Source organism: Bifidobacterium sp. N4G05 (assembly GCF_002742445.1).
GTDB classification, from domain to species: Bacteria; Actinomycetota; Actinomycetes; order Actinomycetales; family Bifidobacteriaceae; genus Bifidobacterium; species Bifidobacterium hominis.
Genome location: NZ_NJNQ01000002.1, coordinates 173015 through 288357 on the forward strand (window position 1 = coordinate 173015; position 115343 = coordinate 288357).

The 115343-nt window shown below is 55.0% G+C and carries 89 protein-coding genes, 2 tRNA genes and 5 pseudogenes (1 of these 96 cut by a window edge); 27 read left to right on the top strand and 69 right to left on the bottom strand.

The features are described 5' to 3' along the window. The 4 genes from CE153_RS02485 to CE153_RS02500 all read right to left on the bottom strand — a co-directional run. Positions 1-297 carry the 5' end (the start) of a glycoside hydrolase family 31 protein gene (locus CE153_RS02485; protein ID WP_099595018.1) on the bottom strand. Its footprint begins 2403 nt before the window's first position, so only the first 297 of its 2700 coding nucleotides appear in the window; its start codon is at positions 295-297; its stop codon lies beyond the left edge, outside the window. 12 nt (positions 298-309) lie between these two features. Next, on the bottom strand, positions 310-1131 hold the full coding sequence (locus tag CE153_RS02490) for a carbohydrate ABC transporter permease (protein WP_004221224.1): 822 nt from the start codon (positions 1129-1131) through the stop codon (positions 310-312). Next, the gene (locus CE153_RS02495; RefSeq protein WP_033501658.1) at positions 1128-2015 is read right to left on the bottom strand and encodes a carbohydrate ABC transporter permease; all 888 of its coding nucleotides are present in this window, start codon (positions 2013-2015) and stop codon (positions 1128-1130) included. The genes CE153_RS02490 and CE153_RS02495 overlap by 4 nt, the downstream gene beginning before the upstream one ends. Positions 2016-2187: 172 nt before the next feature. Then, a complete protein-coding gene (locus tag CE153_RS02500) occupies positions 2188-3576 on the bottom strand; it encodes an extracellular solute-binding protein (protein ID WP_180753371.1) in 1389 nt (462 codons plus the stop codon). Positions 3577-3847: 271 nt separating this feature from the next. On the opposite strand from CE153_RS02500, the gene CE153_RS02505 reads away from it, so the two are divergent. Next, the gene (locus tag CE153_RS02505) at positions 3848-4864 is read left to right on the top strand and encodes a LacI family DNA-binding transcriptional regulator (protein WP_004221216.1); all 1017 of its coding nucleotides are present in this window, start codon (positions 3848-3850) and stop codon (positions 4862-4864) included. A gap of 382 nt (positions 4865-5246) precedes the next feature. Further along, positions 5247-5414, top strand: a pseudogene (locus CE153_RS02510) (YccF domain-containing protein); the annotation flags it as partial. Positions 5415-6005: 591 nt separating this feature from the next. On the opposite strand, the gene CE153_RS02515 reads toward CE153_RS02510, so the two are convergent. The 4 genes from CE153_RS02515 to CE153_RS02535 all read right to left on the bottom strand — a co-directional run bounded on the left by CE153_RS02515 (position 6006) and on the right by CE153_RS02535 (position 9869). Then, complete coding sequence (locus tag CE153_RS02515) at positions 6006-7400, bottom strand: hypothetical protein (protein ID WP_099595020.1); 1395 nt, start codon at positions 7398-7400, stop codon at positions 6006-6008. 98 nt (positions 7401-7498) lie between these two features. Then, positions 7499-8332 carry an IS3 family transposase gene (locus CE153_RS02520; protein ID WP_099595021.1) on the bottom strand — a complete coding sequence of 278 codons (834 nt, stop codon included), beginning with the start codon at positions 8330-8332 and terminating at the stop codon, positions 7499-7501. A 2-nt stretch (positions 8333-8334) separates the two neighbouring features. Continuing rightward, a complete protein-coding gene (locus CE153_RS08955) occupies positions 8335-8646 on the bottom strand; it encodes a transposase (RefSeq protein ID WP_236824431.1) in 312 nt (103 codons plus the stop codon). 623 nt (positions 8647-9269) lie between these two features. Next, positions 9270-9869: a hypothetical protein gene (locus CE153_RS02535; protein ID WP_099595022.1), complete on the bottom strand. Its 600-nt coding sequence runs from the start codon at positions 9867-9869 to the stop codon at positions 9270-9272. A 404-nt stretch (positions 9870-10273) separates the two neighbouring features. On the opposite strand from CE153_RS02535, the gene CE153_RS08805 reads away from it, so the two are divergent. Then, a complete protein-coding gene (locus tag CE153_RS08805) occupies positions 10274-10906 on the top strand; it encodes a hypothetical protein (RefSeq protein WP_236824432.1) in 633 nt (210 codons plus the stop codon). A gap of 501 nt (positions 10907-11407) precedes the next feature. After that, positions 11408-11818, top strand: a complete 411-nt coding sequence (locus tag CE153_RS02550) for an integrase core domain-containing protein (protein WP_099595098.1) — start codon at positions 11408-11410, stop codon at positions 11816-11818. A 30-nt stretch (positions 11819-11848) separates the two neighbouring features. On the opposite strand, the pseudogene CE153_RS02555 reads toward CE153_RS02550, so the two are convergent. Then, positions 11849-12308: pseudogene (locus tag CE153_RS02555) on the bottom strand (transposase); the annotation flags it as partial. Between the two features lie 395 nt (positions 12309-12703). Next, entirely contained in the window at positions 12704-13333 is a 630-nt protein-coding gene (locus CE153_RS02560) for an acyltransferase (RefSeq protein WP_099595023.1), read from the bottom strand. Positions 13334-13547: 214 nt separating this feature from the next. On the opposite strand from CE153_RS02560, the gene CE153_RS02565 reads away from it, so the two are divergent. Next, positions 13548-14699 carry an NAD-dependent epimerase/dehydratase family protein gene (locus CE153_RS02565; RefSeq protein ID WP_047379648.1) on the top strand — a complete coding sequence of 384 codons (1152 nt, stop codon included), beginning with the start codon at positions 13548-13550 and terminating at the stop codon, positions 14697-14699. Between the two features lie 79 nt (positions 14700-14778). Here the strand turns inward: CE153_RS02565 and CE153_RS02570 are convergent, their stop codons facing one another. The 12 genes from CE153_RS02570 to CE153_RS02625 form a co-directional block, all read right to left on the bottom strand. Then, positions 14779-15159, bottom strand: coding sequence for an acyltransferase (locus CE153_RS02570; protein WP_050496301.1), 381 nt, complete (start codon positions 15157-15159; stop codon positions 14779-14781). Between the two features lie 147 nt (positions 15160-15306). Beyond that, a complete protein-coding gene (locus tag CE153_RS02575) occupies positions 15307-16752 on the bottom strand; it encodes a lipopolysaccharide biosynthesis protein (RefSeq protein ID WP_077321662.1) in 1446 nt (481 codons plus the stop codon). 15 nt (positions 16753-16767) lie between these two features. Next, entirely contained in the window at positions 16768-17700 is a 933-nt protein-coding gene (locus tag CE153_RS02580; RefSeq protein ID WP_143433065.1) for a hypothetical protein, read from the bottom strand. Continuing rightward, a complete protein-coding gene (locus CE153_RS02585) occupies positions 17701-18993 on the bottom strand; it encodes a hypothetical protein (RefSeq protein ID WP_143433067.1) in 1293 nt (430 codons plus the stop codon). Positions 18994-19061: 68 nt separating this feature from the next. Beyond that, complete coding sequence (locus CE153_RS02590) at positions 19062-20078, bottom strand: capsular polysaccharide synthesis protein (RefSeq protein ID WP_099595026.1); 1017 nt, start codon at positions 20076-20078, stop codon at positions 19062-19064. A gap of 29 nt (positions 20079-20107) precedes the next feature. Beyond that, the gene (locus tag CE153_RS02595) at positions 20108-20617 is read right to left on the bottom strand and encodes a serine acetyltransferase (RefSeq protein WP_032685258.1); all 510 of its coding nucleotides are present in this window, start codon (positions 20615-20617) and stop codon (positions 20108-20110) included. Between the two features lie 34 nt (positions 20618-20651). Then, positions 20652-21482: an NAD-dependent epimerase/dehydratase family protein gene (locus CE153_RS02600; RefSeq protein WP_047379653.1), complete on the bottom strand. Its 831-nt coding sequence runs from the start codon at positions 21480-21482 to the stop codon at positions 20652-20654. A gap of 27 nt (positions 21483-21509) precedes the next feature. Further along, the gene (locus CE153_RS02605) at positions 21510-22550 is read right to left on the bottom strand and encodes a glycosyltransferase (protein ID WP_180753372.1); all 1041 of its coding nucleotides are present in this window, start codon (positions 22548-22550) and stop codon (positions 21510-21512) included. 61 nt (positions 22551-22611) lie between these two features. Then, complete coding sequence (locus CE153_RS02610; RefSeq protein ID WP_099595099.1) at positions 22612-23844, bottom strand: nucleotide sugar dehydrogenase; 1233 nt, start codon at positions 23842-23844, stop codon at positions 22612-22614. Between the two features lie 90 nt (positions 23845-23934). After that, positions 23935-24999, bottom strand: coding sequence for an NAD-dependent epimerase/dehydratase family protein (locus tag CE153_RS02615; protein ID WP_032744860.1), 1065 nt, complete (start codon positions 24997-24999; stop codon positions 23935-23937). Next, positions 24996-26339 (bottom strand): glycosyltransferase, encoded by a 1344-nt coding sequence (locus CE153_RS02620; protein WP_008783641.1) that lies wholly within the window; start codon positions 26337-26339, stop codon positions 24996-24998. The genes CE153_RS02615 and CE153_RS02620 overlap by 4 nt, the downstream gene beginning before the upstream one ends. Then, positions 26336-27490, bottom strand: coding sequence for a glycosyltransferase family 4 protein (locus CE153_RS02625; protein WP_099595027.1), 1155 nt, complete (start codon positions 27488-27490; stop codon positions 26336-26338). Before CE153_RS02625 ends, CE153_RS02620 begins: the two co-directional genes overlap by 4 nt. 416 nt (positions 27491-27906) lie before the next feature. Between CE153_RS02625 and CE153_RS02630 the strand changes: the two are divergent. Next, positions 27907-28790: pseudogene (locus tag CE153_RS02630) on the top strand (transposase). A 56-nt stretch (positions 28791-28846) separates the two neighbouring features. Here the strand turns inward: CE153_RS02630 and rfbA are convergent. From rfbA to CE153_RS02660, 6 genes are all read right to left on the bottom strand, one after another. Continuing rightward, positions 28847-29761 (bottom strand): glucose-1-phosphate thymidylyltransferase RfbA, encoded by a 915-nt coding sequence (rfbA, locus tag CE153_RS02635; protein ID WP_099595028.1) that lies wholly within the window; start codon positions 29759-29761, stop codon positions 28847-28849. A 146-nt stretch (positions 29762-29907) separates the two neighbouring features. Then, on the bottom strand, positions 29908-31362 hold the full coding sequence (locus tag CE153_RS02640) for a sugar nucleotide-binding protein (protein ID WP_099595029.1): 1455 nt from the start codon (positions 31360-31362) through the stop codon (positions 29908-29910). 6 nt (positions 31363-31368) lie between these two features. Continuing rightward, the gene (rfbB, locus tag CE153_RS02645) at positions 31369-32391 is read right to left on the bottom strand and encodes a dTDP-glucose 4,6-dehydratase (protein WP_099595100.1); all 1023 of its coding nucleotides are present in this window, start codon (positions 32389-32391) and stop codon (positions 31369-31371) included. 175 nt (positions 32392-32566) lie between these two features. Further along, on the bottom strand, positions 32567-33967 hold the full coding sequence (locus CE153_RS02650; protein ID WP_099595030.1) for a hypothetical protein: 1401 nt from the start codon (positions 33965-33967) through the stop codon (positions 32567-32569). A gap of 470 nt (positions 33968-34437) precedes the next feature. After that, positions 34438-36105, bottom strand: coding sequence for a sugar transferase (locus CE153_RS02655; protein WP_099595031.1), 1668 nt, complete (start codon positions 36103-36105; stop codon positions 34438-34440). Between the two features lie 343 nt (positions 36106-36448). Beyond that, positions 36449-38389 (bottom strand): DUF4012 domain-containing protein, encoded by a 1941-nt coding sequence (locus tag CE153_RS02660; protein ID WP_099595032.1) that lies wholly within the window; start codon positions 38387-38389, stop codon positions 36449-36451. Between the two features lie 256 nt (positions 38390-38645). Between CE153_RS02660 and CE153_RS02665 the strand changes: the two genes are divergently transcribed. Beyond that, the gene (locus CE153_RS02665; RefSeq protein WP_180753373.1) at positions 38646-38969 is read left to right on the top strand and encodes a hypothetical protein; all 324 of its coding nucleotides are present in this window, start codon (positions 38646-38648) and stop codon (positions 38967-38969) included. Positions 38970-38987: 18 nt separating this feature from the next. Here the strand turns inward: CE153_RS02665 and CE153_RS02670 are convergent, their stop codons facing one another. Beyond that, positions 38988-40529 (bottom strand): MDR family MFS transporter, encoded by a 1542-nt coding sequence (locus CE153_RS02670; protein WP_099595034.1) that lies wholly within the window; start codon positions 40527-40529, stop codon positions 38988-38990. 678 nt (positions 40530-41207) lie between these two features. Between CE153_RS02670 and CE153_RS08960 the strand changes: the two genes are divergently transcribed. Further along, positions 41208-42038 carry a GGDEF domain-containing protein gene (locus CE153_RS08960; protein ID WP_236824433.1) on the top strand — a complete coding sequence of 277 codons (831 nt, stop codon included), beginning with the start codon at positions 41208-41210 and terminating at the stop codon, positions 42036-42038. On the opposite strand, the gene CE153_RS02680 is transcribed toward CE153_RS08960, so the two are convergent. Then, the gene (locus CE153_RS02680) at positions 42016-43278 is read right to left on the bottom strand and encodes an Nramp family divalent metal transporter (protein ID WP_236824434.1); all 1263 of its coding nucleotides are present in this window, start codon (positions 43276-43278) and stop codon (positions 42016-42018) included. The two genes, CE153_RS08960 and CE153_RS02680, sit on opposite strands and share 23 nt — an antisense overlap. 122 nt (positions 43279-43400) lie before the next feature. Here CE153_RS02680 and CE153_RS02685 point away from each other — a divergent pair, with 122 nt between their 5' ends. Next, on the top strand, positions 43401-44255 hold the full coding sequence (locus CE153_RS02685) for an aldo/keto reductase (RefSeq protein WP_039200024.1): 855 nt from the start codon (positions 43401-43403) through the stop codon (positions 44253-44255). Between the two features lie 51 nt (positions 44256-44306). Continuing rightward, on the top strand, positions 44307-45113 hold the full coding sequence (locus CE153_RS02690; protein WP_236824435.1) for an HNH endonuclease family protein: 807 nt from the start codon (positions 44307-44309) through the stop codon (positions 45111-45113). Between the two features lie 426 nt (positions 45114-45539). Here the strand turns inward: CE153_RS02690 and CE153_RS08810 are convergent, their stop codons facing one another. From CE153_RS08810 to CE153_RS02740, 10 genes are all read right to left on the bottom strand, one after another. Beyond that, a complete protein-coding gene (locus tag CE153_RS08810; RefSeq protein WP_236824436.1) occupies positions 45540-46682 on the bottom strand; it encodes a hypothetical protein in 1143 nt (380 codons plus the stop codon). A 737-nt stretch (positions 46683-47419) separates the two neighbouring features. After that, positions 47420-48493 (bottom strand): LacI family DNA-binding transcriptional regulator, encoded by a 1074-nt coding sequence (locus CE153_RS02700; RefSeq protein WP_011743697.1) that lies wholly within the window; start codon positions 48491-48493, stop codon positions 47420-47422. Between the two features lie 44 nt (positions 48494-48537). Next, positions 48538-50640, bottom strand: a complete 2103-nt coding sequence (locus CE153_RS02705; RefSeq protein WP_021912791.1) for a beta-galactosidase — start codon at positions 50638-50640, stop codon at positions 48538-48540. 55 nt (positions 50641-50695) lie between these two features. Further along, on the bottom strand, positions 50696-52951 hold the full coding sequence (locus CE153_RS02710; protein WP_033501407.1) for a beta-galactosidase: 2256 nt from the start codon (positions 52949-52951) through the stop codon (positions 50696-50698). 41 nt (positions 52952-52992) lie between these two features. Continuing rightward, on the bottom strand, positions 52993-53826 hold the full coding sequence (locus CE153_RS02715; RefSeq protein WP_003809794.1) for a carbohydrate ABC transporter permease: 834 nt from the start codon (positions 53824-53826) through the stop codon (positions 52993-52995). Continuing rightward, complete coding sequence (locus CE153_RS02720; RefSeq protein ID WP_003809796.1) at positions 53823-54695, bottom strand: carbohydrate ABC transporter permease; 873 nt, start codon at positions 54693-54695, stop codon at positions 53823-53825. The genes CE153_RS02715 and CE153_RS02720 overlap by 4 nt, the downstream gene beginning before the upstream one ends. Before the next feature lie 191 nt (positions 54696-54886). After that, the gene (locus tag CE153_RS02725; protein ID WP_236824437.1) at positions 54887-56164 is read right to left on the bottom strand and encodes an ABC transporter substrate-binding protein; all 1278 of its coding nucleotides are present in this window, start codon (positions 56162-56164) and stop codon (positions 54887-54889) included. A 550-nt stretch (positions 56165-56714) separates the two neighbouring features. Beyond that, a complete protein-coding gene (gene pdxT / locus CE153_RS02730) occupies positions 56715-57419 on the bottom strand; it encodes a pyridoxal 5'-phosphate synthase glutaminase subunit PdxT (RefSeq protein WP_099595037.1) in 705 nt (234 codons plus the stop codon). Between the two features lie 113 nt (positions 57420-57532). Then, positions 57533-58408: a pyridoxal 5'-phosphate synthase lyase subunit PdxS gene (gene pdxS / locus CE153_RS02735; protein WP_004223372.1), complete on the bottom strand. Its 876-nt coding sequence runs from the start codon at positions 58406-58408 to the stop codon at positions 57533-57535. Between the two features lie 405 nt (positions 58409-58813). Further along, positions 58814-62665 carry an ABC transporter ATP-binding protein/permease gene (locus CE153_RS02740; protein WP_099595038.1) on the bottom strand — a complete coding sequence of 1284 codons (3852 nt, stop codon included), beginning with the start codon at positions 62663-62665 and terminating at the stop codon, positions 58814-58816. A gap of 668 nt (positions 62666-63333) precedes the next feature. Between CE153_RS02740 and CE153_RS02745 the strand changes: the two genes are divergently transcribed. Then, positions 63334-65157, top strand: a complete 1824-nt coding sequence (locus CE153_RS02745) for an AMP-dependent synthetase/ligase (protein WP_099571761.1) — start codon at positions 63334-63336, stop codon at positions 65155-65157. A 128-nt stretch (positions 65158-65285) separates the two neighbouring features. Here the strand turns inward: CE153_RS02745 and araA are convergent, their stop codons facing one another. From araA to CE153_RS02765, 4 genes are all read right to left on the bottom strand, one after another. Then, on the bottom strand, positions 65286-66800 hold the full coding sequence (gene araA, locus CE153_RS02750; RefSeq protein ID WP_099595039.1) for an L-arabinose isomerase: 1515 nt from the start codon (positions 66798-66800) through the stop codon (positions 65286-65288). Positions 66801-66942: 142 nt separating this feature from the next. Next, a complete protein-coding gene (locus CE153_RS02755; RefSeq protein ID WP_039199226.1) occupies positions 66943-67635 on the bottom strand; it encodes an L-ribulose-5-phosphate 4-epimerase in 693 nt (230 codons plus the stop codon). Positions 67636-67666: 31 nt separating this feature from the next. Further along, positions 67667-69304 (bottom strand): xylulokinase, encoded by a 1638-nt coding sequence (locus CE153_RS02760; RefSeq protein WP_099595040.1) that lies wholly within the window; start codon positions 69302-69304, stop codon positions 67667-67669. Positions 69305-69524: 220 nt separating this feature from the next. Then, positions 69525-70643 carry a LacI family DNA-binding transcriptional regulator gene (locus CE153_RS02765; protein WP_236824358.1) on the bottom strand — a complete coding sequence of 373 codons (1119 nt, stop codon included), beginning with the start codon at positions 70641-70643 and terminating at the stop codon, positions 69525-69527. Positions 70644-71053: 410 nt separating this feature from the next. On the opposite strand from CE153_RS02765, the gene CE153_RS09145 reads away from it, so the two are divergent. The 6 genes from CE153_RS09145 (at position 71054) to CE153_RS08760 (ending at position 77549) form a co-directional block, all read left to right on the top strand. Further along, entirely contained in the window at positions 71054-71188 is a 135-nt protein-coding gene (locus CE153_RS09145; protein ID WP_180753375.1) for a class III lanthipeptide, read from the top strand. 30 nt (positions 71189-71218) lie between these two features. Then, the gene (gene lanKC / locus CE153_RS02775; protein WP_099595042.1) at positions 71219-73804 is read left to right on the top strand and encodes a class III lanthionine synthetase LanKC; all 2586 of its coding nucleotides are present in this window, start codon (positions 71219-71221) and stop codon (positions 73802-73804) included. Then, a complete protein-coding gene (locus CE153_RS09150; RefSeq protein WP_099571766.1) occupies positions 73801-73926 on the top strand; it encodes a class III lanthipeptide in 126 nt (41 codons plus the stop codon). Before lanKC ends, CE153_RS09150 begins: the two co-directional genes overlap by 4 nt. Positions 73927-74002: 76 nt before the next feature. Beyond that, positions 74003-75622 (top strand): ABC transporter ATP-binding protein, encoded by a 1620-nt coding sequence (locus tag CE153_RS02785; protein WP_099571767.1) that lies wholly within the window; start codon positions 74003-74005, stop codon positions 75620-75622. A 93-nt stretch (positions 75623-75715) separates the two neighbouring features. Beyond that, positions 75716-76378: a response regulator transcription factor gene (locus CE153_RS02790; protein WP_099595043.1), complete on the top strand. Its 663-nt coding sequence runs from the start codon at positions 75716-75718 to the stop codon at positions 76376-76378. A 76-nt stretch (positions 76379-76454) separates the two neighbouring features. Continuing rightward, positions 76455-77549, top strand: coding sequence for a hypothetical protein (locus tag CE153_RS08760; RefSeq protein ID WP_143433069.1), 1095 nt, complete (start codon positions 76455-76457; stop codon positions 77547-77549). A gap of 152 nt (positions 77550-77701) precedes the next feature. Here the strand turns inward: CE153_RS08760 and CE153_RS02800 are convergent. The 9 genes and pseudogenes from CE153_RS02800 to CE153_RS02835 all read right to left on the bottom strand — a co-directional run. Further along, positions 77702-78775, bottom strand: a pseudogene (locus tag CE153_RS02800) (Maf family protein); the annotation flags it as partial. Positions 78776-78885: 110 nt separating this feature from the next. Then, positions 78886-79177 (bottom strand): annotated as a pseudogene (locus tag CE153_RS09155) (Maf family protein); the annotation flags it as partial. Then, on the bottom strand, positions 79174-80178 hold the full coding sequence (thrB, locus tag CE153_RS02805; protein ID WP_099595046.1) for a homoserine kinase: 1005 nt from the start codon (positions 80176-80178) through the stop codon (positions 79174-79176). The pseudogene CE153_RS09155 and the gene thrB, both read right to left, overlap by 4 nt. A gap of 197 nt (positions 80179-80375) precedes the next feature. Next, a complete protein-coding gene (locus tag CE153_RS02810) occupies positions 80376-81692 on the bottom strand; it encodes a homoserine dehydrogenase (protein WP_099595047.1) in 1317 nt (438 codons plus the stop codon). Positions 81693-81906: 214 nt separating this feature from the next. Continuing rightward, positions 81907-83472, bottom strand: a complete 1566-nt coding sequence (locus CE153_RS02815; protein ID WP_099595102.1) for a diaminopimelate decarboxylase family protein — start codon at positions 83470-83472, stop codon at positions 81907-81909. Positions 83473-83477: 5 nt separating this feature from the next. Continuing rightward, the gene (argS, locus tag CE153_RS02820) at positions 83478-85268 is read right to left on the bottom strand and encodes an arginine--tRNA ligase (protein ID WP_099571773.1); all 1791 of its coding nucleotides are present in this window, start codon (positions 85266-85268) and stop codon (positions 83478-83480) included. 31 nt (positions 85269-85299) lie between these two features. Beyond that, positions 85300-86670: an amino acid permease gene (locus CE153_RS02825; RefSeq protein ID WP_099595103.1), complete on the bottom strand. Its 1371-nt coding sequence runs from the start codon at positions 86668-86670 to the stop codon at positions 85300-85302. A gap of 314 nt (positions 86671-86984) precedes the next feature. After that, positions 86985-87374: a Rid family detoxifying hydrolase gene (locus CE153_RS02830; RefSeq protein ID WP_099571774.1), complete on the bottom strand. Its 390-nt coding sequence runs from the start codon at positions 87372-87374 to the stop codon at positions 86985-86987. A 163-nt stretch (positions 87375-87537) separates the two neighbouring features. Continuing rightward, positions 87538-87613: transfer RNA gene (locus tag CE153_RS02835), tRNA-Arg, on the bottom strand. Positions 87614-87843: 230 nt separating this feature from the next. Between CE153_RS02835 and CE153_RS02840 the strand changes: the two genes are divergently transcribed. Next, on the top strand, positions 87844-88482 hold the full coding sequence (locus CE153_RS02840) for a hypothetical protein (protein ID WP_099595048.1): 639 nt from the start codon (positions 87844-87846) through the stop codon (positions 88480-88482). Between the two features lie 101 nt (positions 88483-88583). On the opposite strand, the gene CE153_RS02845 is transcribed toward CE153_RS02840, so the two are convergent. From CE153_RS02845 to CE153_RS02855, 3 genes are all read right to left on the bottom strand, one after another. Continuing rightward, positions 88584-89543, bottom strand: a complete 960-nt coding sequence (locus CE153_RS02845; protein WP_099595049.1) for a tetratricopeptide repeat protein — start codon at positions 89541-89543, stop codon at positions 88584-88586. Positions 89544-89638: 95 nt separating this feature from the next. After that, positions 89639-90637: a hypothetical protein gene (locus tag CE153_RS02850; RefSeq protein ID WP_099595050.1), complete on the bottom strand. Its 999-nt coding sequence runs from the start codon at positions 90635-90637 to the stop codon at positions 89639-89641. Continuing rightward, on the bottom strand, positions 90637-91848 hold the full coding sequence (locus CE153_RS02855; protein ID WP_099595051.1) for a hypothetical protein: 1212 nt from the start codon (positions 91846-91848) through the stop codon (positions 90637-90639). Before CE153_RS02855 ends, CE153_RS02850 begins: the two co-directional genes overlap by 1 nt. A gap of 81 nt (positions 91849-91929) precedes the next feature. Between CE153_RS02855 and CE153_RS02865 the strand changes: the two genes are divergently transcribed. Beyond that, complete coding sequence (locus CE153_RS02865; RefSeq protein WP_180753376.1) at positions 91930-92892, top strand: FKBP-type peptidyl-prolyl cis-trans isomerase; 963 nt, start codon at positions 91930-91932, stop codon at positions 92890-92892. A 224-nt stretch (positions 92893-93116) separates the two neighbouring features. Here CE153_RS02865 and nucS read toward each other — a convergent pair whose 3' ends face one another. The 10 genes from nucS to CE153_RS02915 form a co-directional block, all read right to left on the bottom strand. Beyond that, positions 93117-93821 (bottom strand): endonuclease NucS, encoded by a 705-nt coding sequence (gene nucS / locus CE153_RS02870; protein ID WP_033512712.1) that lies wholly within the window; start codon positions 93819-93821, stop codon positions 93117-93119. A gap of 176 nt (positions 93822-93997) precedes the next feature. Further along, the gene (locus CE153_RS02875) at positions 93998-94276 is read right to left on the bottom strand and encodes a F0F1 ATP synthase subunit epsilon (RefSeq protein ID WP_034879774.1); all 279 of its coding nucleotides are present in this window, start codon (positions 94274-94276) and stop codon (positions 93998-94000) included. Continuing rightward, positions 94276-95757, bottom strand: a complete 1482-nt coding sequence (atpD, locus tag CE153_RS02880) for a F0F1 ATP synthase subunit beta (RefSeq protein WP_039199253.1) — start codon at positions 95755-95757, stop codon at positions 94276-94278. Before atpD ends, CE153_RS02875 begins: the two co-directional genes overlap by 1 nt. Before the next feature lie 8 nt (positions 95758-95765). Further along, positions 95766-96686, bottom strand: coding sequence for a F0F1 ATP synthase subunit gamma (locus CE153_RS02885; RefSeq protein WP_004223300.1), 921 nt, complete (start codon positions 96684-96686; stop codon positions 95766-95768). Positions 96687-96689: 3 nt separating this feature from the next. Beyond that, positions 96690-98318 carry a F0F1 ATP synthase subunit alpha gene (gene atpA, locus CE153_RS02890; RefSeq protein WP_099571781.1) on the bottom strand — a complete coding sequence of 543 codons (1629 nt, stop codon included), beginning with the start codon at positions 98316-98318 and terminating at the stop codon, positions 96690-96692. Between the two features lie 71 nt (positions 98319-98389). Beyond that, on the bottom strand, positions 98390-99217 hold the full coding sequence (locus tag CE153_RS02895) for a F0F1 ATP synthase subunit delta (RefSeq protein WP_033501428.1): 828 nt from the start codon (positions 99215-99217) through the stop codon (positions 98390-98392). Positions 99218-99246: 29 nt separating this feature from the next. Beyond that, complete coding sequence (locus tag CE153_RS02900) at positions 99247-99768, bottom strand: F0F1 ATP synthase subunit B (RefSeq protein ID WP_039199258.1); 522 nt, start codon at positions 99766-99768, stop codon at positions 99247-99249. A 56-nt stretch (positions 99769-99824) separates the two neighbouring features. Then, positions 99825-100052 carry an ATP synthase F0 subunit C gene (gene atpE / locus CE153_RS02905; protein ID WP_003809874.1) on the bottom strand — a complete coding sequence of 76 codons (228 nt, stop codon included), beginning with the start codon at positions 100050-100052 and terminating at the stop codon, positions 99825-99827. Between the two features lie 56 nt (positions 100053-100108). Next, positions 100109-100918: a F0F1 ATP synthase subunit A gene (gene atpB, locus CE153_RS02910; protein WP_099595054.1), complete on the bottom strand. Its 810-nt coding sequence runs from the start codon at positions 100916-100918 to the stop codon at positions 100109-100111. A 498-nt stretch (positions 100919-101416) separates the two neighbouring features. After that, entirely contained in the window at positions 101417-102451 is a 1035-nt protein-coding gene (locus CE153_RS02915) for a homoserine O-succinyltransferase (protein WP_099571785.1), read from the bottom strand. Positions 102452-102642: 191 nt separating this feature from the next. Here CE153_RS02915 and CE153_RS02920 point away from each other — a divergent pair. Continuing rightward, a tRNA-Met gene (locus CE153_RS02920) sits at positions 102643-102719 on the top strand. Here the strand turns inward: CE153_RS02920 and CE153_RS02925 are convergent. Together CE153_RS02925 and CE153_RS02930 are read right to left on the bottom strand one after the other, a co-directional pair. After that, positions 102698-102886, bottom strand: a complete 189-nt coding sequence (locus CE153_RS02925) for a hypothetical protein (RefSeq protein WP_180753377.1) — start codon at positions 102884-102886, stop codon at positions 102698-102700. The two genes, CE153_RS02920 and CE153_RS02925, sit on opposite strands and share 22 nt — an antisense overlap. A 53-nt stretch (positions 102887-102939) precedes the next feature. After that, a complete protein-coding gene (locus tag CE153_RS02930) occupies positions 102940-103866 on the bottom strand; it encodes a hypothetical protein (protein WP_236824438.1) in 927 nt (308 codons plus the stop codon). 373 nt (positions 103867-104239) lie between these two features. Here CE153_RS02930 and CE153_RS02935 point away from each other — a divergent pair, with 373 nt between their 5' ends. The 3 genes from CE153_RS02935 (at position 104240) to CE153_RS02945 (ending at position 108125) form a co-directional block, all read left to right on the top strand. Beyond that, positions 104240-106411 (top strand): maltotransferase domain-containing protein, encoded by a 2172-nt coding sequence (locus CE153_RS02935; protein WP_427178026.1) that lies wholly within the window; start codon positions 104240-104242, stop codon positions 106409-106411. 144 nt (positions 106412-106555) lie between these two features. Then, positions 106556-107053, top strand: a complete 498-nt coding sequence (locus CE153_RS02940) for an inorganic diphosphatase (RefSeq protein ID WP_099595058.1) — start codon at positions 106556-106558, stop codon at positions 107051-107053. A gap of 505 nt (positions 107054-107558) precedes the next feature. Further along, positions 107559-108125: a manganese efflux pump MntP gene (locus CE153_RS02945; protein ID WP_099595059.1), complete on the top strand. Its 567-nt coding sequence runs from the start codon at positions 107559-107561 to the stop codon at positions 108123-108125. A 149-nt stretch (positions 108126-108274) separates the two neighbouring features. Here CE153_RS02945 and CE153_RS02950 read toward each other — a convergent pair whose 3' ends face one another. After that, entirely contained in the window at positions 108275-109036 is a 762-nt protein-coding gene (locus CE153_RS02950; RefSeq protein WP_099595060.1) for a hypothetical protein, read from the bottom strand. Positions 109037-109210: 174 nt separating this feature from the next. Between CE153_RS02950 and CE153_RS02955 the strand changes: the two genes are divergently transcribed. From CE153_RS02955 to valS, 4 genes are all read left to right on the top strand, one after another. After that, positions 109211-109972, top strand: coding sequence for a winged helix-turn-helix transcriptional regulator (locus CE153_RS02955; RefSeq protein WP_099571955.1), 762 nt, complete (start codon positions 109211-109213; stop codon positions 109970-109972). Positions 109973-110140: 168 nt separating this feature from the next. Further along, on the top strand, positions 110141-110770 hold the full coding sequence (nth, locus tag CE153_RS02960; RefSeq protein ID WP_099595061.1) for an endonuclease III: 630 nt from the start codon (positions 110141-110143) through the stop codon (positions 110768-110770). 102 nt (positions 110771-110872) lie between these two features. Then, positions 110873-112423, top strand: a complete 1551-nt coding sequence (locus CE153_RS02965) for an ABC transporter substrate-binding protein (protein ID WP_099595062.1) — start codon at positions 110873-110875, stop codon at positions 112421-112423. An 80-nt stretch (positions 112424-112503) separates the two neighbouring features. Further along, positions 112504-115290 (top strand): valine--tRNA ligase, encoded by a 2787-nt coding sequence (gene valS, locus CE153_RS02970; protein WP_099595063.1) that lies wholly within the window; start codon positions 112504-112506, stop codon positions 115288-115290. The last annotated feature ends 53 nt before the right edge of the window (positions 115291-115343 follow it).

A 115343-nucleotide genomic window follows, 5' to 3' on the forward strand; every position in this document is an offset into this window, starting at 1 on the left:
CGGCTTGCCATCGTACGTCACATACAGCGCGGGGGTGTCAACAATGAGCAGTCCGTCGCGATGCGTCACCGTGAATTGCGGGTCGGCGCCAAAATCGCGGTTGACTACCATTTGCGTGAGATTGTCTTCAAATTCGCCGGAGTCTGACCATTCGAAGCGGATCAGCGATTCCGTTAGAATGCCAATCCTCCAATGATCCCCTTGTAAAACCGACGATTCTCGCATTTTCGGACGTGCCTTGCGCACATAGTCGACGAATACCGTGCCGGTTGCGTTATCTAATGCGTTGTTTGCCATACTACTCCTGCCTTACTTGCCACTGCCCGTCGCAATACCTGCAATGAACTGCTTCTGGAAAATCATATACACAATGATCACTGGAACAATTGCCAACGAAGTTGCTGCGAACAATCCGCCGTAATCGGTGCCATATTGGCCGTTGAAGGCCTTCAGACCGACAGCGAGCAGCTGCTTGTTTTCGTCGGTAATCATCAAGAATGGCCACAGGTAGTCTTCCCAATTCCACAGGAAGGTGAAGATGGCGAGCGCCGCGATGGTGTTATGGCTCATTGGCAGAATGATGCTATGGAAGATTCTGGTTTCGGATGCGCCATCGAGTTTCGCCGCTTCAATGAGTTCGTCAGAAATTCCCGAGATGGATTGGCGGAACAGGAAGATACCGAATGCGCTGATCATGCCAGGAAGCACGAGCGACGTGTAGGTGTCTTGCAGACCCCAGTTGGTGAACATTTCGTATTGCGGAATGATGGTCACTGCCCAAGGAATCATCATGGTGCTCATAACGATGCCGAAAAGCAGGTTGCGACCACGGAATCGCATTTTAGAGAACACGTAACCAAGCACCGCACTTGTGTAGATTGCAATACCGGTTTTCAGTACTGCTACGATCAGCGAGTTTGCGAACAATCGCAAGAAATTGAACTTTTCTTGGATGCTCACATAGTTGTCAATCGTGGATGGCTTAGGGAATAATCCTCCGGTCACTTTGACGATTTCGCTATTTGGCGCGAATGATGAAATGAACATCCAAACAAATGGAACAATGGTGATGATGGCGGCGATGAAGAGCAGAATCGTAAGAATGATGCCGCCAATTTTACGTGATTTCATGCCAGTTCCTCCGAATCTCCAGAAACCTTGAACATGATGAGGGTGAGCACACCAGTGAACAGGAAGAGCACAACTGCCTGAGCTGACGCGACGCCGAAGTTGTATTTCTGGAATGCCTGATCAAAGATGAGATAGCTGATGGTGTAGGTTGACGTGCCCGGACCGCCTTCGGTCATGACGAGAATCTGCACGTATGCCTGCAGATAGCTGATCAGTGACGTGATGACAATGAACAAGGTGGTTGATTTAAGCAGCGGCAGGGTGATTTTGAAGAAAATCTGCACTGAGTTGGCACCGTCGATGGCGGCCGCCTCGTACACGTCTCGAGGAAGATTCATGAGACCGGCCAAATATAGAACGGTCGCGTAGCCGAAATCCTTCCAAATGGTCATGATGATGACTGCCGGCATGGCCCATTTGGTGTCGTGCAGCCAGTTGATGTCGAGTCCTGTGATTTTGTCTACCATGCCGAACTGCGGGTCGAACATCCACATCCACACGAAAGAGACTGCCACGAGCGGAGTGATAGTCGGCATGTAGAACAGACCTCGGAGGGTGTCTTTGCATTTGACGAGTTTGGCGCTGAGCAGCAGGGCCAAGCCGAGACCAAGCACAATGCGGAAGAGTGTGGAAACACCTGCGAATACCGCCGTGTTCCCCATGGAAGTCCAGAAGAGTTTGTCAGTGAGGATCTGTTTGAAGTTGTCGAGTCCGACCCAATCATAAGTGCCAATCAGAGGATTCCAGTTATGCAAACTGCCCGCGAAGGCTTTAAAAATTGGGTAGGCCAGGAAAATGGCGAAATAGACCACCAAGAAGGCAACGGCCATGTTGCGTAGGGTGAAAATTCTCGATACCAGAGATTCACCATTTTTATTTTTCATTGAATCTCGCCTCTCTGTGAGCCGATTCGACCGTTTTGTTACGCAATACAGAATGTCAGATCGAATCGAATAAGAAGATTGAACGTATCTCGTAGATAAAAGGCAGCCGCGGCGCGGAAGAAGAATCGTACCGCGACTGCCCGGATTGGAAAAGGGATTGGATATATCGGTATTACTTATGTTCGTCGAAGTAAGCGTACTTGCTTTCCATTGACGTGAAGTCAGAGCTCTTCATGTCGGTATCCATCTGACCCTGGGCCTCCTTGAGAGCCTTATCGATGGACATGCCGTTCTGGAAGACGTTCTGGAAAGCAGTGGTGCCGCTGGATTCAACGGTGGACGGTGCCGGTCCCGGCCAGATCAGTCGGTCTACGCGCGGCTGGATGGCGGCCATGACCGGCTTGGAGAGAATGTCTTTGTCGTTCTGCAGCGAGGTCTTGGCTGGGAAGGAATTCAGTTCGGATACCGCTTCACGAATATAATCATCGTTGGCGAGCAGGTACTTGATGAAGTCCTGAGCAACGGACTGCTGCTCCTTGCTCTGGTTCTTGTTGACGCCCGGAGTGGATTCGCCGTTGTAACGGTCGTATGCAAACGGAGTGTCTTTGGAGAAGGTTGGGGTGGCAAACACGCCGTAGTCAATATCTGGATACTTTTCTTTCAGCGTGCCTTCCATGTGGCCCCAAGCGTAGATCATCGCAGACTGGCCGTTACCGAAGCTTTGGGTGTAATCGTTACCGAAGTCAACGGATCCGACCTTGTACTTGTCATACAAATCCTTGAGGAACTGCATGTTTTCTTTGGTCACTTCGTTGTTGTAGTTGGCTTTCTTGCCATCTTCGCTGAAGAGCAGTTCACCCTTCTGATAGTTCAGACCTTGGTAGATGGCGCTATAGGCGTCGCCGTTGAAGTTGAAGCCGGCCTGCGTCATCTTGCTGCCGTCGGTCTTGGTGAGCTTTTGGGCGACCTGGATGAATTCGTCCCATGTGGTCGGAATGTCGGCATCGGTGAGGCCCGCTTCGCTCCACAATGTCTTGTTGTAGTAGATGTTGCCGGTGTTAATCACGGAGTCGATATACTTGACTTTACCGTTTTCATCTTCATGTACGGATGCGGTGGAGTAGTCGGATTCCAGAGACTTGGTGTCGATATCGTAATCCGCTGCGTATGGACGAATCAACGCATCGTAAGAGTTATGGATGTTGAAAACGGCAGGACCGTTTTTGCCTTTCAGAGCCAACGGCAGCTTGGTCCAATAATCATCCCATGAAACATTCACCGTTTTGATGGTGACGTTCGGATACGTCTTCGTGTAGGACTCAATCATCTTGTAGACCGGATCCGTGCCCTTGCTGCCCCAGCTCCAGTACTCGAGCTGGATTGGCTTGCCATCGTTCACGAGATGATTGGGGTCGTAGGTGATGGTGTTGCCGATAACGTCAAGCCCTTTGTCGGCTTTCGTATCGGTTGTGCCGGAGGTGGCATTGCTGTTTCCACACGCAGCCAAGCCGACGATGCTCAAGGCCGCCACTGCCACTGCGATACCTTTGTTGATTTTCATATCTCTCCTTACGTCCTCGTAAGCCTTCATCCGCCCCTTGCGGACAAGCAATAGCATACGACAAGGGTTTCATATTGGCAATTCAAGGTTTTTTGAAATGTAACCGGTTTCATTTGAAACCCGTTTCATCTCACCGCTGTGAGCGTGCACACATTGTTTTTCATACGGCGTGTCGTATCGCAACCCTTTTCATTTATCTTTCAACTTTGTCACCACGAGGACGGCAATGATGGTAGGCTGAAACAAACAGTGAAAAACTTTCGGAGGCACCATGAAAGCGAGCATCGGCGATGTGGCACTGAAGGCAGGCGTATCGAACGCTACAGTCTCACGCACTTTCGCACACCCTGAACAGGTGTCAGAGGCAACACGGTTGAAAGTGCAGGCCGCAGCCGATGCGTTGAATTTCAGCGTTTCCAGATCGGCAGGAATTCTTAAATCCGGTAGAACCTATCGCATAGCATTATTGGTCGGCAGCGGCGTCATCGAATGGTTCACTGCCGAAATCATTGCCGGACTTAACGATGTTTTGCGTGACGCCGGGTACGATCTGGTCATCTACCCCATCGAGGGGTCGGAAGCGCGTGACGCATTCTTCGAGGAACTTCCCGTACGCAGCAATGCGGATGCCGTATTCGTTTCCTCATTCGGCATCAGCCCCGACGAGGTCAAACGTCTCGGAACCGCAAAAATTCCGATTATCGGCATCAATACCACCAGCGAAGGATTCGATGCAACTGTCGGTATCAACGACAAAGAAGGCATCAAACTCATCGTTCGGCATCTCGCCAAGCTGGGACATCGTAACCTGCTGTATTTATATGAAAGCTTTTCCTCCACATTGGGATTCAGCTCATTTAACCGTATTTCCGGATTCCAAGAAGCCTGCGATGCAGTTGACGGACTGACCGCCCGCACACTGGCAGTGCAAAAAGGCGACAGCATTCTAGATGCGGCAATTTCCGAAATCATGGCGCAAGACAACCCACCCACCGCATTGTGTTTCCATCAGGACTCACAGGCAATTCCATTGTTCTTCCGCCTTCAACGCAGCGGCCTTTCCGTGCCTGGAGATATTTCCGTAACCGGATTTGACGACAGCACCTTCGCCAAAGAAGCTGAGCTAACCACCGTTCGACAGCGCCCATACGACATGGCCGTCGATGCGGCACAAAAGGCTCTGGCGCTAATCGAAGGACAACCCATCGAGGAACCATTCGAGACGTTCCCCGTGCAGTTGCAAGTACGAAACTCAACCGCAAAACCACGCACCGCTCCCCTGCTGTAGGCCGCAGCGTGTACTCGCGTGAAATCACTTCGCGTAATACCCCACGCCAACCGGTCTATCTGCGTTATGTATGGCAGATTTTGCTTCTTGTCCGGAGACCCGCCGCATCAATTAAGTGACTGCAAGAATCCATTCAATACGTTGCTGCCAGCAACACTTCGGAAAGCAAAGTAAAAGTTTCCAATATATTCGGAGGCATCGCCAAGCAATGCAACCGTATTAAAACTTGGTTCGATTAAGGTTCGATAAATCTGCCTCGCCATTTTTGCTTATGGCGAGGTAAAATACATCCTTCCTACATGGCTTTGCTGCTTTTTGTATCTTTTGTTGTTATCCGTTGCCACTTGTCGGCATCGGCACAGCATATCAGTATCATGTGCGTATGCGACTTCTTGGCAATATTCTGTGGCTGATTTTGGGTGGTCTGTTTCTGGCTGCGAGCTCGGCCGTTATAGGGGTGGTACTGTGCGTCACCATCATCGGTATTCCGTTCGGCATTCAATCGTTCAAGATGGCCAAACTAGCTCTATGGCCGTTCGGCTCGCAAATCCGCAGCTTGTAACCACTTCAGATCACTTCACCCAACATAGACGGCCATCGACTGCCGTCTGGCATATAAGTATCGAGGAGCTGCGGTCCGAACAGGCCGTGACCACTGCACCCTAAGCAACGAAACACATTTCATTTCGCTTATATGTGGCAGATTGCAGGAGATGAAAACTTCCATTTCGCTTATATGTGGCAGGTCGTAACAGGAAAAAGCCACTTCGGGGGTACATATTCCACAGTTAGAGGGTATAACCCCGCCGACTATCTGCCACATATAAGCGAAATGACATTTTCGCACCGGCCAAATACGCCACCTGTAAGGCAAATAAGGCATAACCTACACACAGCGTTTGCCAAGCCCGACGAATTCCATTGGCCCCATCACTGATTTCACCACTAGTTGCGCGACATATTTCATTCGCATATGGCAGCTCCAGAGCGGCAAGGCTCAAAAACTGAACAGTTGAACATTACCTACCCAAATGATTGCTGATTCCAGCCGCTTTGTGGACAGGTTAAAGAATACTTGCGATAGCAGCTTCTCTAGCTGTACGTTATCTAGAAGAAGACATCCGTACCCCGTCAAATATGGTTACTTGCGCAGCTTGTTTGCCGCGAAGATAAACAATGGCAGCGCGGCGAATGCATAGTTCTCGCACTGGATATACAGGTACACGATCAGGACGAGCCAGCAGATAACAGTCTTGCTCCAAACACCATGCCCGGCAGCTGCCGTATCGAAAACACGCGTCACGGAAACTATGGAAGCGATGACCAGCAGAGCCAGGCCGACCAATCCGTATTCGGCGACGACGCTGGTATACGCACACATCGTCCATACGGTGTCCGCATTCATGCCAGCCGCGAATCCCACCGCAGCACTTCCATTCATGCCCAAGCCATTCAACAATCGTCCCGCGTGCTGCGCGCCGGCCCATACCGCGTTGATGATGTTGCCGGCGCCATATCCGGTAAGCACCGTCCACGGATGGGCGAGCAGCCCGCATATCGGATCAAGACTTTGGTAGATTCGCGCGAAGAACGATCCGTCTCCTTCGGCACCGTTTTCCGCAATCGAAGATAGTCGGGAATCGGCAAGCACGCCCAGCAGACCAAGCATAACCGCACCCAGCAGCTGCGCAATACCACGCACGCGCTGTTTCTTGTCGTACCACGAATTATGCACAATAATGGCAACCAGCAACGCCACCACCGAATCAAGGACGATCCGGGTGCCGGCCTGCATCAGCACAGAGCCAATCGCATACACAACGATGAGGTTGCGCAACCGCTTGGCACAGATACGGTCACGCCCACGCATAAGCCACATAAGCGGCAGCAATATGCCGAACAGATGCATGCCGATATAGCTGGGCTCCGCGAACAGAAACTGCGGGCGGCCACCGCCCCACACCGAGCTTTCATTGATATACTGCCGGTACATGAGGTGCGCGAAATAGTTGGTCAACGGCTTGATATGCAGATGGATGGATAGCCATTGCACCACGCCCACGCCGAAGGAGAACCAGTAGGAAGCGATGAGAATCCGCAATGGCGTACGCCACGGAATGCGTTTGATGTCGAACGCAATGGCGATCGCACCCAAAGTGGCGAGCACGCCCAATAATCCGGTGATGCTCATGAACGCGGCGTTGAGATGGATGCCGAATTTCAGCCATCCCGGGATAGACAGGATTATGCAGGCCACCGGCAGGAGGAACATTGGCAGGTACCGGTTGGCTGCGATGCGCAGTTGACGCCAATTGCATAGGCAGTACACGGCGAACAGCGCCGGACTGATTGGCGACCAGAACGGCGCGTACAGGCCGAGCGTGGTGCCGTCCACCGGAAGAAAAGCGATGGCCAGCAGCAGCCAAATGACGTTGCGTTCCTGCGTTGTCAGAAATCGCAGGAACGGCTGGTATTGCGGTCGGCCATGATGGTTGCCCGCGTCAATGGTGTTGTTGTGTACGTATGCCTGGTTCATGTGATTCCCCCTCCCCGTCAACCTTACTCGTTCATCATGATGTATGGTGCCACCCTAAAAGCGCAACACTGGATTGGCAACGGTGTGTTGGACTGTTTCTAGAAGGTCTTTCCTTGTTGTGTGAACTCCACGGGACTCATGTAATCGAGGGTCGAGTGGAGCCGTTGGTGGTCGTACCACCACACGTACCGGTTGACGTCCGAGCGCAGCTGTTCCACGCTCGTGTAGACGTTGTCGTATATGAGTTCCTTCTTGACGAGACGGTTGGTGGATTCCACCACCGCGTTGTCGTACGGGCTGCCGGGTCTGGAAAGGGAACGTGTGATGTCGAACACGTCGAGCATGCGTTCGATGCGTTCCCCGGTGAACTCGCCGCCGCGGTCCGTGTGGAACACCTCGATCTCATCCAGCGGGAAGCGCAGCGCGGCAAACGCGGCCAGCACGAGATCGGCGTCGTGCCTGACGCCGACCGAATGGCCGGCGATCTGCCGGTTGGCCAGGTCGCCGGGCAGGCAGACGTACGCCCACGAACTACCGACCCTCACGTAGGCCGGGTCGGAGGCCAGATGGGTGCGCGGCGCGTAGCCATTGAACTCGCGGGCGAGGATGTTGGGAGCCGGGTCGTCGTTCGGCCTGGCCGGGCGTGGCCTGTAGGCGGCCTTGGAATAGGAACTGGCCATGCCGTTCCTCTTCATGATCCGGTTGATGCGGCGGCGGGACAGCGTCACGCCCTCGTGCCCCAGGGCATGCTTGATCTTCCTGGCCCCGTACACCTTGCCGCTGTCCCTCCACACGCGCTCCACATCCTTCTCGTAAGGGTCGGCGCGTTCGGCCTCGGGGTGTTCGAGCATCCAGTAGTAGGTCGACTTGGCAACGCCCAGGATCCTGCACTGCGCCGATACCGGGCAGCGGCCGTCGTTGGACCGTATCACGTCTACTTTCGTGCGAATACCGGCGCCGCTTGTTTTAAAACGTCGACCTCCATCTCCAGCTGCCTGTTGCGTTTCCGCAATTCGATCAGCTCGTTCTCCTCGGGAGTGCGGTTGTCGGCCGCTTTCGTGGAGCCGCTGTTACGTATCCCCTGCACCCAACGCTGCAGCGTGGAACGCGGGATGCCGTACTCCGCCCTGATCCGCGACGACGGCTTGCCGTTCTCGTACAGCTGCACGATCTGCCTCTTGAACTCCTCCTCGTAATGACGGGGACGATTCGGATCGGCCATGATGATCAACTCCTTCGTTGTCATGTCCCGCATGAACCAGTCCAATACATTGTAGCCAATCCAGCCCGCGCCGAGCCGTTCGGCGGCCCGCTTCCGCGCATGCCGTCCGACACCGGTTCGATTGCCTTGGTCCCCGTCTCCAGTGGGATGATGGGTTTCGCCATATGGCCGGCATGCCCGGGATCCTTTGCCGGCCGGCGTTCCAGGCATTGCCTGGTCTGATAACCCTGGTGCTCGACCACCTAGGCCGTGGTCATCGGCGTGGTGGAGTACAGGTCCACCACGCGCTGTCGTTCCTCGGGGCCGGACATATAATAATCCTTTCGTTCGGTCTCCAAGAAAACGTCCGCACCCTGTTATCCGCCGACGCCATCCATATCAAACCGGGTACGATGCAGGCGAGAATGATAGTTGCGATGGTTCCACTGAGACGGCTGCGTCATTCCCCGTTACCAGCCGAGCCACGAACATTGACAACGGGAAGAACGCATGATCCGCTTCGGTTCAGTTGAACTATCCATATACGCTTTCTATCATCTCACCGAAAACAGCGTCACCAAGTACCCCGTCATCCAATTTTATCTCCGCCCAGATGCCAATCCCCGCCGTCGATGACGCCAACAGCACACCAACAATATTTTGTCTCGTCATTCCGACTCGAGGGATTGCCAATTATCTGGAGGAAGATCTAGTTTGAGATATCCATACGAATTCGTTCTGATTTCAGAAAGAACGCCTTTGGCGTTGCGAATCCAGTTGTTACCCTTGTTGTCTCGAAAGGCAATAACCGATTCAACACGAACATGCATTCCTTCGCCCGGATAAGGAACATAAGTCGTAAATCTCCCAGGAGGGACGGTACCTACACAAACAGTATTATTCGTCCCGCTCAAATAATCGGCACCAGCCCCTTGATATGTTCCAGAAGTTAAAACGACATCATAGATCGGCTGATCCGAACCATTATTGACGGAAACCTTCATTAATGGAGAATCCTCCACCATCTGAACGCCGCCTTTCGAATCATGTACCACCCAAGACGATATCTCATTCGCTTGTTCAAATTTGGCAATCTGCTGGTCATGATTCTTCACATAGTCATATGACATAAAAGCAATAACGATGGAAATCACGGAAATACCAACCGTGAATATGTCTGAAACATTGGTAAGCCCCGGATGTTCAGTATTCAAAAAAATTCCAATGGCTTTAATCGTTCCACCAACATTTTGCCGAATATAGTTCATGCATTGATCCCTTCCCCGCTGAAGCAATATCCCCATTCTCCGACTCACACCTATCTAATCTTCAACGGCAGTATACCACACACTCAAACATTTGTTCGATTTTATCTTTTAATAGAATATCCCAGTCGGTTTGGGTGTGTAGGATTCGGAGGGAAGAGAGACCACAGACTAGAGGAGAATTGTGAACAAAAGAACCAGGACGCGGAGAACGACAACCGCATAAACGCCAAACACGGCGCACCGGCACATTCCCGAATCGCAAATGGGGGGGGGCAGAGGAATTCCAGCATCGAGCTGCTGCGCATCATCGCGATGTTCATGATCCTTATGTACCATTTTATAACCCAGAATGGTTTTCCTATCAACAAGCTCCCACTGGCTATGGAAATTTTTCCCGATTCTTCATGGCTAGTGGCGGCAAGGTCGGCGTCGTCATCTTCTTTTCCATCTCTGCTCGGTTCTTCCTCGACAAGGAACAGACCATCAAATCCAACCTGAAACGCGTGTGGATCATGGAACGCGAACTCCTGTTCTGGAGCCTTACGCTCATGGCGTTCTATCTCATGCTCGACCGCGCCTGCATTGACGCAAAGCTTATGATAAAGAGCATCGCACCACTCTCTATGAGTTTATGGTGGTATGCTACAGCCTATGCTATTTTCCTGGCACTGTTACCCTTTCTATCCAAAGGACTGAAAGCTCTCGGTAGAAAGTACCATCTCGCACTTGCCATAACCGTACTAATAATTCGGGGATTAACTAGCTTTATTCCAGGATCCCTAGGAGGATACCCCAGCATCAATTCATCACTCACCGGTGTTTTTGGGTTCATCTACCTATTTATCATCATCTCCACCTACAAGTGGTATATGACGCCGTTTACGCTCAAAAATATTGGTGTACTGCTTGGCACGGGAATCGGACTCTCCCTACTGTTTGAATTTGCACCATTTCGGATTCGCTTCAAGCTTCGTCATTACCAGCGATTGGAAGCTTCCCATGGTCATGATCGGATTCGGCATCTTTCTGCTGTTTAATAAGTGCACTTTCCATAGTCAAGTCATCAACCGCATTGCGCAATCCACATTCGCAGTATATCTGATTACTGTCTACGATGCCTCTATAACACTACTATGGAAGCGACTATTTAACCTTGGGAATCTATACCAGCGACCATTTGCAATTCTGTGAAGTGGCCTGGTTTTTGTTCCGCCTTTATAGTGAGGCGGAACAAAAACCAGGCCACTTCATTTTCTTGGAGACAGCCACACGATGGCCTTGATACGCAATAACGATGGCCTCAAAACAAGCAGATATTCAATCAATACCGCCCTGGAAAGGAGGGGCGTCACCGCGTCCGGGAGGCGCATCGGCAACATCATGCACGAACAGGGCATGACGGGCGCGTACACGCGCAGACGATTCAAACCGCACGGGACGCGGCCGACGAGGCCAGGCTCGCGAACCTGCCGGACCGCGGATCCGACGGCTACGCCCCGCACACGCGTCCGGCGGGTGGCCCGGCGTATGTATGTCTGATGGTCGGCCTGGCGAACAGGGGCATCGCCAGCCATTCCGTCGGGCGGGCCCGGAACGCGGGCCTGGTGCTGAGTGCGTTCTGCACGCTCGACTTCCCGCTGGCGGACGTCCAGGTGTTTCACACCGGCCGGGACGGCGAGTTCGACGACACGAGGATTGACGAGCTGCTCGACGTGTTCGACATCAAAAGATCGCTGCCGCGCAAGGGCAACCCCTACGACAACACCGTGGTCGAGTCGACGAACAGGCCGCTGAAAAAGGAGCTCGTGTACCGGAACCGCTACGTCACGATCGAGCAGCCGAGGCGCGACCTCAACGACTACGTGTGGTGGTCCGACGACCAGCGGCTCCACTCCACCCTCGGATACCGGAGCCCGAAGGAATTCACCGAACAAGGACTCGTCCTCTAAGAAACTGTCCAACACGCTGTTGCCAATCCAGTCCCGTCTCGCCTCGTCGGCGTAGACCCACCGGCACAGGGTCTCCGGGCAGCAGCGCATCGACTCGTCGCCGGGATGCTCCAGCCTCAGCCAGCCGCTGACCAGCAGCGGCGACCAGACCCCTACGTAGCCGTTCGGCCACCCACGCCCACAGGCGGTCGGAGGCGAGCCGGTACGGCTTGCGGGTCCTGATGCGGCGACGTCCGGCCTTCCGGTGCGCGGGGCCGGCGATGTAGTACCGGCCGGTCCACGGCCCCGTCTTGAGACGCTCCGGCCGGTACGGCCGGTAGGATTCGTTCTCGCTGGACGGGAACCATGTGTTGCGTTTGATTTCGTAGCTGACCGTAGAGGCGTGTCTGCCGATCAGGCCGGCGATCCGCCGTATGCTCGTCCCGTTGCCGATCTCTATCTGGATGATCTGCCGTTCCTCTTCCGACAGGTGCGAATACACTTGGCCCAAGGTGCGGCACCTTTCACTGGTTATCTGGACAATCTTCAATCTAAAGGGTGTTGCACTTTCAAATAGACAGCGGGACACACTGACCGTTATAACACTCTCACTCTTCCACCATGCCAGTCCCATTGCATTGGATGCATTCGCCAGTTCCATTGCACACGATGCAAGTAGTCTCACCGCCCTTCTGCTTCTTTGCCCAAGGAGCCGGATTAGCATTGCGTATATGACCGCTTCCGCCGCATTCCGGGCATGTTCCTGAGCCATAGCAAACATGACATTTCATTTTTCGGCTGCTCACATTATCTCCTTTATCCAGTAACTAGCATATATTTCCGCAAGGGGACAGTCTGTTGAATTCTCTTGATGGACATAAAGGCTTACGACAAAACCAATCGAATTCACATCGTTTTCGAAGCAGCTCTATCGACCTCGTTGTTTGTTCTGATGGATTCCCAAAGATTGGTAGAGGGGTTATATTGCTTAATAACATGAGCAGGGTTACCTACCGCAATTGAATATGGAGGAATAGATTTAGTGACGACGGATCCCGCCCCGATGATTGACTTTTCTCCGATTTCAACGCCGCCTAAGATAATCACGTTGTTCCCAATCCATGCACCTCGGCCAATATGGATTCCCGAGGTGAGTTCAAGGTCGTTGTCCAGATAGGAATCTGGCAGCGGAGACATACCGTGGTTGTAATCAATCATGACAATGTCAGAAGCAAGCAGTGAGTCATCCTCAATGATGATTTCTGAGGTACATTGCAAAGTGAGATTTCTAGTCACATGTACTCGTTCTCCAATGCGAATTTCAGGTTCACGATCGAAGGGCTTACCGTGCGAAGCATCCCAGCAATAGAGACGACAATTATCACCAAGGACTACGGAACCAGCACAGTGAATATACTGAGATAGTCGCAGATCCAGGTTTTTGCCGGCACGCATCCCTTTGTTCCGCGAAAGGAACTTCACGGATTCACACCATTTGTAGTATCTGTCTCGAATGCGGCCTAGTCCAAAAAACATGATGGCTCCTTTGTAATCCAAACTTCATGAGCGCCCTCGACTGATGAAAACAGCGTAATCAGAAAGGAAGACGTAGCGGTTCGATTTATAGTCGATGTCTAGTGTGACCTAATTATCGCCTATGAAGGTAAATACCAAATAAGATAGTTCGAACTATACTGAAAGCATACCCTCCTTCTAGGGCAAGTTTCTACAAAAGAACGGTTCAAGACATATGACAACGAAGATTCTGGTAACAGGCGGCGCAGGTTTTATTGGTAGCGAAATCGTAAAACAACTGAGCGCTCATGATGAATACGAAATTCGCGTTCTAGATGCATTGACCAAACAAATTCATGGCAACAATCCTGAAAAGTCATATCTTTTCCAATCCATAAAAGATTGTTGTGATTTCATCCGTGGAGACGTGCGTGATTTCACAACAGTCCAGAAAGCCCTTGAAGGGGTAGATGTTGTTTTGCACCTTGCGGCAGAAACCGGTACCGGGCAATCCATGTACATGATCAACCAGTACAACGAGGTCAATGTCATGGGTTTGTCAAATATTTTTCAAGCACTATCGCTCAAGGGGAAAAGCAACACTATACGCAAAGTTATCCTGTCGTCATCGCGTTCTGTGTATGGCGAAGGCGAGTATCAATGCCCAAACTGTGGCGTAGTCTACCCCCGTGGACGCAAAACTAAAGATATGATGCAAGGCGATTTCACTATGCATTGCGACAAGTGCAATACCGCCTTGACCTTAATGCCCACCACCGAAGACAGCAAAACCACCCCAAATTCTCTTTATGCGTTCACCAAGCTTTCACAAGAAATGATGATTCAGACAATGTGCCCTGCGATGGATATTGATTACACCATCTTCCGTTTCCAAAATGTGTACGGAGCAGGCCAATCATTGAAGAATCCTTACACTGGCATTCTTTCCATCTTCTCCTCATTGCTTTTGGACAATAAAGACATCAATATCTTTGAAGATGGCAAGGAAAGCCGCGACTTTATCCACGTAAAGGATGTTGCTTCCGCGGTCATCAAATCTATCAATACGGCCGCATCGAACGGAGAAATCATCAACCTAGGCAGCGGAATCGGAACAAGTGTCATCGAAATAGCTGAGACATTGAAACGAATCTATGGCAGTACCAGCAATCTGAACGTTACCGGTGATTTCCGCATCGGAGACATCGCACATAATGTCGCTGATACCCAAAAGGCACGAAAGCTGCTTGATTTCACTCCGTCGATTTCCTTGCAGGAAGGTTTGACCGAGTTTTGCAAATGGGTGCTGGGACAAGAGACCGACAACAGTCGTTACGAACAATCCCTTACAGAGATGGAACGTTCAGGAATGTTTATTCGAAAGTAAGCATCTAGAACCTTGGCCGAAGCATAATGCTATATTGCTTCGGCCAGTTCCAAGAACAATCTCATTAAAAATATTCCCATTATTTTAGATGGCCAAGTACGAAAGCTTTTTTCTCATCAGTAGCCATCTTTTTAGTATGCATAAAATCGTCATCATGTTTAGCCGCATATTCACCAACGGACTCGATCACCCTACCCGGCACACCCACTACAATGGAATTTGCAGGAATATCATGCGTAACAATAGTGCCGCATCCGATAATGCAATTATCTCCGATTGTTACCCCCGGCATAATAATGGCATTAAAACCAATATGCACGTTATTGCCGATTCGAATTTTCCCAAAGAGATCGATATCGGATAGCTCAGAATACTTATGACGTAATACCCACACGCCACCGTCATGAGTCACAAATCTAACACCAGATGTAATCCTGACATTATCGCCGATCTCAATCAACCACGGTTCACTTCCAAAATCCCAGCCATTGAGAATCTCGAAGCCCCCCCCCCAGCTTTAAACCCAGCTTTCGGTAATGAGCAGCATTTTTCTCAGCATTACGGAAATGATTCATTAATTTCGCAAACAATGCGGTTCCTTTCTATATCAGACAGATATTTTGCTCTTTTTGTAGAGGAAGAAGGAGACAATCATCAGGACAAATGCTGCTATATAACGAATAATCGTGAAGTGATATAGAGGAATCGCAATGGCGGAAAGCACAATTACCAGCCATTGTATACCGATAATGGCTTTGTCATCATATACGGTTTCCTTGGTTCCCGTGATAGTGAAGTGCAGTTTTTTGGACACACGCATTTGCACATACGACAAGAATACGAATGCAATCAACATCGAATAGGCCGCTGCCTGGTATCCAAATAGAGGAATCAGTACTGCATTCAGTACAATATTCAGTACTGCGCCACAAATAGAGGCAATCATTATGTATGAAGTTTTTTTGTGATACAACAACACGTTTGCATACATATTGGAAATAGCATTCTGGAAAATGGCTGCAGAAATTGGCGGCATGATGTAAATCGCTGCCATATATTCATCAGTTGCGATTATCTTGACCACCTCAGGAGCTAGGAAAGTCATCAATACGCATACCGCAGCATAGGTGAGTAGCAGAATCGAAGCGAGGCTCCGAACTCTTTTCTTGCCTTCGGAATCATCAATATTCCGATAGAGGAATGGGATAAACGAAGAATTAATTGCCGACCATACGATTGCGGAAACGGTACTCACCGAGGAAAGTGTGCCATAAATGCCTACAGCGGAATTATCAACGAACCAACCAATCATCACGCGACCGGAATTATTCAGAATCTGCGTGGCGAACTGATTCGCAATAAGAGGCACACTCAGAGCAAGTGAGAATTTCCAATACCGCATGGAAATGAACTTGCGCCCTCGCACCATGATGTATACCCATAGCACAAGAGCAACAGCATATAGCACGGCATAATTCGCGAACAATCGTCCTTCGGCCGCTTTTCCGCTTCCTCGCATATACAATACAGCGACAATGGAAAGTGCTGATGCCACAATGGCGGAGCCAATCGTCACCAGTGTTGCTGCCTTGTACTTATACTCGTAACGCTGTCTTGCCAGCCAGAACTCCGTAGCCGGCAGCAATAGGAAACCAACTAGCATCAGCAGCAACAGCGATTTGTCTAGGCCAAGTATGCGACTCCAACAATTGGGAGCAACGGAATATACGGCAAAGAATACGATTGATGTGAACGTCGTGAGCGTCAGCACTGAAGATTCGTACCTATCGCGCTCATGCTCATATTCCTTCAACGCGACCATATATCCGCCGTAAGTCAACGAGAGCGTCGCCACAACCGTCAGTATCGACTGCCAAGAATTGTACAGATTGACTGTGCCCATCTCAGAAGTTGACATGATTCGGGTAAAAATTGGCACAGTAACAAAGGCCAAACCTTTAGAAAACAGCGATGCGAATGTGTATGCTACCGCCGATTTCATACCCTCGGATGGCCGCTTATTCCAAAAATGTTTTTTAATGTGTTTTGCCATTATTCGTCTGCACCATCATTGTTGGAAACGATTGATCCATGAGCCGACGGAATAGTAGTGTCTTGTCTCTTGAGAATATGGGTGAAACTCGGAACGCAGGAACACGGTAAGCGCTTCTTCATCAGGGTTCTGCAAATCAATGACCAGAATATTATTGGGATCATAAAAATTCGCTGACAATAGAGCCATGTTAGTCGAAACGAGTTTCTTGTTGAGGAAAATGGATTCCATCACGCGCATAGAGAATCCGTTCTGACCTTGCTGCGTGATATCCAAAATCGCCTTGCTTTGCGAAACCATATCGAGATAATCCGCATAATTAACATATGAGTGACGAATGGTGAATGGCAAATCTTCATGCTGATTACCGTTTTCAACAATTACGAATTCCGGTTTCATGCCAGCATCGGAGATAATTTGATGCAAAGCAAGCATTTTTGCCTTGCGATCCTTGAGAAAACCAAGAAACAGGATATCTGACGTCAGAGCACGCTCCGGGAGACGCAAGTTCTCGTCATACATGATGGTGTTGAAGCGGAATCCATATTGCTTGCAGTCATTTTCGTCATACGAATAATATGAGAAACCATACTTCCTGCACGCTGCAAGATGGCCAAGGACAACCTGCTTGTCGCGAACAATATTCCAGGAATATAGATAACATTTCGCGTCAGGATTTTTATGTCTATTAATGTTGCGCAATAACGCCGGATCCAGCCATACCGTAAGATCAAAAACAATGATCTTGGAAAACGACTGCAAATCCTTGTACCAATCAGTATAGAACAGCGAGCTGGCAGCAAGCCTCAGCTTCCTCATTGCTTTCCAAACCATTTCGGACGCGCCATGAACTTCTCGAAACACAGGAGAAACCACCACATTAGGCAGTTTTAAACTGTTGAAATAATAGAAACTGTTGCTGGGAACAAGTATCAAAGTCTGTTCCATTTATATCACCTCTTTAGTATTCATCAGCCCGGAAGCCATCAGCATGTCACGAGAATTATGTCTAGCAATTGCATATCCAGCGGCACTGGACCGCTTATACGTCAAATAGGAGCTGAGATAAATCGGGAACATCATGAGACCCGGATAGAACAAATACGTCTCGCTAACCGTGGAATTGATAAACATAAAAGCAAATACGGCAATAAGTATTTTCTTTGGTTCCCGTTGAACCATTGGATAGAAAATCATAATCATCATCGCCAGCCAGAAAATCACTCCATACACTGCGGCATAGGTCGCAATGCTAGCGGCAACTGCAGCTGGGTCAAATGAGTCTCGTATCGCATAGAATGCGTCAAAACCGATACCGAACGGGTCCATGGAAAGAGCCTTCAAACTAGCCATCACTGTAATCAAACGATATTGTCCCGTGCTATCCGCTAAATTAACACCACTGCCAATGTCGCCACCAAATAACTTGTTCAGCACTTGAACATAAAGGAGACTCTCTTCCCCGCGAAGCAAATAATCAGTGATCAACACCGCCGTAATGGCGACCACTAGCACTGCAAGCTTTTGCTTCAGCGTACGTATGCCTCGCTCTCTGCCACGCATAAAGAAGAAGCACAACAAGATGACCATCATAGAAAGATAACCGGTCGTCGACTGGCAAGTAATCAGTGTGAGCAAGACAATGACGGTCGCCGTACGATATTGCTTCTCGTTATCAAAATATAATTTCTTTTTCCAAAATAACAGGACGAATAAAACAGCATTGAGTACAATCTGATACACGCCAGGTTCAGTGTAGAAACCACAATTACGGGTTGCGTGTATTTCAAGATACGAGTAAAGCCAGAGTCCTTTTCCATGAAGCACAGTGGCCCATTGACCCGTCCCCAAGTTCTGCGCCCAGAATGATGTTGCAGGCCATGCATTCACCAGTGAAGGGTTAATGCAAAACGCCGCCCAAAATAGCACACTGATGATGCCAAAGAAACAAACAATTCTTACGAATCGGGTAAGAAACATTCTCCGATCAATAGTCATTGCGATATAGGTGACAACCAGCATCGCTGCGTTGGAAAGAAAACTTAGGGGCCCCACACCTCCTGTTTTCAATCGGATAACAATCGTTGCCAATGCAAGCAAAAGGCAAAACGACAGCACATAAACATTCTTATATTTTGCGCTCAGCAACGCAAGCAGGGCATATATAGCAATAATCACGCCATACACCAATGTGGTATTCAGATAGCGTGACATCGCACAGCTGCCCGGAATCAGTAACATAAGGTACAGCCACGCGTACTGGAGTGTTTTGGTCTTCGTTATGCGAATCATCAACACCTCTGGAAAAACTAATTTCGACGCAAATTGCCGTTGAGCAATCTTCCATAATAAGTTTCGACACCATTGATTTCGGTGGGAAACTCTTGCTTCCATGTCAATTTGAACAATGATGTATCGGCGCTTAATGACTCCCAATGACGCTCATTAAAGACATCACCTAAACACTTGAACAGGTCATCGCATTGTGGATTATTGGGGGTGATTGCCGCAAACGCCTCCTTAACCGCAGTGCAATGTCGTTGCACTAGTACGATCAAATAATCCAAAAACAAGTAGTCGACCATAAAATCATTTGTACGCCAATATTCAAGCAAGAAATCACGTATTACGGCAAATATCCAACGATGGTCGGCATCACATCCCAAAGAGTAATTTGCAAAATATCCCTGCGCCACACTTGCATGCAAATACTCGGGGCGCTTGATAGAGAACAATGGCTGGCCAAAACAGTCTTCAATATCGCCAGCGCAATAGAACGTCGCGTCCAACCACAACCCGCCATACTGAGCCAGCAACGATAAACGCAGCAAGTCCGACAAATGTGTGCGAGCAATAGTGCCTTCATGATATTTGCGCATCATCCAGTCAGGGAAGGTCACATAATCACGATAATTGTCCTCGGTAATCACAATCACACGTCGATCTCCCGCATATTCGCGAATCGATTCTACACAGCGTTGGACGATACGCGGAGCATGGTCAAGCCCTTGCCACCAGCATAACCAGATGCAACCTTTGAGTTCCTCCGGTACGGCCGGAAGATTTACCTTATAGCGATAGCCAGAAGCGAAATCTCCATATCGTTTCTCGAAATACTTAAGCAGTGTTTCATGCTTACGAATCAGGCGACGACGCGCACTCGGCGGTTCCGCATACCTATTACGGCACATAATTTGGATATCCGCCTTAGCAATAAGCGTTTCCACTGCAGCCGGCCATGAAGTCAATTTCGCTATTTCCGCCGTAGATCGTATTTCCTCACCAATGCGGTGAAGATAGCGTCTAATGCTATTGTGAGCTCCCATTTCATTCCCTGCTTTTTTGCAATACCACGTCACTGACTTTTATGATTGATATATCCCTCGGTGGCATGATCCTTATGCTTGATAATGCAAGGATTGCCAATAACTACCGAGTGACTTGGCACGTCGCGATTCACAAAGGCCCCAGGAGCAATCATTACGTCATTCCCGACCTTCACTCCTCCCACTATTGACGCATTGATTCCAATCCAAATGTCATCACCAAGCGTTGGAGCACCTTTTCTCTTTCCACGATTCTCCTGGCCAATAACAACCCCTCGATGGATATTGACATTCCGCCCAATAACGGCTTGAGGATTGATGGTGATGCAATAAGGATGTCCGATATACAGGCCACCACCGATAACCGTTTGATGGCTTAACTCGATGAAATTCCTCTGACGGCACCAGCGAAACAGCAGTCGATACACCAACTGCATAGGCTTGAACCTGCACTCTTGGCAACAACGAAATAACCGCTGGAATCTAGGCATTTTCTCAACGGCGTATCGATACTTATCCTGCTCGAGCAAAGTACCCATTGTTATCCTCAATCCTTTGCGAAAAAATGGAAAATCAATGTTCCGTATCGAGGATTCGGGTAATCTTCAAAGCATCGCCCCACGCGGCTTTGGAGTCATAGGGCCGATCAGGGAATGCACCATATTTCAATTTGATGGAGAACCCATTCTCGGCAATAAACCGTTCCACCCTATCAGCAAGTTTTTCGGGCTTACCGGAACAGATATTGATAATCCCCAACACTTCATCCTGATTCACCGCCGCGGCAACTTGATGACAGAAATCGGGATAATCTAGAAAATCATACTGGTTCTGACCTGTGGTGAACGGGAACTCTTTCTTACCTTCGATCTCCGCCGCAACGATTTTTGAGAAAATGGAGCTGCCATATTGCGTATTGCTGACGATGTAATATCCACGAAGCCACTGGAACTTTACTTTGTTCTGCAACGCTATGGTCTGCAATGCGTTACGGAGCGCATCCTTGGCGATTCCATACATGCTCATCGGCCAGCATGGGGTGTGAGCGTTGATGCTACCTTCATGGAATCCGATTTCATGCATCGATCCCATGCATGCCACTTGCTGGATTCCGGATTCGCACAGTTTTTTCAGGAATGCAACATGCTTAGGCAAATCCTCAAAGTGCGCATTCGAATTGTGTACAAAACCATCGCGCCAAGCCAGATGCAACACCACATCGGGCTCACCGAAGTACGTATAGGGATCTTCAATCGAAAAGATGTCTCCGGGCACGCAATGAGCCGCAGAATTCACATGGTCACAGGCGAAGTCTGTGGCGATTACCTCGTTTCCACGCTTAAGCAACTCATCAACCACACCGCGCCCTAAATATCCATTAGCACCGGTAACCAAAATCTTCATGATTTTCTCCTTGATATTCTTGATGTCTTATTTCTCTTTAATGGCCGAAAGCCACTGCTTCGAAATAGAGTCAACCGACAAACGTTCACGCAACCGCACGCCAGCTTTGCTAAAGCGTTCCTGCACGCCGGTATCGCCTGCAATACTGCACATAGCCGTAACCATGCGCTCCTTGTTCCGAACCGGAACAAGATATCCATTTACGCCATTGTCAATGACCATGCGGGCCCCACCGATTGGGCAGTCCGTAGCAATCGTCGGAATTCCCAACGCAATAGCTTCAATCATTGAATTCGAGAGTCCCTCAAAATCCGAGGAAATGACAAACATGGAGGCATCGAAAATGCAGGCATGAACATCCTTCCGGAAGCCGCAGAAATGAACGCTATCGCCAACCCCTCGGGAAACTGCATAACGCTTTAGATCATTTTCCAGTGCGCCTTCGCCGTAAATCTCGAAGGTATAGTCGCGGAACCGTGTGCGGAATTCTGCAAACGCATCAATGGCGAGCGGCAAATTCTTCTGTTCATTCAAACGACAAACGGTGACCACTCGCTTGGATCGTTCACCTTCATAGCGTGGCAGCATGCTATTATTGAGAGGATTAAGAATCACACGGTACTTACCAGCTGCATATTTGGGGTAATACTCAAGTGCATCCTGTGTTTGGAATACCACACAGTCCGCAAGAGCGTATAGCCACGGATGAATAGCCCTAACCAGCCGACGCTTTCCAAAAGCACGGTGTGGATCATTACGCTGGGAGATAATTATGCGGTTCCGCATACCAATTCCCGCTATTAGAGTGAACAAATTTTGACTATCCATGAAGGAAATAAATACCGTATTCGGCATCGCTCTCATCTTCGCCCGAATAGCTTTAATCTGATCAAGGGAATTCGGGTTGCTTTCCGCGCAGGATGTATCGACATGGACGCGCTTGTCCAAAGCATACGCGGTATGAGTGCTGTTAGTTAAGAACAACGTCACATCACATCCACTACGAGCGAATTCGCCAGAGAGAATAGAGACCACTCGTTCGGCACCGCCACCGTCCATAGTTGGCATAATGAAACATATACTCTCACCCATATCGATACGTCCTTGCTTATATTGGTATATGTGCTGTTTAGTCCCTGCGGAACAGGTCGCGGGTGTAGACCTTGTCCTTTACGTCATCGAGGCAAGAGTCATAACGGTTCGCGACAATGGAGTGCGAGCGCTTCTTGAACTCATCAAGGTCGTTGACCACTTCGGAGCCGAAGAAGGTAGAGCCGTTTTCGAGCGTGGGTTCATAGATGATAACCGTCGCACCCTTGGCCTTGATGCGCTTCATCACACCCTGAATGGAGCTCTGGCGGAAGTTGTCGGAGTTGGACTTCATGGTCAAGCGATACACACCAACCACGGTTTCATGTTCCTTGCTGGCATCCCATTCGCTGTTGGGGCCATAGGCACCAGCAAGCTCGAGTACGCGGTCGGCGATGAAGTCTTTACGGGTGGTGTTCGAATCCACGATCGCCTGGATGAGGTTCTCCGGCACGTCCTGGTAGTTGGCGAGCAGCTGCTTCGTGTCCTTCGGCAGGCAGTAGCCGCCGTAACCGAAGCTCGGGTTGTTGTAATGCGTGCCGATGCGCGGGTCGAGGCACACGCCGTCGATGATCTCGCGCGTGTTCAGGCCCTTCGACTCGGCGTAAGTGTCGAGCTCGTTGAAGTAGGAGACGCGCAGTGCCAGATACGTGTTGGCGAACAGCTTCACGGCCTCGGCCTCGGTGAAGCCCATGAGCAGCGTGTGGATGTTCTCCTCGATGGCCCCCTGCTGCAGCAGCTTGGCGAACGTCTCGGCCGCCTCGACGAGATGCCGGTCCTCCGGGTCGGTGCCGACCACGATGCGGCTCGGGTACAGGTTGTCGTACAGTGCCTTGGATTCGCGCAGGAACTCCGGGCTGAAGATGATGTTCCTGGAACCGGTCTTCTCACGAATCGACTTGGTGTAACCGACCGGGATGGTGGACTTGATGACCATGATCGCGTCCGGATTCACCTTCATCACCAGGTTGATGACGGCCTCCACCGCAGAGGTGTCGAAAAAGTTCTTCGTGCTGTCATAGTTGGTAGGAGTCGCGATGATCACGAAATCGGCGTCGCGGTATGCGCTTTCACCATCCAGCGTGGCAGTGAGGTCCAACTCCTTCTCCGCAAAGTACTTCTCGATGTAATCGTCCTGGATCGGGGACTTACGGGCGTTGATCATGTCGACCTTCGCAGGAACAATATCCACCGCGGTAACCTGATGATGCTGCGCCAAAAGCGTAGCCAAGCTCAAGCCAACGTAACCGGTACCAGCAACGGCAATCTTCAATGAATCAAAATCCTTCATCTCTTTTTTTCATCCCTTCTTGTAAAATGTGTTATGAACTACGTGAATGACTGGAATAGCGAATCGAATGCCCTATTTATCAGAGTCATCGAGGTAGAAGGTCTTGTACCACTCGGCAAATCGACGCAAGCCTTCACGCAGCGGAGTTGAAGGTTTATAGCCAAAATCGCGTTCTAAGGCCGCAGTATCCGCATACGTGACCGGCACATCGCCTGGTTGCATGGGGACCAGCTCTTTATGAGATTCGAAGTCGTAATCTGCAGGAAGCACTTTGGCTCGTAGAAGCTCCTCCTGCAGAATAGTGACGAATTCGAGCAGGTTTTCCGGATGCCCGTTACCAATGTTGTACACCGCATAAGGCGGAACCGGCAGACCATCTTCTCCTGTCTGCTTCGAAGGCGCACCTTGCATCACGCGCAGAATGCCCTCAACAATGTCATCAACATAGGTAAAGTCACGTCGGCAATTGCCATAGTTGAAAATCTTGATTGTTTCTCCTGCGCGAAGCTTATTGGTGAAACCGAAATACGCCATATCAGGGCGTCCGGCAGGTCCATACACGGTAAAGAAACGCAGGCCCGTAGAAGGAATGTCATACAGCTTTGAGTAGGCATGTGCCAACAGCTCATCAGACTTTTTCGTAGCAGCGTATAGGCTCACTGGATTATCTACCTTGTCATCCGTGGAATATGGAACCTTCTTATTGGACCCATATACGGAGGAGCTAGATGCATACACAAGATGATCCACCGGATGATGGCGACAAGCCTCAAGAATGTTATAAAAACCAATCAGATTCGACTGAATATAAGCATCAGGATGCGTGATGGAATATCGCACACCAGCTTGAGCGGCAAGATTCACCACAACGGTAGGTCGGTATTGCTCGAATACATCATTTACTGCGTCTTTATCTGCCAAATCAGCTTTGATGAAAGTGAACCCTTCATAATGAGAGAGCTGGTTAAGGCGATATTCCTTAAGACGCACATCGTAATAATCATTTACATTATCGAAACCGATAACATGAATCCCTTCAATAGAATCAAGCAGTTGCTTTGCAAGATTCGAGCCGATGAATCCCGCAGCGCCAGTGACCAGTACAGCGGCATTATGCAAATCAATTGTGTTCTTCATTTCTCCTCCTCGACATCCCTTTGCTGGGTTGGAATCTGCAAACAGCGCATGTATAGTTCCCCAAGAGAACGGATATAAAGGCTTTGTTGAGCTCTGCGATTGATATAGTCGCCGCATTCCTGTTGCATGACTGCATATTCATCACCATTGAGTGCTGACGCTTGCAATAGATGGTTTGCCAAATCATCTAACTGCCCGGATTCAAACCTGAATCCGGTTTTCCCTTCCACCACAAGCTCGGGAATTCCTCCGATATTCGCGCCGATTATTGGAGTCTGCGCTGCCAGGGATTCCAAACCTGAATAAGGCATGTTCTCCCGCCATTCGGAGCACAGCACGCTGAAGCGAGCATTGCCAACCTCGCGCTGAAGATCCTCTCCGGTCTTGTAGCCAAGGAGTTTGATACGGCGTTCAGCTTCAGGGCCGGCTGATTTGATGAGATTTTCGATAGCCTGGCGCTCAGGACCATCGCCGACGATATGCAAGGTCCAATTGGCTGGGAGGAGTTTGCTGCCTGCAACCCCACTATTCATCAAGCCTGCAGCCCGCAGGAACGCCCTCACCAATGTAAGGATGCCTTTTTCTTTGGAAAGTCGACCAAAGAACAAGAAATACGGCTCAACGGTATTGAACTTATTCGTGTTGGCTACCTTATGCGCCATGTCCATTTGGCTGGTGGTCAGGAAGTTCTGCATGGCCACGGTTCTGCCGGCATATCCACCCTCATCCAGCTTGTGCTTCATGAATTCACTGGGGGCGATGATTTTGTCGATCTTGTCGTAGGAATGATGGTTCTTCAGGAATTCCGCTTCAAGGAACGCCAGACCACTCTTCGCTTTCGATCCTTTCACACAAGTTTTCTTCACCGCATGGAAGAAGTGACAGTCAAGGCAATCGTCGCAAACCTTGCCGGAACCGTCCACCATCGTGTAAGCCGGGCACAGCAGAATATAGTCGTGCGCTGTATACACCACCGGAACACGGTGCTTCTTCAAATAAGGCGCATCCAGAATCGACAAAGTGAGCTGGCGATGCACATTATTTATATGAATAATGTCTGGCTGGAATTCTTCGAGCAGCGCCTCAAACTTGCGCTTCGCTTCGAAGGAATACACCAACGTCGCCGCTTCCTTCACTTTTTTGAACGCGGAAATCTTGCCGACGTAGTCCTTTTCGGATACGAAATACTTGCTCCAATAACTCGGCTCATTGTTTGGGTGCTGCATGGAGAAGAACGCAACCTCATGGCCGAGTGCTTTCAATCCCTCCGCAAGCGCGAAGAAATATGTTTCAGCACCGCCTTTGCGGTAGAAATATTTGTTGACCAGTAAAATCCTCATTTATCTGCTCCTCGGTAGAGCTTGAGGGTCGCTTGAACAACCTTGTCCCAGCTATAGCGGCCAGTGATATAGCCGGCCGCGCCGGTCTTGATTTTTCGTACCTTACCCACGTCTACGAGCAACTCACCGAGTTTGTCGGCCAAATCGTTCACATCGCCATGTCGGAACGTGACTCCATGCATCATTCCGGACTCATCACACAGCACATCAGCACATTCAGCGATATTGGAGGTCAGGCAGCAGCAGCCGTAAGCCAATGCCTCCAATAGGCTCATTGGCATACCTTCCAAATCACTGGGCAATACATATATGTATGCGTTGCTATACAGTTCTTCGAGTTCACGTCCTTCAATAAACCCGGTCAGAATAATGCGCTGATCTCCGGTAGCGGCCTGCTTAATCGACTCGTAGTATTCGGCGGAATCCGATGCGCCGCCCGCGATCACGAGCTTCTTGTCAGTGTCTAATCGCTTGAACGCTTCGATGAGGTAATGCACGCCCTTTTCCGGTACGATGCGTCCCAAGAACAGAATGTAGGAATCCTTCTCCAGACTCCACTTGTCAGCAATCACGTCAGGAGAAACGGATTCTACCGGCGCAATGCCGTTGGGAATGAAACGTGTCTCCCGCCCGTATGTGTCTTTGAAATACTGCTGCACACCACGGCTCAGCACGATTACCTCGTCCGCGCACGTGGCCGCAGTCCGTTCGCCAAGCTTTAAATACAGAGAGGCGAGCCTGCCCCATTTGGCTCGCTGCCAGTCCAAGCCGTGAATCGTGGCGACCGTTCGAATGCCGGCCCAGTGTGCGAGACGAAGGGGAACGCATGGGCCTTCCGCGTGGTAGTGAATCACGTCCGGCCTTGCTTTGAGGGCCTTCAACGTGGCGAAGAACGAGGACGATAGCGCGGCCAGCCCCTTGGCCTCGATGGTCGTGACGGGCACGACCCGCACACCCTTATATAAATAAGGTGCGTCCGAGATGTTCGACTCGTTGTCAAACTCCGCGCCGGCGACGTTATGCCCCTTGCGGCTATACGCCACGACCTGCTCGCCCAACGCGGCCATACGCGTGGCCAGCTCGTCCACCACGATCTCGACCCCGCCCTCACGAGACGGAATCCTCTTATGCCCAATAAACGTGATCTTCATGCCCGACACCCTGGAGAAAATCACGCCAACCAAAAGCTGACATAACGACCGTTATTTGCAATCGATCGACCTGTGGTCGGCATGCGAGTCCCGTCCTTTCCCTCCAAATGAACCCCGAATTGGTGTTTTTTTCACGCGCAACGCGAACCGCGCAGGAACTGCCAAACCCCGTTCATTATCTGCCAAAGTCAATTTTGGCATCCCCCTTAGACACACCCAGCCCCCCTCGCGCACTTAGGGGGTTATTCTTCACGGGTTTTCCATGAACACTTTGCTTGTTCGTGACTTAAAAAACTGTGTTTGAAATCTGATCCTGTCGGTTTTCCAGACATTTCTGAATGAGAAAAAAGAGACCTTTCGCTGTTTGTGGTGGGTGGTTTGGGTGTGGGGTGATGCCGGTCGGGTAGGTTGGAGGCATGGACACCTCTCACCTGTTCACCGCCGCGCTCCAGTTGCAGTCTCCCGGGAAGGTCGGATCCGTGGATTTCAGGGACGCGGGAGACGGCCGTCAGGAGCTGCACATCGTGATCGGTTTCGAGCCCGGTGCACTTCCATTGCCCCGGGACGGGCTGCCGGGAGGACGCCTACCCGGTGCATGACACGAGGGAACGCGTGTGGCGGCATCCGGACTTCTTCCAGTACAAGGCGTTCATCCACGCCGGACTGCCCCGCGTCACCTGTCCCGTGCACGGGGTGAGGACGGTGTCCGCCCCGTGGACCGGGCCCGGCAGCGGGTTCACGCTCCTGTTCGAGGCGCGGGCCGTGGAGATGGCCCGCCACCTGCCCGCCGGCACGCTCGCCGGACAGGTCGACGAGACCGACACCCGCCTGCGGCGGTCCGTCGCCCGCTACGTCGACGAGGCGAGGAGGCTGGAGGACCACACGGGAGCGGAAGCCGTCGGCATCGACGAGACCGGCCGCAAAGGCCACGACTGCATCACCGTGGTCGCCGACTTGGTGGAACACGACGCGACCGAGGTGGCCCCCGGCAGGGACCCGGCCACGGTCGAACGGTTCGCCAGGAATTTCATGGACCACGACGGAGGCCCGGAGTATGTGCGTCCGGCCGCCTGCGACATGAGCCTGGGTTTTCCGGAAGGGCATCCGCGAGCATCTGCCCCATGCGCGGCGGATCGTCGCCTACTTCGAGCACCCGTGCCAACGCCGTGCCCGGGGCGTCGACAGCGTCATCCAGAACGTGAAGAAACGGGCCCGCGACTTCCGCAACATGGACTGCTTCGCCACCATGACCTACCTGGCCTGCGGCAAACTCGGCCTCAAAGCCGTCACCACCACCTGACCATCACCCACCACAAACAGCGAATAGCCCTCTTACTCTTAGCCTGGAAAGACAAATCATCCATGCAGTGAAGGCACCTTCTTCTTAAGAATGATCTTGTCGTCGGCCACGTCCTTGAGGTGCTTGCCGTACGGGCTCTTGCCGTACTTCTCGGCGGCCTCAAGCAGCTGCCCGCGGGTGATCCACCCGTTCTCGTACGCGATCTCCTCGGCCACCGCGATGGGCAGGCCCTGCGCGCGCTGCACGGTGCGCACGAACTCGCCCGCCTCATACAGGGAATCCATCGTGCCCGTGTCCAGCCACGCATAGCCACGACCCAGCGTACGCACGTTCAGGGAACCATCCTCCAGGTACATCCTGTTCAGATCGGTGATCTCCAGCTCGCCGCGTGCGGACGGCTTCACCCGCTTGGCGAACTCGACCACACGTTCGTCGTAGAAGTACAGACCGGTCACCGCGTAATTCGACTTCGGATGCTTCGGCTTCTCCTCGATGCTCACGGCCTTCTTGTCCGCATCGAACTCGACCACGCCGTAACGCTCCGGATCGTCCACGTAATAGCCGAACACGGAAGCGCCCCCGCCGTTCTCCGCCTTCGCCTTCGCCTTGCGCAGCGTGGCACCCAGTCCGTTGCCATAGAAGATGTTGTCGCCGAGCACGAGCGCGCACGGCTCGCCCGCGATGAACTCCTCGCCCAACAGGAACGCCTGCGCCAGACCGTCCGGGGACGGCTGCACCTTGTAGGAGAATCTCACGCCGTACCGGCCGCCGTCGCCAAGCAGTCGTTCGAAATTCGGCAGGTCCTTCGGCGTGGAGATGATGAGGATGTCCCGGATGCCCGCCATCATGAGCACGCTCAGCGGATAGTAGATCATCGGCTTGTCGTACACCGGCAGCAACTGCTTCGATGTCACCGTCGTCAACGGATACAGCCGCGTGCCCGAACCACCGGCCAGAATAATACCCTTCATGGGGACCCGCTTTCCTCACAGTCGTAATCAGCACACACCAGCTTAGCCAACATACCGTGGAAACAGAAAACCGCGCAGACCATTCTGCGCGGTTTCCCCACTGGAATTGGCGTGTCGACGGCATGTCGCCGCACACGCCAATCGGGCTACCTATCGAGTTCCCCGCCCACGTATTCCCTGAGCGTCTCCTCCCAGTCGGCGGGCGTGTACCCGGCGGCCTCGATCTTGCCGAGCGCCAGCGCACTGTGCACCGGGCGCGGGCTGACCGAGTTCCCCGCGTTCGCGAAATACTCGGCCGTCGAGATCGGCTTGACCTTGTCGCCGTTGCCGTTCGTCAGGTCGAACACCTCCGCGGCGATGTCCGCCCAGCTCCTGACCGCGCCCGAACCGGTCAGGTTATACGTGCCATAGGGAGCATGGCTGTCGAGCAGGTGGAAGATCGCCTCGGCCATGTCCCTGGTGAACGTGAGGCGCCCGTACTGGTCGTCCACCACCGTCACCTGCCCCAGACCGTCGTTCTCATCAGCGACGCGGTTCGACAGGCCCATCATCGTCTTCACGAAGTTGCGGCCCTCGCCGATCACCCAGCTGGAGCGCAGGATGTAATGCTCGGGAGCGTTCGCCACGGCGATGTCGCCGGCGGCCTTCGTCTGCCCGTACACGCCCAACGGAGCGAACGCCTCATCCTCCGCATGCTCCTCGGCGGTCCCGTCGAACACGTAGTCGGAGCTCACGTGCACGAGCGTGATGTGATGGTCCTTCGCCACCCGGGCGAGCAGGGCCGGGCCCTGCGCGTTCGCCTTCCACGCCACCGGACGTCCCTCCGCGGTCTCCGCCCTGTCGATCGCCGTGTACGCGCCCGCGTTGATGATCGTGCCGTACAGGCTCCAGTCGTACTTGTCGTACGCGGCCGGATCGGAGAAATCGAACTCGTCGATGTCCGTGTACTCGAAACCACGCAGACCATGCGCCTCCGCGTACGCGCGGACCGCATGGCCCAGCTGGCCGTTGCAGCCCGTAACCAGCGTGCGCTTCGGCTCCATCGGCCTGGCGTCCCTAAGCATCGGATGATGCAGGTCCGCCTCGGAGCGTTCGGACTCCTCCAACGGAATCGGCCAATCGATGTCCAGTTCCGGGTCCGCGAGGTTCACGAACGTGTACGTCTTCTTCTGCTCCAGCGACCAATGCGCGTTCACCAGATACGTGTACACGGTCCCGTCCCGCAAGGCCTGGAAGCTGTTGCCCACGCCGCGCGGCACATAGATTGCGCGGCTCGGGTCCAGACGCGTCGTGTACACCTGGCCGAACGACTCGCCCGGGCGCAGGTCCACCCACGCGCCGAAGATCTCGCCCGCCGCGATCGAGATGTACTTGTCCCACGGCTCCGCATGGATGCCGCGCGTCACGCCCTTCGTCGCGTTGAAGCTGATGTTGTTCTGCACCGGACCGAAATCCGGCAGGCCCAACGCGGTCATCTTCGCACGCTGCCAGTTCTCCTTGAACCAACCACGGTTGTCGCCATGCACCGGCAGGTCGAACACCAACAACCCCGGAATATTCGTCTCCTCGACCCGAAGATCCTTCTCGAAATCAAACGCCATACCCGATCACTGTCCCTGCTGCTTGTACTTGGCCTCGGTGGCGGCCTTCGCGGGCTCCCACCACGCGCGGTTCTCCGTATACCACTCGATCGTGCGCTCCAGGCCCTTCTGGAAGTCCGTATGCGTCGGCTCCCAACCCAGTTCGGTCCTGAGCTTCGTCGAATCGATCGCGTAACGGCGGTCATGGCCCGGACGGTCCTTCACCCAATCGAAATCGTCGGGCGACTTGCCCATCACGGTCAGGATGTCGCGCAGCACCGTGATGTTGTTGCGCTCCCCGTTCGCGCCGATCAGATACGTCTCACCCAAGCGGCCCTTGGTCAGGATGGTCCACACGCCCGTGGAGTGGTCGTCCGTGTGGATCCAGTCGCGCACGTTCTCCCCGTTGCCGTACAGCTTCGGGCGCAATCCCTCGAGGATGTTCGTGATCTGGCGCGGGATGAACTTCTCCACGTGCTGGTACGGGCCGTAGTTGTTCGAGCAGTTGGAGATGGTGGCACGGATGCCGAACGTGCGGTGCCAGGCGCGCACCAGCAGGTCGGAGCTCGCCTTCGTCGAGCTGTACGGGCTGGACGGATGGTACGGGGTCTGTTCCGTGAACTTCGCCGGATCGTCCAACGCGAGATCGCCGTACACCTCGTCGGTGGAGACGTGATGGTAGCGCACATCATACTTGCGGGCCGCCTCCAGCAGGCGGAACGTGCCCTCCACGTTGGTCTTCAGGAACGGCTCCGGGTTCGCGATCGAGTTGTCGTTGTGGGATTCCGCCGCGTAGTGCACGATCGCGTCATGCCCCGGAACGATTTTGTCGAGCAGCTCGGCGTCGCAGATGTTGCCGTGCACGAACTCCACGCGGTCGCCCAGAATGCCCCTGATGTTCTCCAGGTTGCCCGCATACGTCAACGCATCCAACACCGTCACATGAACGTCGGGATGATTGTTGTACACGTAATGCACGAAATTCGACCCGATGAAACCACAGCCACCGGTCACAATGATGTTACGAGGAGTAAACACTTCATCAGTCATACGGGCAATCATAGCGTTGCGGCCGTACGGGACCTGATGGCCCGAATTCAATTTGTAAGTGCAACACTCCGATCATCGGATTGAAGAAATTCGTATCCGATGGCCGGAGTGTGGTTTCATGTCTGCATTACTTGCGTTTTGCGTCTACACAGCTCAAGAAAAGGGCGGAAAAATACTAGTTGTGCAGACGCGACGACCGCAGACGGGCCGTTGCGTGTACGCAAATTGCGGAAGCGACCACCAGTAGCAGCGAGATGATGGAGAGCGCCTGCACTGCGGATCCGGAGCGAGGCATTTCCGACTTCGCCGGCTTTTCTGGATCGCCGGGTTTGCCAGGTTCTTCTGGCTCTTCTGGCTCTTCTGGCTCGGCGACGGCTTTGATAGTTGCCGTCACTTGGGCGCTTACGCCATCATGGTCGGAGGTACGCAACTGTGTGCCCGCTCCCCCACTCGGGTCGGCAATGCCACGCGAAGAAGCTCCGTTCGACATTCCGGAAGACCGGACCGCATTCGCATCCATAAAGTCTTCATCCGACGTATTGCGCACGGCGGTGATGGTGATGTTCTGGCTCACGGCTTCGAAAGCTTTCCTCTTCCCAACCGCTTGCATTGCGCGATCGATCTGATCGTTCAACGCCTGCAACTGGTCACTATCCACCACAAGACGGTAGTCGGCGATGCCGTTCAGTTGCGTTCCCGTCAAGGTCAGTAGGTCGTCGGCACTCAGCTGCTGAAGGCCGCTCGCCGGATCCAATTCCACCGAAGTCTGCTTGCTGGAGATCGCCAGATCGCCGACATGGAACATTCCGTCACCCATACCATCACCGCTAGTGCCGCCTGAAATCAGCCCAAGCGAGTCAGCCAAGTACGGCGCAAGATTCGACAAGTCGGAGAACGAGCCACTCAACAAGGCGAGCGTGTTCAGTCCAGCTGGAATCACACCCCGGTATTCGCCACCGCGAACAGTCACATAGCCAAGATTTTTAGCGTCATCCAGCAGGTTGAATAGCATCGGCGCGGTGAACGTTCCGCCCGAAAAACTGCCTTGTGCGGAAGTCTCATTCGTTTCGGCAAAGCGCATCAACGTTGCATCCGAGGTGAACGTGCCACTTTCCACGCGCAATGCGCCACGGCAGTCAACCGCAGGACGGCTTCCACCAGCAACCGTTCCCGGGCCGACAATGGTGAGCTGCATGTTCGCAGGCACAGTGATCGCAGCAAACCCAGCAGTTCCACCGGATTCAGCGGATTGCAGCACATGCCCGTTCAAGTCAAACGTTACGTTTCGTACGCCTTTCGATGGCGTAATCGTAACGCTTTCCGTCACGTCGGCTAGCAATGTGACCGTCGTGTTCTTCAACGTTGTTCGGCCGATCGCCTCCTGTACGCTCGCGTAGGTTGCGTTGCCCACTTGCGCGACCGCCTGAGATTCGGCGGCATCGGCAACTGCATCTGCAGAGAACAGCAGCGTTCCAAACAGCGACGCGATCGCGAAAACAGCGGTCAGCACCACCGAAACCAAATACTTACCTTGCGTTCGCGGGCACACATTCACCCGCTTCTCATGACTACGCATGATTATTTCCTTTTATAGGTTCTATTGCATATTTCAATCCGCACCGAAGTGCGTGGGACCACCCTCAGCTGTGAGGGATGACGTTACAGAAATCATGGCGCCATGCTGCATTAATTATCTCACAATGCGCAAAGGAAAGCAAATTACATATTTTGAAAATCCAAATCTTATATGAGATATATCAAAAGACAATCTTTAGTTATAGTGGACCTCATCACATAAGTTAAAACTGTTTCACATGAGTATCACAATATTCCTCACACGAATAAACGTATCCCAATAACTGCAAAATATACATATGACGAATAATTGTTTCCCATCAAGAAACAAGCGAGCCCACAATCAAACAAGCGAGGTCGCAACCACACAAAAACACATTTCCCATCTGCACCACGTGGGAAAGCAAAAGAGCGCTCCGGGAGGAAGCGCTCTGATTTGCACGACGATTCGTGCGAAAAGTACTGCGGAATTTAGTAAGATCCGGTGCCGCGGAAGACCACGAGCACGGTTTTTGCGAGAATCGCAAGATCGCCTGCAATGGACCAATTTTCGATATAGGAAACGTCCAGATATTCGCTCTGCTCCTGCGAAAGATCCGAACGGCCAGAAACCTGCCACGGACCGGTAATACCAGGCTTAACCAGCAGTCGCGCGGAATAAAGGGAACCATAGCGGGCAACCTCTTCCGGCAAAGCCGGGCGAGGACCAACCAAAGACATGTCGCCCTTCAAAACGTTGAAGAACTGTGGGAATTCATCCAACGAAGTCTTACGAATAAAACGACCAACCTTCGTAATTCTCGGATCATCCTTCATTTTGAAGATGAAACGATCGGTCTGTCCATTTTCTTCGGCAAGTTTCTTCTTCAATTCTTCCGCATTGGTAACCATGGAACGGAATTTATACATGGTAAACGGCTTGCCATGCAAACCGATACGCTTCTGCGAGAAGAAAACCGGACCACCGTCATCAAGCTTGATGGCGATCGCCGTACCCAACATCAGCGGTGAGGAAATCAGCAGCGCGAAAGCCGACCCAACGATATCCAGCAGGCGTTTAATCACGTACGTCGTATTCGTATACTGCGGCAAACTTGCCAGCAATACAGGCTGTTCGGCCGTATTACGCAAGTACAGGCGATGACCGCTCACATCTGCCAGAGACACGGCCAACGCAAGCTCCATGCCAAGGGATTCGATCGCAAGCGAAATGCCATGCAGCATTTCGGAATCACGGGAAAGCACGTCGGCAACGTACACTTCCTGTGCACCCAAGCTTTCGCACGTACGCGGGAAAGCGGCATTGAACGGAATCACCTTCAGTTTGTCGGCACCTTCAATGGAAGGATCAGGCTCGAACGACGTGACCACATAAGCGCCTTTCTCATTACTGTCAACTTCGATCGGACACACGGCAATCGGCGAATAACCCCAATTGGAGTAGTCCCGCATGGTACGCAACGCACGATTGATACCGTCGGAAGAGCCGAGCACCACGGTCTTATACTTGCAGGCACCCTTCTGACGGCTGCGATGCTGCCACTGACGCATCTGCCAACGGGCGATGACTTCTAGGAAGAATGCAATGATCGGAGCGACGATAAGCGCGGTTCGTGGCAAGGAAAGATTGAAAATAAAAGCAAGCGAGCAGTAAGTGATGATGGTGAGCAGCGACGCGTTGATGATTTTCGCATACAACTCGTAGCCTTCCGCCATCACATGACGATGGTACGTTCCAGCAAAAGTGAGGCTCAACACCCAGATGAGACTGAAGCAGATGAGGAACAGCCAGAACGGCATGGCCCCATTGATGGCATTATATGCGGTATCATTGGCCCAAAGACTGATGGACAGCGAAATCAGCATGACCGCAAGATCGACCATCACCAGGCAAGCGACAAAGGAATAACGCCATGCGGGCACGACCTGGTTCCACTTGCCCTTGTACCCTCCATCTTCACCAACGGAAAATGGGGTGTTCGAAAACGTCATCGGCTCGAACTGAGGGCTGTCGCCTTGCGATCGATTTTGCTGCTGCTTTTGACCCTGATGGCGTGATTCGGAAGAAACAATATGAATTTCCTGGGTTCTCACCACTTGATCTACCCCATGTTCAGAGTCGCAGAAATCGCTCTGCATGACTTCTCCCTCTACTAACCGCATCACACTCACCCCCGCAAAGAAGGGGGTTCCCTCTATGAAGAGATACTATCATAGACCCTGTTAAAACAGTAGGATCCTAACTTGCTTTTGCGGTTGAATTACTATTGGAAACACTTGTTTTTGACGAGATACGACGAAACGCGAGAGCAAGAACGGATGAAAAGTTGGCGTCCGTTCCGTGAACGTGGGATTACATGCGAATATACCCGCATATTCCCCCGCACTCCCCTGTTACAATATGGACTGTTTAGCCGTTTGCTCGACGGCTTGCCCGTTTGGTGGCCGCCTGTTTGGCCACTTAGACTGCCTACGGAACTGTCTAGCGGCCCTCAATCAGCGGGGTCTGGCGGAGGGTGAGCGGCTCACCCGTATCCGGAGCGGACTGCACATGCACGGTGATCTCATAGGATTCGCCGGGCTGCAACGTAACATCGCCCACGCCCACGGTCAGGCCATTATGCAAAGTCACACCCTTGTAATCGTCGGCATTCTGGAATTCCCAATCCACCAAACGACCGTTCGCAGGCGCGTAAATGAACAATGCCGTCTTGATCTGGCCTTTCGGAACGATATTTCCGGCACCAGTCACATAGTCAGCTTCGGAAGCCGCTTCCTCCGCCGTCATGGTGTTCTGCAACTTGATATGCACCGTATACTGGTTCGCGCCATTTCGTGCGACCTTCTGGAATTCGGTAGTCACTTCGCGATGCAAATACCAGTCCATTTTCGACTCGGTTTCGTCGGAAATATACACGCCGACCTGCGGTTTTGCACCTTCCGTAATCAATTTGCCGGAAATCGCGGAATCGGCAATCAGATTCTGCTCATCCTCGTGCGCGCTCCACACCATCACATGTCCCTGCTCAACAGACGTGGAAAGCGCCTTGACATACGATTTGAAATCGCCCGCATTCTGCATGATATGGTCGAACGCAGCCTGCGCGGCAACCGCGAAATACTCGTCCGTCTCCTGCGGAGCCATGCGCGCATACACGTCATGCAGCAACGTTTGGGTAGTATTCGTGCCATCCAACGTCGAACCGTCAGGCATGGCAACGCCACCGGTCACAGCCAGCATGTTCTGCAGGAACAGCGGGTCAATGGCGATCACACCATCAACCGCAACGCCATACTGGCGATTCCACATGGCGCTCACAATCTCGCCGGTACGCGGAAAATCAGGCGTGAAATTCACGTCGCGAATATCCTTGCCAAGCTTGTCAGTAAACAGCAAACGTTCCTCGGCAGTCAAATCCACAACCGGCTCGTCGGCATTCTGAATTTCCGAATCGGAAACGAACGGCTGCAAGCTCACGTGACCACCCTGCACCGTGACCAGGCCGAGCGATCCCGTAAGGCCGCCAGACGGTCGCGCCTCCGCATTTGTTTGCGCAAGAATCAAATAATTGCGCGGAGCATCATTCGCATGGCTTTCCGTACCCAACATGCTTGGCAACACCTGCACGATGGAATTCAAGGAATGCACCATGCTGTCAAGTTTTTCGCAATACGTTTCCGCGGTTCTCAGGGCGTCCGCGATCTGCGCGACATGCGGGGCTTTCACGGTTTTCACTTCCCGCGTGGCCTTGTCGATCGTATCGTCCGCGATTTGCAGAGGCTGTTGAGACGCTTCCAATCCGGAAATTTCGATAGTGCCATTTTCCACGTGAACATTATTCAGATCAATATTGTCGGCCGCCTGCAATAATTGCGGCAGCGCCTGCGACGAAATATTCTCCATGGCGGCCACCGTGGTACGCACGGCGGAAATATCATCGCCCACATACGGTACGGCCGACGCCAACTGCCAGAGCGGCGAAGACGTCTGCTTGTAAGCCTTGCTCACATGATTGGAGAACGCGCTGACCTGTTCCTCACGCTTGGATTTGTCGGAACCGACGATTGTCTGCTGCAAGCCTTGAGCACTCGACACCGCCTGCTGCAGCTCGTTTTTCACGTGCAGCGCAGACCATACGAATGCGCCGGCAAAAACGGCGAGGGCTGCGACTATCACGAGTACGCCGATTAGGATCTTGCGACGGCGGCGCTTGCGCTTGATTTGGCGAATATGCTCGGCGCTCATACGGCGGCGCACGCGGCGGGAATGCGGGGCGCTGGAAGTGGAATCTTCTGGACTGGCGGTTGCGTCGGAGGTTGCGGTTGCGTCGGCGGCTGAACCGGCATTAGACTGCGGCTCCTCCTGACGGCCTTGCTCAGGCTGGACGCCGAATTCTTCAGGCTGGTCAGACGCGCCGTTCATATTCCGTTTCGCTCCCTAATTGTTTGCAAGCACTTCGGATTCCTCAGTGTAATAGTAGGGGGAGTCGACGCAGCCTACGGAGCAATAACGGGGTAAACGGAAGTATTACCGCTCACAAATATCTGAAGCACGCATTTAGGGCGACGCTTTCACAAGAGTGTCACTATATGGACACTTTCCGGCATTTAAAATCGTTCTGATACGTTCATCCGATAATCTATAGGTTGCAAAACGGTGCTTAACAAAAGAGGCAATCATGAGCGAAGAAGCAATACGAGAAGAAGTGGCGCAAGCTGTGGAAGTAGCCGCAAACAAGGCCGCCGAAGAGGAAATCAGCAAGCTAACCGAATTCGAAAGTGCCATCGACGAAACGCTCGCCTCCGGATATTTGGACGATACGCTAACAGTCACCGACGAAGACGGCGTGGCACAGGTACTGCCGGTGCTTGATTCCGAGCCGATCTCCCATTTGGTGGAAGGCCTTGAAGCTGTGGGCGGGCGTGCCAACGTGTTCGTGCACACCAGCGCCGGCGTGGTGGCCCTCAGCGTGGTGGGATACAAGCCCAACGAGGAAGAATAGCCGTCGCAGCATGCGCAGCTAGACGGCACGCATGCGGTTGAGGGCGCGCTGCACGGTTTCATGGGTGGAACCGGCACCCTGTCCACGCACGCCGAAGAACACCATCAGCACCATCACAAAGCAAATCGCAGCGCTGATGCGCAACGCCCACTGAATGCCGAACACGTTGGCAGCCGCATACACGGCTTTTTTGCCACCGAGCGCAGCCCAACGCAACGAAGTGAACGTCTCCATCAAAATAACCAACACCGGGGCGCCAATCGCGCCCGCAATCTGACGAACCGTATTCGTCACCGCGGATCCGGCGCTCACCTCTTCCGGTTCCAAACAATTCAGCGACCATGTGGTAATCGGCATCAACACGAAACCCATGCCAATCTGACGCACAAACTGCCAAATCGACACCCACCAAATCCACGAAGTCATGGAAATCAAACTCATCATGACCGTGCCGAAACACAAGGTAATCGTACCGATCAACGCCACCGGACGCGCGCCGAAACGGTCAAGCACCTTGCCACCGAAAAACTGCGAAATGCACTGGCCCAAAGCACCCGGAAGCATCACCAGGCCACTAATCGCAGCAGAATATCCACGGCAATCCTGGATGTACAGGGGCATGATCACCATAATCGAACTGAACGCGAAGAACGCAAGCGCGGCCGTGATCGTGCCAACAGTAAAACTACGATTCTTCAACACGCTCAAATTCAACAGCGGCGGCTGCGCTTCAGGATTTTCAATCTGCCTGCGCGCGCCATGAATCTGACGGAACACAAACCAAATAATTCCCGTAACGCCAATCACCATTGGCAGCCAAACCATCGGATTTACAAACGAATACGATTCAATATTCGTAAAACCGAACATTAAGCCGCCAAAACCGAAAACAGACAGTCCAACGGAGAAAAAGTCAGCCTTCGCGGTTTTATCGTTCTCGCCGAAATTATGCAATCCAAAATAGGCAAGAAGCAGCGAGATAACGCCGATAATGGTCAACGTGAGGAAAATTGAACGCCAACCGTTCAAATCCGTCTGCACGCCGCCAAGCGTCGGACCGATCGCCGGAGCCACGCTCATCGCCATGCCAACCGTACCCATTGCGAAACCGCGGCGAGACAGCGGATAAATCGAAAACACAGTGATCTGCAGCACCGGCCACATCACACCCGTGCCAACCGCCTCAAGCAAACGCCCGATCAGCACCATCAAAAATGTTGGACCAATCCAAGCGAACAGTGAACCGATCGTGAACACAACCATGGAAACAAGCACGATTTCGCGCGTCGAAAAACGTCTCGTAAGGTATGCCGTAAGCGGCACCATCACGCCCATGACCAGCTGGAAAATCGATGTCAGCCACTGACCGGTCGTAACGGAAATACCGAAATCACTGACGATCGTCGGCAACGCGGCGCTCAACTGCAATTGCGTGAAATTACCGACGAACGTGATAAATGTAAGAATCGCAATGGAAATAAACGCCGTGCGCGTTAAATGACCGTTCTGATACGATTCCTCTCGAGTAAGCGCTCGGGACATACTCCGCTTCGCTGACATCAATCACCTTCTCCACATTCAAACGCACAAACTATATGATAGCCCGTATGACAGAGGCGTGGATATTCGCCTGCGGATTCCTGTTTTTGTCATTTCGGGGTAACGCTCCCCCATTTAGAGGTATCATGGCACACGAAAGTGCTAGGCAAGTTTTCGGCGTAGGCAGCGTCGAGGGGGGGGGGGAGGATGATGACGGTCAGGGCCATGTTCCACATTTGCATGGAGTTGTGGGGCATTTTCATATGTCTGATTTGCGCAAGCGGAATTTTCATTGCCACACCACAAAAAACCAGACGAACTCGCATCAAAATACTCATGCAGATTGCCTGCATGCTTCTTCTTGGAGCCGACGCACTCAGCTGGTATTTTCACGTAGATGCAGGCGAAACCACATACTACATGGTTCGCATAAGCAATTTCTCAGTATTCTGCATCAACTATATTTTCATGAGTTTCTTCGCAACCTATGTTTGGTTGACAGTGAGTAAACATCAGCATCGCAAACCAGCCGCATTGTATGCCGTCTACGCATTATCCGTAATTGGAATTCTCTTACTTATCATCACACAATTCACTGGTCTTTTCTACTATTTCGATGACCACAATCTTTACCATCGCGGTAATTTCTATCTTCTTTCGCAAGCAATTGCGGTCTTGGGAATCGCATTATGCCTCTTCATGTTGATCTCATATCGCAAGAATCTTGATCGCATTATTTTCCTTTCCATGATGTCGTTCTTCGTACTACCAGTATTGGCGACCATCTACCAAGCACTGGCATACGGTTTTTCATTGCAATGTTTGGCGATCGTGATTTCCACACAGATTATGTTCGTCATGGACACCGTGGAAATGAACATGCGATTCCACTCGCAACAGGCCGCCTACGAAAAAGCAAGGTACGAAGCCGAACATGACGGCATGACCGGTTTGCTGAACAAAGAAGCGGGATATAAACACATGCGCAAATACTTCGACCGCATGGATTTGCACGACGAAGCGATGCTGATGTTCGTCGACATCGACGATTTCAAAATCATCAACGACACATACGGACACACGGTCGGCGATTTCTGGATCCGCGAGACCGCATCCCAGCTTCGGCACATCTACCGGCAAGATGACATCATCTGCCGATACGGCGGCGACGAATTCATAGTACTTATCCGAAATACCGCCAGCGAACAGGTGCTCGAAACCACGCTGGGCATGTTCTTCCAACAGTTGACACGCACCTCGGAACAGCGCGGGCAAGACGTGCATTGCAGCGTAGGCGTGTGCCGCATTGCCGCCATCCGCATCAGCGGAAACAGGGATATCAGCAGAAACACGGATGAAGGAAACGGCGAAGATACCAGAGGCGGCGTGGATTTCGACCAATGCGTCAAACAGGCCGACCTGGCGCTGTACGAAACCAAGCGATTCAACAAAGGAACGTTCACCGTCTACAATTACGACCGTCCCAGCCAGCATCCGCAATCTGTGCCTAGGAACGGCCGGAAAGTGTGAGGAAGACGAGAATCACATTAAGCGCAACAATCAGCGAAACAACTACCATATTGATCGCGAATTTCACCGGACCATCCACATAGTCGCCCATTAATGAGCGATCGTGAGTGTATTTCATCAGCGGAATGATCGCGAACGGAATACCGATCGACAGTATCACCTGCCCTATGATCAGCGCCTCCGTCGGATTCTTCGCAAACCACAGTACAATCAATGCCGGCACAAGCGTCACCACGCGGCACGCCCACATCGGCGCTTTGACCCGCAACAGTCCATGCATAATTTCGGCGCCGGCATACGTGCCGACCGATGTGGAGCTCAGACTGGAAGCCAACAGTCCAATCGAGAAAATCGTGCCGACAACAGGGCCCAGAGCGGCGGCGATGGCATGCTGCGCGCCTTCGATCGAATCAGTGCCGGTCACGCCATACAGCGAATTCGCCGCGAGAATCAGCAGCGCCAGATTCACCGTGCCGGCCAGAAGCAACGCCCATACCACATCGACCTTGCTGCCATGCAGCAGCGTCTTGATGTCGGGCTTCTTTTGCCCCGCGGAATAATGGTCATTGACGAGTGTGGAATGCAGGTAAATCGCATGCGGCATCACCGTGGCTCCCAGCATCGAGGCGGCCATGAGCACGGTCGCGGACCCTTTGAAACGCGGGATCAAGCCCGTTGCCACCTGCGTGGGATTCGGCGGGTCGATGAAAAGACCCGCGATGAAGCCGAACGTGATCACCAACAGCAGCGCGATGATCATCTTCTCGAAAAGACGATGCGTAGGCCCCTTCTGGAAAATCAGCAACACCGTGGAAATCGCGCCGATAATGCAGCCGCCGACGAACAACGGCAGACCGAACAGCAGTTTCAGTGCAATCGCTCCGCCGATCACCTCCGCCAGATCCGTGGCGATGGCGATCACCTCAGCCTGCATGAAGAACATGAACCGGCCGGCATCCCCCAGACGTTCGCCCAGAATCTCCGGCAGACTCCGGCCCGTGACGATGCCGAGTTTGGCTGACTGGTATTGGATGAGCACGCTCATGCAGTTGGCCAGAACGAGCACCCATACCAGCAGATAGCCGTATGTGGCTCCGGAAGTAACATTTGCAGCCACGTTGCCGGGGTCCACGTATGCCACAGCCGCCACAAAAGCGGGGCCGAGGATGCCGGCGAGCGCGTGCCCGTAATGCTGGTGAGATTGTGGTTGCGGAGTAGTTATTGCATTCTTTGAATCCATATTGTCCTCCATATCCGCGCAATGTTATAGCGCGCTTACCTGCATGGAATTGTTACGGCCGTTACGCTTCCCGCTAAACTGGTGTGGAGAACATCGCATATTCGATTCAAGGGGTTGTTTCCATGGCTACTTTCCATACTCCGATGGTTACGCTTTCCGACGGCAATCTGATTCCGCAGATCGGTTTGGGCGTACTGCGCATCGACGATGAAGGCGTTACTTCCGTAGTAGAAGGCGCGCTGGAAGTCGGATACCGTCACATCGATGGTGCCGCGGGATACAACAACGAGGCCGGTGTGGGGCGTGCGTTGCGCAATGCGGGCTTCACGCAAGGCGAGCATCGCAAGAATCTGTGGGTGACCACGAAGCTGCGCGATTCGGAACAGGGGTACGATTCCGCGCGCAAGGCGTTCGACCGGCAGCTTAGTCTGCTGCAGCTCGACTACGTGGACATGTACATGCTGCACTGGCCGACGCCGTTCGACTGGCGTTCCGGCGAAACGTGGAAGGCATTCCAGGAGTTTCGTGCGGAAAACCGCGTGCGCACACTGGGCGTGTGCAATTTCATGCCTGAACATCTTGACCGCTTGTATGAGGAAACCGGTGAATATCCGGCCGTCAACCAGATCGAACTGCACCCGACCTGGCAGCAGCGCGAAGTTGTGGAATACTGCAAGGCGCATGGCATTGCAGTGGAAGCGTATTCGCCGATGGCCCGCGGCGCTGATTTGAACGCTGGAAATGGCACGATCGAACGTATCGCAGCCGCGCACGGGGTCACCCCGGCACAGGTGATCCTGCGCTGGCATATCGAAAATGGAACAATCATCATCCCCAAGTCGACGCATGCGGAACGACAGAAGCAGAATCTCGATCTGTTCGGTTTCGCGCTTGCTCCTGAAGAGCATGCCGCGATTGACGCGCTTGACGGCCCGACGCGCGCAGGTCATGATCCGATGACGTTCACTTACGCCTGATATTCCCCAATTCCGCAATTTCAGTGTGTTGCATGTATTATTTCAATACTTATGGCACGAAAGAATAATCGTAATTCTTATAATTATCGGAATATTGAGCAAGATGTGCGTGATATTCAGCGGGCTGGAAAACGGTTCAAAAAAAGTTGGATTAATGCTGACGGCCCGCTAGAACGCATTCTCATTCTGCTGGTCGTCGTTGCGGTAATCGGCGTCACTATCGGCATGCTTCTGCCGAAAATCAATCCGACCGTAGGTGAGATTACCGGCGAATACACGGCAACCGGCACTGCCGCGGAAACGTTGGAAAAACTTACGGTTGACGACAATCCCAGCAAAGCCGGATATGATCGCGACGCGTTCGGATTCCGAGAAACCGACGACGACGGCAATGGTTGCGACGTGCGCGAAGATGTGCTCGCCCGCGATTTGACGGACGTGCAATATAAGAACAGCCGCAGCTGCCAAGTTGCGTCGGGTACGCTTGATGACCCGTATACCGGTCAGACCATTCAGTTCGTGCGTGGAGTGAAAACGTCTTCGGCGGTGCAGATCGACCATGTGGTCGCGTTGGAGAATGCATGGCAGTCGGGCGCGAACACATGGGATCATACGAAGATGTACCAATTCGGCAATGACATGTACAATCTGCTGGCCGTGGATGGGCCGGCGAATCAGCAGAAGGGTTCCGCTTCGGCCGCATACTGGCTGCCGACGAACAGCGAATACCGTTGCGATTACGTGGCTCGGCAGATTGGCGTGAAAGACAAGTACGGACTGACCGTCACCACGCAGGAAAAGCGGGCGATGCTGTCCGTGCTGCATGGCTGCCCGGCGCAAAGCGTGCCGGAGCGGTGAGGCGCGTGGCAGGTGGCGGAGCGTAGGTGCGCGGTGAAGCGTAGGTGAGTGGCGGAGTCTCCTGAAATGTGTCACGATTCGAAATTTCGGCTGTTTTTTCGAATCGTGACACATTTTTCCTTCCAAAAAAGCAATACGGGGGTATAAACGACATATTCCCAAGGAAAATGCCTCAAAAACATACCCCCGAACCGAAAGTGATGTGTCACGATCCAAAATTTTGGTCTTTTTTTCGAATCGTGACACAAAAAACAAGCCTCCTATATCCTGTGCGCAACCAAACGTATCGGAATGACGCGCGACGAACACGATTATCAGCGGCTTTCAAGGATTCCAGCGCCGATCGCCACAAAAGAGGCACAACACCGAGGAGTCGCGATCATGCGGAAAGCGGGCGGCCTCACGCGCGCACCCAACGAAACCGCATCAGTCAAGCAGCCTAAGCTTGCGGGCTTTCTGATAACGCAGCACCACTTTGCGCCATGGCAAGGGCGTGGTCACCCCAATCGGCCGACCGACGATCGAAGACAACGCATGGGCGACGTTCATGGCGAACGCGGCGCGATGCAATTCGTCGGACAAATCCAGCTGCGTGACCGAAAACACAGTCCAACCAGCGGCCGCAAGACGCGACAGCTTGTTCTGATCGCGCCGATATTGCGCACGGTCAGTACGATGATGGTCACCCTGATAGTCCAGGCCAAAACGATGCTCGGCATCGACAAGATCCAACGTCACCGCAGCGCCATTCGCAAAATTCACGCCGGGGACCACACAGTTCGGTTGCATAATCGGCAGGCCATAACGCACAAGAGTCAGCCTCATTTCGGTCTCCTTGGGGGAATCGCTGCCTGACTGCACGAGCGCCAACGCATCCAGACACTTGCTCCGGTATGGGACGTTCTCAGTTTTAACAAACTCAATCAGCCCCTTGCGAGCGGCGAATCGATGGCGAATCAACGACTCCGCAACCATGACGATGTCCTGGATACCCCACCGGCCGGCAGCCAAAGACCACGCCGGAACGGGCATAAGCACCGGAACTCCAGCAACCTCACGTACGTGTCGCGCGGACAAGCCCTTCCAGACATGCACGGTCACATCGGCCGACACCGATGTGCTTTTCTTCACACGGCCGCGACGAGCCGGCGATTGGGCGACCGTATGAAGTTTCGCCGGGGATTGCGGGAATTGGGAAGGCTGAGAAGCCGACTGCCGAAGACCTGGAATCTGATTCCGAGAAACAGCCTGGGAATCCGGGAAATATTGAAAATCCGAATCCGGGAAATCCTGCCCTAAGCGGATAGAGTGCTCGGAATGGCCGAAAGCCGGACTTTCTCCACTCCATCCATAGTCCACGTCCGTCCCAGCGTAACCGCCTTGCGACGAACGCAGCGAAACAACGGAGCAATCACTATCTGCGGGCAGCTCGACGCCCCAAATCGCGAGCGCGGTCTCGTGACTTACGGGATGCCGCAACTCCACGGACTGGGCAATGCGGAGAATACGCCAGCTGGCTTCGGACAGGATCGCCCGCTGGATCGGCTTGTATGCATCATCAGCATTCATGGCGTGCAATATAAACGATGGCAACGGTTTGATGTGCGTTTTTCCAAAGTTGTGGTCGGAGAACATGCGATTTGGGGCAGTTCAGCATGGCATGGCCGTAATTCCAACGATTTGGAGCGCAACAGCCTGTGGATAACCAATGGAGATGGTTCCAGCTACCACCGCAGCCTTTACAAGGGACGCGGCCTGGCACTTCCGGAAGTGCGGCAAACCGGTATTTCTTTTCGCTTGGGGAATCGGGGATGGATCAGCCTCAGCCCAGCCTTCAAGGCAATTCGGACCAATTCATCACGAACCAGCACAAACTAGTCTCAAGCGAGCCTTGAACCAGCTTTGGAGCGGAATCTTCCGCTATAAATGTGTCACGATTCGAAATTTCGGCTGTTTTTTCGAATCGTGGCACATTTTTCCTTCCCCAAAAACAATACGGGGGTATAAATCGGCGCATTTCCAAGGAAAATGCCTCAAAAAACATACCCCCGAACCGAAAGCGATGTGTCACGATCCAAAATTTTGGCCATTTTTTCGAATCGTGACACAAAACAAGCGACACGGGCAGTACCGGAAGAGTAGGTCCAAGGCCTGCTCTGGAAAGGGCGGAGCTGGCGCACAGATAGCGTGGGCAGTGCCGGAAGAGCGGAATCAAGGCCTGCGACGGAAGCGAGGAGGGCACTCAGGGGAGGAGAAGGCATGCGGAAAGCGGGAGCACTAGGCGGCGCGAAACCAAACACGCGACACTAGGCACGGGTGGTGGCGCGGGCTATGATGCGGGATTGGGTGGTGATGAGCTCCGGTTCCAACGTACGGCTGCCATCGATGCGGTTGATGATGCGGCTGACCGCGGTCGGCGCGATCCAGTCGAGGCAGGAATCCATGGTGGTCAGCGGCGGCTGGAAATATGCGGCTTCCTCGTTGTTGTCGAAGCCGATCACCTGCACCCGGTCGGGCACCGCGATGCCGTTCGCTGCCAAAGTGAACAGTGCGCCCAACGCAAGCTGGTCGTTGAACGCCACGATGCCATCGAAGGGGATGCCGGAGTCGACGATGCGCTGCGTCATGCGCGCGCCCGAGCCGATGGTCCAATCCTGGCCGACGTTGGGCACTAGCCGTGTGTCCAATTCGACGCCTTGGTCGGCACACGCTTCGAATATGCCTCGCATGCGCAGCTGCGCGTTGCCTTCCACGGCGTCGCGCAGCTCGAGGATATGCTCCGGATCGGTTCGCGAGCCGATCACCGCAAGATTCGTGGCACCGTGGTCGAACAGGTATTGCGCGGCGAGACGCGCCTCCTGGACGTCGTCCGGGGTGACATGGTCCGCCTTGCCATGCGTGGACCGCGCGCCCACGCAGACCAGCGGATAATCCACGTCCAGGTCCTCGGGATCGAGATCCTCGACTTCGGAGATGGACAGGATCATGCCGTCCGACACCGTGGCATTGAAGTTTCGCAACAGCGCGCGGGCACCCTGCGCGGATCCTTCCGCATACGTGGTGATGTACACGGAATAGCCGTAGATGCGGGCCGCGTCGATCACCCGGTTGGCCAGTTCGGCCAAATATGGCGCGGTCAGGCTCGGCACCGCGAGCGTGATGAAGCCGGTTTTGCCGCGATTGAGATTGCGGGCCGACACGTTGACGCGGTAGCCGAGCCTGTCGATGACGTCCTGCACTTTTTCGCGTGTGGCGTCGGCCATGCGGCCGGAATGGTTGATGACGTTCGACGCGGTTTTGAGGGAGACTCCGGCCTCTTGCGCCACTTCACGCAGTGTGACGCGTTTCCTGTCGGACTTGTCCGGCTTCACTTCGGCCATATCTCCCCCTAACCGCATCCGTCATCGATATTCGACTTCCGACTTTACCGCCTTACCACGAGCACGCCGTTGCGGCGCACGGTGTACGAGCCGGGCTTTTCCTCCCGATCCGTCTGGAACAGGATGACCGGCTCGCCTTCGATGCCTTGCAATTCGACCGTCTTCTTGCCACGGGGCAGGTAGAAGTCGAAGGTGGCGTCGGCGGAGGCGCGCACGGTGTGCAGCACGTCGGCATTCTCCTGCGACGAGGCCGCGAGATATGCGCGGACCAGCTTCGTCAGATCGGCCACATCCAGGTCGCAGCCGACGAAATACGCTTCGCCGGAGCCGTACGGATTACGGGTGACCGCGGCCGTGCCGTCGAGCTCCCATTCGTCCGCTTCCTCGCCGGCGTACGTGGCAAGCACCTGCGCGTGTTCGCCGGTCACGTTCACGTCGTTCTGCCACAGGCGGGTCGTGGTGCCGTCCAGCGCGGCCGAATCGTCGGCGGACGACAGTCGGATCTCGCCCGGCTCGCCTTCGGCTTCGGCGCCGAGGATGTTGAATTCCTCGCCGCGGACGCCCAGCATCGAGCGCAACAGGCCATCGCCCGCGCCCGGGTATCCGCCGAGCCAAGTGTGGAAATGCTCGTCGATCAGTCCGGTCGCGTAGCCGACCACCACGCGGCCGCCGGCGGCCGCGAAGTCGGCCAACCGCTGCGTGTCGGCGGTGCTCAGGATCAGCACGGTCGGCAGCACGACGGTCTTGTACGAGCTCCAGTCGTAGGCGAGCGGCACGATGTCGGCGCGCGAGCCCGCGTCCAGGAACGCGCGGTACCAGTCACGCACGTCATGCCAGTGGTTGAGTTTCATGCTCGGCAGGGTCTGGGAGCGGGTGGCCCATTCCGATTCGGCGCTGAAGAGGATCGCCGTGTCGGAGTGCGCCAATTCGGTGCCCTGCACGCCGGCGTCGGCGAGCGTGTGCAACGACGCGCCCAGCTCGCACACCTGGCGGAACAGCTTCGTGTCCTCGCCGGCGTGCGGAACCATGGCCGAATGGAACGCTTCGGCACCGAACGCGGACGCGCGCCACTGGAAGAAGTTGATGGCGTCGGCGCCCATGGCCACATGGGCCAGGGAGTCACGCACGGTCTCGCCCTTGCGCTTGCGGGTGTTAAGCGGCTTCCACTGCACCGCCGAGGTGGAGTGTTCCATGACGTACCACGGCTTGCCGAGCGCGAGCGAATCCATGAGAGCGTCGGAGCAGGCCAGCTCGTCGAGGTGGGATTCGCCCTCGTGGAAGTAGTGGTCGTTGGATACGAAGTTCACTTCCTTGGCCCAGGCGGCGTAGTCCATGCAGCACTGGTCGGTGGAGACCATGAAGTTCGTGGTGAACGGCTTGTCGGGGCAGATTTCGGCGATCGCGTCGCGTTCGGCTTTGTAGAAGTCGAGGAGCATGTCGTTGCCGAACCGTTCGAAGTCGAGCTTCTGGCCGGGGTTGACCATCGAGTCGGCGCCCATGAACCGTGGGATGAGCACTTCGTCGAAGCCGTTCATCTCCTGGCCCCAGAAGGTGGTGCCCCACGCCTGATTGAGCGCGTCGATGGTGCCGTACTTGCGGCGGCACCATGCGCGGAAGGCCTCGAGCGCGTTGTCGGAGTAGTCCTCGCGGTTGTTCCACCCGTATTCGTTGCCCATGTGCCATGCGGTCACATACGGGTTGGTGCCGTACCGTTCGGCGAGCTTGCGGCACAGGGTCAGCGCGTATTCCTTGAACACCGGGCTGGTCGGGCTCCAGGATTGGCGCGAGCCGGCGTTGACCGGATGGCCGTACTTGTCACGCGGAAGGACCTCCGGGTGGCTTTCGTACAGCCACAGCGGCGCGGTCGCCGTCGCGGAGGCCAGGTCGACCACGATGCCGGCATTGCCGAGTTTGTCGATGATGCGGTCGAGCCAGCCGAAATCCCAACGATCCTCGGTGGGTTGGATGCGATCCCAGCTGAAGATGGCGAGGGCCACGGTGTTGACGCCGGCCTGCTTCATCAGGCGGATGTCGTCGTCCCAGATGTCCTCGGACCATTGGTCGGGATTGTAGTCGCCACCGAAGGCGATGCCGCGGCCATCCGCGGTCAGCAGTTCCGGCCATTCGAAGTTGCGTCGCGCACTCACGATTATCTCCTTTGGTAATTGGCATAAAGCCATGGTTTTTTGTATATTACATTCGTTATTCGCCCACCGGCATGTGGTACACCGGTGTAGCATACACGTCGGTGACGTCAGCGACGCACGCATCGGACTGCTCCAGGCGGGCCGCCATCGACGATGTTACCTTCACGCGGACCCCGCGCCTCAGCGGCGTGACGACCAGCGTCAGCTTTCCACCAGCGGCATCGATGGCATCCGCGTAATCGCGCAATCCGACCTGCCATGTCTCGCCGTTGCAGAAATTATCGGCGATCAGCACATCGCCGCAGAACAGCCAGCCGATATCGCCCTGGTATGCGATGTTCAGCATGACATCGGCGACCTGCCGTTGATCGCGGAAAAGCCGTCCCATGCCAGCCGGCAAAGCGATTTCGTACCGATCGGCGTGCAGTCTTCTCAGACGCGCATACACCGATACGGGCTCCACCGGCCGCGGAGAGCCGAGCAAGCCTTCCGGATATGCGGCGATCCCGTTTTCGGCGCGGGGCGATTCCAGCGTCCACCCATCGCCGTCCTCGTACAGCAACGCGTTGTCGTCGTCGACGAAGGCGAGGCCTCCGTCCAACACCGTCATCCGCCCGGCGAGCGCTCGTGTGACGCATACGATCTCCGCCGCGTCCCGGACCATGAAGCGTTCGAAATCCGCCTTGCCGACGGTGACGTCCTGGATGTCGCCTTCGAAATGGAACGTCAGCTCATCCATGCCATCGGGCTTGAGGAACACGAACGTGCGGAACGGTCGGCCCGGCACCCGCAGCACGGTGACCGGCTGCAGGTTGGCGCGGACGAGCCGCACGCCGTCCAGATCCATGTTGAACGGCAATATGCAGTTCTCCCCCTCGGCGAGGCCGATGCCGGTGAACCGTATGCGCTCACCGGTACCCGTCGTCACGTCGATTTGCTCACCGTGACGGCTCGGCACGCGCGCATGGTCCTGGAAGTTGTCGATGGACACGAAACCCCGTTCGCCATCGCTGCGCACGGCATACCGGAGGGTCTCGGAGTCGGACGGATCGATGCGGTCCTGCCCGTCCTGCAACGAGACCGGCATTCCGGCGAGTTCCGGCCCGAAGGCTTTGACGAACTCGTGCAGGGTGCGCAGCCGCCGGTAGGATTCCCGCACCTGTCCGAATTCGCCAAGGGGCGCTTGGAAATCATAGGAGCGTTTCGGGGTCTGCCCCTCATTGAGGAATCCGGCCGCGCCCTTCGGGTTGGTTCCGCCATGGAACATGTAGTAGCCGAGGAAATCGCACCCCGAGCCGAGCTTGATGTTGGCCATCGCGTCGACGGAGCGCTTCGGCAGCACGAAACGGTAATCGTACGAATTGAACATCCCGCCGCCCATCTCGCAGCAGGCGTACGGGCGGCTGTCCGGATCGTACGGGGGATCGAAGCCGTCGCTTGTGCTGGAGCCATGCAGCCTCCGGTATCGGTACTCGTCGGTGGCGGGATGCTCCGTCATCCCCTCGGCACCGACGCCGTCGTAGAACAGCCACGGCCGGTACGCGTATCCACCCCACAGCGGCAGCATGTCGTCCGGAACCGGTGACTGCCAGCCGGTGCAGGTGAACATCGGCGGGTCGATGCCTTCCTCGATCGCGATGTCGCGCAGCCGTTCCAGGTAGCCGGCCCCATCGTGGCCGGACGGCACCCATTCACGGCTGATGCCGGTGGTCATCTCCCAAGGAGCCGACGACGCCATGTACTCGTTGTCGACCTGGGCCGCGATGATCGGCCCGCCATCCTTGAAATACAGGCCGCGCAGCTGCTGCGCGATATGCGCGTAGAGACCGCGCACCGCATCGAGGAAGCCGGCGTCGAGGGAACGGACCTCATACGACTTGCCGTACAGCCAGTCGGGAAGTCCGCCGTTGCGCACCTCGCCATGGCAGAACGGTCCCAGCCGCACGATGACGTGCAGTCCGTGCCGGACGCACAATTCCACGAATCGGCGCACGTTCCTGTTGCCGGAGAAATCCCACTCCCCCTCGCGCTCCTCATGGTGGTTCCAGAACACGTAGGTGGATACGACGTCGATGCCCGCCGCGGCCATCTTCGCGAGTTCCGTGTCCCACCGTTCGGCGGCGATCCGCGAATAGTGCATCTCGCCGGCGATGGGGATCCATGGCGATCCGTCACGGGTCAGGAAGCGGTTCGTGGCGCCCAGGGTCCCGCCATCCGGCCCGCATGCGGCTGCGGCGCGGATGACGGGGATCCCGTATGCGGGCGTCCGCGCGAACTTGCTGGCTTCCGAAAGATCAACCTCATAGCGCATAACGCTGCTCCTTGTCGAATTCCCGCAAGCAGGAGGACCGGTCAGCCCTTGACCGAACCGGCGACCAGGCCGGCCACGATCCAACGCTGGCAGAAGATGAAGAACACGAACACCGGGATGAGCGCGATGGTGGTGACCGTCATGAACAACGGCCAGTTCGTCGTGAAGGTGCTGATCGCGTTGAACACCTGCAGCACGATGGTCTGTTTGTTGGTCGACGAGATGTACACGCTCGGCGTCATGAAGTCGTTCCACGTGCCCATGGTCTGGAACACGATGACGGTGGTCAGGATCGGGCGGATCAGCGGCAGCACGATCGTCCAGAAGATGCGGAACGGACCGGCGCCGTCGATACGGGCGGCCTCGATGATCTCATACGGCAGGCCGCGCATGTACTGCACGATCAAGAAGTAGCAGAAGGTCGCGCCGCCCGTGTAAAGCACGATCAGGCCGAGCAGCGAATCGACGAGACCCACCTGTGCCTCCATGCGGTACTGCGGAATCAGCAGCGTCTGGCCGGGGATGATGAAGGACAGCATGAGCAGCACGCCGATCACGGCGGTGAACTTGCTCTTCTTCAGGATCATGCCGTATGCGGCGAGCGCGCCGAACAGCACCTGCAGGCCGACGCCGACCACCGTCACGATGATGGTGTTCTTGAAGGCGTTGACAATGGGCAGATGCCCGAATGCATACGTGTAGTTCTCGAAATTCCATGTCTTTGGTAACCCAATCGGGTCCATGGACATCTCGGCGCTGCTTTTGAACGTGTTGATGACGATGACGTACAGCGGCACCGCGCAGATCAGCGCGATAGCGATGACGACGACGGAACGGATGATCGAGCCGATACGCTCGCGTTGCTGCAGAGTCATGACAGCCTCTTTTCTACCAGATTGGTGATTACCTGCTGCAGGGCGACCAACAGCGCGCAGCAGATGAAGAAGATGACGCCCAGTGCGGAGCCCAGTCCGTACCGGCTCGAACCGATGCCCGTGAGGATGATGGACTGGGTCACGGTGTAGGTGGAGTAGCCCGGACCGCCGCTGGTGAGGCCATACGGCAGATCATAGACCTTCAAACCACCGGTAAGCAGCATGAAGATGCTCACACCCATGGCCGGAACCATCTGGGGCAGTGTGATGTTGAAGAACTGCTGGCGACGGTTTGCGCCATCGACGGCGGCCTGTTCGTAGATATCGGCGGGGATAGCCTGCAGATACGCCAGATACAGCGTGGCGTGCCAGCCGATCTGAGCCCATACCGCTACGAAAATCACACAGAATTTGGCAAGTTCGGAATTCGACAACCACGGAATCGCATCGATGCCGATCTTGGCGAGCAGCGTGTTGACGACGCCGGACTTCAGCGGGGAGAAGATGTACTGCCAGACCAAGCCGAGCACGGCCATGGACGGCACCGAGAAGAAGAAGAACAGGGAACGGGCGAAGTTACGGCCGAAGAACTTGCGGTTGAGCACCACAGCCAGCGGCAGGGCGATCACGGTGATGAGCACGGTGGTGGCCACCGTGTACAGCAGCGTGAAGCCGAGGCCCGCGAGCAGCGTCGGATCCTTGAAGCACTGCACGTAGTTCGCGAACCCCACGAACTTCGCGTCCGCGAAATTGTAACCGGAGTAATCGGTGAAGCTGAACACCAGGCTTTGCAGGAATGGGATGAGGATCACCACGATGAACACCACCATGATCGGCAGCAGGAAGCGTGCCGAGGCGAAGTTCTCCATGAAGTTGCGGTGACGACGCTGCTTGAGATGCAACGCCTCTACCTGATCAGCGGAATGTGGACGCGCCGCTGACGCTGTTGATACTGACATGTTGGTTGCTTTCTACAAAACGTGAGATTGGCAGGTCCAGGCGTGGCGCGGACGGAAGGGTCCGCGCCAGCCTGCCGCGATGGATGTCTGTTCGCGATGGATCAGGAGAGGGTCTTGAGCTTGGAATCGAGGTTCTCCGCGGCCTGCGTAGGGCTGATGGAGCCGAGGGCTACCTGCTGCAGCTGGGTGAAGGTCTCGGCGCGCAGCGCGGTGGTGCCCTTGCTCCAGTGGGCGGAATTCAGGTACACGTTGCCGGTCTTGATGTACAGGTCGTAGGCGTCCTTGAAGTGGTCGTCCACCGTGGCGTTGAAGCCCTTGACGGACGGGATCAGGCCCAGCTGCTTCTGGTACAGCTTGAGGCCCTCGTCGGAGGTCAGGAAGGTGAAGAACTTCTCCGCGGCCTTGAGCTTGTCTCCGGAGATCTTGTTGTTGATGCCGAAGGCCGGATCGATGTAGCCCGGCGCGTACGGGGTGTCACCCTTCTTCAGCATAGGGATCTGGCCGAAACCGTAGTTGAGGCCGGTCTCATTGAAGCTGTCGATGTCCCACGGGCCGGAAGGATAGACCGCAAGACGTCCGGCGGTGAATTCCGACTTGACCTGGTCGCCGCTCAGGCCGGACACGTCGGAGCTCATCAGGTTCTGCTTGATCAGCTTGTCCCATTCGCCGTAGTACTTGCCATACACGTTCTTGAACGTGTCCTTACCGGCGTCGATCTTGGCGTCGAGCGCCTCGCCCTGCTTGGCGGATTCAGCGCCGATCCAGCCCTCGACGGCGTTGCCCAGTCCATCCTTCGGCTCAAGGTATGGGGTGATTCCCGCGGCTTTGAGTTTGCCGCACATGGTCAGGAATTCATCCCACGTCGCCGGGATGGAGTCGTAACCGACCTTCTTCAGCAGATCCTTGTTGTACACCCAGGCATTGGTCCAGGTGCTCACGCCCATGGCGTATACTTTGCCATCCACGCTATAGGCCTTTTTTGCGGCATCGCCGATTTTATCCATGAAGCTTTCATTGCTCAGGTCCTTGGCGTAGTTGCCTTTGACCAGATCGCTCAACGCCTCCGGAGGAACGATGTAGACGTCGGCCAGGTTTCCGCCGGAGATTCGAGTCTGCAGCGTCTGCTGGTAGCCACTCTGGGAACCGGTGGTGGTGCTGTAGTCGATCTTGATGTCCGGATTGGCCTTTTCGAACGCGTCGATGATCGGCTGGTACTTGTCCTGCGAATTGTTCGAGAAGAACGACAGCGTGGTCTTGCCGTCGGCGGCGTTTCCTCCACCGCACGCGGCCAGCGGAACAAGCATCGCCGCAGCGGCCACCGCCGCAATCATCCTGATGGATTTCTTCTCCATGATGTACTCCTCCTTGTGTTCCATCATTGGCACCCGCTTTACGTGCGTTCATTCGTCGAACCCACTCCAGCTGCGGTAGATACACGTCAATATGTCTTCAACTGACCATTCAGTTGATTCGGGATATTTCCTTCCCTTTTTGGTATAACTGTGTACCTGTTGAAACAGTATAGGTTTTCCGGTGTACCATGTCAATTCAAACAAGGAAATTTGCATCCCATCGACCGCTACCCCTACAAAACATCGGCGTGTCGTATACCGGCAGCACCGTCGACAGCGGACGACGACCCGCCCGCACCATCCGGAGACGCGCAGCCCGAAAGCGTATTGCGGGTGGGCAGGACGCATGTGGACAAGTCGGTGTATTACGGGGGATTATTTTTCCGATGAATTCCCCAGTATTAGTTGGGATTGAAAAGATGCTGAAAGTCCACAGATAAAAAATCGGCGGCCCCAAGGAAATATCCTTGGAAGCCGCCGATATGCTTGCGTGCGTCGCGCTACGGGCTCAAGCGAGTACACAGCGTGCTACGCAGACCGTGAGCAACACAGACCGCGCGCTACACAGAATCGCAAGCTACAAACTCAGGAACAGCTCGTGAATGCGGGTATCGTCGGTAAGTTCGGGATGGAACGCCGTGGCGAGGATGTTGCCCTGGCGCAAGCCGACCACATTACCGTCGACCGAGGTCTCAACGGTCGCGGACGGCCCAACCTCGGCCACGAACGGTCCACGGATGAACACGAGCGGGAAATCCTTGAGCACCACGTCGGATGGGGTATCCTGCGGCACGCGCTCCCCCGGCATAACCGAAACGGTATTCGCATCGTCAGAGGCACCGAAATCTGCGGTCGCAACGAATGAACCAAGCTGACGGCCGTACGCATTGCGGCGCACGACAGCGTCAAGCGCGCCAAAGTAGACGTTCGAATCGTTATCCAGCTTGCGGGCCAGCAGAATCATGCCCGCGCACGTGCCGAACACCGGTTTTCCGGCGGCGATATGTGCTGCGATCGGCTCAAACAGGCCGGTCGAACGCAACAACTTGCCCTGCGTGGTGCTTTCGCCGCCAGGCAGAATCACGCGATCGATTGAATCGTCGAAATCCTCGGCGGCACGCAGCAGTTTCCACGGTGCGCCAAGCCGATCCAGCATCGCGGCATGCTCGGCGAACGCACCCTGCACCGCAAGAATGCCAGTCACGCCATGTTGTGCGGAAGCCGCACCTTCGGCAACGTCGGCCGATTCTTCCTTCGAAATGTATTCAACGGCAACAACCATCGGATCTCCTTACCCAAACCCATCGAGACCATCACGAATCACGCAAAACTGGCGGCATAAGGCGACCGACAGTCACACCCCATCCGCCCGCAATACGTGAAATTACAGCGAAATCACTCGCCGCGGGCGGCCATGATGGTTTCGATCTCGTCTTCGTTGATGCCGACCATGGCCTCGCCGAGGTTCTCGGAAAGGCGGGCGAGCAGGTCGGCGTCCTGCCAATTGGCGGTGGCCTGCACGATGGCAGCGGCACGCTTGGCCGGATCTCCGGACTTGAAGATGCCGGAGCCGACGAACACGCCTTCGGCACCCAGTTCCATCATGAGCGCGGCATCGGCCGGAGTGGCCACGCCACCGGCGGCGAAGTTGACGACCGGCAGACGACCGTTGTCGTGCACATACTTGGCGAGATCGTACGGCACAGCCAGCTGCTTGGCGGCCTCGTACACTTCGTCGTCGCGCAAAGAGACGAGCTCGCGGATCTGCTTGTTCATGGTGCGCATGTGGCGCACGGCCTGGATCACATCGCCGGTGCCCGGCTCGCCCTTGGTGCGGATCATGGAAGCGCCCTCGGCGATACGGCGCAGCGCCTCGCCCAGGTTCTTCGCGCCGCACACGAACGGCACGTCGAACTGGTTCTTGTCGATGTGGTACACGTCGTCGGCGGGGCTCAGCACTTCGGATTCGTCGATGTAGTCGATTTCGATGGCCTGCAGAATGCGGGCTTCGGCAACATGACCGATACGAACTTTTGCCATGACCGGAATGGACACGGCCTCCTGAATGCCCTTGATCATGGCCGGATCGCTCATGCGGGAAACTCCGCCGGCAGCACGAATATCAGCCGGAATGCGTTCGAGCGCCATCACCGCGCACGCGCCTGCATCCTGTGCGATCTTCGCCTGCTCCGGGGTGGTGACGTCCATGATCACGCCACCCTTGAGCATCTGTGCCAGATTCTTGTTCAGTTCGTTCCTGTTGTTGGCCATCGCCAGCCTTTCGTCGAATCGTATTCCACTCTTCTGCAAAGCGGATATCTCTTGACACAGATACTAACGATTTTTCATTACAAAATCATGCGAACTGAATATTTGCACGTCTCAAAAAGTTGCTTTTCTTAAATCTTGACAATCATTTTCATGATTGTTTCATTTTCTTACGATTTCGATTCCGTCGACGATTCCACAATTTCGCCCGCTTTTCTTACCTGTCATACGTTGTTTGCTTTCGATTCGCGCGCACAGTGCCTTTCGGCAGCGCTTTCGACGCACGTTATAAGAAATATGAATGACGCACGATTTTCATACGACCACATCGCGGACAGGGGTGCGATGCGCACACACTTGCGCAACACTGCGTGACACTGCATGCGCCACATAATGCTGCAAGGAGCTCTACATACGCAATATGCGATCGGCGACGCGCATGGTGGAATCGCGGTGCGACACCAGCACGACGGCACTCCCCTGCTCGGCGAGATTGTTGACCGATCCGAGAATCACCGACTCGTTATAGGCGTCGAGACGGCTCGTCGGCTCGTCGAAGAGCACCAGATCGGCGTCACGCAGGAACATGCGGGCCAATCCGATGCGCTGCTTCTCACCCTCCGAAAGGCGGCCACCCAGCTCACCGACCTGCGTATCCAAGCCGTTCGGTAGCGCATCGACCAACTCGAGCGCGGATGCCTTGGCGAGCGCCTCGCGCAATACGGAATCGGGGATGGCAGAAGCTGCGGAATCGAAAGAATCGCAGGCAATAGTGAGATTCTCTCGAATCGTACCATCAAAAAGGTAAGTTTCCTGCCCCATCATCGTCTGCACACGGCGACGCCAGCCAGCGTCAACCTGAGGCAATGGAATATTCGACAGCGAAATCGTGCCGGAATCCGGATCCCAATAGCGTATGAGCAGCTTCAGCATCGTTGATTTTCCACGGCCGGACGGGCCTTGAATGCCAAGAATGCCATGCCGTGGAACATCGAGTGAAACATGCTCGAGCACGGGGTGCGCGGCACTGGAATTGTAGCCGAATGTGACGTCGCGCATTGTCATGCCTTGATATTCCGGGCGTTCGGCACCCTGCTCAACCACAGCGGGAACCTCATCCATCAACGCGAACAGGCGACGTGCCGAAGCAAACGTTTGCGTCAAATTCGCCGGAAGCGCGCTCAATGCAAGCGTCGGACCAAACGAGCTGACAAGCAATACGAAAGCCGCAACCAGCGCAGGGGCGTTCGAATCCGCGGAACCCATCCAAATCAGGCCTTCCGGCATATCGGCGGCAGTGGAAACCACGGTGCACAACGTCATCACAAGGAAAGCTGCAATCGCGGTAAACAGCATCACCAACACCGCGCCCAATCCTGCAAAACCACCATTCTTCGCACTCAATCGCAAACGTTTGCTCCACAACGAAAGGGTGCACCGAGCGATGGAAGCGAGCCGGGCACTACCTTGACCGAAGCGGATGATTTCGCCGATACCGCGCATATCGTCAAGCATTTCGTCGCCAAGGGCGGCGGATTCCTCGCGGAGTTTCGGACCGATGCCTCGCACCGCCGACGCGAACAACTTTGGCAGTATGACGCCGACGGTGAGGTGCGCGATGACCAACGTCACAGCGAGGGGTGCACTTAGGGTGAGCAGTGCGAGTGTGTAGACGACGGTGGTCACAACGGCAATGACAATCGGGCTGATGGTGTGCGCGAAGAAGATTTCCAACAGCTCCACGTCGGTGGTGACCAGCGCGATCAGGTCGCCCTTGCCTTTGCCTGCAAGTTTGGCCGGGGCGAGACGCCGCAGAGCCACGAAGGCTTTCGTGCGGAACAATGCAAGCAGGCGGAACGCCACATTGTGGTTCATGAACTGTTCGGCATAGCGCATGCCGCCGCGGATCAGAGCGCAGACGGCCATGGCGGTGAGCGCTGCGGGAACGCTGAGATTCCAGATGGGCGAGCCGACGGCCGCGAAAGCCGCCGCAACGCCGAATACCGGCAGGAAAGTGGCGGCGAGATGGCCGAACGTGCCGCAGACGCACGCGACGATCATGTACTTGCGCTGCGGCCCAACCTCTTTGAGCAAACGCGCAATCACCCGCGCCGTCGGCATTGCCTTCGCGTCCGATTCTGCCGAATCGAACATACGAACGCCCGTTTTCGCACCCTGTGCGTCCGTTTCTGCAGAATCGGACACTTGGAGACCCATTTCCGCACGCTGCGTGACTGATTCTGCAGAATCGGACGTTTTAAGTGCGTGGGATGCAGAGGTGAAATGGGTTGCGTTATTGCGTAGACCTATGTTTTCTACGGTTTGTTGGGTGCGGAACAGTTTGGCGTACGTGCCGTTGGCACGCATGAGTTCGACATGTGCGTCCTGCTCCGTCACGCGCCCACGTTCGAACACCACCACATAGTCGGCATCGGCCGCATTCGCCATGCGATGCGTCACCATGATCACGGTTTTGCCGCGATCGGCAAGCGCACGAATGGTTTGCAGAATCAGGGTTTCGCTTTCCACATCGACGCTGCTGGTGGCTTCGTCGAAAATGTAGACGGCAGACTCCCGCAGCAATGCGCGAGCGATGGCGATACGCTGTTTTTGGCCTCCAGACAGATTGCTTGCGCCCTGTTCGATGGTCATGTCAAGTTCTTGCGATTGTGCACGCACGAATTCGTCGATATGTGCTGCTTCCAGCGCTTGCCACAGTTCGTTTTCGGTGGCATCCGGCTTGGCCATCAGCAGATTGTCGCGCAACGTCCCTGCAAAAAGGTGGCTTTGCGCCACCACGATGGCGATTTCTCTCGTAAGGGATTCGATGGAAAGATCGGCGATTTGGTACCGTTGCGTCGAGTTATTTCCTATGTTTCCGGGCCGCAGCCATATATATCCTTCATATCCGGAAAGATTTCCGGCGAGCAGTTCGACGGCGGTAGACTTGCCGGATCCGGACGGGCCGACGATGGCGGTCACCTGCCCGCGCCGCGCAGTGAAAGAGACGCCATGCAATGCGACGACCGAACCATTGCCATCTTTCGGCATGCCTGTTTTTCCGGCACCAACCACACCGGACTTTTTCCCGGTTTCCCCGGTTTCCACATCCGCCGCAGCACCTGCAGCCACGTCCGCATATCGGAACGACACGTCATCAAAGCACACGTCCACACCGTTATCGGAAGCGCCGAATTCCGGCATTCCCTGCATTCCGTGCGCAGGAATCGGCGTATCAAGCAATGCGAAAATACGCTTGGTCGAAGTCATACCGTTCATCGCAACATGGAAGAACGAACCCAATTGGCGCAGCGGAATGAAGAAATCCGCGGAAAGAAGCACTATTAGCAGCACGCCGGCAAGCGGCAATGCGGCACCGTTCGCATACTGCCAGATCGCCACGCCCACGCCGGCCGCGGCACCCCCGTATGCGACGACGTCCATGGCGGTGAGCGAGCGCAGCTGAATTTGCAGAACATTCATGGTCATTACGCGGAATTGTTCCGCCTGCTCGTTCATTTTCTTGGCGGCATGAGCATCCGCGTCAAAAGTTTTCAGCGTTTCAAGACCTTGTACATTGTCAAGAAACATAGATCCCATGTCGGTGTATTTGCCCCAATATTTTTTGAATACTCGGGCTGCACGCATTGCGACCATGCCAACAATCAATACAATCAACGGCGCGCATACAAGCAATGTAACAGCCGTCGGCATATTAATCGGCGCAACTATAAAAAATAACGTTACCGGCGCGAGAATCGCATAAAACAGTTGTGGCAGGAATAATTCGAAGAAGCTTTGGATTTGTTCAATGCCTTCACCGGCAGATTGCACCACATCGGCAGTACTGATATGTTGCGAATACGACGGTCCAATCGCAAGCATTTTATTGAATAATTGTTCACGCAAAGCGAGTTTGACACGCTCGGCCGCTTCTGCGCCGAAATAGGCCGCGGCGCGCATCATCAGAAAACGCAGAACCGCACAGACCACAATTGCCAGCGCGCATCCGATATACGTTTCCGCACTGAATCCGCCGTAGCCAAGGCCGACGAACATGCGGGAAAGCAGTCCACTATCGCCCATGGAGAACATTGGATCGAACGCCGATTCCACCACGGCAAGCACCGGCGAAAGCATGACCACCACCGTCACCACGAATACGACGTTGGACAGCAGCCCGATCCATTGGCAGAACACTTTCGCCGCAACCAACCTCCCCACGCCGGGAGCGAGGGAGAACAGCCTCTTGTCAAACATAAACACCTTCCGTCCAATGAGCGCACTCGCGTTGCCAGCTCGCCTACGGCCCAAAGCGCAATCGCCATGCATCCAACAAACGAATCGCAACAGGCCAATACGGGAAAACCGGTGCGTGGCAAACCGTTTTCAGCCTATCCAAGGCAGCTCGCAATCGTCAAGGGCGCATTGCATACAGCGAACCGTCGCAATCGAATTGCCATAATCGACCTCAAATCAGCAACGTTGAAAAGAGAAAGGCTGGATGTTCGCCGTTGAGCAGGCAGCCCTCTGACGCAAGGGGTAAATTGCGTCACTCGTGAGTGTACTCGATAAAAATCGCTCGCACCACCATTTCTTCGCATTTCGCTGATTTTACCGTCGTTTCGGGGATATTCGGGAAGCATGGCAGCACCCCCGCAACCGTTACGTCAAACTTTTTTTGAACAGACACAGCGCGACACCCATCGTTTGACTTTTGACGATTTTCAATCGTTTGTCAGTTCATACAAAGTTGCTCAAATATTTCTTGTCGCTTCTCACAATGCAGACTTACGGACCCGTAACTTACCATATACGAGGTGCGCAAGGGGTAGGTAACGCGGACACACGGTTTGCATCGCTCCCGCACGCATCACAAGCAGAAATACGCGGAAATAACGCAAAAACCGCGAGAAAGAGAACGCTCCATGCTCACCGAGTACACCGCACCGGGCGAATCCGTCGAGGTCGGCGACGACGAATCCATCTATTCCCTGCTTACCGGACGCATCGCGCGCACTGGCGAGAATACCGTGATCGCGGAACGCAAAACCGCCCCCGGCCAATGGATGAAGGTCACTACCGGCGAATTTCACAAGGATGTGATCGCCGCCGCCAAAGGTCTTATCGCGTTCGGCATCGCCAAGGGCGACGCCGTCACCATCTTCTCCGCCACCCGCTACGAGTGGGGTGTGCTCGACTTCGCACTGGCCGCAATCGGCGCGGTCAATGTGCCGATCTACGACACTGATTCCGCAGCGCAAGCCGAGCGCATCCTCAACGATTCGGATGTGAAACTGGCCATCGCCGACAATCGCGAGCGCTTCGACCGTCTCGACTCCGTAATCGACCGCTGCCCGTCTCTCAAGCACATTCTGATGCTCGATTCCAACGCCATGGGCGCGTTGGAAGGCTTGGGCGTCACCGTGTCCGACGAGGAGCTGGAAGCGCGCATCGATTCGGTGCATGCAGACGATCTGGCCACCATCGTGTACACGTCCGGTTCGACGGGAGCTCCAAAGGGTGCCGAGCTTTCGCACCGCAATTTCATATCGATCACGCGCGCGGGCAGTCTGGCGTTGCATGAGATCGTTCTCGAAGATCATCCGCGACTGCTCCTCTTCCTGCCGCTCGCCCACTGTTTCGCACGGTTCATCCAGTACGCGTCGATCGCTTCCGATGACGGCGTGGTCGGCTATCTGCCGGACACAAAGACGTTGCTGCCCGATTTGCGTTCCTTCGAACCGACATATCTGCTGGGCGTGCCACGAGTGTTTGAGAAGGTGTATAACGCAGCCTCCCGCAAGGCCGGCATGGGTTGGAAGGGACGCCTGTTCCTCAAGGCTGCCGAGGCCGCACGCGATTGGTCGCGCATGCAGCAGGCTGGTGAGAAGCCGACCATAAAGCAGACCGCCGAGCATCTCTCGTATGAGGCTTCCGTATACCGTACCGTGCGTGGCGCCCTCGGCCCGCGCATCCGCTACGTGGCATGCGGTGGCGCTCCTCTGGACGTATCTCTGGCGCATTTCTTCAACGGTATCGGCCTGCCGATGATTCAGGGTTACGGTATGACGGAAACCGCTGCGCCGTTCGCAGCCAACCGCGTCACCGACAATGTGATCGGCACTGTCGGCCAACCGGCTCCGGGATCATCTGTACGCATTTCCGATGATGGCGAACTACAGGTCAAGGGACCAAACGTGTTCAGAGGCTACCATAATCTGCCCGAGAAGACGGCGGAAGCGTTCACCGAGGATGGATGGCTGAAAACAGGCGATTTGGCGTCGATCGACGACGAAGGACGCATTACGATCACTGGCCGTAAGAAGGACATCATCATCACTGCCGGCGGTAAGAACGTCTCCCCGATTCCGATGGAACAGGAAATCGTGAAATGTCCGATTGTGGAGCATGCGGTAGTTGTTGGCGACAATCGCCCATTCATCGGTGCGCTGGTCACGCTGGATCCGGAAGGATTGGCAGCTTGGCTGCCGTCCGTAGGATTGTCTGCAGACACTCCGCTCGACCGCATCGCGACCGCCGCTGCCGTACATGATGAGATTCAGAAGTATGTGGACAAGGCGAACGCAACGGTTTCGCGCGCCGAATCCGTACGAAAGTTCGTAGTGCTAGATACCCAGTTCACGCAGGAAAACAAGTGCCTGACCCCGTCGCTGAAAGTGGTGCGTCCGGCAGTGAACCGCGTGTTCGCGCAGGTGATCGATCAGCAGCTGTACTCCGGCAAGCGCTGAATGGGGCGATCGTAGAGAAAAATACGGGCCGTCGTTGGGATTTCCCAGCGGCGGCCCGTATTTTTTTATTGCATCTTCGATGACGCTCGCAGCGTCATCGAAGATAACGTGCGCAACGCTCCGTTATTTCAGTGACGGTTGTTGAGACGGTGGTACATTTCGCTCAGCTGCAGTTCCTTCTCGAACTGGCGGGCGGTGGTGTTCTCGTCGATGACGGCGAGCTCGACACCGGCGATACGGGCGAAGTCCTCCCAAGCCTCACGACCGACGGAGGTGGTCATGCAGGTGTGGTGGGAGCCGCCGGCCGCGATCCAGCACTGCACGGCGGTCTTGAGGTCCGGCTTCGGCTTCCAGACAGCACGTGCGCACGGCAGGTTCTTGAGGGAACCCTGCGGCTCGACGATGGAGACCTCGTCCATGAGCAGACGGAAACGTTCACGCTCGTCAGCCATGGAAACCACGACGGCGTCGCCAGGCTTGCCAGAGAACACCAGACGCACCGGATCGGACTTGCCGCCGATGCCCAGCGGGTAGATGTCCAGCTTGGGCTTGGCGATGGTACCGATGGACGGGGAGACTTCCAGCATGTGGGAACCCATGTCGAGCTCGTTGCCGGCGGTGAAGTTGTAGGAGTAGTCCTCCATCAGGGATGCGCCACCTTCAAGGCCGTAGCCCATCACGGCGCCGATGCGCACCAGCACGGCGGTCTTCCAGTCGCCTTCGGCGGAGAAGCCCCAGCCGTACTCGGACGGGAATCGCTGCGGGCCGACACCCGGCAGCTGCGGCAGGGCACCAAGGTCTTCGAAGTTGTCAACGCCGGCGGTGCAGCCGTTTTCGCGCATCATGTTGACCATGGCGCACTCTTCCTTGGCAGCGATGAAGAGCTCGTCGTAGCGGGAGTCGAGCAGCTCGGGAGCCACGTCGTACTTGGCCTTGTAGTCCTCGATGAGGGCCTTGACCTGATCGTCCTTGACCTTGTCGTAGGCAGCGACGAGTTCGTTGACGGCCCAGGTGTTGATGGAAGCGCCGAACACGCGTTCGGCCTCGGTCTTGTCGCCCTCGGTGACGGCGACGTTGCGCATGTTGTCGCCCCAACGCATGACCTTCATGTTCTGGGATGCGTTCCAGCCGGCGCAGGCGCGTGCCCAGGTGCCGACCTTTTCGGCGACTTCCGGATCGGTGTAGTGTCCGACGACGATCTTGCGCGGAATGCCGAGGCGGGACACCATGTAGCCGAACTCACGGTCGCCGTGGGCGGCCTGGTTGAGGTTCATGAAGTCCATGTCGATGGTCTCCCACGGAATCTCCTTGTGGTGCTGGGTGGCCAGCTGCAGCAGCGGCTTGGTAAGCACTTCGAGGCCACGGATCCACATCTTGGCCGGGGAGAAGGTGTGGCACCAAGTGATCACACCGATGACGTTCGGGTTGGCGGAGGCTTCGGTCATGAAGGCCTTGACGCCGTCGGAGGACTTCAGGGTCGGCTTAAGCACCACCTTGACTGGGATCTTGCCAGTTGCGTTGAGCGCGTCAACGATTTCGCCGGTCTGCTGAGCCACCTGGCGCAACGCTTCCTCGCCGTACAGGTCCTGCGAACCGACGCCGAACCAGACTTCCTTGCCTTCAAACGGGTTTTCCATTGCCATGTGATTGTTCCTTTACTTCGTTGTTTATGGAATTTTTAATTATTGATTGCGATTGCGAACTCGCGCCTCGCGTTTCGTGTTGCGTGGCACAAGTTCGTACGATTGCAGTTTTTACAGGATTGCGGATTTGCGGGTTTGTGGCTCAGTGCTGGCCGTAGACGTTGGTGTAACGATCATTCAACTTCGCGATATCCTCATCGGAAATCGGAATGATCTCACCAAGCTGGCGGGCGGCCCACATCGTATGAGCGACCTCCTCCGTCATCGCCGCCGCCTTCACCGCGGACTCAGCGTCCTTGCCGATCGTGAACGGACCATGGTTCTGCATCAGCACCGCCGGGGACTTCGGATACTCCTTGAGCGTCTCGACCACGCCCTCGCCGATCGCCTCGGAACCAATCAGACGGAACGGACCCACCGGAACCGGACCGCCGAACTCGTCGCCCATCATCGTCAGACCGCACGGAATGTTCTGACCGGTGGCCGCCCATGCGGTGGCGTAGGTGGAGTGGGTGTGCACTACACCGTAGACGTCGGGCATGTGGCGGTAGATGTAGGCGTGGGAGGCGGTGTCGGAGCTCGGGGCTTCGGAACCGTCCACCACGTTGCCATCCAGATCGCACACCACCATGCTCGACGGGGTCAGGTACTCGTAACGCAGGCCGGACGGCTTGATCACCATCAGGTCCGCGGTGTGCAGACGCTGCGACACGTTGCCCGCGGTCCACACCACCAAGTTCCACTTGACCAACTGCTCGTGCAAAGCCGCCACGACCTCACGCACCTGCTTGACCTCCGCACGCACCTCAGGACCATAATCAGCCAAAGTAGCCATAAGAATATTCCTTTCTATTCTTAAAAAGTTTTTACTTAGTTTCCAAATCGATTGTTTGGATTGCGGTGTGTTCGATCGGCAGTCCCTTGCGGAAGCGATCGAAAAATTCCTCGAATCCTGCAACGTCGTTTTCGTCCGGATTTTCCGTGGTGGAAGCTGCATCTGCGAATACGCGAGCGTCAAGGAATTCGTCGAGCGGCTGATCGGCGTGCCACAGGTAGTCGGCGAGCACGGCCATGCCCCATGCGCCACCTTCGGCTGCAGTAGACATCACCTTGATCGGCGTATCGAATGCGGCTGCGAGGATCTTCTGGGCAACCTTCGGGGTGGTGAAGATGCCACCGTGACCAACGAGGGAGTCGACCGCGACGCCTTCGTCCTTGGTCATCACGTCCATGCCGATCTTCACCGGGGAGAAGGCGCTGAACAGCTGGGCGCGCATGAAGTTGCCGAGGCTCATGCGGGCTTCCGGACCGCGTGCGAACAGCGGACGGCCTTCGGGGAGTCCTGCAAGGAATTCGCCGGAGCGGAACGGGTAGTTGATGAGTCCGCCGCAGTTGGAATCGACGTCGTCTGCGATGGCGGCGCGGAACAGCGTGCCATACAGGGTGCCGGCGTCGATCGGAGTGCCGATCGCGGCTGCGAATTGGCCGAACAGGCCAACCCATGCGTTGAGGTCGGACGTGAAGTTGTTGGCGTGGCTCATGCCTGCAAGATCGCCAGCCGGAGTGGTGACGAGGTCGACTTCCGGATGCAGGCGTTCCAGCTTGTGTTCGAGCACGACCATGGCGAAGATGGAGGTGCCGGCGGAAACGTTACCGGTGCGCACACGCACGGAGTTGGTGGCCACCATGCCGGTGCCCGCGTCACCCTCCGGCGGGGCGAAGGTAATGCCCGGCTGCAGCGTGCCGGTCGGGTCGAGCAGCTTGGCGCCCTCCTCGGTCAGCGTTCCAGCAGGAGTGCCGGCGACCAGCGGCTCCGGCAGCAGGTCGGCGAGTTTCCACGGCTGGGCTGCGACTTCCGGAATCGCGTTGAACTTCTCGATGAATTCGGTTTCGTAGGTGTGCGTGGTCGGGTCGATCGGGAACATACCGGATGCGTCGCCAACGCCGAGCACCTTCTTGCCGGTGAGCTTCCAGTGCACGTAACCGGCGAGGGTGGTGAAGAAATCGACCTTGCCAATGTGCTCTTCGTCGTTGAGCACGGCCTGGTACAGGTGTGCGATGGACCAGCGTTCCGGAATGTTGTACTGGAACAGTTCGGAAAGCTTCTCGTGTGCTTCGGAAGTGTTGGTGTTCTGCCAAGTGCGGAACGGCACCAGCAGTTCGCCGTTCTTGTCGAAGGCGAGGTAGCCGTGCATCATGGCGGAGAAACCGATATGACCGACACGGATAAGCTTTTCTCCGTATGCTGCTTCCACGTTCTGCGCCATCGACGAGTATGCGGACCGCAAACCATGCCAAATCTCTTCCTGGGTATAGCTCCACAGGCCATCCTCAAGATGGCTGGCCCAGCCATAATCGCCGGCGGCGATCGTGTGATAGGTGTCGTCGATGAGTACGGCCTTGATTCGGGTGGAGCCGAATTCGATGCCTAGGCTCGTCTTACCGGCACGGATCTTCTCGGCGGTCAATGCGACTTGGTCGTCAAGTTCCTGCTCCTGCACCATAGTGTCAAACTCCTTGTGTCCGAGCGCCTACGCAACCACTCTGTCAACCGAATGTTAGCGCTCACTGTTAACGCTCACTATTCTAAACGCAAATTACGAACCGCACAAACTCGCGTGTCAAAGAAACAATCCGTCAGCGCAATCGTCCGAAACAGCGAACCGGTGCCGAGTCCGCACTCAGCACCGGTTCACGAAATCACAGGAGGAGAACAGCCGACCATCAACGTCGCTGCACGGGACCGATTGAACTGCGCTTGATCAGTTCCGCCGATACCAAACCAACGCCATGCCGGGACGCGGCGAACGAATTCTCGTCGCCCTCCCCCAACAGATACAACGCCTCACGCATCGCAGCCACACCCAACTGCTCGAAACCAGGACGAACCGTGGTCAGCGGAGGGAACATGTTGTCCATCGCAGGCATGTCGTCGAATCCGACCAAGCTCACATCCTGCGGAATCCGCACGCCATGCTCATGCAATGCGCGTGCCACCCCAACAGCCTGACCATCGTTCGCGCACACCATGCAAGTTGGCAAACCGCCGCCGGCGCGGCCGACGTTGTCGAGAATATGATTCATCTTGCCGTACGCCTCGGAGGATTCCCAGGTCTCGCACTGCACCGTCACGGAATTGACCGAATTGGCCGCGCACAGCTTGTTCCATGCCACCAATCTCGTAGCCGCATCACGCCAATCCTTCGGACCGGCGAAATACAGTACGGAACGATGCCCGTATTCCACGACGAGACGCATCACGTCGGCCATCGCGGACCATTGGTCCACGCCGACGACGGATACGCGACGGCGATCGGCGGAAGACATCAATCGCAAACCATCCTGCACGCCGATACTGCCATGCGTGGAAGTGACGATCACACGCGGCTGCATGACCTGCGTACGGCAAGCCGCCGAAAACATGACGTCAGTCGGCGTGAGGAAGATATACGCATCAACGTTCATCTCATCGAACGTACGGCATAGGTCGTCGAACTCAGCCTGCGTACACAAAGCCTCGTGCACCATGCTCACCGTCATGAACAGACCATGTTGCCGAGCCATCGATTCTATCGACGAAATCGCGGAAATCGGTCCGTAAAACCGTTGACCGCCGGCGATGAGCCCGATGGTGCGGGAACGGCGCGAGGCAAGCGCACGGGCAGAGTTGCTAGGGCGATAGCCAAGTTCGCTGATAGCCTTCTGCACCTTCTCACGCGTCACATCGGAAACGTCCGGCGAATGGTTGATGACCCGGGATACGGTCTGATGGCTCACTCCCGCATATTTTGCCACTTCGAACATCGAAGGACGTTTTTTGCCTGCATTGCGCCTGCCTGCCATGCCCCGTCGCCTCCCGCACACAACTATTGGTACGTTCGCCTATTGTACACACACTTATGGTGAACGCTAACATCACACCCTTCAACGACACACATACACAAAAGTTGTACGTCATCACTTGTCTTTGAACAATACCATTTATAACATTAATAATAGTTTCTTTTAAGAAACATTCACAATGTAAACCATGTCAATTCTACGAAAAAATTCAACAATAATCAGAAAATACAACAGAGTAGGAATATCATGAATAAAGTCCTTACATTACAAACAATGAAAGCAGACACGGACATAAAAACAAACTCTATTTTTTCATCATTGTCAGCGGCACTTTGTATATGGACCACATTTATGCCAATGAGCACTGCGTCCATTGCCGTCTGCTAACGATTTTACTTAAGAAGATTAGTATGAAGTGGATTTTGGAACTACAACAATTACTACTACCCGAAGAAGAGCCAGACGATGGAGGTTCGACAATCAGCATCGCCTTCGTCTGCAAAAAGGAAAGCACCATCAGCCTGTTATTTTGCATGGATAGATGAAGCGGCCTGCCTATAGGAAAGAGGGAAACCATGAACGGAAAATATAGAGATTTCATTGGTCAACCTGGGTTGCATTACACCCCCGCCACCCCGGACATCAACAGTCGTGAGTATGCCATCAACCCGCCCAATAACTGGATTAAGATCACAGACGATTACTGGTCTTACGTGGCACCGGCACAGCATATACTTCCAATCCAAGGGTGGAAATTACATGTATCATCCACTTTAGGCAATGCTCAACAGGTGCTGTCCATTGTATCGTCATATTGTTTCGAGAACAGCATTTCGTTTAAATTTACAACAACCCCAAGGAAACTGTTACTCAAGAATTCAAAGAGCGGAAATCGTGCGGCATGCGGTAAATTCATCACCATATATCCCAATGAAACTGACCTTAAACACACTATAACCCATTTGGATGCGCTTCTCGTGGAGTATCGTTCCGCACCATACATCCTGAGTGACATGCGATACAAACAAGGGCCGATTTTTTACCGCTATGGTGGATTTCAGAAGATTCAGGACCCCACAGGGACATTATGCGTCATAAAACCTGATGGATCATATGTGGAGGATGCCAGAGTTCCCTATTATCGAGTTCCCAATTGGGTAACAACGCCAGCCTTTCTTATTCAGGATCAACGTGCGCAGGAATCCGGCGAACAAGTTCCTGATTTCCATGGATTTGAGGTACGAAAAGCTCTTCACTTCAGCACAGGCGGAGGCATATATCAAGTTTCAAAAGACAGTACCGACTACATCATGAAAGAAGGACGTCCACATTGCGGCTTGGACGCCTCAGGTCATGATGCCATAGCAAGAATCAAGCATGAAGCACAAATACTAAGAGCTCTTGAAAAGTTTAACGGAGTACCCCATATTATCGACGAATTCGACGCCTGGGAGCATCACTATATCGTAGAGACCTTTGAACAATCGATGACACTGGGCCGATGGCTCGCTTTAAACTATCCTTTCAGCCGAAGCAAGTCCGCTGAAGCAACTGCGCAGTATTTGAACACATTACAAATTATTGTCAAGAATCTGACGCAAACACTCTTGCAATTACACAAAGAAGGATATGCGCACGGAGATATTCAACCGCATAATATTATCGTTAACCCTGATACCGGCCAAGGGGTTTTCATTGATTTTGAGACAGCAGTCCTTCACGACTACGATCACTCTCTTTCCATCGGCACACCTGGGTATCTTGATTCGGTCAACGACCCATTGAACACAAGAGATTGGACAGGCCTTTACCGTTCAATTCGAGGCGCTTTACTTCCGATAAGCACTATCGAAATGCTGGGATCAAACAAACCTAAAGAAATGCAACAATGGATCGCCTCTGAGTACGGCCTGGAAGGAAGCACAATCCTTAACGCTATCCTTCATGCCGCACAATCAGAAGGTATCGATGCGTCAGCAAACCAAACCGCTCTCGTCGCATCCAAACAATATCGCCCCACCAGCATACAGGGAATCGTCAAAGATTTACGCGACTCACTCTCAGCTGCAATCGACTGGTCTTCACCAAGTCTCATTCATGGAGATCCACTTCAATATGAACACCGATTAAACCGATACTCCTTGGCCTACGGCGGAGCCGGAGTTTGGAAAACACTCCTTGATTTTACACCCGATCATCCAGCATTACGGGCAAAACTTCCAGAGTGGCTCAACACTATTGATTCCAATCTTCCCAGCTATATTGAAGGATATTTCTCATATGGTTTATTCACCGGGATAGCCGGAATAATCGAACTTGCAATCAGAGCCAAGCAACGGCATATCGCGCAACATATCGTTCACATGCTCGCAGAGCATATCGCATCTTCTGATTCCAAAGGCATTACTTCCATCTCCATCGAATCGGGATATGCAGGAATAATTCTTGCCCTTACGTACTATCACGAACATTATCACGATAATATATCCCTCAAAATCGCAGAAGAATGCATAGAACGATGCGCTGCAGTGCTTACGGAGCCCAACAATACCCTCATATACGACTCCAGCGCAACACCAACAGGGTTGCTATATGGCTGGTCCGGTGTTTCCTTGGCATGCATGCGTATGTACGACATCACTTCGTCACAAAAGTATCTGGACCTTGCCGATACATGCCTTCAGCAAGATCTGCAACGTCTGAACATTACCGACGGCATATGCAATCTGGCAACCGACGATTCTCGTTTGATGCCATATTTCTCACTTGGGAGCGCAGGCGTGAGTCTTACAATGCAACGCAGAACGCAATATCCAAGCACCCGAAATCATCAACAAGAGCATCTAGCATCCATACATAACGCCCTAATCGCGCGCCCCTGCGCACACGCCGGTCTTTTTAAAGGAGAAGCCGGACTCATTGGCACACTTCTTACCCTTTCAGGCCATGATCAAACCTCCAGACAGATTGCGCTCGATTATGCATCGCTTTTTCTCATTCAGAAAAGCGATGACGAATCACTGTATGCACCAGGCGATTTTTCATATCGTTTTTCAGATGACCTTGCCACCGGAACAATAGGCTGGATTTATGCATTGAGCGGTAACGTCTTATCCATTTTCCCCGGATTCCCATTATCGGAAAGGAGGTGGCCACAATGAACGAGATTCTCCAAATGCAAGCTCTGTATGTCGAAGAAACCGAACGCACAGCAGGCGCGTCCTCCGTCAGCGTTGCATTCAGTTGCAAAAAGTTTAGTTCGATTTCTCTCTTGATCTGCTAAAAAGACCAAATCTAGTGGATGAATTCATATTGAATTCATCCACTATCATAATGAGCAATACTTTGAGGAGAAAACTATGCCATCCGTCCTATACACCCTTCTACGAGGATCAAAAATCCTTATTTTTCTTCTCATTTTCATCAATATTTTTTCCAATATATTAATATATGTACAACCTCTATATATCGGAAGCCTCGTGGGCTTTTTTTCATCGAACGGCACCATCGATATTCAATATTGTATTATTCTGTTTCTTTTATTCGTCAGCAACTCACTACTCAATGCTTTAACCAATTATTGCAGCCAGCTGCTTTCCCAGCGCTTTGTACTTAAGCTTCAATTATTAGTTGGACGACATATTTTTAACCTTAGTACTTCAGAGTTGGCAAGATACTCCAACGGCGAACTAGCATCGAGAACAATCTCAGATATCACAGTTGCAAAAAACATCGTCAGCCCTCAAGTTCTTTCCTTACCTGGAACAATCTTACTTATATTGTGCTCCACAATCACTATCATCATTATTGACCCCCTTCTTTCTTTGACCACTATCTTCTTACTTGCATTAATCCTGATAATTTCTCTTATCTCAGGAAAACAGATCGCAAAACTCACTAAGAGCATCCAGCAGCAGTATTCCCATATCGGTGAGAATATTCAGAAATTTGCTTCAAGTGCCATTTTTGTAAAAGCAAACAACTTGGAAACACAATCAATTAGAAATTATACTTTAGCTTCAGAAAGTTTATTTCATTCATCAAAAAAACTAGCCCGTATTCTAGCGATTCTGTCACCTATATCTTCACTTGCAGCCCAATTCTTTTTGATTATCGTCATATTCCTTGGAAGCATGAGAATAGCTTCCAACGACCTTTCATATCAATCCTTGGCCGTAATCATTACTTTCCTACTGGTATTGGTTTCTCCCCTAGGAAGCTTCACCTCATCCATCAGCAGCATCGCTTCCGCCTTAGCCGCATTTGAGCGGCTCAAGCCTCTCATCGGCGACAATCAGGTCACCCATACCTTAACGGGGAATCTCGAATTAGCAAACTCATGTCACCAACTTCGATTTGACAATGTTTCAGTCCAATATTCCCCATACTCCCCTGCTGTATTTCAAGCTATGTCTTTTGAGCTTCCCGAGAACGGGCTTGTTTCCGTAACTGGGCCGTCTGGCTCGGGGAAAACAACCCTCGCTCTGACTGCCATCGGAATCATCACCCCTTCCGAAGGGCAAATCCAATATGGGACACAAACCATCGAACAACTTGGAGGAAAATTCATTCGCGAACATCTTGTGTCCCTTGTCCTGCAGGAGTCTCCCCTATATGGAAGAACCTTACGCGAATCCTTAACGCTCGGTCGTAACATCTCAGACAGTACCGTGCTTCGCTGGTTTGAACCATTTGGTTTGACATCGTTCTATCGCAAGCTGCCCGATGGGTTGGACTCAGCTCTTTCTGATCTGATTTCCGACGCATCTGCCGGAGAAATGCAACGATTAAGTATCATCCGAGGTTTTCTACGGAATACACCCATCATCATCTTGGATGAGCCGACCTCTCATCTAGATGCGGAATCAGAGAGAAAAGTATCCAACGCAATACAAATGTTTGCCAAAGATCACACGGTCGTAGTCATTTCTCACCGTTTGGAGCCGATTCAAAACGCTGTCTTCAACATTCAACTATAGTTCTCGCAGACAATGCAATGCATCCGATACAAATGAAACCTATCCTTTTATAAAAGGTTTGCTTTCAAATCGCTTCGGAAGAATCGAGGAGGCATGACGGTTTCAGCGGACAACCCAAGCAAGTCGTTTTCATTCTGCCGTATCGCCGTGGTGGACAACGATCCTATGGCGTTGGCGGCACTCACACAACTCATCAAAGAACAAGCAACGTTTGCTTCACTACTTTGGACGTCCATGGACGCTCAGCACGCCCTTGAACACTGCTCCCGTTTCGAAGACATACCAGACATCCTAATCACAGACATGTCCCTCGAAGGTATTCAAGGAGATTCGCTATGCAGAAGAATAAGACTAACCAACACAAAGACACGGCTGCTGGCAGTCACCAGCTTTTCCTTATCCTCGTATGAGCATAAGTCACGGCGAGCAGGAGTGCAAGGCCTAGTGAGCAAGAATGACGAGAAAGCCATCATTCAAGCCATCGCCACGTTACAGAGAAGTGATTCCTTACCGGGATTCGAAACACCAATCCTGGCACAAACTCGGCTCAAACATGAAAAAACTTCACCTTTATTGACCGTACGAGAGGAAGAGGTTATCGGCCTGGTATCCGAAAAGGGGCTTACCGACCGCGAGATAAGTGCTGTAATAGGAGTCAAGGAAGCGACCGTACGCAGACATATGCACAACATCATGAAAAAAATGAAGGCGAAAACCGCTCGACAAGCCGTCGCCATATGGCTCGGCGGAAGATAATCTCATGCATCGTCAAATCATCTCCCGGTGTCCACTATCCCCGATTACGATAACCATCATTCTCATAGCAGAATCAATGGTTTTATGCACTTGGGCCTTTCATCCTTCCAACTCACCATATGTTTGGGTACTGACGATTTCTCAGATCGCATGCATCGCATTTTCCCCGGCTTATCCTCGTGCCGCATTCGGAACGGCTTTACTTATCAATCTATGCGGCACACTGCTTCAGAACGATTCCGGACCGACATCGTTGTATTCCTTGCTTGTCGCCTTTGGTTTCTTATGTTTTCGCAACAGCAATATCACCTCCTTGATAGCATCAGTACTGATCTGCGGAATCCAAACAATCGGAATGCTCTGGACACATTCCTGGAACGATATAAGAACTTTGTCGTCTACCTTAATTGCTCTAGCGCTTACAGCATTGCTGGGATGCGGTTTGCGTTGGCAAGAGGACGCATTGCGGCGGCGCCGCGAAGCGGAGCATTTACACATGCTGCTTAACAATAGAGAACGAGATATCAATACTGCGACACAGTTGCATGACGCAATCACCAATAGCTTGTCGCTCATTGCTCGAACGGCTCAACGTCAAATGAGGTTGAATCAATCAGATTCCAACCAATCTTGGGACTTCATCAATCAAGAAGCCTTGAATGCTTTGAAACAGACTCATCTCATCATTGAAAACCTTCAGCATCACGAAAAAAACGTAACCACTGCATCGGCATCGGAAACACCGTTTAACCAGTATCTCCATACGCTGCTAAAACACCATGACGACAATTTGCATCGCTTAGGATTCTCAGGCAAAAGCATACTTGATGACTCGATAGCGATTCGCTTCAACGAGTCGGAACAACACTTATTTGTCATGCTACTGAACGAGATTTACGCCAATATAGCACGCCACGCACCAACTGGATGCCGTTATGATCTTTCCATCCTGTCTAATGAACGAACCTTGGAAATCACACAAATCAATCCCCTATATAATTCGTCGCACAATGATACTCAGCCAACCACAGAACTTCCGAAAAGCCAATATGGCTTATCAGCATTATCAGCGCAACTGAAAACTATTCATGGAACCCTTACTGTCGAAAAGGATGATATGTGGATTCTTTTTGCCACGATGCCAAATGAGAGCAATCTGACATTGCTCTAATAACTCATTTGCTGCTCATAGTCAGGCAAACACGTGCAGCATCGCCACAAAGCCCGAATAGTATGAGCGTCCAATCAAACAGAAGCTACGACCACGCGTGGTATCAGCGAAAAACCAACGCCGATACCACGCACCAAAAGAGACTCTGGAAGCTAACAGTTCCGAGCCAAGCTGCGCAACCGCGACGCGAAATTGGGCCAGTCGGTACGCATGGCGGTTAACAGTTTACGATTGGGGACTTCCTCAATCGGCACCCATTCGATTTCCATGCTTTCGTCGTCATTCGGCTTGGGATTGACATGATGCCCCGGCTTTTCGAAAGCGAACACGGTGGTGTACGCCCACGGTCCGTGGTCTTCGCAGTACGATCCGACCACGTCAATATCTTCAGGGGTAATGTTGGCTTCCTCATAGGATTCGCGCAGTGCACCCTCGATCGGGCTTTCACCGTCGGCGGTGGCACCTCCTGGAATGCCCCACGTACCGCCTTCCGCACTCCATACCGCACGATGCTGCATGACCACATGCGTCACCTCACCGGTCTGTTCGCTTCGGCGGGCCAGCAGCACGCCGGACGCGCCGTTCATGCCCCAATGCTTGCGGCCGCAATCGCAATCAATCCAACCATCACCCGGCTGATGCACGTTTTCCTTGGGAGGAAGCGGTTTTGCAGCACCGGTTCGCGAATCGTGTTCAACGTTCGGTTCTTGATCGGCTCGCGTCACATTCCACAGATCGGTCCATTCCACGCCAAGCTCGGCGGCCAAACGGCGCGCCAGCGGAAGGCTCAAGCCGATAATGCCGTGCGGATCGCCTTCGATGGAGTCAATGAACGCTCCACCGAAGCCCTCAAGCGTGAAGGAACCAGCCACTTCCAACGGTTCTCCAGTAGCGATGTACCGTTCGATATCGGTGTCGGAATATTCGCAGAAGTGCAGCGTGGCCCTGCTCGCGCCTCGCGCGAAACGCCCGGTGGCAAAGTCGATCAGGCAATGGCCCGTCCACAACTCACCGGTGGCACCACGCATGGCACGCAGTCGTTTCCGAGCCACCTCAGCGCTATGCGGCTTGCCGTAACATTCGCCGTCAAGCAGGAACATGGAATCGCAGCCAAGAATCAGCGGACCGACTTTCGCACGGGTCAGGCTCGGCTTGCCATCAACGAAATCAGCAATCGATTCAGTGATCGTAGGAATGGTGATTCCAGAAAAATCGCGGGTATTTACGTCGGAGGCGGACTGCACTTCGTCCGCACGCAATGTAATACGAGGATGTTCTAAAGATGCAGAATCTCCAGTATTTTCAGCATTATCTGAATGTTCGGAAGATTCGGCAACGGCTTTCAGCGGATATCCGATCACGCGATCGCCGTGCGCAGCCGCGGCGGTGGAAGCAACGTTACGATACGCCTGATGCACGGCTTCGGCTTTGGCCGTAGCGAGAATCATCACCCGCTGTTCCACGCTCAGATCGCTTACGGCAACGCCCCTGACAGCCGCTTCGCGCTCAAGCGCTGCCGGCTCGTCCACGTTTGATACGCGAATCGTAGGGCAAATGCCCGCCGAGAAGAGCACGTCACGGCGGGGCTTGGATTTGGAGGCGAGAATCAGCGGAATGGGATTGCTCATACGCGTTCCACCTGCACACCCTTGGTGTCGATGCCCAAATGCAGCACACGCCAATGGCCGGAAGCGAGCTCTTCGGAAGCAAGCTGTTCCAACTGTTCGCGGGCGTCGCCGTGATGAAGCACCAGCACGCATGGGCCGGCACCGGAAACAGTGGAAGCGAAACCGCGGGAACGCAGCTTTTGGATCAGCGCCCACGACGGCTCCATCAAAGGAGCGCGATACGACTGATGCAGGCGATCCTGCGTGGCAGCGAACAGCAATGCGTTGGCGTTCTGACGCTGGCCAGTCGCCAGCATCGCAGGATTCATGGCAGCCGGCAGCAGGCTCACGCGAGACACGTTGTGCACGGCATCCTTGAACGCCAGCTGTCCCGGCAGCGCCTGACGCGCCTTTTCGGTGGACAGTTCATAATCCGGTACGAACACGGCGGCTGTCAGATCGTCGGCAACACGATAGTTGATGGTATGGAAGCCATTGTGCAGCGGCTCGCCGCCTGGAATCGGCACGGAACCGACACCTTCGGGGGTTTCCATGTCCCAAGACATGGTCAGGCCGCCATACACGGCAGGAGCCACGTTGTCCGGATGGCCTTCGATGGCGGCGGCAAGCTCGAACACGGCATCACGGTTGAGTTCGTCATCCTGCGCGAAAGCGGCCGCGGCGGCAATGCCGGCCACAATGGCTTCGGCGGAAGAGCCCATGCCTCGCGCCTGAGGAATGTTGTTGTGAGCCTGAAGAATGAAGCCCACACGCCCCAGACCGAAGGTCTGGCATGCGCGGCGGAACGTGGAAACCACCAAGTGGGTTTCGTCACGCGGGAGGGTATCGGCGCCTTCGCCTTCGATCATCACCTGAGCCGCAGTGTTCACCGGATCGGCGCTCAGTGTGAATTCAAGTTCGTCGTGGTAGTCCAGAGCAAGTCCGACCGTATCGAAGCCAGAACCAAGGTTGGCGCTGGTGGCCGGAACACGTACGCGTACTTTACGAGTAACTGGAGTCATCTCTCGTCGTCCTTCGTCACATATTTTTTACAAATGTAGCACCGTATACCCGAAAGGGTACAAGAGTCAAATTCAAGCCCATAATCGGCAGGTAATTCAGCAAACAATCGGCAAGCAATTGCCCAACACAGCAGCCGGAATATGAACAAAGAGACGGCTGCCCAATCGCAACGATTTGAGCAGCCGTCTCATAACTGTTAGTTAAGCACGCGGAGGATGGAAGGCTCTCCGACCACGCAGTCGAGTGCACACACGTCTTCCACGGTTTCGCGCAGGGTCAATTCGTCGGTCATGTGCGTGACCAAGCGCAGCTGCTGCAGTTCGCCATCATAACCCGGATCCTTCAGCGTAGGCTTGAGGTCTTGGTTCACACCATTGATGGACACGCCATGCTCGGCGAACTTGGCCGCAATGGCTGCCAGCACGCCCGGATTGTCGTGAATCACGAAACGCACGGCAAACTCGGCCTTGGAAGCTTCGATCGGAGCCTTCTTCAAATCCTTATACAGCGGAATGGCCGGGCCGGTGCAGCCCTGTGCGATGTGACGCGCCTCGGTCACCACATCGCCGACCACCGCGGAAGCGGTCGGAGCGCCGCCAGCGCCACGGCCGTAGAACATAAGATCGTCGGCCGCTTCGGCCTTCACAAACACCGCGTTGAAAGAGCCGTGCACGGAAGCCAGCGGATGATCGTTGGAAATCAGCGCCGGATACACGCGGGCAGACACGCCGGCCTCGCCGTTCTCCACCACGGCCAGCAGCTTGATGACCTTGTTTTCGGAGGTTGCGGCGGCAATATCGTCGGCGGTGATCTTGGTGATGCCCTCCACAGACACATCGTCGATGGTCACGTTGGTGTGGAAGCCAAGCGTGGCCATGATGGCCGCCTTGTTGGCCGCATCGTAGCCCTCGATGTCTCCGGTCGGATCGGCTTCGGCATAACCCTTGGCCTGAGCGTCCTTCAACACGTCGTCAAAGTCGAGGCCCTTGGTGGTCATTTCGTCAAGAATGTAATTCGTAGTGCCGTTGACGATGCCGAGCATACTCGTCACCTTGTCTCCGACGAGGGATTCGCGCAGCGGCTTGAGGAACGGAATCGCACCGCCCACGGAGGCTTCGAAGTAAATGTCAACGCCCTTGGCTTCGGCGGCCGCATAGATTTCCGGACCATACTTGGCCAGCAACGCCTTGTTGGCGGTGACCACGGAAGCGCCGGATTCGATGGCCGCAAGCACGAACTTGCGGGCCACGCCGGTTCCACCGATCAGCTCGACTACAATGTCGGCATTGGTGGCCACGCTCATGGTGTCGGTGGTCACCACGGACTTGTCGATCCACGGGAACGGGTCGGTTTCCGACGGATCAAGGCAGGCGACGCCGGTCAGTTCGATCGGTCGACCGATGCGTGCGGCAAGCTCTTCCTTCTGCTCCACCAGCAGGCGTGCGGTCTGAGAGCCGACCGTGCCCGCGCCCAACAATCCAACGCGAATCGGCGCAACATCTTCCTGTGCCAAGGCATCCTCCCTTGAATGTGAAGTATTGGTGTAACCCTGCCTATTGTACGGTCCCGATATGACGTAAGACCGCGAAATCATACGAAAATGGACGGTTTCTGAGCTTTGCCCCGAAAACCGTCCATGCTGCATCCATGCTGCATCCATGCTGCGTCCGCAATTTGAGACGAATCGCCATGAACAATACGAAACACGAGCGAAACGCCACGAATCGCTATTCGCTCACATCCCAATCCAGCAGATCGTCGACCGTCTGACGGCGGATCATCACATGCGCGTCTTGCTCGGATACGGCAACAACCGCAGGAATCAGCGCCTGATTGTAATTGCTGGCCATCGTGCGACCGTATGCGCCCGTAACAGGCACCGCAAGCGCGTCACCGCGCTGAATGTCGGCAGGAAGACGCGCCTCGTTGACGAGGATATCGCCCGATTCGCAATGCATGCCGACCACACGGCACAGCTTGGTTTCGCTGGAACCCTCACGATTGGCGATTTTCGCAGTGTAATCCGATCCGTACAATGCCGGGCGAATATTGTCGCTCATACCGCCGTCAACAGACACGTACACGCGTTCCGTAACCGGATTTCCGGCCTTGTCTTTCGCGTTTCCGGCAAGCTGAACCGGCTTGACCGTGCCCACGCGATACAAGGTGACGCCGGTCGGGGCGACCGTCCAACGGCCCGGTTCGAACGAAATGACCGGAGCGGGCATGCCAAGCGCGCGATTCACGGCGGTGACCGCATCGGCAAGGCGGGCAAGTTCCGTATCGAGATCCATGGAATCCTCGCCATCGGTGTAGGCCACGGAATAGCCGCCGCCCAAGTCAACCTCCGGCAGTGTGTATGCGTCGGTGGCGTAGAAGGTCTTGCGCAGCAGCATCATGCGCTTCGCGGCCTGAATGAAGGCGTCCGCATCGTGAATGTTCGAACCGATATGCGAATGCACGCCGACCAGTTCGAGCACGTCCTGATGGCGGTAGATCTCCTTCAATACGGCGAGCGCGGGACCATCAGCCACCATGGTCATGGCTTCGGCGAGTTGGCGGTCGCCTTCGGAAACCTTCTCGTGGCTCATGTCGTACGGGTATTTGATGTCGTACTGCAGCTGGCGTTCTGCGCTTTCGCTTTCGCCTAGGCGTGCGTTCGAACCTGCGGGGGTCACGTCGGTCAGATCGTCAAGCACGTTCAGCTTGCTCGCATCGGCACCGGCCGGCAGCAAGGCGACGCCGAACTTCTGGTCTTCGTGCGCGGTAGACACGAACTCGTGACCGCCCGCATGAATGCCGGACGTAACACGCAACATCACGCGAGCGCGCTTGCCGAGACGCTTGGCGATTTCGGCGATACGGGCCGGCTCGTTCGGCTCGTCCACCACGATTTTGGCGAAGCCTTCGGTAATGGCGAGTTCGATTTCCGCATCGGACTTGTTGTTGCCGTGCAGCACGAGTCGTCTTCCGGGAACGCCTGCGGCAAGCGCGATACGCATCTCGCCCATGGTGCAGGTGTCGATCAGCATGCCAGATTCGGTGACGATGCGGCAGATTTCCTTGGAAAGCAGTGCTTTCCCGGCGAAACTGACGTGGGTTACGGTGTTGTTGAACGCATTTGCCGCGGACTTGACGAATTTAGTGGCACGGGCTCGCACGTCATCAGTGTCGATAACGTAGAGCGGCGAACCGAATTCGTTCAGTAGGCTTTCGGCAGTGCGGCCATGGAACGTGATTTCACCTTGCTCGTTCACGTCGGAGCCGGCCGGCCAGATGGGGGTGACTGCCATGGCGATCACATCCGGTCTGGGGCTGCGACGCCAAGCAGGTCAAGACCTTCGGCGATAACCGTCTTGACTGCGTCATTGAGCTTCAAACGTGCAGCCGCACGAGCCGGTTCCGGAGCCTTGGCAATGCGCAGAGCTTCGGCCTGTTCACCGCGAGCTTCCGGATCGGTGAGTTCCATAGGCACCACGCGTTCCACGTTGTACCACTTGTGGTAGGTGGCTGCGAGATCTTCCAAATAGTGGGCCACACGATGTGGGGCGCGCAGGTCGCCGGCTTCGCGCAGCAGGGCCGGCCACTGGGCGAGCGCGGCAAGCACTTCGCCGTCGGCGGCGGTGTCGAGCAGACTCACGTCGGCACCCTCGTAGGTGATGTTTGCGGCGGCTGCATTGCGGTCCACATTGCAGGAGCGGGCGTGCGCGTACTGCACGTAGTACACCGGATTCTCGTTGGAATGCGAAGCGAGCAGATTCAGGTCGATATCGACCGGGGAATTGTAGTCGGTGCGTGCCAACGAATAACGAGAAGCATCCACGCCGATAGCGTCGGTCAGATCGTCAATGGTCACCACATTGCCGGCACGCTTCGACATGCGCACTGCCTTGCCGTCCTTCAGCACGTTGACAAGCTGTCCGATAAGAATCTGCATGTTTTCGCCAGGTTCGTCGCCGAATGCGGCGCACATGGCCATCATGCGGCCGATATAGCCGTGATGGTCGGCACCCAGCATGTAAATGGCGATGTCTGCCGGATCATTGTCACGATGGCGCTTGTTGCGATAGTAAGCAATATCAGCTGCGAAATACGCGTAGTTGCCGTCGGATTTGATGATCACACGATCCTTATCGTCACCATGCTTGGTGGACTCGAACCAGGTTGCGCCATCCTTTTCGTAAATATCGCCGCGTTCACGCAGATCAGCAATGGCCTTGTCGACTTCGCCGTCGGAATACAGGCTGTTCTCATGGAACCACACGTCGAAGTTCACACGGAAATCCTTCATGGATTTGCGGATTTCGTTGAACATCATCGGCACTGCACGCTTGCGGAATTCCTCACGTTGTTCGGAATCGCCTTCACCCAACGGATTGCCATCGTTGTCAGCGCCACCGTCGACGCGCGGCAGGTCGAGAATCGCAATGCCGTCGGCATTGGCCTCATCGATAACGCGACGCGCGATCTCATCGATATAAGCACCCTTGTAACCGTCGATCGGGGTTTCCTCACCGTGAGCGGCCGCAACCAGCGACTTCGCGAAACGATTGATCTGCTCGCCATGATCATTGAAATAGTATTCGCGCACCACCTTGGCACCGTTCGCCTCAAGCACGCGGGCCATGGAATCGCCGACCGCAGCCCAACGGGTGCCGCCGATATGGATCGGACCGGTCGGATTGGCGGAAACGAACTCAAGATTCAGGGTCTTGCCGGAAAGATGGTCGTTCTTACCGTAGTTCGTACCCTCGTTGAGCACGGTGTCAACCACGGCAGCAGCGGACGCGGAATCAAGCACAATGTTGATGAAGCCGGGGCCGGCCACTTCCACGGACTTGATGCCATCGGCATTGGCAAGTTCCGCAGCGAACAATTCAGCGAAATCATGAGGCTTCATGCCGGCTTTCTTAGCCAGCTGCATGGCCGCGTTCGACGCCCAATCGCCGTGCGCGCGGTCCTTCGGACGCATGACGGCGAATTTGGCCTGTGGAGGGATGAGATCGGTGGTCAAGGTGCCAGCCTTGCCTTCATTCACAAGGTTGTTGGCAATATTGAAAATCAGTTCACTAAGCGCTTCTGGACTCATTCCTCCAAGTCTACCGATTATGCAGACAGAATCAGCCTTGCGTATCATCCTGCAGTTTGCCATGCTTCCTATGCCAGGCCACTGAAGCGTAATAGCCGATATAGCAGATCGCAACGAACGGAATCATATACAGCAATGTGGAGCGCTGCGACGGATCGCAAATCACCAAAACCAATGCGCCAATGCACATCACAATCGCAGCGATCGGCACGAACGGAAAACCGGGGGCACGATACTTCAAATCGTCAACCGAATGGCCTTGAGCAAGCCACTGCTTGCGGAAACGCAGGTGGCAGACGGAAACCGACGCCCACACCACCAGCGTGGCCAAGCCGGAAACCGCAACCAACGCCAAATACACCGTCGAAGCGGCAACCACGGAAGACAGCAACGCCAACAGCGATCCGGCCATACTGAAAAACACCGCGAACACGGGCACACCATGGAAATTCGTCTTGCCGAGCGCGCGCGGAATCATACCCTCCTGCGCAAGCGACCAAACCATACGCGAGCACACATACAAGCCGGAATTCGCAGCGGACAGCACCGCCGTCAACACCACGAAATTCATCACATCGCCGGCAAACGGCATGCCGATCGACTGGAACACGAGCACAAACGGACTCGCGTCGACACCCGACTGATGCCACGGAATCAGCGCGGACATCACCGCGATCGAGCCGATGAAGAAAATCGCAAGACGCAACACCGTAGTATGCACGGCCTTCGGAATCGCCTGCGCCGGATCCTTCGTCTCCCCCGCCGCAACACCAACGACCTCAGTGCCCGAAAACGCGAACACCACCGTCAGCAGCGTCGAGAAAATCGGGATCACACCATTCGGGAGCCAGCCGTCATCATAGAAATTCTCAAACAGCGGAGCATGATCGTAACCGGCAATCGGAATCGCACCAAACATGGCGAGCAAGCCGACCACAATGAACGCGATAATCGCGAACACCTTGATGGACGCAAACCAGAATTCCGACTCGCCATACAGTCGCACCGACAGAATATTGAGCATGAACACCACTGCAATGAACGCGGCGGACCAAATCCACGCGGGCGAATCAGGAAACCAACGTTGCATCAGCAGACCAGCGGCCGTGAATTCCGAAGCGAGCGCCACCGCCCAATTCAGCCAATACAGCACGGCGATGGTGAACGCGGTGCCGGGGCCGATGAAACGCTTCGCATACAGGTGGAAACTGCCGGCATACGGCATAGCCACCGACAGTTCGCCGAGGCTGAGCATCACAAAATACACAAGTATGGATCCGATGCCATACGCGATGATCGCGCCAAGAGGGCCGGCTTGGTGAATCGTGTAGCCGGAGCTGAGAAACAAGCCAGTGCCGATCACGCCACCCAGCGAAATCATGGTCAGATGGCGGGTTTCCATCTTACGTTCAAGACCGCCCTGCTCGACTTCAGCGGATTCAGCGGCGTCAGTGCCTGCAGTAGATGCGTTGACTTGCGATTCGGTCATGCGCGACTGCTCCTTCATATTTGGCTGGGCGCGTTCTTGCGTTTGCATGCGTTTGCACAATACCCAAACGCATTACTATACGGAAATCGGTGGAAACATGTTGCCTGCTGTTCACTTTTGCGGCAATCATGAGGTTGCATAAACAAAACAGGCTCGCATGCAGCGTAAGAAACCGCATACGAGCCTGAAAAGGAATTCCCTGGAGATTTGCAATCAGCGCACTGAAATCAGAGCACAGCGATGGCGTCGATCTCGACGAGAGCGCCCTTCGGAATGTTATTGCCGCCGAACGCGACGCGGGCCGGCTTCACGGAACCGATGAAGGCCTGCGCGTACACGTCGTCGATCTCATGGAAGTCTTCGACGTTCTTCATGTAGATGGTGGCACGGCAGACGTGCTCGATGCCTGTGCCTGCTGCGTCAAGAATGTGCTTGATGTTCTTCAGCGCCTGGGATGCCTGCTCGCCGGCAGTTTCGCCAGCCAGTTCGCCGGTGGCCGGGTCGATGCCCAGCTGGCCGGAGACGAACACGAAACCGTTGGCCTTCACAGCCTGGCTGTAAGCGCCCAGCGCCGCCGGGGCTTCAGAAGTCGCAACCTCTTCCATCTTCTCGCTCATAATGTTTCTCCTTTGAAGAATGTGTTATTGCATCTTGCTTGCGTTCAGGCCGCGGCAAACCACGACAACGCAATCTCAAACAATCACTGTACCCATGGAATCGACGCGCATTGTCCCATGTTCCAAATACCGGCTCAGCGCCCCGGCCCTTCACATGTCTTTGTGGTGGGCTTGATGGGGATCGAACCCACGACCTTCTGTTCCGGAGACAGACGCTCTATCCACTGAGCTACAAACCCGTGCGTCAACCTACTTTACACTGCCTTGAGGTGAGAGCGACACTTTTTACGGAAAAATGGTCTTTGAATCTTAATCATCATGTTGGCAAAGTAAGCCTGAATGGGTTTTCGGCAACATACCCAACTATGAAGGGGAGGTGACGGGTATAGAACGGGGAACGAAGAGTATTACGTCATAATTTGCGGCACAATAACGTCATTTACCGCGTATTTTCCACTAGACTGAGAATATGGTTGAGGATTCAGGCAGAAATATAGGCGATTTCGAATACATGCGCCGTTTTTTCTGCCGTGCTTTGCCAACGCAGTTGGATGACAGCGACAGTCCGACATTAATCGTGCAAAGTTATTACGTTCATCAGGATAATTACGCGTTGCGTGTACGATTGAAAACAAAGTCCGTTCGCATCGCCATGACTCCGGACCTCGACCCGCTGGCCGTGCTCGAAAAGTATCGCGACGAATTCCAGCTTGGATCAGTCACCGTGAAGGGGCCGTCCGTAGGAGGCACGCGCTATGAGGCGAGCCGAGACTTGGATTCGCGCATCGCAGGAGAGCTCATCAAACGCGGCGGACACGTAACCATCAAAAACCGTTTCACCGACTGGATCGACGAAGATGGCTGGAACATCGACGTATTCGGCGGCACCAACGCTCCCCTGATCATTGCAGAAGCGGAACGTATCGGACCCGTCACCAATCTGGTGATCCCGAAATTCTGCACCACCGAAATCACCGACCAATCGCGGTTCAGCAATGAAGGACTTGCAGCGAATCCATATTCACGATGGAAATCCGAATTCGAAGCCGAACTGGAAGCGTACGGACCGCAATTCCTTGACTATTTCGGCACCAATCGTATGGAATAAGTCTTTTTTTTTAAAAAAACAACCGTAGGCCGTAAAGAACGATTTGGTTGTCAGCCTACGGTTGAACGGTACCCAAAACGGTATCTAAGTCAATAAACGTATCAGTACATAAGCGTGGCGAGGCGACGGCGGGCGCGCTTCAAACGCTCGTCAGTCGACTCGGGAATCGTGAAATATTCCAGCAGACGCTTGCGCACCGGTTCAATATCAGCCTTGTGACCGGCCGCAACGAAATCCAGCAAACGGTCGAACGCATCCTGAATCTGACCGCCGATCATATCAATGTCAGCAACGGCAAGCTGCGCTTCAACATCATCGGGATTGTCGGCAGCGGCGGCACGTACCTCACGCACGTTCGCATTGGCGGAACGGGCCAACAGCAACGCCTTCGCACGCTCGCGGGCTGCGCGGGCATCGTTCGGATCGGCTTCAAGCACCTTCTCGTACGCGGCTGCGGCACCAGCGTAATCGCCCTGCTGTGCCAGCATATACGCCTCCTGATGCTCCGGAGGCACCTCCTGAGCGCCGGCGGCGGAATTTGCCGCATCGGAATCCGGATCGCCCGAATACGGCGCGGAACCGGTCACGCCAGCCTGCTGTGCGGCAGCAACCAGATTCGGAATCGCCGCGTCCACGATCTGCTGCATTTCCTCGGCAGACGGCAAGCCCTGCAGAATCGGCATCGGGCGGCCGTTGATCAACGCGAACAACGCGGGAGCACCCTGCACTTGGAACGCTTGCGCGATTGACGGATTCGACGCGATATCAATACGAGACAGCTGAATCTGGCCGTTTAACTGGTTCACGGCATCGCCCAACTGGCGTGCCATGTCGAACAGGCGATCATCGGTCGGCACCCACAGCAACAGCAGAATCGGGAACGTGGCCGACGTCTGCACCATGGCCTGGAACGTGTTCTCCGTGGTGTCGATCACGTAACCCCCAGCGGCCGGAGCGCCTCCAGCCTGCCCCGGTTCGGCCTTCACCTGATGCTTCAACGCTTCAAGATCGACGGCCCCCGCCAAGGAAACTCCCGGATTAAACGGCCTTTGACCTGCCATGCTTGCCTCCTAAATATCAACAATCAACAACATTAAGCGCCCAGCGCAATACGCATCGCAAACGTTCGCCCCAAGCTTACGCGCAATCGCGACGATTACAGCGCCTCAACCCTGACCGGCTGGCGTTCGGAACCGACTGAGGTAATCTTCTCACCGGAATTTGCCGGAGGCACGTACAGCGCGATCACATTTACATACGTGGTTTTCATGGTGCTGGTGGCTTGACCGTTGCCAAACAGCGCTTTTTCCGCATCGGAAGCGGGCTGCGATTCACGTCCGGCACCAGCGGAACGCGTCCATTCGGAATTGATCTGCGCCACTACCAAGTCGCCACCATCCGCGGAACGCATGACGCTGATGGCACCGTCAACCGGCGTGAACACCTGCTGCTGCGATCCCTCGTTCAGCTCCATGGCCTTCTGCACCTGTTCGGTCAGATCGGCAAGCTTCGTACGCAAATCATCGTCGGCGAACTGCTGCGCATACTGGCTGGCCGCACCATTCTGCAACACGTCGGCATATGCAGCGACCGCATCCTTCGGGGTCATGACCAGACCGGTGTCTTTTTCCGTACCCTGCTCGCTGCCGGTCTTGGAAATCTCGAAACTCGGCATCTTCACGCCCGAAAACAGTCGCGCCACACCCCACAGCTTGTAGTTCTGGCGTGCGGAATCCTGACGGAACACCAGCAGACGCTTGGATTGCTGGTCGTCCGTGGTGGAAGTAATGGAAAACACCGAACGTGGCCATCCACTATCTGTGGAGATCACAGCCTGCGCCAGACCGGTTGGAATCGTGGTCTTGCGGTCAAGATTGCCCGTGACCTGCGCCACATGAAGTTCGCTTGTGCGAATCTCAAGTTCCGGCCCCTCCAAAATCGAGCCGAGGGCGTCGATATTGCGGTCGTTATTGCACTGGTCAAGCGTTGTGAGAATATCCGTACGGATGGTTTTCTCCTGCTTGGCGGTCAGATTCGGCGCATCCTGACGTTGCGTGGTTTTCGGCTGCGGCAGCTGCCCCTCGCATCCGCACATGCCAACGACCATTCCCAATGCGAGCACGGCCGCCGCGATTGCGTTGAAACGCTTCTTCATCACTTGGCCTCCTCGTTGTCAGATTCGTCTGATTCGTTGTTTTCGGATGTTTCGTTGGATTCGACCGGCTCGGCCGTTCCGGCCGTTTCGTTGACTTCGTTGGACACGTTAATTTCGCCGGATACCGCGAATTCTGAAGATCCCGAGGACGCTACGGACGCACTGCTTTCCTCTTGTGCGAGACGTGCGAAATATGCGGCAAGCTCGTCTGGCGAGATCACGGAAGTCTGTTCGAAATCGTCGTTTTCGTCAACGCCATCAGTGGCAGCATTCTGCTGGTCGGCAACCAAATTTCGAGCGGAAGGATCGACAATCGTAGGTTGCGCCGTCTCGTTCTGCGTGTTTTCCGAAACGGTCGCACGATGGCTCGCATGGCGACGACGCGTACGCTTCGACCCGCTCTTTTCACTACGGGCGGCACTCGCTTCGGCGTTCTTCACCCATGCGGCAACCTCATCATCGTCTCCCTGCGTGGAACCGATGCCATCAACCATGGCAAACGCGCGCTTATTGCGACGCTTATGCGGAGGCATGGCGAACACGGAAGCCGAAAGTACCGCAAGTATTGCCAGTAATCCGCCGGAAAGATAGAACGGCATGGCGAAATTCAGCAGCGAACGACGGGTCCAGTCAAGCACGACCGAGCCTCCCTTGCGATCGCCGTAATCGATGATCGCAACGGAATCCTCGGCATTATTCGTATTAGCACCCTTGATCTGTATGTCAACGGAACCGGCATTGCATTTGACTGTGCGCCACATGTCGGAATCTTGGAACGCGACCTGGCCTTCGGAATTATCGGCGGTGCCCTGAGCCGTGGCCTTCAGCGTGGACAGGGTGGACCAGTCCGACAATCCGGTAACGCGCGTGTATTTGGATCCCGCAATCCAACCAGCAACATCGCGGGCGGAACCGATGGCGATGCACACGTTCGCGGATTTGTCGCGGGACTTCGTCGAAATGTTGACGTGATCGTCAACCAACTGCAACACATTCGGATCAGTGACCACATACTGCGATCCCGTAACCGCAGCGGACGCCGTGACCTGCGTCGAAGGCTTCCAAATCGTCGCGTTCAAGACGCCAAGTACGATGCAAGCAACGGCAAGCAATCCGAAAATAGGAGTGACAATGCCACGCATGATCTTAGCGTGTCGCGTAGGACCCGCCTTGGACTGCGGTTTTTCCTGTTCATCCTGCAATAAAGTCATAGCATTCTCTATTCTACATTGCCCCTCTGCAAAAGCCTGAAAAAACTATGAAAATCAATGATTGACGCTAAGGTTGAGCCTATGCGCAAATCTACTCTTTTCAAAGCCGTCGCAGCCGCTTGCACAACGATCATGTGCCTGGGTTTCGCAGCATGCGGAAGCTCCGACACGAAGTCTAATACCTCCTCCGATTCATCTTCATCTTCCTCTTCCTCCAAATCCTCGTCGAAAATGAACCAGATCGCCGGAGTGACCGCCACAGGCAAGCCCGGAGAGAAGCCGGCCGTCTCCTTCAAAACCCCTATGACGGTGGAAGACAACAGTTACGTCGTACTGCAGAAAGGCAATGGCGACCAGATCGAAGAGGGCGACCGCATATGCACGCAAGGCATCGCCATCAACGTCAAGGATGGTTCCGAATTGGCGAGCACATGGGAGAAAAACACCCCCGATTGCTCTACTGTGGTCACCTCCAACACCAGTCAGATGACTGAGAGTTATTACAACATTTTCAAGGATCAGAAGATTAATGCCACGCTTGCGTTCGGCGTGAACGATTCGAATTCCGCTGGCACATCGTATTTGATGGTGCTCACGATCGTGTCGAAGTCGAAGGATCTGACGAAGGCCACGGGCACGAAGGTGCTTGACGTACCTGCCGATTTGCCGAAGGTCACGCTTGCGAAGGATGGCAAGCCGTCGATCGACATGAATGGTTATAAAGGTTCCGACACATTGGTTTCGCAGGATTTGATCAAGGGTAAGGGTGCCGAGGTCAAGGATACGCAAACCGTGGTCGCTCACTATACCGGCTGGCTGCTTGACGGCACGCAGTTCGATTCCTCGTGGGATCGCGGCACTTCGTCGAGCTTCTCGCTTGACGAAGTGATCGCCGGTTGGAAGCAGGGCCTGGCAGGCCACACCGTTGGCTCGCAGGTGCTGCTGGTAGTGCCGCCGGACCTTGGCTACGGAAACAAGGATTCCGGTAAGATTCCGGCGAACTCCACGCTGGTCTTCGTGGTCGACATTCTCGCCGCCTACTAAAACACCACGTTTCGTGGGCCAAAGCCTTGCCCACGAGGAGCGAATGCGGCAATGCATGTGTGGCAAGGCGTACCGCGGAAAGGCGTGCAAAAGTACGTCGACCGAGGTACCGCCTTGCGCGGCCTTCGCAACAAGTTGCTCACTTCGTCTACGGGCAATCCTCCGGATTGTCCGTTATACGGCTCAGCGCGACGACACTCCGTTGCCGCTCGCTAGGCTTGCATCTAAAAGAGTCGTAAGGAGTCGTCTTCAGTGCCCTTCATTTCGTCATAGTCGAGGATCAGACAGTCGAAGCCGCGGTCTTGGGCGAGCACGCGGGCTTGCGGGGTGATGGTCTGCGCGGCGAAAATACCACGTACGGGGGCTAGCAGAGGATCGCGGTTGAGCAGTTCGCAGTAGCGGGTGAGCTGCTCAACGCCGTCGATACCACCATTTCTCTTGATTTCGATGGCAACATGCTTGCCACTGGCGTCAATAGCCATGATGTCGACCGGCCCAATGGCAGTCGGATATTCACGGCGCACGAGCGTCGCCCCCTCACCGATGCGTTCGATCTGTTCAGCCAAGTATTTTTGCAGATGGTCTTCGACGCCATCTTTGATCAGTCCTGGATCTTCGCCCAAATCGTACGTTTCATCGGAATAAATATGTTGTAAGGTCACTTCGAGCACGTCATTGGATTTGTCTGCAGAAGCACGGATGACTTTCTGTGGCACTTCCGTTTCGACATCATCATCGGCATGATCCGGAGTGATGTCTTTGATGGTGCAGGGCGCCGCCATCCAATTAAGCGGCTTGTACGATCCGAGTTCGGAAAAAATCAGCAGACTGTTGTCGGCTTTGATGAGCAGCACTCGCTTGGCGAGCGGTAAGGACGCATTCAAACGTCCGGAATATTCGGCAGAGCAATCAGCAACAATAATTCGCACGAGGCACTACCCTACCATGATTGCCGTAAGCCCCGAATCTGTGATAAATGCAATCTTTTTTGATCAATACCGTTTTTGAAAAGAAAACGGCCTGTCTGCCGCAACTGCATCAATCGCAATCATATGCGATTGCTGCAATCACAACAGACAGACCGTCAGAAGTATGCTACCGAGTGCTACTCGGCCATCTTGACGTCACGTCCACGCTCAACCGCAACGGTGAGCTTGTTCGAATCGAAGGAGATGAAACCGTCGGTCACTTCGAAGGAGCGACGGCTGCCATCCGGATCCACCACAACGATGGTTCCTTCCTTGATTACGGTCAATACAGGCTCGTGGTTGGGCAGGATGCCCATTCCGCCTTCAGAAGCCGGAATGGTGACGGACTTCGCCGTACCGTGCCACACGGGATGGTCGGCGGCGACGATGTTCACCTGCATTGTCAATCCGGCCATCACGCACCGTATTCCTTCTGCATGTCGTGCCACTTCTTCTCGAGATCGTCGATGCCGCCGATACCGGAGAATGCCTGCTCCGGAACGTCGTCATACACACCGTCGCAAATACGGGTGAAGGCTTCGATGGTCTCGTCCGCCGGAACATAGGAGCCCGGACGACCAGTGAACTTTTCAGCGACGTAGAAGTTCTGGCCGAGGAACTGCTCGATCTTACGAGCACGGTTCACAGTGGTCTTGTCTTCTTCGCCGAGTTCGTCGATACCAATCAGGGCGATGATGTCCTGCAGCTCCTTGTTACGCTGCAGAATCGCCTTGACACGGTTCGCGCAATCGTAGTGAGCCTGGCCCACGTAACGCGGATCAAGGATTCGCGAAGTGGAGCTCAACGGATCCACTGCCGGGTAGATACCCTTGGAAGCGATGTCACGGGAAAGCTCGGTGGTTGCATCCAAGTGGGCGAAGGTCGTTGCAGGAGCCGGGTCGGTGTAATCATCGGCCGGCACGTAGATGGCCTGCAGCGAGGTGATGGAGTGGCCGCGGGTCGAAGTGATTCGCTCCTGCAGGGCACCCATTTCGTCAGCCAGGTTCGGCTGGTAACCCACTGCGGACGGCATACGGCCGAGCAGGGTGGACACCTCAGAACCAGCTTGGGTGAAACGGAAGATGTTATCGATGAACAGCAGCACGTCTTGGTTCTGCACGTCACGGAAATACTCTGCCATGGTCAGTGCGGTCAGCGGCACGCGCAGACGGGTACCCGGCTGCTCATCCATCTGGCCGAAGACCAGTGCGGTCTTCTCAAGAACGCCAGCCTCGTCCATTTCGCCAATCAGATCGTTACCCTCACGGGTACGCTCGCCGACGCCTGCGAACACGGACACACCGCCGTGGTTCTGGGCGACTCGCTGGATCATTTCCTGAATAAGCACGGTCTTGCCGACGCCTGCGCCACCGAACAGACCAATCTTGCCGCCCTGCACGTACGGGGTCAGCAAATCGATGACCTTAATACCGGTTTCGAACATCTGGGTCTTGGATTCCAGCTGATCGAATGCCGGCGGATTGCGGTGGATAGGCCAACGCTCGGTAACCGTGATGGTCTCGTCATCCTTCTTGTTGAGGATGTTGCCGGACACGTCGAACACGTGGCCCTTGGTCACATCGCCAACAGGAACGGAGATCGGACCGCCGGTGTCAAGCACGGTGGCGCCACGAACGAGGCCGTCAGTCGGCTTCAGCGCCACGGTACGCACGGTGGAGTCGCCGAGGTGCTGTTCGACCTCAAGCGTAATCTTCTTCGTGGTTTCGCCCTCTTCGTTGGCGGTGTTGGTCAGCTCAACGGTAAGTGCGTTGTAAATGTCGGGCAGGTGGCCCACCGGGAATTCGACGTCGATAACCGAACCCTGGATACGCGTGACGCGTCCAGCGGTCGGCTCTGCAGCCGTCTCGGGAGCCGCTGTGGTCTGATTCTCAGCCATATGCGTTCCTACTCTTCCTTCTTATTCAGCGCGTCGGCGCTGCCGATGATTTCGGTAAGTTCCTGGGTAATCGAAGCCTGTCGCGAAGCGTTGAGCTTGCGGGTCAGGTCGTCGATCAGGCTGCGGGCATTGTCTGTAGCCGTATGCATGGCGTTCTGTCGGCTTGCAGTCTCGGATGCCGCCGCTGTGAGCAGGCATTCATGAATACGGGACTGGATGTACTTCGGCAGAATCGCGTCAAGCACTTCGTCGACGCTCGGCTCGAACGCATAAAGCGGGGTCGCGGCATCGGCATCGGATTCGGGCACAGGGCCGGAGTCCTGCTGTTCCGGAAGTACGAGTTCAACGGGCAGCATACGCAGCACGCGCACCTTCTGAACAACCATATTCACGAATTCGGTGAACACGATGTAGAGTTCGGAAACTCCACCTTCGCTCGCCGGCTTCATGTAGGCGTCCATCAGGGCCTTCGAGATGGACTCTGCGACTTCCACGCCGGGCTGGTCGGTATCGCCTTCCCAAGTACCGGCAACATCACGATTGCGGTACTTGTAGTACGTCACACCGCGACGACCATACACATACAGTTCCGGCTGCTTGCCTGCCGCATCGAGGCGGGCCAGCAGCGATTCCGTTTCGCGGATGATCGAGGAGGTGTACGGCCCTGCCATACCACGATCCGAAGTGAGGGCGAGGACAGCCACACGAGGGTTGTCCTCGTCCTTTTTCACGATCGGATGGTCAATATGGGTATGGGCCACCAGCGCTTGCACGGCGTCGAAAATCGCATCGGTATACGGCTTCGCGTTCAAGGCGACGTCACGTGCCTTGGCGATGTGCGAAGACGCGATCATCTCCTGCGCGTTGAAGATTTTCTCCAACGACGCGGTGGAGGCGATCCTAGATTTCAATGCGAGTTGCGAGCCCATGGATCACTTCTCTCCTGCGACGATCTTTTCCTGCTCGACCGGAGTGGCGTTCTTGACGTCAGGCTTCTTCTCGACCAGCGGCTTGCCCGCGCTGGTCACGAAGGTCTCACGGAACGCTTCCACAGCCTTGTCGAGGGCAGCCTCGGTGTCGGCGGTGAAGTCTTCGGTCTCGCGGATGGTCTTGAGAATATCGGTGTTGTGGTCCAAGTAGTCCAGCATGGCCTTCTCGAACGGCAGCACGTCGTTCAGCGGCAGGTCATCCATCTTGCCATGGGTGCCGGCCCACACGGAGACGACTTCCTGTTCCATGGAATACGGGGAGAACTGCGGCTGCTTGAGCAGCTCGGTCAAGTGGGAGCCACGGTTCAGCTGGGCCTTCGAAGCCGCATCCAAGTCGGACGCGAACATGGCAAAGGATTCCAGAGAACGGTACTGGGCCAAGGAGATCTTCAACGTGCCGGAGACCTTCTTCAACGCCTTGGTCTGTGCCGCGCCACCGACTCGGGACACGGAGATGCCGACGTCGACAGCCGGACGCTGGTTCGCGTTGAACAGGTCGGACTGCAGGAAGATCTGACCGTCGGTGATGGAGATCACGTTGGTCGGAATGTATGCGGACACGTCGTTTGCCTTGGTTTCGACGATCGGCAGGCCGGTCATCGAACCGCCGCCGAGGTCATCGGAAACCTTGGCGCAACGTTCGAGCAGACGGGAGTGCAGGTAGAACACATCGCCCGGGTATGCCTCACGTCCCGGCGGACGGCGCAGCAGCAGGGAAATCGAACGGTAAGCCTCAGCCTGCTTCGACAGATCGTCGAAGACGATAAGCACGTGCTTGCCGTTGTACATCCAGTGCTGTCCGATGGCGGAACCGGTGTACGGTGCGATGTACTTGAAGCCTGCGGAATCAGAAGCCGGTGAGGCCACGATGGTGGTGTACTCCATGGCGCCGGATTCTTCGAGGGACTGCTTCACCGATGCGATGGTGGAGCCCTTCTGACCGATGGCCACGTAGATGCAACGCACCTGCTTCTTCGGGTCGCCGGATTCCCAGTTACGCTTCTGGTTGATGATCGTATCGATTGCGATAGCGGTCTTACCGGTCTGGCGGTCGCCAATGATGAGCTGGCGCTGGCCACGGCCGATAGGCGTCATTGCGTCGATGGCCTTCAGACCGGTGGACATTGGCTCGTCAACCGGATGACGATGCATAACGTCAGGTGCCTGGGCCTCGAGAATACGACGGCCTTCGGTCTTGATCTCGCCAAGACCATCAATCGGGTTGCCTAGCGGGTCCACGACGCGGCCAAGGTAGCCGTCGCCGACGGGCACGGAGAGCACTTCGCCGGTACGACGCACTTCCTGGCCCTCCTCGATACCTGCGAAGTCGCCGAGGATAACCACACCGATCTCGCGGGCGTCAAGGTTGAACGCCAGGCCAAGCGTGCCGTCTTCGAAGGTCAGCAGCTCATTGGCCATGCAACCAGGCAGTCCCGTCACGTGCGCAATGCCGTCGCCAGCAGTCGCGACATAACCGACCTCCTGGGTCGGGGTGTCCGACGGCTTGTACGACTCGACGAACTCATCGAGCGCCTTGCGTATCGTGGTGGGATCAATGGTAAGTTCTGCCATGATCACTCCTTATTGTTGTTTATAAATTCAGTCAAGTCTTGTTTCAGGCTTGTTCACCGTGCGGCGAACCGTCAGGCGGTTGCCTTCACCGTGCGCTGAAGATGCTGCAGCTGTGCGACCACCGTGTTGTCGGTGACCTCGTCGCCCACCTGGATGCGCATGCCACCCATGACGGTCGGATCGACCACAGAGTTGATGTGCACCGGATGGTCGGTCTTCGCCGTATAGATGGCGATGAGCTTTTCCACCTGCTCCTTGCTCAACGGCGTTGCCGTGGTAACAGTGACCATCGATTCGCCCATATGGCGGGAGAACTTGTTGATCAGCCACTGAATGGTCTGCAGGTAGCGGCGATTGCGCAGATTGCAGGTCGCGTGCTCGGCCAGGCGCTTGGTCACCTTGGTGAAATCCGCGTCACCAATCAGGCTGTACAACAGCTTGACACGGGCTTCACTGGAAACGGTTGCGTCATACAGCTTGGTGCGCACGACCGGAAGGTTGAGCAGTGCGGAATGCAACTCGGCAAGCTCGACGGAGACCTGCAAAGTCGTATTGGTGTGGTCCGCGTAGTACATCATGCCGTCAACGCCGAAATCCTCAACGGCATTGGCGATATCAGACACGCGGCTCCAACGGCGGGACACCAGATCGGACATAATCTCCATCACCAGTGGATGGGCTTGATCCCCAATCAGAGTCTTGACTACCGCAACCTTGTCTTCGACTGGGCGCGACGGGTCGGTGAGGGCACGTTCAAGCTGGATGTTGTGGTCAAGCGCGCTGGTAATCGTGAACAGCTCGTTCCCGATACGCCATGCGTCCTCACCGCTGTTACGCAGCTTGGGGGCCAGCGAGTCACGCGAAACGCGATCTGCGATACGCGATGCTTCTCCTCGCATTGGTCACCTCCCTTTCTTGAAGGTTTCGATCACTTCTTGTCGCTGTCCATGTCGGCGATCATCTGGTCGATCATCGACGACTGCACATCGTCATTCTCGAGCTTGCTACCCAGGATCTTGCCGGCCAGTGCCGTTGCCAGCACGCCGACTTCACCCTTGAGGCTCACCAGAGCCTGCTGCTGCTGCGATTCGATGGAACGCTGGGCGGTAGCGGTGATCTGCGCCGCATCGCTTTCGGCACGGGTACGTGCGTCCGCGATGATGTGCGATGCCTCCGTACGTGCGTCGTCACGGATCTTGGATGCCTCGACGCGCGCCTTGCTCAGCTGAGCCTCATACTTCGCCTTGGCTTCATCGGCATCTTTCTGGGCCTGTTCGGCCTTGGCGATGCCACCTTCGATCTTGGCAGCGCGCTCATCGAACACGGCCTGGAACTTCGGCAGGAAGAACTTGTAGAAGAACACGGCGACGATGATCAGAATGACCAACGACCAGAAAATGTCGTAGCTTTTCGGAAGGAACAATTCCATTTCGCTAGCTGCGGTCACCATAGTGTCTTCCTCCTTTCATGTTCGTTTGCGTCTTCGGTGTTACCTTGAATCAAGTCTTACTTGATGAAGGCGAGCACGAAGCCGAGCAGTGCCAGCACCTCAACGAATGCCAGACCCAGGAACATGAGGGTCTGCAGACGGCTGCCGAGCTCAGGCTGGCGAGCGGTGCCTTCGATGGTCTTGCCGATCAGGATGCCCAGACCGATGCCAGGGCCGATGGCGGCGAGGCCGTAGCCAACGACGTTCAGGTTGCCGGCAACCTCAGCGAGGGTAACGATATCCATGATTGTTTCCTTTCTGGTTATTGCTTGACAAGAAGCAACAATTAAAAAGCCGGCGGTCAGTCGATCTCCGGATAGCTCATGTTGATGTATGCGGTGGTCAGAATGGCGAAGATGTAAGCCTGCAGGCAAGCGACCAGCGCCTCGAACAGGAACATGAACATGCCAGCTGCGAAGGTGACGACGCCGAATGGCATAAACACCTTGTTCACCACATCAATGAGGAAGTACTGCGTGGCCGAAAGGCACAGCGCAAGAATCAAGTGGCCCGAAACCATGTTGGCGAACAGTCGGATCGTCAACGAGAATGGGCGAATAATCAGCAGCTCAAGCAGCTGAATCGGGGACAGCAGAATGTAGATCGGGGCCGGAACGCCCTTCGGGAAGATCTCATCCCTCAGGAAGTGGCCGAGACCCTTTTCACGAATGCCTGCAATCCAGTATTGGCAGAAGCACCACATGGCGAATACCAGCGGCAGCGTAATCGTTGCGCTTGCCGCGATATTGAAGCCTGGGATGATGCCACACAGATTGAAGACCAGCAACGTGCAGAACACGGTGGTGATCATCGGCACGTAACGCTTGCCGCGCAGCTCGCCCATCACCTGATAGACGATGTTGTCGCGGACGAATTCGATCAACCATTCGACTGCTCCCTGCCAACGGCTGGGGATGAGCTTTGCACGGCTTGCCGTAATTCCGAGAACCAGCAGCATGATGACGGTCGCAAGAATGCGAACGAGGATGATGCGGTTAATGGCGAACGGCGTGCCCTGAAAAACGAACGGATCGGGAAGGAAGTCATCGATACTGGGCATCTCGGGACCATCAGCGATGGTCAGCATGCCCTTCCCCAATGCACCAATCATTCACGCCTCCTGCTCTTGTGTCAGCTGTTAGTTTAGCCCAACAACCGAGTCGAATGTGACGTTCTGGTTACTTAACCAAAGCGTACTTCGAAGTATGCATCGACGCGACCGGAGTCCCGTGCGACGCATTCGACTCCGAATGGCTGGATAGGATTATTAGCCCGTGTCTAGACAACGTCCACACACTTGGAGTTTTCCTTACGGCCATTTAGTTTTTCCGGCGTTTCGCTTCAAGCTGGACTAACTAGACACGGCTCTGTGATTCGTCGGATAGTCGACGCTATCCAGCATACCGCACGTTTTCAGTAAAACGTTTCACCATATCTATCGAGTGTCGGAGATCTTTTAGACCAATTCAGCCAACACCGATAAATCACAGACGAATGCGATTGATACAAACAAAAAAGATGCACACAATCACGCGATTCGTATCACGCGGATTATCTGCATCTTCAGCACATCGACGGCTTCCGCAATGTTACGGAAGGGACCTTGGATTCAGTCGTGGATCACGCCGTAGCCGTCGCGCACGAACGGCGCGAACGCATCGACACGCGGCGAACCCGGCTGATGGCGAATCGAACGATCCGTGCCAAGACGCTTCTGCGCACGAAGCTGCGGAACCTCGCTCAAATCGTATGGCGTGGTCTGATACACCCAATTCAGCCAATTACGCCACAACAGATTCGCGTGGGCACGCCACGCGAACACCGGCTCAAGCTGTGGATCGTCATGCGGGAAGTAGTTTTCGGGGAACGGCACGTTCGTCATCCCCTTCTTCATATCGCGCTCATACTCCTCGGCCAAGGTGTACTTGCCGTACTCCCAGTGTCCAAGCGCGAACACCTCCGAAAAATCGCGGGTGGCGATCAGACCAGGACCGGATTTCGGACCCCACGTAAGCACCTGCAATTCGGGATTGCGGGCGACATCACCCTCGCTCACCCCTGCAAGGCGAGAATGCGGCTGCAGGCAGATCTCGTCGAAACCGTTCGTCAGGAAGCAGTATTCATCCTGCAAATACTGCGGAAACACACCGAAAATCTTCTCCGGAAGATTCTCTTTGCGCACGTTATAGCGGTAATTGAGCGCACCCATCGCACCCCAGCACAAATACATGGTGGAAAACACATGCGTGGAAGCCCAGTCGAGAATCTTTTTGAACTCATCCCAATAATCGACCTGCTCGAAATCAAGATGCTCGACGGGAGCACCCGTCACCACGAAGCCGTCGTAATAGTTGTCTTGGAACGCGTCGAGGGTTTCGTAAAACTTTACTAAGTGGTCGGCGCTCACATGCGTACCCTTATGCGTGGAGGTCTTCATGAAATCGATCTCCACCTGCAGCGGACTCTTCGAAATCAGGCGCAGCAGCTGAGTTTCCGTTTCAACCTTCTTAGGCATGAGATTCAAGATCACCAGCTTGAGCGGGCGCACACGCTGACGCTCCGCTTCGGGCTTTTCCAGCGCGAAAATGCGCTCGGAGTCGAGAATGTCTCTGGCCGGAAGGCCGCTGGGAATCTTGATAGGCATGCTTCTATTATGGTGCGGGGTCGGATATGGCGCACTCCCCTGCGCCGGCGATCGGTCGAAACGGGTATAGGAAAAATGGATAACGCGCTATTTGTGACGCTATTTCGCACGGTCGAACGAGTACGACACGCCGATTTGACATATTTGGAAGTAATCGTAGAGTTAATAGAGCTGTCTTGAAGACAAGCCGACGCGGGGTGGAGCAGCTCGGTAGCTCGCTGGGCTCATAACCCAGAGGTCCATGGTTCAAATCCATGCCCCGCTACCAATGAAAGTCAGGAACCATAGTGGTTCCTGACTTTTTTGTTTTCTTACCGGATCTTGGCCAAGCCGATCGCTTAATAGAATCCGGGCAAAATCTGGACATGGCAGCTGGTCGGACTGTTCACAGGTTTCGAATTTCGCCACGTTCTTTTCGCTGGCTTCCTTCAGCATATTCAGCCAAGTTTCGCAAACTCGCCTCCATGAAGCAGCATCATCGCCGCATATCATCGTCGCCGTACCGCATATAGCATGAACGCCCCGCAGAACATCACGGCAGCCGCCAAACCCAACACCAGCCCCATCGGACTTCCTGTCTGTGGCATTTCCTGCTCAGGAGCATAAAGGTTGTCGACATTGAACGTCAGCAGGCTATCCTCACGTTCCACCACATCGTTCAGCACCATCATTTTCTGCGCGGTGACAGCCTCATCCAATCCCACGGACTGGTATCCGACCTTGATATTGACCTCGCCGGCGCCCGTTGCATGCCAATACACGGTGGTTCCCTCCGGTTCGGCCCAGCCGACTGCCGTGGGCTCATCATCTTCGTCGAACACGGCCGGTCCTTCGATCGTCGCCGTGAATATGCCCTCGACCGGCTGGCCACTCGCATCCAGCAACTGCACGAACAGGCTTCCGGACCGCAATCCCTGCCGATCATCACGCGTCACCCTCGAAGAAACCGGCAGCTTGTTCGCGGCCTCCTCCCAAAGCTCGTTGACTTTGCTTTCCAGCTCGTCCATCACTGAGAAGAGGTATCGCTCATGCCTGGCCCACACCTTTTGGTCATCATAGTTGCGGTGCACCAGCACGCCGATCGCCGCATACGTAAGCACCGGCTCCCCGTCATATTGATATTCGGACAGCAGCCATGCGAGGCGCCGCGCCGCTTCCGTATTTTCCACGGTGGTGGTTTCAGTCACCTTATAGTCGGTCACGCTTTCGATTTGCCGGCAATAATAGAATTTGCCCGATTTCGATTCCGCGTTCACCCCGATCACATACGGTTTTCCATCAAGAAAATATTCGTAATGCTTGCCGTTCGCACGTAGCAGCTGTTCGGCGGCCAGCGCTGCCGGGCATGTCATCGCCACGATGATGGCGCAGACCGCCAATACCGCGGCCTGAATCGCAAGCATACGTCGCTTCATCGCATTCATTGCATCGTCCTTTCGATATGCACGTCGTTGTTGCCGTGATTCAACAGACTTGCATACTTGCGATTACCACATGGTCTTTTTCAAGGGTTGTGGTCGGAGGACGTATTTTTCGGCATTTTGTGGATAACTTTGCCTGTTGGAAACCACGACTTATCCACAAAAAACGTTTTACCAAAATTAAGTAAAGAAGTTATCCACAAAGGGTGGAAAATCGCTGGTCGGAAGATAGTTCACCCAAATCCACCTTTTCTCCTCTATAATCGGCGGTATGGCAGAAGAAGATAAGAGCGCAGAACCGCGCACCACAACCAAACAATCAACCGTCAAGAAGACGACCGCCAAGGCGGAGTCATCAACATCTCAGATGCCTCACAAGCGCACTGCCGCCAAAAAACCTACGGCATCCACCGCTCGCAAGCGCACCACTAAGGCGAAGGCCGCCGCATCGCAAGTCGTAGGTGAAGCCCCAGCCCCCGTCATCGAACGTACCAGCCCCGAACAGTTCGGCCGTGTGAACGTGCTCGACATCACCCCGAACGTTGAGAACGGCCTGTTCCCGGCACGCGTGGAGCTCGGTGAAGCATTCAACGTCACCGCCCAAGTATTCATCGAAGGCCGCACCAAGGCCGGAGCGACCGTATCCGTGCGCAGCGCACGCGGCCGCGAAGTTGGACGTTTCGCCATGACCTGCACCAATCCGGGTCTCGACCGTTGGGAAGCCATGGTCAAGATCGGCGAGCACAGCGATCTGAAGCCGTGGGATTCCGACTATGCCGCCGTCAAGCGCCAGCTGGGTGAATGGCAGATCGTGGTTGAAGGCTGGGAAGACACCTACCAATCCTGGCTGCACGACGCCGTCATCAAGGTTGAAGTGAACGACGACGTGGAGAACGCGCTGGAATCCGGCGCACGACTGCTCGCACGTTGGGCCGATGCGAAGGATTCCAAACTTTCCGCAGCCGACAAGAAGGTGCTGCGCGACGCCTCCAAGACCATGGGAGACAAGTCGCTGAGCGCCGAAGAGCGTCTCGCCGCAGCCCAGAGCAGCGACATCGAGCAGCTGCACGAAACCAACCCGCTGCGCGACGGCCTGTCCGAGTCGAATCCGCAGCGTTTCCGCGTGGAACGCCCGAAGTCCAGCTTCGCTTCCTGGTATCAGTTCTTCCCGCGTTCCGAAGGTGCCTACTACGGCGAAGACGGCAAGATCGTTCCCGGCAACCTCAAGACATCAATCGCCGGCTTGGAACGTGCCGCAGCCGAAGGCTTCAACATTGTGTATTTGCCGCCGATCTTCCCGATTGGCGTAACCAACCGCAAGGGACGTAACAATTCCCTGGTAGCCGGCCCGAACGATCCGGGCTCTCCGTTCGGCATCGGTTCCGAACTGGGTGGCCACGACACCGTTGACCCGCAGCTTGGCACCATGGACGATTTCAAGGCATTCTGCGAGCGTGCCCACGAGCTGGGCTTGGAAATCGCGCTTGATTTCGCTCTGCAGTGCTCTCCTGACCACCCGTGGGTTAAGGCGCATCCGAACTGGTTCCGCACCAAGCCGGACGGCACCATCGCATTCGCCGAGAATCCGCCGAAGAAGTATCAGGATATTTACCCGATCGATTTCAATGCCGACATGGAAGGCATCGAAAAAGAAGTCGAACGCATTATGGACCTGTGGGTCAAGGCGGGTGTGACGATCTTCCGCGTTGACAACCCTCACACCAAGCCGGTGCGTTTCTGGCAGGATGTGATCGCCGCCGTCACGAAGAAGCACCCGGAAGTGCTGTTCCTCGCCGAGGCGTTCACCCGTCCGGGCATGATGCGCGCGCTGAGCTATGCGGGCTTCACGCAGTCGCACTGCTACTTCCCATGGCGTAACACCAAGGAAGAGCTCGAAGAGTACTTCGAAGAGACCAACGGCGATGGCGGCTTCTACCAGCACAACACGTTCTGGCCCACCACTCCGGATATTCTCACCGCCTACGTGCGCGACAACGGCATCGCCGGTCACGCAGTGCGTGCGGTGCTCGCCGCTATGGGCAGCCCGAGCTGGGGTATTTACAACGGCTACGAGCTTATCGAAAACAAGCAGCGTCCGGGCTTCGAAGAGCAGATTGACAATGAGAAGTACGAAGTCAAGGTGCGCGACTGGGACAGCACCGAAAAGTACGGTATCGCCGAACTGCTGACCTCGCTCAACAAGATTCGTGACACTCACCCGGCATGCCGCAGCTACCACAATCTGCACATTCTGCCGAGCGACGATGCGGGCGTGATCGCATTCCTGCGCCAGACCCCGGCCGAGCTGACCGGCACCGGCAAGGCAGACACGGTGATTGTGATCGTGAACCTTGACGGCCACAACGCGCACCAGTCCATCGTGCATGTGGAGCTTGGCGACTTCGGTTTCGCCACCGACAAGCCGCTCAAGGTGCATGACGAGCTGACCGGCCACGACTTCGAATGGGGTTACGACAACTACGTTTCGCTCGCCCCATGGGCCGACGTGGCACACGTGCTCACCGTTGTCGAAGACTGATTGAGTCTCAATCGATCTGATTAATCTCGGTCAGCTCGACTAGAAATTCGTTTCGATTCATGCCACAATACCGGTTCCGCTTCGGTGGAAAGCGGTATTGTGGTTACTGGTAATGTAAACTGCCCAATCTCAAGGAGAAATGACATGGCAGAAACCTTCAACGTCGTGGTGGAAATTCCGCGCGGCTCCAAGAACAAGTACGAAGTGGATCACGAGACCGGCCGCGTGTTCCTGGACCGCACCCTGTTCACTTCCATGGGTTACCCGGATGACTACGGCTACATCGACGGCACTCTGGGCGAGGACGGCGATCCACTCGACGCACTCGTCATGATCCCGAACTCCGTGTTCCCAGGCTGCGTGGTGGAATGCCGCGCCGTTGGCCTGTACCACATGGTCGACGAGGCTGGCGGAGACGACAAGGTGCTGTGCGTGCCGGCTGACGTGCGTTTCGACGACATCAAGGATGTCGAAGACGTTTCCGAGTACCACAAGGCTGAAATCAAGCACTTCTTCGAGCAGTACAAGGCTCTGGAGCCGGGCAAGGAAGTGCTGCCGGGCGATTATTGGACCGGCGTCGAGAAGGCTGAAGCTGAGATCGTGGCCGCCCGCAAGCGCCTCGCTGAATCCGAAGCTGAGTGATTTCGCACCTTTCTAAGTAACGACTTTACATAAGAAGCCCGTTGATGTACGCATTCACGCACGTCAACGGGCTTCTTGTTTTTGCATACCTTTCAACGTCCGGATTTTCCCACCCACTGGAAGAATCACCCCACAAACCAGCCCCTCAGCGGGCAAAAACCTCCACCCACTGGAACAATCACCCCAGCAAAAGCCATCTCAACGTCCCAAAAACTCCAGATACTGGAAGAAAACGGACATAACCATACCCTCCAAGTGTCCGGATTCCTCCAGCGACTGGAAGAAACAGCCCGCAGGCGGGATACACTCATACCGCACGCGCATATTCGCCGGGGCCACTATAGTGGAACAAGTAATTCACGGCATGCGAACAGTATTCGCAGAATTCAAAGCCCGCTGGCTGGCGCGGCAGTTCTATGTCGGTACCCCTAGGCGTAGGCGGAAGTGAGACTCCGTCGAGGCCCATCCCGTGGGGAAATCGACGGGATGAACCTATATACCAGCTATGTTGATTCAAACATTACTTATTGCCATTTCCGTATCTATGGACGCATTCGCCGTTTCCATCGGCAAAGGCCTCACCGTCAAGAAACTACGTGACCTCGACGCGTTCAAAACCGCCCTCTGGTTCGGCGGATTCCAAGCGCTTTTCCCACTGCTCGGCTATTTCGCCGCGTCCACGTTCAGCAAATACGTGACCGCAGTCGACCATTGGATCATTTTCGGTCTGCTCGCCTTCATCGGCGGCAACATGGTGCGTGAAGCATTCGAAGAGGATGAGGAGAACGCCAAGGAAACCGCTGATTTCGATTGGAAGCACATGCTTCCGCTCGCCGTGGCCTGCAGCATCGACGCATTCGCCGTTGGCGTCAGTTTCGCATTCATGTCGCTGAACATTTGGATTTCAGTGATCATCATCGGCATCACCACCGGCCTGTTCTCCGCAGCCGGCCTGTATATCGGCCGCGCATTCGGCTCGCACTGGCAGAAGCCCGCACAGATCGCGGGTGGCATCGTGCTTATTCTGATCGGGGTGAAAGTACTGCTGGAACATCTCGGATTCCTCGCATAATAATCGCAAATCAGATATACAATAAATATACAAACTACAGCAAAAGCCCATAATCACACATGATTACGAGCTTTTGCATTACGAATTATTGCAAACGATTATTTTCTTACGACTATTTTCCCATGATTGAAGGAATCGTAAGAATCGCATTACCAAAGCATGACGTTCGCATACGACGCAAGGCCGACCACAATTCCGGAAATCATAACCGGCAACAGCGCGATGCCAATCCACGGATTCTTGGATTGCGGATCAGGATCGGCATTACGATTCCACCAATACGAGCACGCATCGAGCGCAACAATCAGCAACAGCGACACGATTACGGAGACAATCCACGCAGGATTCACGGCAAACTCGGTGGAAGCCGCGTTTTCACCGGAACGAATCGGCAGCAGCGCCGACAAGAAACACCAGCCCGCGCTGCCAATCATGGCAACGCCTTCCACAACATTGTGTGACAGCGAACGAATCAGATGCGTACGGTTCTCACGCGCCATCTGACGTCCGAACGAAACCACAATCAGCAGGATCAACAGACCACCAACACCGGCAATCCAACCTTCCTGCATCCAAAATGTGTCTTCGCCACCCAAATCGGCGGGGAAAATCGTGCGACCAAGCATCACCGTCGTGGCGCACATCACAGAAAGCAATCCCGCAACCACGGAAATCGCATGCCCCGCAACACCATCGCGGAACGGGTTGAACACGGCAAGCAGCGCAATCATCGCCACGGAAGCCGCAACAGTGAACGACACGATCGCAGGCTCTTCCGTATTCCCATAGGAAATGCCGGGAATCAGCGCAAGCACAACCAGCACCACATATGCGGCGATTTGGATGGCAAGCACCTTGCCGAACGAGGCTTTCTGAGCCGACTTGACGGCAACTTTTTCAGAGGCGGTCATTTCGTCCCCTTTTCATGATTTTCCATAATGTGGTCATTACGTATGCAATACCATTAAATGTAGCCGCAAGTGTCCACATAGTTCAGATAAAATTAACGAAACGCCGATAACACACAACAAGAGTACAATCGCGGCAACAACGCAAAACCAACACAAGAGACAAAGGGAGCTAACGTGACGGATCTGACGCTTATGACGTTCGCTAGCGACCCAGCTACCGTGCTTCCTTCTCTGGCGTTGCTTTCCCACCGCGTGCGCGTTCTGCCGATGGATGCGGCGAGCCTGGTGAAAATGCCGGAAAACACCGTTCTTTTCCTTGACGCGCGAGACGACCTGGCCACGGCGAAAACGCTGTGCCGCCTAATTCACGCTTCTGGACTTTCCACGCCGATCGTGCTTATCCTCACCGAGGGCGGGTTCACCGTGGTCAATTCGCAGTGGGGCATCGCCGACGTGGTAGTGGCATCCGCCTCTCCGGCCGAGGTCGAGGGGCGCCTTCGCCTGGTGTCGGAGCGCGGCAACTCGCCGATCAACGCAGTGTACGGTTCCGGCGAATCGGGCGTGCAGAACGAAGACGGCATGATCCGCTCCGGAGACTTGGTGGTGGACACCAACGGCTACACGGCAAGTCTGCACGGGCATCCGATCGACTTGGCATACAAGGAGTTCGAGCTTCTCAAGTATCTCGTGCAGCATCCGGGGCGCGTGTTCACCCGCGCGCAACTGCTGCAGGAGGTGTGGGGCTACGACTATTACGGCGGAACCCGTACGGTTGACGTGCATATCCGTCGCCTTCGTGCCAAGCTGGGCGGCGAATACGAGCATGTGATCGGCACTGTGCGCAATGTCGGCTATCGTTTCGACCCTCCCGAAGAGGAAGAGAGCGAAGCTGCAGCCAAGGATGCCGCAGCCCGTAACGCTTCGGAAGAAGACTGATTTTTCTTACTATCCGTTTGCTTTGCAGACGGTTTGCAATATTCGCTTTTTGCAATTGCCTGCGGTTTGACTGTCGGCCGTTTTGCTTTCGTGCGTGCGATTGTGTTGCTCATACGACGGTAGACTGGTAGCGTGCCCAAGGAATCGAAACAAGCGCGACTGTCACGCATGCATCAGGAATACGCAGTGTTGTGTGAGGAGATTCCGCATCCGAAATGTGCGCTGAATTTTTCGAATCCTTTTGAATTGCTGGTGGCGACCGTATTGAGCGCGCAAACCACCGACAAGCGGGTGAATATGGTCACGCCGGAATTATTCGACGAATATCCGGGTCCAGACGCACTTGCGAGCGCCAATCCCGAACATGTGGAAAGCATCATTCATTCCATCGGATTTCATCATACGAAAGCAAAGAACATTATCGGACTTTCTTACGCATTGTGCGAACGGTTCGATGGCGAAGTGCCGCAAAATATGGACTCTTTGACAAGTCTGCCGGGCGTGGGGCGCAAAACCGCGAATGTGGTGCTTGGGAACGCTTTTGGCGTGCCGGGTTTTCCTGTTGACACGCATGTGATTCGTGTGACCGGTCGACTGCGCTGGCGTTCGGATTGGGCGAGCAGCTCTCCTGATCCCAAGGCCATTGAGCGTGAGATCACCGCATGCTTCCCGCCCGAGGAGTGGACGGATCTGTCTCACAGGCTGATACTGCACGGTCGTGCCATATGCCATGCTCGTAAGCCGGACTGCCTGAACTGCCCGCTTAACGACACCTGCCCCAGCGCATTCGCAGCATAGTTCCGTATCGACCCTCCCAATGGGGTGATTCTTCCACTCACTGGAATAATCATCCCGTAGATATGGCACCCGCTGTAGCACGTGTCAACTAGACTCGGCAGCATGGAAGAAGAAAACGGGCGGGAAGCCAAGCTGAAAGCCGAAATCACGCGGTGGCTGATCTTTTTCGGCGTCGCCATCATGCTCAGCGTCATGACCTGGCTGGGCTGGTTGCTGACGAACCGCAAAAGCCCGATCGCATCATTCACCACGCTCGTTTCCGACTCCTCCGTCGCCATCGGCATCCAAGGCAGCGCGCCGGAATCGCTTGACATCCGCAGCGAACAGGGCACTGCAATAGAGCAGGCACTGCTCGAAAACGTGTACGAAACCTTGGTGTCACGCAGCGAAACCAACAAACTGCAGCCGTCAATCGCCAAATCATGGCAGATTTCCGACGACGGACTGACCTACACGTTCACGCTCAACACCAACATGACCTTCGCCAACGGTCACAAACTCGACTCGTCGGACGTGGTCTGGTCGCTGCAAAACGTCATCAACAACAATTACGTGGACGCCGACCAGCTCGGCGATCTCAAGGAAATCACCAATCCCGACGAAAACACAGTAGTCATCACTCTTAATCAGCCAAATCCAAGGCTTTTGCGCGCACTCAGCGGGCGCGCCGGCATCGTCTACGACGAGGAAAGCAAGGCGAATTACAGTAAGAAGGCCGTGGGATCGGGCCCGTTCACCGTGGCGAGCACGTCGAAATCGCAGATCGTGCTGCAACGCAACGACTCGTATTGGGGCACCAAAGCCGCAGCATCACAGGTAATCCTGTATTACTACTCTTCCGAAGATTCCCTGGTCAGCGCCATGAAAGCCAAGAAAATCAGTATGGCGTTGCCGTTGAGCGCATCGACGGCGGACGAGCTCAACCAGCAAAGCGGCATCAATTCCGACAGCGGCATCAGCTTCGACAAAGTGATGCTCGCCTTCAACAACGGCACTGAAAGCCCATTCTCCGACGAGCAGATCCGCAAAATGACACGGTACGCCATCGACGCCCAATCCATCGCCAAAGACGCTCCGGACGCCTATTCGCCGCTCGGCGGTCCGATCAGCCCGCTGGAAGACGGCTATGAGGACTTGAGCGAACTGTTCCCCTACAATCTTGAGCAGAGCCAGCAGATGCGCAGCTATTTCGGCGCCAACTATATCGCAGACATCAATCTGTTGGTACCCAAGGAATACGAGCAGATCGGCAATACCGTGAAATCGGCGATCGAACAGCTCAATGTCGGCGTCAATATGGAAGTGCTTGATTCCGCGGCACAAGTCACGGAACGTATGAACGCCGGCACGTACAATATCGCGCTCACCACCATGAGTGGCGAAAACGATGCGAGCGTATTCACCGACGGACAAAGCGTGTTCCATTTCGAAAATGGCGATGCGCAACAAGCATATGCGAATGCGATGGCGGCCACCAACGACAACGATTATCAGGATCGCATGCGCACGTATGCACGCACCGTCAGCGAGAGCGCGGCAAGCGACTGGCTGTACACACGTAAGAATTTCATTGCGGTAAGCGGCCAGTTGCAGGGATATCCGAAAAATCTGACTGACCGACTGCTTCCGTTGAGCAGAATAAAACTGCACTGATTTTCCTGCGATTATTTCGCGATTTCGGCATTCGGCTGCAGTGCCGTAAGTTGTCACATTCGCTTTCTAGACTAGCGTCTATGACTGAAAGCCAAGATAATACCATCAACGCGAACCTCACGCCGCTGCCCGATAAGGTCGGCGTGGACGGTCTCGAAGACAAGTGGCGCGAAGTCTGGGACGAAAACAAAGTCTACAAGTTCCAGGGCACCCGCGACCGCAAGGCCGTCTATTCCATCGACACCCCGCCGCCCACCGTTTCCGGCCACCTGCACGTGGGCCACGTGTTCTCATACACGCATACCGATGTGATCGCGCGATTCAAGCGCATGAACGGCTACGACGTGTTCTACCCGATGGGCTGGGACGACAACGGACTGCCGACCGAACGCCGTGTGCAGAACTATTATGGCGTGCGCGTGGACACCTCCCTCAAGTACGATCCTGATTTCGTGCCGCCGTTCGAAGGCACCGATGGCAAGAAAATCGACGCCAAGGATCAGGTTCCGATCTCCCGTAAGAACTTCATCGAACTGTGCGAAAAGCTCACCGCTCAGGATGAGAAGCAGTTCGAGGCGCTGTGGCGTTCCCTCGGCCTGTCCATCGACTGGACGCAGACCTACCACACCATCGGCGAGCACCCGCAGCGCGTGGCCCAGAAGGCATTCCTGCGCAATCTGGCCCGCGGCGAAGCGTACCAGAAAGACGCTCCGGGCCTGTGGGATGTGACCTTCCAGACCGCAGTGGCTCAGGCCGAACTGGAATCCCGCGAATACCCGGGCTTCTACCACAAGGTGGCCTTCCGTTTCGAAGACGGCACTCCGATCTACATCGAAACCACCCGTCCGGAACTGCTGGCGGCCTGCGGCGCACTGATCGCGCATCCGGACGACGAGCGTTACAAGTCGTATTTCGGCCAGTACGTCTACTCGCCGCTGTTCCATGTCAAGGTTCCGATCCTCGCCCACAAGGCCGCGGAAATGGACAAGGGCGCCGGCATCGCCATGTGCTGTACGTTCGGCGACGTGACCGACGTCGAATGGTGGCGCGACCTGAACCTACCGTTGCGCTCCATCATCCAGCGCAACGGACGCATCGTCATGGACACCCCGGATTGGATCGAAGACGAGGAAGGCCAGCGCATCTTCCAAGAGACCGCCGGCAAGACGACGTTCTCCGCACGCAAGGTCATCGTCGACGCACTGCGCGAATCCGGCGATCTTGACGGTGAGCCGACTCCAACCAAGCGTATGACCAACTTCTATGAGAAGGGTGACAAGCCGCTCGAAATCGTCACTTCCCGCCAGTGGTACCTCAAGAACGGCGGCACCGACGAGAAGCTGAACGCCGAACTCATCGAACGCGGTAAGGAACTCAACTTCCACCCCGACTTCATGCGCGTGCGCTACGAGAACTGGGTGCACGGCCTGAACGGCGACTGGCTGATTTCCCGCCAGCGCTTCTTCGGCGTCCCGTTCCCGCTATGGTACCCGGTGAAGGAAGACGGTACCCCGGATTACGATCACCCGATCACCCCGAGCGAAGACATCCTGCCGATCGATCCGACCGACGATGTGCCGGAAGGCTACACCGAGGACCAGCGTGACGTACCCGGCGGTTTCACCGCCGAGCCCGACATCATGGACACCTGGGCCACTTCCTCCCTCACCCCGCAGATCGTGACCCGTTGGGAAGAGCCAGGCGAAGAGAACCAGGCGATTTTCAACGCCACGTTCCCAATGGATCTGCGCCCGCAGGGTCAGGACATCATCCGTACCTGGCTGTTCTCCACCGTGGATCGCGCGCATCTTGAAAACAAGTGTCTGCCGTGGTCCAACGCCACCCTGTCTGGCTGGATTCTCGATCCGGACCACAAGAAGATGTCGAAGTCCAAGGGCAACGTGGTCGTGCCAGACAAGCCGATCAAGCAGTTCGGCGCCGACGCGGTGCGCTATTGGGCCGCTGCGGCACGTTTGGGCCTGGATGCCACCTACGACGAAGGCCAGATGAAGATCGGCCGCCGTTTGGCCATCAAGCTGCTCAACGCCACCAAGTTCGCACTGGCCATCGGACGTGAGGATGAGAACCATCATGTGGGCGCTCCGGCAACCGCAAGCTGGAACCCGGCCGACGTGACCGAGCCGCTGGACCGCGCAGCCATGGCCAAGATGGCTCTCGTGGTGCGCGAAGCCACCGAAAACCTCAACAACTACGAGCATTCCAAGGCTTTGGAAGTCATCGAGAACTACTTCTGGCAGTTCTGCGACGATTACATCGAACTGGTCAAGAACCGCGCGTACGGCACCGCCGACGCCACCGGCCGAGTGCCGAGCGAGAAGGCCGTGAAGTCCGCCCGCACCGCACTGGGACTGGGCTTGGATGCCTTCGCACGCCTGCTGGCACCGTACCTGCCGTACGCCACCGAAGAAGTGTGGAGCTGGATGCATGAGGGCGAAGGCTCCGTGCACCACGCCGCATGGCCGAAGGCTGAAACGTACGATGCGGCCGCCGCAGCCATCTCCCCGGAGCTGCTCACCCATGCCGGTGAAGCGCTGGCCGCGCTGCGTGGCATCAAGTCGAAGGCCAAGGTTTCGATGAAGACCCCGATCCTTTCCGTGCAGCTAGGCGTTTCCGACGAGGCGCGCAAGTCCATCGAAAGTGCATTGGGCGATATTGCCGAAGCCGGTCGCGTGGTCGGACGCATCTCCTTCATGGGAGCGGCCGCCGCATTGAAGGCCGCCAAGGAAACCGCCGAGGCAGCCAAGGAAGCCATCAAGGAAGCCAAGGCCGACGCCGAAGCCGCCATCGACGTGATCGTGGCCGACAGCGAACTTGGAGAGCCGCCGGCTAAAAAGCCAAAGAACTGACCGCACCTGTAGATGAAGCCGGCGGCCCTCGCAGCACAGCTGCTCACTTCACC

What these genes read in the sequence shown, in the direction of transcription:
- CE153_RS02490 (WP_004221224.1), bottom strand. Translation starts at nt 1,131, where the DNA reads ATGAAATCACGTAAAATTGGCGGCATCATTCTTACGATTCTGCTCTTC.
- CE153_RS02495 (WP_033501658.1), bottom strand. Translation starts at nt 2,015, where the DNA reads ATGAAAAATAAAAATGGTGAATCTCTGGTATCGAGAATTTTCACCCTA.
- CE153_RS02500 (WP_180753371.1), bottom strand. Translation starts at nt 3,576, where the DNA reads ATGAAAATCAACAAAGGTATCGCAGTGGCAGTGGCGGCCTTGAGCATC.
- CE153_RS02505 (WP_004221216.1), top strand. Translation starts at nt 3,848, where the DNA reads ATGAAAGCGAGCATCGGCGATGTGGCACTGAAGGCAGGCGTATCGAAC.
- CE153_RS02515 (WP_099595020.1), bottom strand. Translation starts at nt 7,400, where the DNA reads ATGAACCAGGCATACGTACACAACAACACCATTGACGCGGGCAACCAT.
- CE153_RS08955 (WP_236824431.1), bottom strand. Translation starts at nt 8,646, where the DNA reads ATGACAACGAAGGAGTTGATCATCATGGCCGATCCGAATCGTCCCCGT.
- CE153_RS02535 (WP_099595022.1), bottom strand. Translation starts at nt 9,869, where the DNA reads ATGAACTATATTCGGCAAAATGTTGGTGGAACGATTAAAGCCATTGGA.
- CE153_RS08805 (WP_236824432.1), top strand. Translation starts at nt 10,274, where the DNA reads ATGGCTAGTGGCGGCAAGGTCGGCGTCGTCATCTTCTTTTCCATCTCT.
- CE153_RS02550 (WP_099595098.1), top strand. Translation starts at nt 11,408, where the DNA reads ATGGTCGGCCTGGCGAACAGGGGCATCGCCAGCCATTCCGTCGGGCGG.
- CE153_RS02560 (WP_099595023.1), bottom strand. Translation starts at nt 13,333, where the DNA reads ATGTTTTTTGGACTAGGCCGCATTCGAGACAGATACTACAAATGGTGT.
- CE153_RS02565 (WP_047379648.1), top strand. Translation starts at nt 13,548, where the DNA reads ATGACAACGAAGATTCTGGTAACAGGCGGCGCAGGTTTTATTGGTAGC.
- CE153_RS02575 (WP_077321662.1), bottom strand. Translation starts at nt 16,752, where the DNA reads ATGGCAAAACACATTAAAAAACATTTTTGGAATAAGCGGCCATCCGAG.
- CE153_RS02580 (WP_143433065.1), bottom strand. Translation starts at nt 17,700, where the DNA reads ATGGAACAGACTTTGATACTTGTTCCCAGCAACAGTTTCTATTATTTC.
- CE153_RS02585 (WP_143433067.1), bottom strand. Translation starts at nt 18,993, where the DNA reads ATGTTACTGATTCCGGGCAGCTGTGCGATGTCACGCTATCTGAATACC.
- CE153_RS02590 (WP_099595026.1), bottom strand. Translation starts at nt 20,078, where the DNA reads ATGGGAGCTCACAATAGCATTAGACGCTATCTTCACCGCATTGGTGAG.
- CE153_RS02595 (WP_032685258.1), bottom strand. Translation starts at nt 20,617, where the DNA reads ATGGGTACTTTGCTCGAGCAGGATAAGTATCGATACGCCGTTGAGAAA.
- CE153_RS02600 (WP_047379653.1), bottom strand. Translation starts at nt 21,482, where the DNA reads ATGAAGATTTTGGTTACCGGTGCTAATGGATATTTAGGGCGCGGTGTG.
- CE153_RS02605 (WP_180753372.1), bottom strand. Translation starts at nt 22,550, where the DNA reads ATGCCAACTATGGACGGTGGCGGTGCCGAACGAGTGGTCTCTATTCTC.
- CE153_RS02615 (WP_032744860.1), bottom strand. Translation starts at nt 24,999, where the DNA reads ATGAAGAACACAATTGATTTGCATAATGCCGCTGTACTGGTCACTGGC.
- CE153_RS02620 (WP_008783641.1), bottom strand. Translation starts at nt 26,339, where the DNA reads ATGAGGATTTTACTGGTCAACAAATATTTCTACCGCAAAGGCGGTGCT.
- CE153_RS02625 (WP_099595027.1), bottom strand. Translation starts at nt 27,490, where the DNA reads ATGAAGATCACGTTTATTGGGCATAAGAGGATTCCGTCTCGTGAGGGC.
- rfbA (WP_099595028.1), bottom strand. Translation starts at nt 29,761, where the DNA reads ATGAAGGGTATTATTCTGGCCGGTGGTTCGGGCACGCGGCTGTATCCG.
- CE153_RS02640 (WP_099595029.1), bottom strand. Translation starts at nt 31,362, where the DNA reads ATGGCGTTTGATTTCGAGAAGGATCTTCGGGTCGAGGAGACGAATATT.
- rfbB (WP_099595100.1), bottom strand. Translation starts at nt 32,391, where the DNA reads ATGACTGATGAAGTGTTTACTCCTCGTAACATCATTGTGACCGGTGGC.
- CE153_RS02650 (WP_099595030.1), bottom strand. Translation starts at nt 33,967, where the DNA reads ATGCGTAGTCATGAGAAGCGGGTGAATGTGTGCCCGCGAACGCAAGGT.
- CE153_RS02655 (WP_099595031.1), bottom strand. Translation starts at nt 36,105, where the DNA reads ATGCAGAGCGATTTCTGCGACTCTGAACATGGGGTAGATCAAGTGGTG.
- CE153_RS02660 (WP_099595032.1), bottom strand. Translation starts at nt 38,389, where the DNA reads ATGAACGGCGCGTCTGACCAGCCTGAAGAATTCGGCGTCCAGCCTGAG.
- CE153_RS02665 (WP_180753373.1), top strand. Translation starts at nt 38,646, where the DNA reads ATGAGCGAAGAAGCAATACGAGAAGAAGTGGCGCAAGCTGTGGAAGTA.
- CE153_RS02670 (WP_099595034.1), bottom strand. Translation starts at nt 40,529, where the DNA reads ATGTCAGCGAAGCGGAGTATGTCCCGAGCGCTTACTCGAGAGGAATCG.
- CE153_RS08960 (WP_236824433.1), top strand. Translation starts at nt 41,208, where the DNA reads ATGTTGATCTCATATCGCAAGAATCTTGATCGCATTATTTTCCTTTCC.
- CE153_RS02680 (WP_236824434.1), bottom strand. Translation starts at nt 43,278, where the DNA reads ATGGATTCAAAGAATGCAATAACTACTCCGCAACCACAATCTCACCAG.
- CE153_RS02685 (WP_039200024.1), top strand. Translation starts at nt 43,401, where the DNA reads ATGGCTACTTTCCATACTCCGATGGTTACGCTTTCCGACGGCAATCTG.
- CE153_RS02690 (WP_236824435.1), top strand. Translation starts at nt 44,307, where the DNA reads ATGGCACGAAAGAATAATCGTAATTCTTATAATTATCGGAATATTGAG.
- CE153_RS08810 (WP_236824436.1), bottom strand. Translation starts at nt 46,682, where the DNA reads ATGAATGCTGATGATGCATACAAGCCGATCCAGCGGGCGATCCTGTCC.
- CE153_RS02700 (WP_011743697.1), bottom strand. Translation starts at nt 48,493, where the DNA reads ATGGCCGAAGTGAAGCCGGACAAGTCCGACAGGAAACGCGTCACACTG.
- CE153_RS02710 (WP_033501407.1), bottom strand. Translation starts at nt 52,951, where the DNA reads ATGCGCTATGAGGTTGATCTTTCGGAAGCCAGCAAGTTCGCGCGGACG.
- CE153_RS02715 (WP_003809794.1), bottom strand. Translation starts at nt 53,826, where the DNA reads ATGACTCTGCAGCAACGCGAGCGTATCGGCTCGATCATCCGTTCCGTC.
- CE153_RS02720 (WP_003809796.1), bottom strand. Translation starts at nt 54,695, where the DNA reads ATGGAGAACTTCGCCTCGGCACGCTTCCTGCTGCCGATCATGGTGGTG.
- CE153_RS02725 (WP_236824437.1), bottom strand. Translation starts at nt 56,164, where the DNA reads ATGATGGAACACAAGGAGGAGTACATCATGGAGAAGAAATCCATCAGG.
- pdxT (WP_099595037.1), bottom strand. Translation starts at nt 57,419, where the DNA reads ATGGTTGTTGCCGTTGAATACATTTCGAAGGAAGAATCGGCCGACGTT.
- pdxS (WP_004223372.1), bottom strand. Translation starts at nt 58,408, where the DNA reads ATGGCCAACAACAGGAACGAACTGAACAAGAATCTGGCACAGATGCTC.
- CE153_RS02740 (WP_099595038.1), bottom strand. Translation starts at nt 62,665, where the DNA reads ATGTTTGACAAGAGGCTGTTCTCCCTCGCTCCCGGCGTGGGGAGGTTG.
- CE153_RS02745 (WP_099571761.1), top strand. Translation starts at nt 63,334, where the DNA reads ATGCTCACCGAGTACACCGCACCGGGCGAATCCGTCGAGGTCGGCGAC.
- araA (WP_099595039.1), bottom strand. Translation starts at nt 66,800, where the DNA reads ATGGCAATGGAAAACCCGTTTGAAGGCAAGGAAGTCTGGTTCGGCGTC.
- CE153_RS02755 (WP_039199226.1), bottom strand. Translation starts at nt 67,635, where the DNA reads ATGGCTACTTTGGCTGATTATGGTCCTGAGGTGCGTGCGGAGGTCAAG.
- CE153_RS02760 (WP_099595040.1), bottom strand. Translation starts at nt 69,304, where the DNA reads ATGGTGCAGGAGCAGGAACTTGACGACCAAGTCGCATTGACCGCCGAG.
- CE153_RS02765 (WP_236824358.1), bottom strand. Translation starts at nt 70,643, where the DNA reads ATGGCAGGCAGGCGCAATGCAGGCAAAAAACGTCCTTCGATGTTCGAA.
- CE153_RS09145 (WP_180753375.1), top strand. Translation starts at nt 71,054, where the DNA reads ATGAAGTGGATTTTGGAACTACAACAATTACTACTACCCGAAGAAGAG.
- lanKC (WP_099595042.1), top strand. Translation starts at nt 71,219, where the DNA reads ATGAACGGAAAATATAGAGATTTCATTGGTCAACCTGGGTTGCATTAC.
- CE153_RS09150 (WP_099571766.1), top strand. Translation starts at nt 73,801, where the DNA reads ATGAACGAGATTCTCCAAATGCAAGCTCTGTATGTCGAAGAAACCGAA.
- CE153_RS02785 (WP_099571767.1), top strand. Translation starts at nt 74,003, where the DNA reads ATGCCATCCGTCCTATACACCCTTCTACGAGGATCAAAAATCCTTATT.
- CE153_RS02790 (WP_099595043.1), top strand. Translation starts at nt 75,716, where the DNA reads ATGACGGTTTCAGCGGACAACCCAAGCAAGTCGTTTTCATTCTGCCGT.
- CE153_RS08760 (WP_143433069.1), top strand. Translation starts at nt 76,455, where the DNA reads ATGGTTTTATGCACTTGGGCCTTTCATCCTTCCAACTCACCATATGTT.
- thrB (WP_099595046.1), bottom strand. Translation starts at nt 80,178, where the DNA reads ATGACTCCAGTTACTCGTAAAGTACGCGTACGTGTTCCGGCCACCAGC.
- CE153_RS02815 (WP_099595102.1), bottom strand. Translation starts at nt 83,472, where the DNA reads ATGGCAGTCACCCCCATCTGGCCGGCCGGCTCCGACGTGAACGAGCAA.
- argS (WP_099571773.1), bottom strand. Translation starts at nt 85,268, where the DNA reads ATGAGTCCAGAAGCGCTTAGTGAACTGATTTTCAATATTGCCAACAAC.
- CE153_RS02825 (WP_099595103.1), bottom strand. Translation starts at nt 86,670, where the DNA reads ATGGAAACCCGCCATCTGACCATGATTTCGCTGGGTGGCGTGATCGGC.
- CE153_RS02830 (WP_099571774.1), bottom strand. Translation starts at nt 87,374, where the DNA reads ATGAGCGAGAAGATGGAAGAGGTTGCGACTTCTGAAGCCCCGGCGGCG.
- CE153_RS02840 (WP_099595048.1), top strand. Translation starts at nt 87,844, where the DNA reads ATGGTTGAGGATTCAGGCAGAAATATAGGCGATTTCGAATACATGCGC.
- CE153_RS02845 (WP_099595049.1), bottom strand. Translation starts at nt 89,543, where the DNA reads ATGGCAGGTCAAAGGCCGTTTAATCCGGGAGTTTCCTTGGCGGGGGCC.
- CE153_RS02850 (WP_099595050.1), bottom strand. Translation starts at nt 90,637, where the DNA reads ATGAAGAAGCGTTTCAACGCAATCGCGGCGGCCGTGCTCGCATTGGGA.
- CE153_RS02855 (WP_099595051.1), bottom strand. Translation starts at nt 91,848, where the DNA reads ATGACTTTATTGCAGGATGAACAGGAAAAACCGCAGTCCAAGGCGGGT.
- CE153_RS02865 (WP_180753376.1), top strand. Translation starts at nt 91,930, where the DNA reads ATGCGCAAATCTACTCTTTTCAAAGCCGTCGCAGCCGCTTGCACAACG.
- CE153_RS02875 (WP_034879774.1), bottom strand. Translation starts at nt 94,276, where the DNA reads ATGGCCGGATTGACAATGCAGGTGAACATCGTCGCCGCCGACCATCCC.
- atpD (WP_039199253.1), bottom strand. Translation starts at nt 95,757, where the DNA reads ATGGCTGAGAATCAGACCACAGCGGCTCCCGAGACGGCTGCAGAGCCG.
- CE153_RS02885 (WP_004223300.1), bottom strand. Translation starts at nt 96,686, where the DNA reads ATGGGCTCGCAACTCGCATTGAAATCTAGGATCGCCTCCACCGCGTCG.
- atpA (WP_099571781.1), bottom strand. Translation starts at nt 98,318, where the DNA reads ATGGCAGAACTTACCATTGATCCCACCACGATACGCAAGGCGCTCGAT.
- CE153_RS02895 (WP_033501428.1), bottom strand. Translation starts at nt 99,217, where the DNA reads ATGCGAGGAGAAGCATCGCGTATCGCAGATCGCGTTTCGCGTGACTCG.
- CE153_RS02900 (WP_039199258.1), bottom strand. Translation starts at nt 99,768, where the DNA reads ATGGTGACCGCAGCTAGCGAAATGGAATTGTTCCTTCCGAAAAGCTAC.
- atpE (WP_003809874.1), bottom strand. Translation starts at nt 100,052, where the DNA reads ATGGATATCGTTACCCTCGCTGAGGTTGCCGGCAACCTGAACGTCGTT.
- atpB (WP_099595054.1), bottom strand. Translation starts at nt 100,918, where the DNA reads ATGATTGGTGCATTGGGGAAGGGCATGCTGACCATCGCTGATGGTCCC.
- CE153_RS02915 (WP_099571785.1), bottom strand. Translation starts at nt 102,451, where the DNA reads ATGCCTATCAAGATTCCCAGCGGCCTTCCGGCCAGAGACATTCTCGAC.
- CE153_RS02925 (WP_180753377.1), bottom strand. Translation starts at nt 102,886, where the DNA reads ATGCTGAAGGAAGCCAGCGAAAAGAACGTGGCGAAATTCGAAACCTGT.
- CE153_RS02930 (WP_236824438.1), bottom strand. Translation starts at nt 103,866, where the DNA reads ATGAAGCGACGTATGCTTGCGATTCAGGCCGCGGTATTGGCGGTCTGC.
- CE153_RS02935 (WP_427178026.1), top strand. Translation starts at nt 104,240, where the DNA reads ATGCCTCACAAGCGCACTGCCGCCAAAAAACCTACGGCATCCACCGCT.
- CE153_RS02940 (WP_099595058.1), top strand. Translation starts at nt 106,556, where the DNA reads ATGGCAGAAACCTTCAACGTCGTGGTGGAAATTCCGCGCGGCTCCAAG.
- CE153_RS02945 (WP_099595059.1), top strand. Translation starts at nt 107,559, where the DNA reads ATGTTGATTCAAACATTACTTATTGCCATTTCCGTATCTATGGACGCA.
- CE153_RS02950 (WP_099595060.1), bottom strand. Translation starts at nt 109,036, where the DNA reads ATGACCGCCTCTGAAAAAGTTGCCGTCAAGTCGGCTCAGAAAGCCTCG.
- nth (WP_099595061.1), top strand. Translation starts at nt 110,141, where the DNA reads ATGCATCAGGAATACGCAGTGTTGTGTGAGGAGATTCCGCATCCGAAA.
- CE153_RS02965 (WP_099595062.1), top strand. Translation starts at nt 110,873, where the DNA reads ATGGAAGAAGAAAACGGGCGGGAAGCCAAGCTGAAAGCCGAAATCACG.
- valS (WP_099595063.1), top strand. Translation starts at nt 112,504, where the DNA reads ATGACTGAAAGCCAAGATAATACCATCAACGCGAACCTCACGCCGCTG.